The following is a 115,343-nucleotide window of genomic DNA, read 5'->3' on the forward strand; positions in this document are numbered from 1 at the left end:
GCGAGGTCCAACCCCAGGTTATACTGACTTGTTGTTGTCGGTTTTAGATCAGGATTTGGAATTTGTTCATAATTGATTCCGATGCCTATCTTATCATTATAGCTTCCTGCAATATCGTATTTTCCGTAAACGCGCTCCAAGGTACTATTCGGCATAACATTCACCCCCCAACTGGTTCGAATGGATAGCAAATTAATCCAGTCCACATCTCTCAAGAAATTCTCATGATAGGCATTCCATCGAAGACCAACAGCAGGATTTTTGGTATACAGGTTTCCAAATCCATTCTGCGATGACCCATCCATTCTATAAGAAAGATCGACTACATATTTCTTCATGTAATCATACGTTCCGGCGATGGCAAAAGATAATCCTCTTTCTTTTCCGAATCCACGACGTAACAATCCCCCACCTTTAGAAAAATAGCCATCAAATCCAAGCGGGCCTTCAAACTGATCATTTGGCGTACGGGCCTGTAAAGTGGCATTAGCCTGTTTATCCAAGGTGCGGACCTCATTGAATAAATTGAAAAATACAGTATGCTTTTCATTAAACGTGCGACTATAATTGATGGAGTTCCTATTATACAAGGAATTATAACGGCCATAATAAGCATACACTTGTGCAAATTGACCATTTGCTGCCGCCGGTGTAAACGTGTTTTCATTATCGGAAGTAGACTCATAACTCATTGTTGTTGTTGCCCGCAAACCTGGAACAATTTCATAAGAAGCTTCAATGAAAGGCTTGATCGATTTAGACGAATTATCATTGCGGGTCTTCAATGCTGAGTTATAGCCAGAAGATGCCAGATAAAAAGATGGCCCCGGCAACAACGTTGAGGTCATCCCGTTTGTTGCCACTCCTGATTGTAGAATGCCTAAGCCATTACCTTTACTTTTTGAGCCAAGTGAGGCACTTACCTGCGCCGTAAACTTAAACTTCTCGTTAGGATAATATTCAAATCGCATATTGGTCATGTAGCGATCAAACCCCGTATTTTTGATAATACCATTTTCATTATAATAATTTAGGTTCGCTTTGTAGTTTAATTTCTGATTTCCACCATCAATCGCCACATTGTGGGTCTGGTTGTAGGTCGTCGCATAAAACAGGTCCTGCCAATTGGTAGAATTATTGTAATAAGGGTTCAAACTATCCGATAGCATGGGGGTTTGTGAAATTCGGTCGAGGTCATCCTGCGACAATGCATTTCCATAGATCTGCAATAGCTTTAGACGACGCTCTAGATTACCCCCCAAAGTTGGACGCAACTGAGGCGGTGTTTTCAGGAAGAAATTGCCCGTATACCTCACCCTGGGAACCTCGGAGTTCCCCCGTTTCGTATTGATAATAATTACGCCGTATGCAGCCAACGATCCGTACAACGATGTTGCCTGCGCATCTTTAAGCACCTCGATACTTTCGATATCCTCAGGTGGGATTAATGATAGTGGACTGATGCCTGGCCCTTGCTGGCTTAATCCGAGTTCATTGGCTCTATCTGCATCCATTGGGACGCCATCGATCACATACAACGGTGAGGTGGGGGTCAGAAATGACTGATCACCGCTACCTGTCACACTGATTGTCGAAAGTCCACGGATCTGTGTGGATCCTCTAAATCCCGGTGCTCCGGTATTTACCTGTATATTTAACCCTGCGACCTTGCCTTGAAGCAAATTTTCTACATTCGCCGATGGAATATCTTGAATTTCTTTTCCACTGATCTTAGTCGAGGACCCTGTAGTTGTCTCTCTTGGACGCTTCACATACCCCCTAACAACAACTTCATCCATTTGATTATCGATCTCCTTCAATTGAACGACTACATTTCTGTCGGCCTTCACAGTCATCGTAGTTCCATCATAACCAATTAATCTAAAGGCAACGGGAGTTCCGGTTGCCGTTGTTAAGCTAAATGCCCCCGAGGAATTTGTCGAAGTTGCTTCCTTTCCAGATTTGCCAAAACGTACTGTTACACCAGCCAACGGCCTCCCTTTATTATCTGTTACCTTACCCGACATAATGACCGTCTGCGCAAAAACCTTTGTAGAAAGAAACACACACAATATCAACAGCATGCAGCTGTTATAAAATATCTTAAATTGCATAACTTTTTCAATTATTCATTATCAAATCGTGGATTCTCCCGTTGAAAATGGAAAACAATTTCCCAATCTCCTTTGGTAAAAATTTTAAAGTTCAACCCAAAATTGGCCGTAATTAACCCTCCGCCAAACCCCTTTCTGGAGTAGGAAAAATCGACCTTTGCGCTGTTTCCATTAGTATACTTTGTTGGAAAACTTGTTAGAGGAATTGGATAAGCTACATCATATTGCACATAAGTAGCCGTTTTTTTCATGTTAAAGCCATGCACCAGTTCATTCCACTTTGTTTCATTAAAACTATCCGGATTTATGGGCTCCCCATTTTTATTTAAAAAGACAAAGCGTAAATTATGTCCATTCCCTCCGTTAAATCTGCGGATATAGACGACTAGGTCTTTAAACTGATCATCCGTGCGTAATGCCTGATTTGACAATTCCCCATAAACTCCATTCATATAAGAAGGCCAGATATAACTTTTCTTTTTTGGATTTTTAGGATCATTTGGATCTGGAGCAGTCTCACCATTATAGGGGTTTTTATCCGAATAAGGTTCATAATCCTGAACACGCCAAGGGAGAATCATAAAATCTTTAATTACGGTGGAACCACCAGAATTAGAGACCTTTAAATCAAAATACCGAATATTCTGCACCAGATCTATACTGTCTTTGGAACGCGGCTCTATCAGCTCATTTGTCGATGAATTCCACAAAATAAAACTACCCGTAGAGTCAACCTCAAAAAGAGGTCGAAAGACGAGCTGACGCTTGGCCTCAATTTCTTCCAGGTTCTTTTCAGTACCATCATAGCGGTAAATCCAACGGTAGACAGGTTTGACTTCGAAAAGATCGGTATAAGGTCGCCCATCGCCATAACGGGGGTTAACAATTTCAAAACGCAGCGGTGTGGTCGAATGATCGGTATTAATATTCCCCATCAGCGTAGTTCTTCCCAAGATGGGATAAAAAGATTTTCCGTCGTAAGTCAGGTTGACACTTAAGAATTCTTTTTCATCCGGCAAATTGTAAAGCTTTTTACATCCATTTAAGCAGACGCACATCAAGATGAGCAGGCCCAAGTTGCATGTCTTATTTAGTGTATTGAATTTTCTAGCAATTTTCATGTCCATACATTCTTAAATTGGTTATTGATTACGGTTCATTGTCCAATCTGCCAACTGGAAATCGTTACCACCATGCATACGTGCAATATTCAGACGATAAGCTTTGTACGTCTTTGTATTTGTAAAAAAGAATACGCGCAGTTGAAACCTTTCGTCAAATTCCTCCCCTTGTCTAGAGTCCAATAATATCCATTTTCCACTTTCTCCATCAAGTCCCTGTAACGTCCAGTCCGTTGGATCCCGATCTTGAATATCATTAGCTGAACGGAGTGTATAACTGTTAGCAAGTACTTCGACAGGAAAATCCCATTGCAAATAGAACTGTCCCGGACTTGATAAAAAGAACTTTGTCTCTGGATTACCATCAAATACATATTTAGATGCTTCAACAGCATTTGGTCCACCCGAAGTTTCCTTCGACGCAGAACCTAGCCCTTTGAATTTTATGAAAAGATTTTCTGGAGGTGGGATATAGATAATCTGACTGACAAATTTGTTGAAACCGAACACATGATCAGGGTTCAATACATGAACAACAGCATTGTCTGTTTGGATATTCAATGAGCTGGTTTCAGTCGTTACCCAGTTACGGTTGAAAACAGATCTTCTCGTATCGGAAAAGTCAACAATCGTAGGACCTCCATTTATATAACCAGATGAAGATTGTTTATTTAATCCAATATGCATTGGATAGCCATATCGAATACCCCGTACGTCCTTGCCATCCTGACTATTGAGGGAATCACTTGCAATTCTGCCTTGGATAATATATTGGCATAGCAGTGAATCCAATATTTCATACTTAACTGAATTCAAATATTGTGCAGGCTTGTCAGAGATACTCAACGTATTGTTGAGGTTTTGAATAGCTAGTTGAAAATTGGCATTGGTCAACGCAAACAGTGTCACTGTGCTATCTTCCAATTTTTTTTGCAGACCGATTCTATCGATGACTTTCACCAAAGAATCATATATTCCAGGCTTACTTTTTAGATAACTATATAAATTACCCTTATAGATCGCTTCTTGGGATATGGGCGAATAATAGCCTTTGTCTTTAGCACAAGCATACAGCAGGACGGTAATAAAAAGTATATATACACCGCGTACAAATAGGTTATTTCTCATAATTAGTTCTTCCTTTACTTCCAATAAGCATTTTGTTCGATTAACTTATTTTGAGCGAGAATTTCTCGAGCAATTGGCCAATAGATCCCATCGTTAGCGATTAATTGTGCTAACTGGGGATTGTCATGTTTTATCTTTTCCCGTCGAATCATATCATACCAGCGCTGTCCTTCACCCATCAATTCCCGTTTTCGTTCTAAAAATATAGCGTCAACCAAATCTCCATTTGTCGTCTCACTATAAACTTTAAGCCCTCTGCGTTCCCTAATTTCATTAAGTAGTTCAATGGCGGTCGATTTTTCACCCAAGACAGCTAAAGCTTCGGCACGTAAAAGCGTAATATCTTCCAAACGAGTCAGTACGGTCGCACTGGTAAATATGCGGAAGGTGGGATCCGAAGAACCTCCCATAATACATTTGATTTTGCTAAATATGGGATACTTGCCGTTGAAGTTTCGGAAATATACTTCTGTCGTAGGATTTCCCAGTGTATCGATACTAAACCGTTGGTCCTTCTTTTCGTTAAATGTTTTTAAAATCATTTCCTTTGGCATATAAATATCCGGTACGGTCTTATTGACAACAGGAGCAGCCAGCGTCAACTCTTCAATATGTCCCGTGAACGACGCCTCCACATGTGACCATATATAAGGAAATGAGAATAGCTGCTCGGAACGCTTCTCAAAGAAAAATCCATTGCCATCCGTTAAAAACGAAGTAGACAAGTAATAGGCTCCCCCTTTACTATAATTGTCCATCACAAATTGTGAATAAGAAGCAGCATCCGCATAATTGGCTTGCCATGCAGCCAAATGTGCGAGGATAGCATATACCGAAAGTTTCCTGACCAACGCACCATTCCATCTGGAAGATGCTTCATTGTAGTAGTTCCCAATTTGCTGTTCATCACCCGTACTATAGGAATAAGGTAATAATTGAGCGGCATCATACATTTCTTTTTCGATCCAAGCGTACAGTTTTAATCGGTCCTCTTTGGGTTTATTCTCAAAATTTCCATCATGAGAATTCAGTATCAGGGGGACATCACCCCAAATACGGACCATATTGAAATAAGCGTAAGCACGTAGAAATCGAGCCTGAGCCATATCCACCACCAAATTATTCTCCGTGTAACGCATATCTTTTTCTCTTACTCCCGGAGCGCGCTCCATAAAAATATTAGCAGCATTAACTACAGCAAACCAACGTCTCCAATTCGACAGTGCGTTCAGCGATTCATAATTCGCTTTGAGATCATTCTTAATAATTGCCTTAAGATCTTGACGGGTGGGGCTATCAAAGTCCCCCGACCTCACCTCTCCATACAGCCAATAAGCATTATTATCGTCCAAAGCTGCTTTGGTTAAACCGTAAATCCCCATCAAACCTGCCCGCGTGTCTTCCAAAGCATTCCACATATTCTCTTCATTGACCGTTCGAGAAGAGTCTATATCCAGCATTTTCTTACAACCCCCCAGAAGTAATGAGAAAAATAGTGAAACACTCCATATGAGATGATATCTTTTCATTTCTTTTCGTTTAAAAGTCAACTTTTATTCCTACCGTATAAATTCGTGGTATCCTCATTTTTGATCCAATATCGTAACCCGTATAATCCACGATCTCAGGATCTACACCACTGTAAGATGTAATTGTAGCAACATTATTAGCAGACACATAAGCATAAGCATTTTTGATAGCTTGATTCCGGCCTGATAAAAGAGATGTTAAGTTATAGCCCAGCGTGATCGCCCGTATTTTAAGAAAGGAGGCATTTTCTAGGAAAAGGTCTTGATCGGCCTGATAAGCAATAACCGTACTCCAAGGATTATACAAGGGATATTTGCCATAATCCCCTCTTTTTTCCCAATAGGTGATCTCCTTGATTGCGTCTAGGCTTTTCGCACCTTCATTATTGATAAAATCAAAACGATTGGCCATTTCCTGATTGATGAGTTCCCGACCAAGATTATAATACATGTTCACCCCCAGGTCCCATTTGCCAAAGACAAAATTGTTGTACCAATTGCCAAAAACAGCAGGCAAGCGATGGCCCTGCAGTTTCCGATCTTCATCGTTGATCATATTGTCACCATTTAGATCCTTCCATATCGGATCACCTGCATGCAATTGAATCGCATTATAAGTCATTCCCTGAGGCACATCAGCATCAGTTTTGTAAATACCATCGTTGGAAAGCAGCCAATATTGGTCTAATGGTTTGCCAACCTCCAAAAGATTATTACCGATAACCAGCCTATCGAGACCGTTCGGTAATGCCTTCAATTTATTCTGATTATGGGATACATTGAGCGCTGTGGACCACTTAAAATTATCGGATTGAATTGGATTTAGTCCAACAGTCAATTCAGCACCGATATTCTGCACATTCATCCCAGCTGCATAGCTCGATTTATAGCCATACTCGCTATATGAAGGAATATTAATTAGCTGGTTCTTTGTCTGTTTCAAATAAACATCCAGTGAAACATAAAAATTTTTTTGTGTATTCGCATAGTCCAAACCCAAATTACCCTGGTCTATATAAGCCCATGGAATATGATAACCAACCCACCCCGATTCATACGGCCGTACCAACCCTGCAATCGCATTATAGCCAGCAATAAGCTGATTTCCCGTAAATCCCATTTGAGCGACATAATTAGGCCCTTGCGCAAAATCATCAAACACATTGTTTAGGCCGATACGTCCGACACTAAAACGGGCGGTAAGATCCTTCAGGTCAGTATTGGTCGTAAAGTAGCTATTTTTAATATTCCAATTTACCGACAAGGACGGCGTAAAAATCCAGCGGGCATCCGGTTGCGCATTAGAGGATCCGTCAGAGCGAAGCAATAGCGATGTTTCGACCTTATCCTCATAATTGTAAGTTGCTTTTCCATAAAATGAGACCAGATTATGACGGATGCGATCTAAAAACTTAAAGATAAGCGCTTTCGGATACGCCGTCGCTTCGAGATAATTTGATTTCAGCGCATCGTCTTCCAACAGATTCACCTTAATAAAATCATTTACACCTTTATAAGCATAAGCATAGTTGTAGCGATAAGTATCCCATTGCAAACTATTGCCAACCAATAGGTTTAACGTATGGCTTTCATTAATATTCCAGTCATAAAGAGCTTTATTGTCAAATACCGCCCGCTGATTATAACCATAGTAATTTGAGGCAAAATTATTGGATTCCATCAACTTACTGTGGTAGAATTGATCCCGATACCCCTCATTATAATCGAGCATTCCTGTTGAAAGAAAATGAAAATTTCCAAAATCAAATTGCAGCTTTCCATACCCCTGCACAACGTTCGTCTTGTTATTATCAAAGCCTTTTTTATAATAGCTCAGATACTCGTTGTAGACCTCCTTATTAGGTGACAAAGGCGCAGACAAATCTGGGAAATAGGCCAACTGGGCAAATCTATCCCGCAGATTCAGGTTGCGATTTCGATCAAGCCGAGTGATATTTGCCTGCATAGAGAACGTTAACCAAGTCATCGGCCGCATATTCAGGCCAAACAAAGCATAATACTTATTCAATTTTACCTGGTCGGACACACCCTTATCCTGTGTTGAGCCCGCTGCAAATTGAAAATTTGCACGTGGCCCACCACCGGATAAATTTGCATTCAAATTGTATACTAAACCACTATTGTAGTAAGAATCGGTCCAATCGGATCTCCCAAAATAATTCATATTAAGCGAGTCACTCAAATACACTGGATAAGAATCTCCATCATCATACTGGCCATTGGAGGTATATAAATCATAAAATTGCTTTCTGAATTTGTTTTCGTATTCACCATTGATCGTTGTGACATGTGGACGCTCAGCCAATCCCGTATACATGTTGATCGCTATGCGGTTGCTTTTATCGGCTTTATACTCTTTCGTACAAACGACGATAGCTCCATTTGCAGCATTAGGACCATACATCGCCACCGCAGCGACATCTTTTAATACTTCAATAGACTTTACCATATCGATATTAATATTTGCAAATAGATTGGTCGCAGGCCCAATACGCTCGAGATTATACGTTTGTACGGCGTAAGCAAAAGGGTGTTCTCCGACCAAAGGAATTCCATCTACAACAACCAATGGCTGATTTTGAAATACGTCAATATCGGAAAACAACGGCCTCGAGATGCCTCGAAAGTACATGGGCTGCTTGGTGCCCGATTCCCCGGAAGGTTCAGTTACATAAAGCCCCGTATTATTTCCTTTGAGATATTGCTGCAGGGAAGAATAAGGTAATAACGCCTGTTTTTTTATTTCTATTGGATTTACTTGGCTAGTCTTAATCTGAAATATTGAATCCAATTTTGAAGTTCCAATCTGAAGCTTAAGACTATCGGATGGTGATAACACCTTATCTTGACCAAAAGCAAAAGAATAACAGGCACAGGACCACCCTAAAAGAATAAGCCTATCCAAATACCTCTTTTTAATCATGTACATATAAATGATATATAATTAGGTTATTTTTACTTTTCTACTATTACTGGTTAAAATCGCCTAAAAAACAAGGCGAAATTTACTGATTTTTCGAGATAGGAAAATTGGTCAATTCCTCTCAAAAATTTATATTATGCGGTATCAAATAGAATTAGTATCATAATTTAAGGTTTTAAGTATAAAATATAAAAACGTTTTAGCATAACACAACATAATGGAATGTTAAAACGGATCGGTTTGCTTAATTGGTCTACACTTATCTCACTTGGTTATAATGAAGATATATAGAAAAATGAGAAAAAAAAACTTTATGCGTTATTTTTTCTGTTTGCTAAACTGGTTTAGTAATTAACATTAAGCAATTTATAGCTCAAAAACTGGTTTTTTACATTAATAAAATATGATTTTGCTAAAATGACAGATACAATTAATTTTTTTTCAAATTGTAACGTCATTCCGCAAATGAATCAAAAAACGAATGGACAGTTTCGTACTTAAATGGCTAGTAAGTGGATAGCACTATCCTTTCAGACCGCAGGGAAAATAAAAAACCCCTCGTAAAGGAGGGGTGTGCATTATAGAATTTTATCTTTTACTCTTATCTATTCGGTTTACTACTCATCTCGTAGACTAATTCACCGCCATCTATAATGCTACTATAAGGTAGTCGCAGATCAGCTAATCTTCGCCCATTTAAAGAAACGGATTTAACGTAAATATTCCTTTCAGACTGATTATGGGCAACTATAGAAAGACTACGTCCATTTTCAAAATTAACCTTCGCCGATTTTACAAGAGGACTGCCAATCCAATAACTATCTTCCCCAGGCGCCACCGGATAAAAACCTAGTGCAGTAAATAGATACCAGGCCGACATCTGTCCACAGTCGTCATTACCACCTAATCCCGCATGACCATTATGGTACTGATTTCGGATGATTTGTCTGACACGTGCTTGAGTTTTCCAAGGATTCTTGGTGATGTTGTATAAATAAGCCACATGGTGGGGAAGGCTCATTTCCGTGCACGTAATTTCCGATAATACCATCTCGCGTAATATCCTCTGTATGCTCAAAATACTTATCCGGTAATTCCATTGTAAAAAGAGAATCCAAATAAGTCTCTAAGCGCTGTTTACCTCCCATGACTGTCATCATTTCGGTAGGCTGATGCGGTACATACAGGCTGTAATTCCATGAATTACCTTCAATAAATCCCTGTCCATGTGTATCCAGCACATCAAATTTCTCCTGAAATTTACCCGCTGAATCCTTGGGCCGCATAAATCCAATAGCGGGATCATAAAGTGATTTCCAGCTTTCAGCTCTTTTGGAAAAAGTCGTGTATATATCTTCCTTTCCTAATTTTTTTGCCAATTGCGCGATACACCAATCGTCATACGCATATTCCAATGTATTAGAAACAGATGTACCCGACACATCAGCAGGAACATATCCCTTGTCAATATAAGCACCGATCCCCTCATATTGACGCGTATTTGCTGTTTGAACGCACGCCGCTAACGCCGCTTCCGCATCACCTTTATAGACGCCCTTAAGTATGGCATCAACAATAACAGACACCGAATGATAGCCGCTCATGCACCAGTTGTCATTCGCATAATGCGACCAGATGGGCAACATCTTCAATACACTCTGGTCATAATGAGCCAGCATGGATGCTACAATATCTGCATTGCGAGACGGGTTTATTAGATTCAACAGGGGATGAAAGGCCCTAAATGTATCCCATAAAGAAAATGAGGTATAATTCGTAAATCCTTTGGCGCGATGCACCTCCTGATCCAACCCTTTATATTCACCATTAGTATCCATATAGACTGTCGGCATTAAGCTTGCATGATACATGGCTGTATAAAAATTGACTAGGTCTTCCTTGTTCAACATTTCAGCTTCTATCTTATGCAACTGCTTTTCCCAAGCTTCTTGACCTTTCTTCACGTAACCATCAAAATTCCAGTCGGGAGCCTCCTCCTCCATATTAGCCAATGCATTCTTCATACTTACTGGACTTAAAGCTACTTTCAGCAAGATGGACTCTTGTGCTTTTGTATCAAAATCCAAGTGTAGCTTAATATTGTGCGCTGCAAGGTCAGGGAAATTGTTTTGTTGGTCAAACTTACGCCAGAAACCATTATAGACAGGTTTGCCATCTTCATACTTGGCACCATAATTCTTAAAAGCTTTTGATGTCTTTATGGCAAAGTACACTGTACGGGTTCTGGACCAACCGTTTGTCTGACGGTATCCAACTAACGTAGAATCGTTCAGTACTTTAACAACAGTCCAAACATTTTTACCTTCGTAATTATAGATCCCCGCAGTTAAATCAACAATTAGATGTGACGCATCGGACTGGTTGAAAGTATACCGATGTATGCCCACTCGCGTGGTCGTCGTCAACTCTGCTTTAATCTGATGTTTATCCAGTAAAACACGGTAATAATTGGCTTCGGCCAATTCGTTCGCATGGCTATATGGTGATCGATAACCATCTTGCGGACGATCAGCTGTACCTGGATTTAACTGAACTTTACCTTGGGTAGGCATAACCTGTATATCGCCAAGATCGGAGTGACCGGTACCACTAAAATGCGTATGACTGAATCCCACAATCGTAGGATCATCATACTGATAGCCGGCACAATATTTATAAACATCACCATTATAGCGACCATTCACAGCATAAGATAGCGTATCCGTATCCGGGCTTAACTGTACAGCACCAAAAGGAACTGTAGCGCCCGGAAACGTATGGCCCATCCGCGCCGTACCAATAAGCGGTTTAACGTACTGGACTAACTTAGTTTCCTGGGCCTTTAATACAAATGGAATACTAAGTAATCCCCAAAAAGCCAAACGTTTTATATTCATCACTTATGAATTATATTTTAGGATTTTTACTGTAATCCGTCCAAAGCTCATCGATCGTCTTTCCAGTTTGTGCTTTCCAGAATGAATCGTTATAGCTTTTGCTACGCATTGCCGCATCCAATTTTTTAACAAAGTCTTTTTTTACATGCGTATTGATCCAATAGAGAAATCTAGCAGTAACACGATAAGAATCGGTGTATTTCTGCTTTTCGTTATAATCTGGCAGCTTCCAGTTTGCCCCTGCATTATCTAGGCCATCATCAAATCGAACAAAATCGGCTATCCCCTCCGTAATCCACCACGGGCCCGCCCCATCGGGGTATGCTTGGACAATATGCATGACCTCATGGGTAACCACGTCAATATCCCCTGGATTTTTAGCAAACCAGGCTGGACTATAACGAACAATCCCACCCGCGGTCGCTGCTACACCTTTATAGTCCGGATCAATAACAAAAGAGACCTTTTTTATAGTCTTTTTATTATACTTCTTCGCTAGTTTGGGGTAGTTTTCAAAATAAGCCGAAATGAGTCGATCTTTTAACGATGGACTAAAACCTTTGTCCTTATTAATCCAAATCAATGTAAAGCCACCTTTGCTGATACTATCCACATCCACCGCAACCTTACGGTCATTTTCAGTATGCTTCCAGTTGTCCTGCGCGAAAATCCCACTTGAATACAACAATCCAAATAGGATAGCAGCGACTTTTAAGTTTTTTAAGTTCATAATAGCACAGTGATTATTTCTTTTTGTTGGTTTTCACCTTATTATTTAATTGCAAATCTGTGGTCATTGAATATGGCGCAGCATTTTTGGACGCTCCCCTCGTATAGTTAGGTTTTGCCGCCATATCAAAATGTAGTGTCCCACCTTCATGCAAAGCTTTGTGACTTAACCAGTTTTTCCCATACTCCTTACCGTTCATCTGTAGTGCATTTACATATACATTTTCACTCGAGTTTTTAGGAGCATTAATGGTCAATGTCTTACCATTTTCAAACGCTAAAGTCGCCTTTTTAAATAATGGCGCTCCGAGCACATATTCATCGGTCGCTGGACAAACCGGATAAAATCCTAAAGCTGAAAAAACATACCATGCTGAGGTTTGACCATTATCTTCATCACCACAATAGCCATCAGGCGTTGGTTTGTACATTCTGTCCATCACCTGACGCACCCAATATTGCGTTTTCCAAGGTTGACCAGCATAATTGTAAAGATACGGCATATGTTGAATTGGCTGATTACCATGCGCGTACTGCCCCATATTGGCCACTTGCATTTCGCGAATTTCATGGATAATACCCCCATAATAGCTATCATCAAAATCTGGAGACTGAACAAATACCGAATCCAACATGCTCACAAATGTTTTTTCTCCACCCATTAAGTCAATCAGTCCCTGAACATCATGGAACACACTCCACGAATAATGCCAGCTGTTTCCTTCTGTAAACGCATCCCCCCATTTCAATGGATTAAAAGGAGTCTGGAATTTTCCATCTTTATTTTTTCCACGCATAAGATTGGTCGATGGATCGAACAGGTTCCTGTAGTTCTGTGCACGCTTCGCATAGAGATCAATTTCAGCTTTCGGACGGTTCAACGCTTTTGCTAATTGATAAATTGTAAAATCGTCGTAGGCATATTCCAAGGTACGTGCCGCATTTTCATTGATTTTAACGTCATAGGGCACATAACCCAAGCTATTATAGTAATCAACACCCTTTCTACCAACGGCACTCATTGGTCCCTCGTTATTGGCTCCATGCTGCAACGCTTCGTATAACGTATTGATGTCATAACCACGTAATCCCTTCATGTAAGCATCTGACACTACCGAAGCAGAGTTATTTCCTACCATGATATCAGCATATCCTGGACTGCTCCACTCAGGAAGGAAACCTCCCTCCAAGTAAGCATTTAGCAGGCCTTCCTGCATTTCCTTATTGATAGAAGGATACATCAAGTTTAAGAACGGATACAATGCTCTAAAGGTATCCCAAAATCCAGTTCCTCCAAACAAATAGCCCGGAAGTGTTTTTCCATTATACGGACTGTAGTGTACAGCTTTACCCTGCGCATTAATTTCATACAGTTTGTTCGGAAAAAAATAATGTCCGATACATCGTCGAATAAAATGTACGCAATTGATCAATATCATCGCCTTCAACTTTAATTTTCCCTAACGTGGAATTCCAGATCTGACGTCCATCTTCTTTAACTTGATCAAACGACTTGTCCCCCAACTCATTTAAGTTTAATAAAGCTTGTTCGGCACTGATAAAGGACGAGGCAACTTTCACCTGAACGGGTTTCGTTTTATCCTTTACCTTAAATCCAACAATAGCGCCAGTGTGGTCACCTTTGATCTGGAGCTGGCCATCCTTTTTCTCTTTCCCTTCCCAAGTAGCAACATTTGCAAACGGTTGATCGAAAACCAAAACAAAATAATTCTTGAAATTCGCGGGCAGTGGACCACGGGCGTATTTTGATGAATAGCCAACGATCATATTTTTTTCGGGGATAATCTGAACTTCAGACCCCTTTTCATACGCGTCCAACACGATGTAAGCGTCGTCTGTCTTATTAAACGAAATCCTAAACATAGCTGCTCGTTCTGTTGGCGTCATTTCCGCAGTGACATCGTGATCTGCCAGATAGACCGAATAATAATAAGGTTTTACGATCTCAGCTTTATGTGAAAACCAGCTCGCGCGCTCATCTTGATCAAAGACAGGCTTTCCCGTCACTGGCATAATAGAAAAGACGCCATAATCATTCATCCAGGGCGATGGTTGGTGGGTTTGTTTCAAACCGCGGATCTTATCAGCGGTATATTGATACTGCCATCCATCACCATTTTTCCCCGTTTGCGGAGTCCACATATTCATTCCCCAAGGCCGCGCGATTGAGGGATAGGTATTTCCATTGGACAACTCAAATTTGGATTCGGTACCCATTAATGGATTAACAAGATCGACAGCATCCATTTGCTGTCCTCTAAATTTCTGAGCCAAAACCGGTTTTGCGCAAAACAAACCAAAAGACAATAATGAACCCAGAAAAAGGCTTAAAGATTTATTCATTATTTAGGATATATAAATTATTTCTACTAAAACGTATTAGTAAAGATATAAAAAAGAATACTAAATCAAAATAAACCTCCGGAATTGAGCCGGAAGGTCTTATGATTTTTACAATACGACAGTTATAAATCGAGCTATTGCCCTATGCTACCTCCGGATCAATTTGGTTGAAATAATATATTCTTTAGGAGCTGATATCCCCTGTTCTATCTCCTTCAACAAAACTTTCACACATGTTTTAGCCAGAGGTTCTAATGGCTGTTGTATACAGGAAATTTTGGGGTTTAAAATATCAAACAACTCATGATCATCAAAAGAAAGCATCGGGAAGGAATAGTGATTTTCATCCGCTGGCCGCAGTGCTTTCAACCCGAGGATACACAGATAATTTGTCGTAAAAAAGAGACCATCTAATCCAGCCTGCTTCGCGGCCCAATTTTTCAACATATGCGTTCCCTTTTTCTTCAGTTCTTGATAGGGTAATTGCAGGATACGAGGCTCTATACCGTAGGTATCACAAAAATCCAAATAGGCACCTTTACGCGCCAACATTTGCGGCTGATCGGAATCGATGGTTACTAATCCAAAATCTTGGCAACCGATAGATTTCAAATGATCGCAGGCTTTTTTTGCACTAACGTCATTATCAATGTGCACATAGTGGGTCTCCACCGCTGGAGAATTTCTATCAAAAACTACTAGTGGAACCCTATGTTCCAATATTTTGCGCTGATATGCTTCCAGATCTACTGTCGGAGCCAAAATAATACCCTCCACTTTCTTTTCCAACATCGAATCGATGATATCCCGCGCATTTTGTGAATCTCCAAGGGTACTACTGTAGAGGACGTGATACCCTTTTTTTCGGAATAATTCCTCTACATACAAAGCAAATGGCCCAAAAAAAGAATCCCCAATATTTTCCACGATAAGACCAATGGTATTTGATCGCCCTGTTGCTAAACTCTTTGCAAGCGCATTAGGCTTATAACCAACTTTTTCAACATATGCAAGTACGCGGCTTTCCAATTCCTTGCTAATGCGAGCTCGCTCGGCTTTGTGATTAATGACTAATGAAACAGTGGATTTAGAAACATTGAGTTCCTGTGCAATTTCTTTAATTGATTTGGCCATAAAAGCATTTTCATAAAATTAAAGTGAAATTAGAAAATAAATATGAACATATCGGAAATTACAACTGATAGCAGACAATAAATTAACATTCCGCTCTTTACTATACAAAAGAATTAGACTGATGACGAATAAAAAACAAAGTCTTCTTTATCCCAAAAGATATTTTTAACTACCTGTAAATTGGCAAAAGATTATCCCAATTGTGGATCAGTTTTCGAATGATTGCCCGTTTCCACACGACCCGCAAACTGACGCACAAATTTGGTATTCTCAGCATGTACCGTAATATCATACCACCCATGAATTTTATGAGATTCTACAATCCACTTCGTAGATTTACCGGCAACAAGTACTATCGATTTCTTCCATGTACTATAAGCATTATCTTCTACATGTACACGGAATGATTTTTTCCCGTGATTACGAACCTCCAATACAAGATTGCCCGTTAAGTGTCCTTTCCTCCCGATTTCATAAGTTGCTTGAACAGACAATGGCTCCTCCTGTCCTTTAAATCCCCGCATAAACCCATTTGGGCCATATACGGTCAGATCGTAATGCCCATCTTTAAAATCGGCAAGATTCCAGTCAAAGCTTAGTTCCTGACCCGCGACAACTGCAAATGGCCAAAATTTCACACCTTCCTTATAGCTCGGTCCACTATAGACATTAAATGGACTGTTTAGCGATTTACTACCAAATACCTTATTGCCAACTTCTAGTGTCAGATGAATCTGATTGTGTTCCTTAGCAAAAGAGTCTTTGACATAAAGCTCGTAAGCGAGTGCGCTGGAGTTTTTCTGACCTTTCTCCTGTCTTGCCAGTAAAGTGGAATGACCTTTAGACCGCAATCCTGCGGCATCCTCTTTCGACCAAACGTGAAAATTATTGGGTAGTGGTTTCGATTTCGCCTGATCAATCGCATAGATCTGCTGATTCCGATCGAGGAAAGGCAAATCAACTGTATTCGATCCTTCAGCTTTCCGAAATACCGATGTCAAGTCACCTGTAATGGCCCGGCGCCAAGAGCTTATATTTTCCTCTTTAACCTGCTTACCCAACTTTTTCTCGAAAAAATGCTCCATAAATTGAATCGTCGACGTGATATCACAGATTTCCGAATTGACCCATCCGCCTTTAGACCAAGGGGAAGCCACAATCAAAGGGACGCGGTAACCAAGCCCCACTGGGCCCTCCGTTGCATTATCTTTTTCTTCACCATCGGCAAGCTCCTGTGCTAAACTCACATATTCTCCACTATAATCTAATTCCGGAGAAGTTTTTCCAGAACGACTATCTGCTGGATTAGGTGCTACAAAAGGAGGAATATGATCAAAGTAACCATCGTTCTCATCATAGTTCAAAATAAAAATGGTCTTCTTCCAGATTTCCGGATTTTCTGTCAAAATATTCAATAGCTCCGACACATACCAAGCTCCATACATGGGCGCGCTCGGATGATCTGAAAAGCTTTGTGGTGCTACAAGCCACGACACGGCAGGTAACTTCCCTGACTTCACATCATGTCTAAATTGGTGGAGTACATCGCCCTTAGGAACGGTAATCTTTTCACCCTCATGTGTCACCACGCTTGTCTCCCGATAGAAGGGGTCCCCCTCATTCGTTTGAAATGCACGTTCATGCAAAGCACGCTGCTCTTCAGGAAGCTGCTGAAAAGCATGCTCCGTAAGACGTGCCAAATGTTTTTGGTAGCTATTCAGCTGTTCCTGCTTCTGCTTGAGTTTATTCCGCGTTTTTTGTACGCTCTCGGTAGTATTATTCGCTAATGCTTTCTCAAGTTCTTGAATCTCCGCTGGTAATTCCGCGACACGTTTCCGCATAAAATCAAGATGGCTTTGCTTGAATTCAATATGATATTGCGCAAACCATTCCAAATTATTGTCTGTAAAATTTCCCAACAGATCCTCACCGTCTAAGCCACTTTCTATGCTCACTTCATTCTGGTAGACTTTCCAGGAGATCCCCGCTTCCTCCAAACGCTCAGGAAAAGTCTTCCAGTGCGCCCAACGGTTAAAATAGATATCTGAATTCCGCACCAATGGCTTCGCCCCTTTATGTGGCACACAGGTCCCAGTCCAGAAGAAATGCCTATTGGTTGTTGTACCTGTGATAGAGGAACAGAAGTGCTGGTCACAGATGGTAAAGGCATCAGCTAATGCATAATAAAAAGGAATATCCTCACGCGTATAATAACCCATCGTCAAAGGAATCTCTTTCAGGACCTTTCCTCCTGGACGCTTCGCTTCGATCCAGTTATCATGTTTTCCCTGATTACGGGCTGCCATCTGATTTTCCCAGGAATGTGGTAGATTCCCGGTCCAGGCAGCATTTGAATTTTTGATATCCAGTCGAAACGGCGAATAGGTCTTACCCGCAGCCGACGACTGCAGCCATACGGGATTGCCATCAGGCAGTTTAATCGCCCGTGGATCATTAAATCCACGAACCCCACGAAGTGTTCCAAAACTATGGTCAAAAGAACGATTCTCTTGCATTAATAAGACAATATGTTCGGCATCTAAAAAGGTACTTCCTGCTACAGGTTCAATTGCCAGGGCACGCTGTATCGCATCTGGCATGACACTTTGCAAACCAAAAGCTCCGGCTAAAAAGGATGCCTTCTTTATAAAATCTCTTCTGCTATCCATAAATAAATTTGTAGTCTCTTTACTGAATTCAATGGTCTGCAGCGAATATATTCATTCGCCACCTTTTTTTATGTAACGTTTTTAACAAACAATCCCCGCAAACGGTTGATCTCATCTACGGGGATTGTTTTTACAAATGGTCTATTTCAAAAGCCACATCAATTGGTTTATTTCATCCTTACCCCCGAATTGGCGGGCTAGTGCTTCATCCAGATTTTGTCCGTTATAGTTATACTCACTGGCTGGATAACGCCAACGAACAGGTATTTTGGTTGGATCATCGGCATTTAAACTGGATGCGGGGTTGATTTTCCATTTTGGATAACCTGTACGACGATAATCATAGTAAGGATTTATTCGTCCTTGCAAGAAGCTAGCTAAATACTTTTGCGTCATAATTGCCTCAATCTGTCCTTCTTTAGCTGTAGGGAATTGATTCCCATAAGAATCAATAGCACTGGCAATATAGGCCCCATCCAAAGGCATATTGTGTGTGTATTGGCTCGTATTTGGGGTGTTGTCCGCAATGAATTTCATCGCTGCTTCAATGCCTTTTTTATACCAATTGACTGAAGACTCTGTAACCCATCCTCTTGCAGCTGCTTCAGCAACTACAAAACATAGATGCGCATAGCTATATTGTTGTGTTGGTTCGCCACTTACGAGCTCGGTATAGCGGTCATTTAATTTAGAATAATCGTTTTTCTTCTTCAAGTCCGCAATATCGCCAAACGCCAAGGATGGATCAATACCAACATACGCATTGAAATCACTCGCTTGTTTGCCATTGGCAATTTGTAAAGCTGACGGATTTGCATAGAAAAATAGCCGTCTATCTTGATATTGCTTCAAACGATCGATAATCTCCGTAGACACAACGGGATAAATAACAAAACTATTACTGATTTTGTAAAAAGGATAGGTTTGACCACTTTTATCTGAGCGTACTAACTGAAAATTATCCGCATTCGCAGTGAATATAGGCTTGTTCGATAGAATCGATTGAAATCGTCCCTTTAAATTTAAGTCTGCATCAGCTTCCTTCTTGCTCAGTTGAATCAGTACATTTAACGCAAAACTGTTGACGAGCTTTCTCCATTTTGTTATGTCTCCGCCGTACAAGGGATCGCCCGCAAATTTTGCTCCGCTTGCAAAGAGCTGGTCCGCTTTCTCTAGCTCGTTAAGTATGCCCAAAAAGACCTCTTTTTGAGTATCATATTTTGGAAAATATGTTTTGTCTGATTCCCCTTTTAAAGCTTCTTTGTAAGGCACATCACCTACACTCATTGTCGCCTCATAAAATTTCACAGCTCTGGCAAAATACATTAACCCATTGTAGGAATTTGCCAACACATCTGTTGCAGCATACTGTCCCATGAAGTGAGCATCATTGATTGCGTTCATTGATATACCTCCTTCACCGAATCCATTATATTGATACCCCTCAACCAATTCCGTCCATGCAATCTCCTTCGTTAACAAATAGGGCTGCATAAATGATTTTTGTGTCGGCTGATTTGCCAAATTCAGAATAATACGCGTCGCTAGCATGGAAGAATTCACTTGTACAGGAGTTTCAGGATTCGTGTTTATCTCATCAAATTTTGAACAACTCGCTAATGAGATTAAACTCCCCATGGCGATATATATACACAATTTTTTCATTTTCATCTTAATTTTACTGGTTTTTAGAAAGTTACATTTAAATTAAAACCTATGTAACGCATCGATGGTGAGTTCAAATCTTCTGAACCTACATCGGGATCGGAAAAACGATATTCCTTTGTCCAAAGAAGCAAATTCTGTCCAGTAACACCGACACTGGCACGTTTCGCTTTGAATTTAGAGGCTAATTTCTCAGGGACGCGGTAATTGAGCGATAGCTCCCGCAGTTTGATAAATGTCTCATCCCAATAATTTCGTCTACCTGAATACGCCGATTTCCAATAGGTTTCATAAGAGACCACTTTGTCATTTGGCGCAAACACACGCGTGTCTTCAGCAATCTGACCATATTTGTCATAGGTAACTCCCCCAGAAACGATCTTAACACCAGGAGCAACAAACGTTTTGTTTCCATTAACAACCTCTTCATAGCGATAAGGATTATCCGAATCCGGGTGAGCCCCTGTCTGCCATAAACGGGCGTTCATGCCTGAATAAGACATTCCTTTTATTCGCCCGTCAACACTCAAAGAAAGCGAGAAGTCTTTATAACGAAATTGATTTGTCAAACCACCGAACCATTTCGGTGCAGTATAACCGTACAACTGAGCAGCATATTTTGCAGATATCGGCATACCGGAGGCATTGTTAACGATTTGCCCATCAGGAGAGAGCTCCCAATCCTTTACGGTAATATAGTCTGTTCTAGCTCCTTTTTTAACATATAATGCGTCGGCAGAATATACAGGATCAAGCTTGTGATAGAATTCCAGATTTTGAGACATATTTAAAATAATATCCCATTGAAAGTTTTCTTTTTTGATTGCAGCAGTACCCAAAGTGATTTCATGACCTTTCGTCATTTTCTCTTCTTGTGTATTGATTAACCGCGACGTAAAGCCTGATGAGCCCGAAATGGTCGCATAAGTCGTTACATTATGTAACAGACGATAATAACGGGTATAATTACCATAGAATCGATTTTTCCATAAACCAAAATCAAAACCAAACTCCGTCAAATCACGCTGCGTAGGTGATATGGAATAGTCCTTGATTGAATTCGGATAAGAAGCCGTTGGCAATCCATCCCAAACATTGTTGCTAATTGAAAAGGCCTGATTTATTTCATATGGAACTGGAACCGTCTTAGTGACCGCCCAAGACCCACGGACCTTGAACATATCCAACCAAGTAGGTTTATTCGCTAATAAATCACTTACGACAACACTACTTGAAACAGAAGGATAAAAATAAGAACGTTGTTCTTTGGATAAAGCCGAAGACCAATCGTTACGACCGGTCGCTTCTACAAAAACAGCATTACGCCAGGAGATAGAAAGTCGTCCATAGGTACTGTTGACCATTTCCTTTGTTTTACTTTCGATAGTCGACACTGGGTCAATTGAGTTTCGAAGCGAGTAAAATCCTGGTATCGACAAGCCATTGACTGTCGCTGCTGTAACAGCATTGTCACGTCGATAAAAAATTGCGCCACCCAATAATCCGTCGAAGCCAAAATCACCGACTTTCTTTTTCGCTGTAAAGATTACGTCATTTGTAGTACTAAAGCCATCCTGATTTTGCATCCAATACTTTCCTTTACTGTCAAAGCCTGAATATCCACCCCTCGTACCATAAATGCCCATTGGATTGCGTTGCTCTCGTCTTTGTCCATAATAATCGTATCCTGTACGCACCATAAGTTTCCCCCAATCAGAAACCTTATAATTTAAGGTCAAGGCAGCGTTCATTTTATTGACCAGCTCAGGGGTAACTTTCTCATAGGCCGTTAAATAGGGATTATCATACCAAGCTTTATACATCCAATTTTGAGATTGATCTTTAATCAACCAATAATCTTTGTAATCCTGTAAATTATACTCAGGCCCAGTCCACACGAGAATATTATAAATGTATCCCTGATCATTATATCCTGCGCCAAAATTACTTGTTGCTGAACGACGGTTATAGGCAAGGCGCGTTTCTATATCAACTTTTTCGCTAATCTTAGTCTGCCCAGCAACAGACATATTTGTCATATTCAGCTTTTGGTTTGGATATTGCCCTTTGTTATAAATATGATTTATCGATGTTCTAATACTTCCGTGTTCACGCTGATTGGTAAAACTGACGGAATTGTTGGATATAAATCCCGGTTCAAGGAAATTCTTAAAGTTGTCCTTGCCACGGGAAAGCAACTCCATCTCTTCCAGTTGTTTTGTCTGTGGATTCCATTGCTTGGCTGAACGCCCAATATCCAGTTTATCTCCCCACACATAATCATCATTATTAAACTTTCCCCCTTCACCTGAAGAGTACCCATGTTGTACTTCCGGCAAGGCTAGATAACCCGAAAAAAACATGTTATTGCTATTGACGGATATCTCCGTTCCTTTTTCCGCAAGTCCCTTTTTTGTCGTGATCATAATGGCGCCACCAGCCCCCATACTACCATACAAGGCCGTTGCGGTTGCTCCTTTCAGCACGTTCATATCTTCGATATTATCTACTGGAACATCACGTAGGGTAAGATTTTCATAGGCAACCCCATCGATCACCAAAATAGGTGTTAATCCCCTCACTTGGATTTGAGGTGTACTGTTAAACTCCGTAATATTCAAAACACGGACACCTGAAATACGTCCGGTCAATGTGGTTCCTACATCAACCCCTTTTACCCGCGTCAGATCATCACCTTTGATGCTTTGTGTTGCATAACCTAGAGCCTTTTGTTCTCTCTTTATCCCCAGTGCCGTTACAACAACTTCACCAAGCTCTTCGGACGATTTGCCTAATTTAATAACTTCAGCATTTGAAACGGAGACTTCGCTTGTCTGATAACCAATATAGGAAACCAATAAAATTGCATCGTCTGCCACATTAACAAATCGAAAAGTGCCTTGCTGATCGGTCGTTGTTACTTGTATACCGCCTTTGACCCGTACGGTCACACCAGCGATAGGCTGTCCCGTTTCTTGATCGACAACCTTTCCTCGGATCTCTTTGGCGGCGTTAGAAACTGGCTTATCGTTTTTCACCTTAGTATCGCTGCCAGTTTTCCTAGAGATCACATAAAGCTTCTCATCAATCTTTTTGACCTCAAGATTTCCGTCCGAAATGGTCTGTATAAATTGAACGATTTGCTCCTTTTTCAATTTATCAAGGTCAGCGACTTCATTGATCTTTTGGTTCGAGATCGAAGCATCATAACCAAATTTGACGTTGAATTTCTGTTCCATTCGTGTTAGGATTTTCCCGATTCCTTCACTGGTAGAAAATTGTGAGGCCATGGTATGAAGTGCGAGCGACTGAAAAAGCAGTGCACTTCCCATAAGTTTTAGATAGTAATTGGTCCTTTTCATAAATTACTTTTTATGGATAATTGTTTGATTAAATGCGGTATTGAGCATCTTGAGCGATTTTTCTAAATCACTGGCAGGTAGATAACCCGTATAACTTTCAGTCCGGAAAGAATCGATTAATTCAAGATGACTATCTGGATAAAGATTATTTAGATCGGCTACGATCTGCATGAGTGGAACTTGATCAAATGACAAGAGATCACTCTTCCAATTTGATGCGGTGCTGGTGTCCGCTTTGGCAACATCAAATTGCCTTTGTCGCATATCATAGGCAACTTTTTGGCCAGGGGTAACAAATGAATACTGCCCATCGCGCGAAACGCGGACTTTACCATGATTCAACACGAGACTGCTACTTCCTTCAGAACAATTTAAATTAAATGCGGTGCCTAATACGCGTACATCAAAGTCGCCGGAACTGGCGATTACAAAAGGTTGTTTAGCATTCTTTGCTACCTCAAAAAAAGCTTCCCCCGAAAGCTTGATCCGACGTAAACTGTCTGTATCAAAATCTGACAACAATTCAATATGTGCACCTTGCCGAAGAGAAACATGTGTACCATCGGGCAATACAAGCTGCTTAACAAATTTTGTCGGATTGGAAAAATGAACAATTGCAGAAACTTGATTAATCTCTTTTTGGCCCTTAAATTTAAATTCGAAGAGGCCAGCAAGACCGATTAACAGTAAACACGCAGCGGCAGAAATGACAGACCAACGTCTTTTCGAAATAGGTATTAAGCGCGGAGTCAATGCCGTACCTGTAATCGTAAAGAAGATATCCTCTGAAGTCGTTTTATTTAGTTCACAATCGCGATTGTCCAGCGCAACGACTTCCTCGACATCCGGAAGTTCATCCTTGTCACAAGAAGTCAGTAAATCAAGAAATATGGCATTTTCCTTGGGACTAAGTTCTCCCTTAAGGAATTTTTTATATAAAGCAGCTATTTTGGAATTCATCATCTATGCCCATCTTTAAATACATATACGTACCTAGATGACCGAAAGACGATGCGGTTCTAAAAGATTCTTAAAAAAATCAATAGGGCTATTGAAATCTCAAAATGATCAAGAATATATTGCCGAACAAACTTGTTGCCCTTAACCAATTGATCACGGACGGTATTGACGGAAATCCCAAGCCTATCTGCAATTTCCTGATTATCCAAAAACTCTTCTTTACTTAACAAAAAGATTTCGAGTCGCGATTTTGGGAGTTTTGAAATGGCTTCACGATAAATTCGCTCCAAATCTTTAAACCGAATTGCTTCCTCATTCGAATTGTCTACCAATTTGGTCTGATCGATATCTGTAGCCTGAAATTGGAATCTGATCTTTTGTTTCCGCAGTTCGTCAAACACAAGGTTCCGGGCAATCGTATAGAGATAAGACTGCGGATTTTTATTTCCATCTAATTCCGCCCATTTTTTCCAAATTCGGGAGAATGTTTCCTGGACTAAATCTGCGGCAGCGGCTTCTTCTTTCAGGTGTAAATAAGCATATTTATACACTTTATCCTTGTACAGCAAAAAGAATGTTTTAAAATCCAGGACATTATTATTTTCAATAGGCATTCTTCATCACTTATAATTGATCCTACAAGTTTAGTGAGAATTTTTTAAAATATACCATGAGACGCACATCATATACGACCTATAAATCACAGTTTCACAAGTAATAACACATTAATTATAATGAATTCACATTAAAATAACACAATGGGTAATTGGAGCTCCATTAACAATACTGTGATCACCGAATCTCGCCACGTTCTACATCCTGGAATAAGCTGGAAATAAAAAAGTCTCCTTGCAATAAGCAAAGAGACTTTTGTTATGGTCCTGTAATTTTATAGTAGACTACGCAAGCTATTTTAGCAACGGAAATGGTCCTAAGAAGTAAGTCCCGCGTTTATAGAAACGAAGGAAGAAATCAAGTACCTTATCGTTCACAGGAAAGAAAAATTGCTTATCCACCTCTGCCTTAAATAGATTAACATAATACTTAGGTAGCTCGCTTGGAAAGAAATCTTCAACCAAAAGATTCAAGAAATACCGAGCGTAAGGCACTTCATTTTGGTTGTCTTTCTCCACAAAATTGTTATTATCCAATGGGAAAAATTCTTCTATGCCGCCGAATACTTCCAAACCAGTTTTAGGATTAAAGAAAACGGTGACTTTAGCATCCTCCGTAAGATCCAGATTTGATTCAGGAAGCGGGGACTCTTCTTTGCTTGGATATTTGTGCTGATATTTCTTAAAAAAATCAGTCGCAAATTCCTTTCCTTCCTTTCCTTCCATAAACACAACTGCTGCCTTATGCTCTGCTTGGAATAATTTACCCATATCTTTCAGCTGCTTTTCAGTTTTCTTCAAGCTCTTATCCTTTCCATTCAATGCCTCAATACGATACGTCATCTCATACTGTTCAGGTAAATCAAAATTTACTTCTTCTGGGCTAACCACGGTCATGATTCCAGACAAGTTCCAGGCATCTTTCCATGGTACAATTTCCATATAGAAAGATAACGTTTCTGTAGGCTCAACAAATTGCTGTATGGAGTCCTTAAAGATTTTAAACGGAGTTTTTGTACCGATATGCTTTACATGCACATACAGCTCGTCCGTCTTTACATATTCAAAAAAGCTATTGATGCGGTTACCCAGCGTTTGGACAATACGGTATAGTGCATGTTCCTTTCCCACCACCTCAGCGACAAATTCAGATGCTTTCAACGCAAACAAATGTAGTCTATAATTATTGAAGTGGTTGTCTCGAACACGATAGATCATCTGTTGTAATTGATTCTGGTCGTGTTGATATCGTCCAATCTCAGCAACTTGCATCAAATGATTTAGATTGGTATTATATTCGCCCGCTGTCAGATAATTTGTAGCAACGAGTTTCTCTATAAAATTACGGACGTCAAAATAACTCGCTCCTTCGTCCAAAACATATTCTAGCTTTAACTTCTCATTTTCAGGCGCAACCTCATAATGCTCTTCCAAAATTGAATAGGCCAAATCGGTAATCAACTGAATCAAACGTCCACGTGGATCGATAAACAGATGTGGATTACGTTCGCTGAAAAACAACCAAGTCAATACAGCAATATCTTCGCTATTAATATCTTCGGTGTAATAATCTGTCAAGGCATCATCCGTATAGAAAGGTAAAAGTTGATTATACAGTTCCGTATGGATTGTTCTAAATGCAGAAAAAATTCCTGTTTTTGCGATAACATCTTCTAAGTAACAGGTCAAATAGATACTCAATGTTTTTAAAGCATCTGTATGGATAAGATCATTTGTTTCTTGCTCCTCAAACCATAGTGTCGATAAACTATCATTGATTTCATTTGCAACGCGTAAGTAATAACTATCTATTTCGTTGGTTTTTTGATAAGTATGGTGTGCTATCCAGTCTTGAATAAAAATTCTGTTTCCTCTCATATGAAAAATGCTAAAACCAAAAGTAGCCAAATTTTCGAAATATCCATACGGGCAGATATAAACATCAATTAAAATTGTTGACTGCTTCAAAATCTAGTGCAAACAACAAAATACACTTTATCATCCGAGGGGTAATTGACGACCATAGTATGCTCAGATACTTACAAATAACGTAATTGAAGAACCTATACAAGTTAGAAGAACAGAATTGCCACAAATAAAAAAAGAGATACCCAAATAGATATCTCTCTTTTTTATTAAAAGGAATCTGTAAGTTACCCTGTGGCAATCACATTCTTACTACTACCAAAATGATCTTGCAACGTGGGATTCAAAATAGTGCATGTTTTCAATAAATCGCGTACAGGATATTTGGCCACCACATCCTCCAAGGCAGCCAAATGACGTTCGTGATGTACATCTGTTCCTACAAAATCGTACATCCCAGATTTAATCATCGTCAAGGCTGTCGATTTCACTTCAACACCATAATAACGACTAATCGAGAGCAAATTAAGCTGTAACATGCACCCTGCATCCTTGATCTGCTTATACATGTTGAAGTTGTAATGATAGTAGTTATAACGTTCTGGATGTGCCAATATAGGTTGATAACCTAGATTTTGTATATCCAATATCGTTTGAAATAGCGCTTTGGATTCTTGTAAATAAGACATCTCAATCAATACATAACCACCTGGCATCACACATAACTCATTGGATTGGATGAGGTTTACAATACCATCATCAATCATATGCTCTGCAGCTGAATGGATTTCCGGCATATTGGGAAGCCCCTTCATGCCAGCTAACAGCTTGTCCTTAGCCGCTTCAATCGTACGAATTGAATTTGGATGTACACCATCCATAATATGTGGTGTGCAAACATATTTCTCAAAGCCCATCCTTCCAAGTCCTTTCAACAGTGTCAAGGATTGCTCAATAGATTGACTTCCATCGTCTATTCCAGGTAGAATATGGTTGTGCATATCCACTTCCAAGAAGGCCAATTTTCCCACAACTTTTACCTTTGAATCCTGAGTTTTGTTCCCAAACAGTTTTGAAAATATCCCCATACTGTGCTGTATAAATCGTTTAGTTTGTCTATTAAAGTAGTTTGTTAAATATCAAATGTACCATAAACAAGCCAAAAAGACTTAATAATATTTTAACATTATGAAAATATAACCATAATATTACAAAAGCAATCAAAACAATAGTGCAATAAATTTGTTTTGACCGCCTTTTAGTTACTTTTTATTTAATTCTATGATAATTTGATCCATTAAATAACTGATGGCGCCATCGCTTGTCTGTGGTAGTCTTGTAGACATTTCAACTTCAGCGCGGTTGCCTACAATTCCTTTAGAAGTAATTGCAGTACTGCCATATTGATTGAGTTGCGTCAACATTTCTTCCCATTGTTTCCCTGGTGAAACACCCATTTCCTTTAACATATCAGGCAGCTTTTTTAAATCCATCGCAGCCGACATCTTATTTTGCTTCATCAGCTTGACGAAATCTTTGTTTGTTGGACCACTCATCTTATTTTGACGGATGTCATTTAAAGACAGTGAATCATTGCTGACCATAACCAAATCCTCCTTTAGAAGAACATACATTGGAACATCCATATTTTTCTTGGTCGAAAATGCATAAATACCATCGTGGACTTGGCCAACATGTTTTGAAACAGCCATTTCTAAACCCTTTTTGATCAAGCGTTGATCCTTTGATGTAAACATCCAAATAAATACAGGAAGTGTTTCTTCTTTGGTCTTTTTCACTTCTGTTGCATTGTAATCATCGTCATAGGTATAATCGATATAGTCTTTCTTGAATTTACGAAGGCCATTAACCACTACAAGATGGTCGCCCGGCATTACTTGAGCAATCGCCTTTTCATCTAGTGCTATTTCGAGTGCCATCAGACCCCATTCTAAAACATCCTGTTGCGGACCCAGCAAACCACCATAATACTTTGCCATATAGGCCGGCATTTCTGTCAGATAAGCTTCCGAATTAATATTCACATTAAAAAAACCTAAGGTTTTATCCGTTAAATATTTACTGAACTTCGAATTAGGTTTTCGGGCATACATTCTTTTGGTCATCTCAGCAAGCCCTTTATCCAATCCAACAGAACCTTTTAATTTCAGCACACTTCCTTCTTGCGCAAAATCCAATATACCATCTTGATATCCGGTTTTGAACTTATCCAGCTTAATTCCCATATAATAATAAGGAAGTGAGGTATACGGAGTAAGGCCACGATAAAGATCCTCTACATGGGGAACATACAAGCGAATAAGTCCCATGTTTTTCTGAACTTTCTCCTGATCAGCACTTGATAGGGACTTATAATTACCAGCAAGCAACCGGGTAGCTTCGTTCAACAACCACTTTTCAAGTAAGCCATTGCGGATAGAATCATTTTTTCGATTTTGATCTTCATATGCTGTATAAAGTGAATCATAGTAACTCGGGTCATGCATTTCAACTTCTTCACTCCCAACAACATCCACTACCGGCGGCTGAATTTCTGCAGCAGCTAATTCAACGGTATCCGGTTCTACATCGATAGCAACAGGAGGCGATACCTGCTCAGGAAGCTTTACAGCCTCATCCCACACGACCGCTGCGGAATCCATTGCCACCACTGTAGTATCTGCCCAGGCGTCCTCGTCATCGGCCGGCCGTGCGATATAGTCTACCTTCTTAATACCATACCGACCAGCGATTGAATCATTGTCGAAAAAAGTTGGATTTGCCGTCGCCGAAATAAATCGAGCAATATGATCGTTATAGACCAACATGCTGCCCGCTTTGAGACTGACGCTGCTGTAGCCATTTGAAAATGCTTTTGGTTCACCGGCTGCATGGAGCAATTGTTCAAATTGCCCCTTATTGTTCAAAGAAAATAAGAATTCCGTAAAACTAATACTATCAGTTTTCCTGGTATAAAAATAAGCAGGCTTAGAAAGGTCGACGCCTAAATTTTTGATATCATTGTTCGCAGAAATACCAGCTTTTTCAAAAAAACCCGCTTTTTGAAGTAACTCGTTCAGTTTGTTCGCATTTGCTTTCTGTACAATATCTTTCAGGTTGAAAGCAGCAACCAATTCTACATCTTCGGGGACCTGTTTGATTAGGTCCTGCGCCTGAACACTTGCCCCGAAGGACAAACAGGCGAATGCAACTAATATAAATTTTGATTTCATCTTATAAATAATTTTTCAGCTGAACCGGACTTGTTGTTCATTTGCAGTTTATGCGCTAAGCACGTCTCGGTTTTCACCCTATTATGAGGTTATTTTGTTAGTATGATTTTATTCGCCAAGCTCGATTTACCATACACCAGATCCATAAAAGGCAACTTCAGCAGTACCCCTTTTTTATTTCCTGCAACCTTTGCCAAACTGTTTCCCTGAGAGATTACAGGCTTTTCAAAACGTACGATCTGTGTATAGAATGCGTCTGCAAACTGGGTTGTATTGTCGCTTCCCAACTGATTGAATTTTGCTTTCCACTCATTGGAAGCCACAAATTTGCGTTCAAATACATGAGATTGCGCATGATAATAATATCGGTTCGAATTTGATATCTTAGTTTTAAAACGGTTTGCCAAGATATCCGAAAAAGCATTCAACGATTCAATCTGGCTAAAATCACAGGAAATATTAACAATGTAATTGGTAAAATCCGTCTTGTACGCTACATTAGAAATACCTTTAGTCTGCTTCAATAACTGAACAGCAGATCGAATTTCCTTCTCCATTTCGGCTTGAGTAGGTATTCGGATTCCCTTTATACTTTTCATCTTCATTAAAGAAGACACCTTCGTCTTACTTTTACTCAAATTTAATGTCGCCGCAATATGCCCAGAACCGTCCGATTTTAAATCAATCTGTTCAACAAAATCAAAACAACTTGACAATGTCAAAGTCATTAAAAAAGCACAAATCACGCCATAGAATCTTCTCAATTTTCTTTTTGCTTTAAATCCATTCATTAGAACTCGGTACGATTAATAATTTGTCAAATCAATATATGTTTTACATCAGCAGCAAACATTGTGCTATTTTTTCTTATTGACAAAATTATTAAAGTCGCGAAAGCATTTCACTACCTGAATTCAGGGAAAAATGAGAATACATATATTAAACCTACTCCTTCACGAAAGAATTAAAGCCGCTATCTTTAGACCATTGCAGTGTATTATAATAGGGATGTATCCACTTATTTAAATCATTAGGGACATAACAGGACAGTCCGGAATACTGCAAAATGGGTTTACCCAGAAACCTGGCGGTATTCGCCTTATAGATAACCAATTTCGAAACTGTAGCCTCGATAGCTGTTGTCTCTGAGGGCAACATGTTCTGATGTACAAAGTCAAGAAAATCAAAACCAGCAGATAAAGACTTGTCGTCAAAATCCAGTCGCTGTAAATTGTCGCGATACACCGTTGTCAGGGGCGATTTATTCAATGCAATATGGACGTTGTTTGCAAGATCCGACCAATAGGCATTATTCACTACAGCTATTGTAGCAGACTGATAGAGCCCTGTTAACTGATTATAAAAATTAAAATATGTTGCCGCAGCAGACATCAGCCCCCGCTCGAGATTAGGATCAAAAAAATGTTTCAAGACCAAATGATAAGGCATACTCGTGGATAACACTTCCGCTGGTGAAGCAATCGTATATTTAGCTTTTTCCCGAAGCTGATACAAGACTTCCACACTCGCCATGGAACAGGCATCGAACATTAAAAAATCAAGCCCAGAAGGAATAACCGTTTGCAGATCCCTGAGTTCAGTTTTGCTTCCCCTGTCTTCGTTAAAAGACATCAATTTGACACCAACATTTGGCAGCCAGTTTGTTGCATGTGACCATAACACAAGCCCTACTGGACGACTGCCTGCATATGCATTCATGGTCAATAGGATTTGTTTCATTACTTCGGGGTTTGCCGAATCTTGATCCCCATATGATTTGATGACCGTACTTCTAATTTCTGGACTTTGATCGGCTACAATTTTGTAGATTTTGGGCGTGGTGCCCGCCAAAGAGGCATATACATAAACATCGGCGTCCAATCCAACCAACCCCTCTTCCATTGCATTGATGCTGTTATAAGCATCTGAAACCAGGTTATTATTAGCACCAATATAAACCAACAACACACGGCTATCGCTCTCCATTAACTTGTCTTTTTTGTCATTGCAACTATTTAACAAGGTCATAGATAAAATAGACGATACCATCAATACGCGGAACATAATCAAATTCATAGTAAAAACACTTAAAAACAGCAACAAATATATCTAAAAATCAAACTGATACATCAATAAAGTAATTATTTACACAAAAGAATACGAAGACTTCATATTAATTTAACTTAACTTAAGTATTTTTGCCATCACTTTATTAACAAACACTAACTATCAATATGATTAAGAAGATCATAACTATTCCACAACAGCATATGTTGCGAATAGCTTGCTTTATGATTGCATCGCTTACATTTAATTCCTGTCAGAAGCCTGAATCTCGAATCGAGCAACCGGCAGTAAAATTTACCCCCACCATCGTCGGCCAAATCAACACAAAAGCTACCGGAACTACCTGGGAACAGAATGATCAAATCGGTGTATACATGTACAGATCAGGTCAACCGTTGGAGTCAGCGACTGTTATCGACCAGGTCAACAATCACTTGTTCACTTTTACTGGTTCGCTTTTTCAAAGCAACAATTCAATTTTCTTAAACGCTGAAAAAGTGGATTTCATCGCATACTATCCGTATAAATCGCTAACAGATTTTCAATATCCAATTGATTTAAGTGATCAGTCCAATCCCGCAGCTTTAGATCTGATGTACGCAAATAACGCTAAAAACATCGATAAAAGTAACCACACCATCCCGCTTAACTTTGTAAGGCAATTGAGTAAAATCAGTATTCATCTCTCCATTACCAATACCGCTGAACTGGAGGCAAATCAAGTTACGGTTAAATTACCAGCAATAAGCACGCAAGGGGGATTCGACTTAACAGCTGGAAAATTGACTGTGAATTCAACCGATAAAAAAGATGTTCAGGGAAAAGTAACAGTAAATGCGAATAAAACAGCTTTAATTGAATTTATACTTCTTCCGGGTGAAGATATCACCGGAAAGGCAATTAAGTTTGTTGCTGCTAATGGCGATAGCTATACCTGGACGGTACCACAAAATCAAAACCTAAAGCAACTGACCGCAGGTAACAGATACAGCTTTGACATCAAAATCGACAACGGTAAACCGAGCGGTGGAGTCGGAGATTCACAAGCCTATCTAGAAATTCCCAAGATGAACAGTCTCAGCAATGACGAAGTTTTTATACAGCATTTTATGCCAGACGCCAGCGACAGTAGAAACTATGCGATGTTATATGACAAAAAATTAAAAATGGCGTATTGGGTAGCTTATCCGTTATACAGCAGCATTTTGGGATCGGGCAATCGCACGGATGCATGGGGATATGATCCGCAAGTCTCTACGGCTTTTCAACCTAATTTATTTAATGGTTTCAAGCCAAGCGGCTACGACAGAGGACACCAATTACCAAGTGCGGACCGCAACTTAAATACAACCCAAAATAAAACAACGTTTTACTTCACCAACATGACCGCACAAGCTTCACGCCTGAACCAAGGTATTTGGGCAAACCTGGAAACGAAAGTCAGAACCTGGACGGCACAGTGTGATACGATGTATGTCGTAACAGGAGCAATGCCTACAACAAGTACCAATACAGTATTGGATTTCGCGCAGGACAATGATGGCAAAGATATCGCCAAACCCAAATATTACTTCAAAGCACTAGCAATGAAAAAAGGATCCGAATATTATACCATCGCCTATAAAATGAACAATGAAACACCTCCATCTGGCGTAACCTTTGAAAATTATCGGTTAACCGTTACTGACCTGGAGAAAGCTACCGGATTCACGTTCTTCCCGGATCTCAATGACGCTCAAAAAGGAAATATTAACACCTCTATTTGGAAATAATTAATAAACGACTTAGTCATATCAATTCATTTTAATTATGAAAGTAAACCAACTTTTATTGCTAGCGACTGCGGCAGCAGCCGTTACAAGTTCCTGCCAAAAGGCACCTGTTTCAGAACAAGAAATTACCAAAGCGGTAACTTTTTCGTCAACAATCTCCAATCAAGTTACTACTAAAGCAGCTGGTGCAAACTGGGAAAGCAACGATGCTATCGGTGTTTTCATGAAAACCGGCAACGGTTTAAACAATGTATTGGCCAGCAACAAACAATATGTTACGACAAGTGGAGACGGAAACTTCAAAGCGAATAGCACTACAGAAGAAATCTCTTATCCTGCTGATGGTTCCAACGTAGATTTCATTGCCTACTATCCTTATCAAACAACCATCAGCAACAATGTCTACCCAGTCAATGTAAGCGATCAAACGCAACAAAACAAAATTGACTTCATGTATGCTAATAATGTAACTGGTGCCAATAAAAATACAGCAAATGCCCAATTACAATTTAGCCACAAACTCAGTAAAATTGAATTGACAATTGCTGCTGGAACTGGTGTTAGTTCCCTATCAGGTCTTACCGTAACTTACAATGGATTCAATACCACAGCGAACTTCGACCTTGCAACAGGTACATTAGCTGCTGGCACTAACCCAGCGGCTATCAAAGCAAAAACAACCGCTGGAACAACCACTACATCAGCAGAAGCCATCTTATTGCCTGTCGCCAACATTTCTGGAGCAAAAGTTGAATTCAAAATTGGCAATGAAATCTATACATGGACTTTACCATCATCAACAAGCTACGAATCAGGTAAAAAATATAGCTATAACATTACTTTACAGGAGCAAGCAGGCAACAATACAGCTATTGTAGCTTCAGGAAGTATTGTTGACTGGACCGATGTACCTTCGGGGTCTTATACTATCGGGAAAGACGAAGAAAATGGCGGTGGCACAACTGATCCCGTTGAGCAGACATTGTTTGAAGAAGATTTCGGAACAACCCCTTTAAGTAAGGATGAAAAATTTAAAATAGCTGATTTCAAAGGCTGGTCGAATACTACAGTTAAATACTCCGATCAATATGCAAAAGCGGACATTAGAACAACTGGAACTATTGTAAACAATCACGCATGGTTACCTACTACAGGTAATTCGGAGCTGGCTATAGAAGGAATTGATACAGATAAAGCAAGTAAATTAAAAGTTTCGTTTGACGTGGCAACTGGAACATCGAAGGATTTCGACCTGCAAAATCTAGCGATCATATTTAACGGTCAAACATTCAATCCTGAATCCAAAATGATCCTTGCTTCAGATGCAAATAAATTCATTAATGTAACAGTAGATCTTTCTACTGCAACTACACTTTCCGCTAACTCGAAATTATCCTTCTTCTCAGATATAGCAACCAACAAAGCTGGTGTCCGCATCGATAATATCGTCTTAAAAGGCCAAAAATAAAATACAATAAAAACATCTTCAAATGCAACACATCCATCATGTGTTGCATTTGTTAGCTAAATACATTTCACTTTTTAACCTCAAGCTATGTATAAAAAATACATACTTTTTGCGCTCTTATCGGCGGCCAGTACCCCTATCCTTGCCCAAAAGGCCAACGTACAGGGTATCGTACGCAATCAGGTGAGCAAAGAACCTTTTTCCAATGTACGTCTCGTCTTTGAAAAAAATCAAAAAACAGTCGTTACGGATTCCAAAGGAAACTTCAATCTACCGAAGTTAAATTCAGGCGAGGAAACCATCCTGATCACGGGCGGTAACATCCAAGAAACTAAAATTACTGTTCAAATCCCGACCTCCGGTCTGCTCAAAATGGAAGATATTTATGTTCTTCCAAGTACCGACAATGATAATATGGTACAACTGAGCATGGCTGCAGATGATTTATTGGATGATGATAACGAATCTTTCGATCAAAACATTGCGGCCAAAATTATCCTTTCCAATGACGTATACGTTAACAAAATTGGTTATCAGCTCTCACAGTTCCGTTTCCGCCTTCGCGGATACAACAACCGATACGAACAAAAATATATCAACGGTGTACATTTCAATGACCAGTTGCGTGGTGTCTTCAACTACGCCTCCATTGGAGCCATCAATGATTTGACCCGAAATGGTGACGAAGACAACGCCATGGATGCATCGACTTTTACATTCGGCTCCATTGGCGGCTCTGAAAACATCAATATGCGTGCAAGCACCTTTGCGAAAGGCGCAAAGGCAACAGCTACCTATACCAACCGGAATTACTATAGCCGCGGCATGCTGAGCTATTCCACCGGTCTCATGGACAATGGCTGGGCATTTACAGGTTTGATCGGTGGTCGTTATGCCGATAAAGGTTATGTAGAAGGAACATTCTACAAGAATGTCTCTTATGCCCTGTCGATTGAAAAACAATTCCAACAAGGAAAACACAGCTTATCCCTAGTTACCTTTGGTTCACCCGTAGAGCGTGGTCAACAATCAGGCTCTTTTCAGGAAGCCTACGATCTCCTCGACAATAACCTATACAACCCCAATTGGGGTTACCAAGATGGAAAAATCAGGAATTCGCGTGTAGTAACGGCTTACGACCCGACCGCAATCCTTTCACATATCTGGAAAATCGATCCGAACACAAAACTGACTACAGGTATATCACTGCATTATGGCAAATATGCTAGCACAGCGCTCAATTGGTACAACGGTCCCGACCCAAGGCCCGATTATTACCGTAATTTACCAAGCTACTTTACGGATTCCATTACCAATCAGTTCTATACGAACCTATGGCAATCGGCCAAAGTATCGCAGGTCGACTGGGACAACTTATACCTCGTTAATAAGCTTGAGAATAAAATCAATGATGGCGCCGCAATTTACATGCTTGAAAAACGCCATAGCGACCTCCTGGAGAGCAGCTTTAATGCAACGCTCAACAAAACCATTAACGAGCATGCTAAACTGACCCTCGGTATCGGGGCCAAAGGATCACAATCCCAGCAATATAAAACTGTAGCGGATCTACTGGGCGCTGAATATGTGCTGGATATTGACAAATTCTCTGAACGTGACTTTGGACAAAATACAGGTCAAAGCCAAAACGACTTGTTAAATCCCAACTTTAAGGCACGCAAAGATGATATTTTTGGATATCGTTACAACATTAATATCAAGTCTGCGAATGCATGGTTACAAAACGAATACACGTATTCGAACATCGACTTTTTCTACGCTACACAGCTTTCTTACACGAGCTTTCAACGCGTAGGCTACATGAAAAATGGACGCTTCCCGACCAATTCTTATGGTAAAGGGCAAGAACACCATTTTTTTGACTATGCTTTCAAGGGTGGAATGACCTACAAATTCAATGGCCGTCATTTATTAAACGCCAAGATCAGCTATCAGACCAAAGCGCCATTGGCTAATGATGCTTATATCTCACCGAGGGTAAGTGACTTTACTTTTGAAGACCTCAAGAGTGCCAAGATATTCTCTACAGATATCAGTTATGTCTTCTCCTTGCCAAAACTAAATGGTCGTTTATCGGTCTTTCAGACCAACTTTACAGATCTCATCAGCCGACAAAGTTACTATAACGATGCCGCCCGTACCTTTATCAACCATGGTCTAAAAGATATGAACCAGGTCAATAGAGGGATAGAGCTCGGATTGACCTATAAAGTTGACAACAATTGGAGTATTGATCTCGCAGCAACAAAAGCTGAATACTATTACAGCAACAACCCAATGGGAGCACAGAACTCCGAAAATGGATTGATCAATAATGAGCGTGAAATGGTCTACCTCAACAACTATTATGTTGGTGGAATGCCACAGACCGCAGGAACTTTAGGTATCCGTTATTTCGTTGACTACTGGTTTTTCGGAGCAAACGTAAATTATGCTGGCGATATGTATCTATCCAAAGCGCCACTTCGTCAGTTAGCATCAAACTACAGCACAATCAATCCGTACGATCCGGAACTCGATGGCGCCTACCATATCCTGACCGACCAGGAAAAGTTCAAAAATAGCGCAACCGTCGACCTATCAATCGGTAAAATTCTTTATCTGAAGAATCGCAAATCAATGAACTTCAATTTGGCGGTCAACAACGTATTAAACAACAAAAACATCCGAACAGGTGGCTTCGAAAATGCACGTCTGGATATTACTGCAGCAAATAAGTTTGCATCCAAATATTATTACATGCAGGGAATCAACTGTTTTATGAATGTATCCTATAGATTTTAATTTCAACAACGATGAATAAAAAAAATATACAAACGGTCTGTGCATCGATGCTATCGCTCATCTGTATTGGACTCATCTTATTTACAGGAGCCTGTAAGCGCGATCCTGAAGCCCCCTTATTGACTCAGCCGATCTACGACGGTCCAAATGCCAACACCACAATAGCCGCATTAAAAGAAAAATACGCAAGCATTAACGATCCAAAAGTAATCGACGAAGATCTGGTTATTAAAGCACTAGTGACCGGAAACGATATTTCGGGGAATATCTACAAACAACTGTACATTCAGGATGAAACTGCAGCCATCAATTTGGGTGTCGATCAAAACAGCATGTACACAACTTTTCGCGCAGGCCAGGAAGTGTATATCAGCTTAAAAGGCCTATCCATGGTGAAATATGGTGGCGAACTGCAGATTGGATTCAGTGGAACCAATGCCAATCGTATTGCATGGGAAATCTTCAAACAACATACAAAAGTTAGCGGATGGCCTAATGCGGCTAATTTAACGCCATTGGAAGTTGATCTTTCTAAATTAGACGCTTCGATGGTCAACAAGTTGGTTATCATTAAAAATGTGCGTTTTAACAATGGTGGTGTCAATGCTTTCGCAGGTGGAACGGCAACTGTTAGCGAGGTAGTCAAAGATGCGAATGGCAAAACATTGGATGTTCGCAACAGCAACTTCTCTACCTTTGCTAAAGAGATCCTTCCTAAAGGAAACGGAACACTAGTCGGAATTTTAGGTCGTTACAATGGTGGTTGGCAGCTCTTCTTACGTGACAAAACAGATGTTATTGATTTTGACGGTACAGATGCTGGAACAACACCAACTGACCCCGGAGCCGGAGAAGTGATCTTTAATGAGACATTTGGTGATGGTACTTATGGAAGTGGTAACCGTCCCAAAATTGGCTGCTTTTACCGATTTTGACATGAAAGCTCCAGTAACTTATACCGACGCAAGCGGATCTATTGATATCAGAACCGTTACAGGTGTCAACGCTTCATTATGGTTTCCGGCAAATAAAGATATTTCATTAGACATTGCAGGTATTCAATCCGCAAATAAAACTGACCTATCATTAAGCTTTCAATTGATGAGTAATGTAAACAAAGATCCGGATAACGCCAATCTGAATATGGTAAAGGTTATTGTGAATGGCCATACCTATTCACTTCCTAGTACTCCGGTAAGTGCTCCGAACGATCTCAATAAATATTACACCTTTACGATTCCGAATCTTCCAGCCGCAGCGACCAGCATAGTAGAGTTTAAAGTTTCTGCTAGCGACAATGCTTTTGGATTCCGTTTAGATAATATTAAAATCGTAAGTGCGACTGGCGGAAACGGTTCAGACAATACGATTATCGTTACTAAATAGATAAAAGATGAACTATAAACACATCAGCTGTATTTTACTTCTCCTTTTATTTGCTGCACACCCGAGTTTCGCACAAACCAACCGTCGGGTTTACCCCATCGCATTCTACAATTTGGAGAATTTGTACGATGCCGTAAAAGATTCTTCCATCAATGACGATGAGTTTACGCCAAAGGGTGCCAACACATGGACAGAAGCCAAATACCAGCAAAAGATTAAAAATATGGCGCGAGCAATTCGCGCTATTGGTTCGCCGAGTTCAAACCTCGGGCCCATTGCTTTAGGCGTAGCCGAAATTGAAAACCGCCGGGTTCTGGAAGATCTTACACGAGATCCCCAACTCCGTGAGCTGGGATTAAAGATCGTTCATCATGACTCCCCTGACCGCCGTGGTGTGGATGTTGGATTCCTTTATAATCCAGAATTCTTCACTCCTTTTAATGACAGGGTTCATCCATTCAACCTGCCTGAAAACCCGGGCTTCAAAACGAGAGATCAACTACTGGTATCCGGCACAATTGCTGGCGATACAGTGCATATCATTGTCAACCACTGGCCTTCGCGTTATGGCAATAAATCTTCTGAACTTCGCGAATTCGCCGCAAGTATTACTAAAGGCATATGTGATTCCCTATATCGCGAAAATCCGGAGGCCAAGATCATCATCATGGGCGATTTGAATGATGACCCCAAAGATAAAAGCGTGAAGGATGTCTTGCAGGCCAAGAAAAACCCACAAGATGTACCAACTCAAGGATTGTTTAATACCATGTGGAAGTTTTACGATAAGGGAATTGGATCTCTTGGTTATCAAGGACAGTGGAACCTTTTTGATCAAATCATTATCTCCAGGCCACTATTGGATAATAAAAACAAAGGCTTACGTTTTGTCAAAGCAGAAATCTTCAATCGGGACTTTTTGGTTCAACAGGAAGGCCGTAACAAAGGTTATCCGCACCGGACATTTTCAGGTGGCGTATTTATCAATGGCTACTCAGATCACTTTCCAACGTTGATCTATTTAGTAAAATAAACTAAAAAACAGTTTATTTTACCGACTGCCTCGTATTATAGGATGCTCCTATAACTCATATTAGGAAGCTATCGTTTATAACAAACTTCCTTGAATATAAGAGCGGAAATTTTAATAGATTTCCGCTCTTATAAATAAAAAACAATTCAATTTAATAGCCAAAAGCCTTAAATTCACCCAGATGCGTAAAATCATCGCCAGCATCCTTTGGTTTTGTCATGGTCACCCGAACATAACGCCCTCTGGTAACTTTAGGTAACGTATAATATTGCCAATTGCTATTTGCTGGGTCAAATGACAGATTTGAAGCTACCTTTGTGAAGGTGATGCCATCCAATGATGTTTCTAAATCGTATTGAATAAAACCATTATTTGCACCAGATCTTCTGATCATTCCAATCTTAGAAATGAATCGTGCCTTACCAAAATCAATTTTGAACCAATGCGGAAAAGGAATGGATGGATCATACTGAGAATGCCAAAAGGACATTATATCGTTATCTATTAACGCTGCTGCTCCCCCTCCATCATCAATCTGAGCATCTGAAACTGTCGCAATCCAATTGGATCGATCGGTAAACTCGGCTTCATCGCCAACCATAGCTTGTGCTCCAGGAGCTTGCTCAATCACTTTACTTGCTTCAACTTTCAGTTCAGCGTCAACAATAGTAAGTTTAAATGAAATTGGTTTTGTTTCGTCAAACAGTTTATCAATCGCTATAGATTCTACAGCTGGCCCATCTACAGTCTTTATTCTTTGTTCCCCTTCTACCGTATATTTGATCGTATATTTCAACGAACGGTCGAGGGTCTTAGGAAAAGTAAATTTCACCCCGCCTTCAATTGGTTCGGTTTGTATATTGTCAAGTTTATACTTCACTTCATACGACAATGGCGTTAACACCGTGGTCGTAACTTTTGACGATGTCCCCTCGTTTGTAAAATACTGTATAGAAAAATCATAGGACTTATATTCACTCAAATGAATAATGATCGGATCTTCAAACTTAGTAAGTTCTATCTTTTTCTCTGTGCCATCCATATAAGTGATAGTTGCTTTTGTCACACGATCACTCAGCTTTGGAAAGTAAATTTCAATATTTTGATTAAATGCCGACACATAGGTCAAACTGGAGGGACGAGCTGTAGGGCGTTTTTCGCTGACCACTACTTCCTGTTCGGGCTGTGGTGGAAATACAAGTTCCTCTTCTTTGCATGCCTGAACAGCCATTAAAACGCTTCCAATCAAAAGGCATTTGCCAATTACTTCGCTAAATCTTTTCTTCATTGTACAATATCCTTTAAGGCTTTAAGAATTCGATTTCATACTTATTAAGGAAAACCTGGCCGTCTAAGTTCCAGTCTTTTTGTGCCTGTAATTCCAACCAATAGAAGATTTGGGTAAACATGTCTGCAGGTTGGATTAAAACCGTATTATTCTGATCGACAAAAGGTAAGGTATTTCCTGAAAGGACAAGCCGTGAGGCCCCTTGTGCGGCAATACTTGGGTTTCCCGCTACCTTATTCATAAAAGAGTTGCTTACCAGCCCATCCATTGGCCAATAGCCCACAAGATTAGGATTCGTCAATTCAGCATCCGGAATTCCGACACGATTGGCATTTTTCTTCAATGTTGCTTCGTCCATAGCTTTGTTATAAATATGCACATCACATAACTGCATATCTACGGCTAAGCCTGAAAAAATATAAGGGAAATAACCAAAAGTCAAGCCAGTAGTACTTGTAACATTATTCAGATTCATCGTCGTACTAGTCGCTTCCCCCGTTTTTAGACCATTGACATAAACTTTGACTGTAGGCACATTATTTACCTTAGCAACTGTTGCCGCAATATGCGTCCATTCGCCAGCAGACGAAACAGGCCCCATTCCCGGCTGTACATTCGTGCTGCCATCCGCAACAAAAAATGTTAATGCACTACCTGACTTAAAAAATGCCCATCCTGCTGTTGATCCTGTCCGAGCAGCGTTCTTCCCCAAAAATGGAGCATTACTTGCATAATCAAATTTACCGTCTACAGGATTCATTTTAATCTTTGCTTCAACGGTCAATTCACCTGTCTTAGCAACTTCATAAATAGATTCATTTGCTAAAACAGGATTATTCCGACCACGAAAAGCATTAGGTCCATATCCACCGAAAGAAGTTTGACCTGCATCATAAAAACCATAAAAACGCATGGACTTCATAATATCTGCCTTCAGTTCTAGCTGTTTGAAATTATTATTCTGGAAAATAGCAAATATGTTGCGTTCGGCATACGAATCTCCGCCATACACTCGATCTGTCCCGCCGTGATTACTTGTTACAATAACCAGCCAGTTTTCATAAGGATAGTTCTTCCGTGCCTTTAAAGCCTTCATAATCTCCCCGATATAACCATCCACTTTCTTTACCGCATCAACATAGCCAGAATTTCCAGAAGAAAATCCTCCAGCTATACCTGCCTGTAAAACATCTTTAAATTGTACAACTGCCAGGCCCGGATTCTTTTTTCCCAAAAGCTCGATTACTTTATTTTTAACTTCCTCATCTGAATTGACAGATGTTGCTTCGTCCGCACTGACCAAAAGTTTAGTTGTAATTGCCTGATCACGTGCAACCACATAGGTTTTTATCGTCGGAGAAATTGTTGAAATTCGATATAAGATGGAAGGATAGCCCGAAGCATTATGATGCGGATCATTTTCGTCCGGTTTTGGAATATACGAATCATCTTCAATCTGATGCTTATCCTGGTTTACCCCAGACATCATTGACATCCACGTGGCCGCATCTTTTGTATTCTCATTTGCAATTGCTTCAAATGAATACTTACTTGTTTTCAGCAACTCCGCAATATTAGTTGGCATGATCTTTTTCATCTCCAATCCAACCGCCCCATCAATGGAAATAAATAAGACCCTTCTCTTCACGGTCTGATCGACCCCTTGATCGTAATCTTCATATACCGCCGCTGGATTTGCATACTTTGTACAGCTTGCTAAGGTGAATACCGCTCCTAAAGCGATCAAAGCAAGTTTTTTCAGTCTATATTTTCTTTTCATATTACTCCGCTTAAATATCATAAAACACACCAATTTCGGCCAAAGCTACGTGAACAGCTCCCCCCAGGTTTTGATTAGGAAACACAAACTTGACATACTGAGCCTCCACAATACTGGAGAATACAAATTCGCGCATAACGTTGCGCTGTGCTGTATTTTCAGCACTTTGAGCCAATGCATAAGTCCCCATTTCCTTCCAATTCTTACTGTCACTGCTAATCAACACTTTCACTTTCGTTTGATAGGTAGCACCCTGACGATTTTGAATATAAAATCCCTTAAAAGCATTCATTTCATTCATGTTTAGTGTTAATTCAACAGGAACGGTTGTTGGTATACTACAACCTGACCAGCAGGTATGCCAGTAGGTATTTGCTTTACCATCTGTTAATGCTGCAAAGGTCCCCAAACTTTCATTCGTCGCTGTCGCAACATTCGCAGTGAACGTAAAACGATTGCTTGGCAAGTTATATTTGGTCGGTAGCGGTGTATCGCCACCAGTAAATGTCAATGGATTATACTCCCATAGTGTGGTTTTCAGCGGTGGATACAGATTACGTATTTCCCGCTTTGCCGAAGCGCTGACCGGAATACCCCAAGCTATAAAGAAACGATTGAAGTCTGTCCCAGCAAAATGACAGAGCTGACGATAAAAATAATCTCGCTTCGCTTGTTCCAACGATGTCGAAAAATTCTCATTCCGAGCTTTTGAATAAATATAAGGGAAGAAATCCCAACCTAATTCCCCATTTTTCCCCTTTACTTTATCAAAAATCTGCAGAAAAGGTGTCAAGCGTGCAAATACCACGTTATTTGGGGAACTGAGTCCATAACTAAGTGGTATATTTGAGAAATTCTTTGGTACATTATCTTTTGCGAAAGCTATTCCTGCCGGTATTTCTGTTTTTAAAGCCGGGTGAAATGAAATCCGATCCGTATTGCCACGTTTCCGCGCAGCGTTGAAAATAAACAGGTTATTTGTCGTTTCGCCCAGATCACTCCAGCTCCATGAAAACACGGCCTGATAATTGTGTCCGACCTCATGATATGTTCCCCAAGAAGTTCCCTTTTTAATTGTATTCGGGTTAATCAGCTCATCAAGCCAGTATTCATCTTCCTGCATGACCCATGGACTACCACTATGTGCATAGCCGACAGAGGGATGAATATCCATGACACCCCGCTCCCAAAACTCTGGGTACCGGTTAATAATATCTGGAGCATTACGGCTCAATCCCATCCAATCGTAGTAATCTTCCTCATACGTTTTATCCCAAAGTTCCAGCGCCTCATCAATATGATCTGCCCGGCCCGATTGAATAAATCGGGAAATAAGCGAACGCGGCACGGAAAAAGCGACATGTTTACCGATTAGATCCATCCAAGGGACATCACTGGCCATAACATCCTTTTGCCACTGGGCAATTGTACTTTTCCCAAGAACAAAATCCGTCGCTTTAACCGCTCCAGCAATTTTTAATGTGACAGGTGAGGTCATTGGCTTCTCATTGATAATCCAAATTGTTCCACCATATAAATTGCGGACATAGTTGACACCTGGAAAAAGCTCTTTACGGGTATAGATAAGAGCATCTCGGCGGGGAGCATCTTTTCCCCCTATATTATCCTCATGTACCCCCAACTGAACTGTAAGTCCCACTACTCCTTGCGGAACAGTAATCCGCACGACTTCTCCTGCTGGTGCATACAATCCTGTACTATAATAAGGTGCCGGCGTCGCCTGCACTTTAAACTCATTTCTGTTCACATATTGCTTATTCATCAATAATGTCACCGTTGTATCCATCACACGTTTAACCCCATCACCCACAAGCCCTGGATAGATCCGAGCACGTGTATACAGGCTTTTATCGGGTCTACCCATTGTGGTGTCTGTTAAAATCTCGGAAGCAGTGGAGTCCCCAAGCTGATAACCATCTTTAAAGTCATAGCCATATTTGCTGCAGGATGAGGCCAAAGCAATCACTCCTGCAAATACTCCCATTATATATATCTTATTCATATTGGTTAGTTCTAATGATTACTTTCTGATTTGCACATACGCCGGACTCCAGCTTTTTCCATCCAAGTTCCAATCGCTTTCTACGGTTATCCCCAGCCACTGGTAGACCATAAAAGGAACGTCAACCGCATTTGGAACTTGTCTAAAAAATGATCCTTCGATTGGAGGTTGAAAGAAAGGAACCAGTTCATTGAAGCTTGTCCATGAAACCGGCCCCTTAAGCGATAGATCTCCAGCACCTTTTTTTGCTTTCTCTGTAAGCTTACTTGTATTCACATCGCCATAGCCTGGCCAGTATCCCTGAAGATTACTCCAAAATGGAAAGGATTCATCAATATGTGTTACACCACCATAGCGTTTTACCTCATCATGAGTAAAGGCACGGTTATAAATTTGTAAATTACAAAGCGAAAGATCACAGCCCGTATTTCCATCACCTGGGCTGTATCCGATACGTAGTGGACTTGTGTTGTCAAAATTACTGTTAGCAACCACATTTTGCGAAACCTTACCTGATATCGAATTTTTTGTACCGTCGGTATACGTATACACCGAATCTTGCGTGCCGCTACGTTTAATCACAACAGTAAGTGCATGCCATTCACCATCATTGATATAGTCCCCAAAAGTCTGATTGGCAAAAGAACTATTGAAGCCCCAGCCCCCACTTTCTGAAAAGATATTCCAGCCGTTTCCGCTGAATCCCTGCAAACGCTTGGCAAGAAAAACTGCATAGTTATAAGTCGTATTGGGACTGTTGTGTTTTGCAAAAAAGGTAATCGTCCAATCTTCACTTGCACTTACGTTAAACTTGTTCGGATCAGTCAGCTGACCATATACCTGATTATTGGCTGCATAGGTGTAGCGAGTAGCATTGCCTACAAAAGGAATATCTTTTGCACTCGGCCGAGGGATAATTTTCCGCGTAAATTTAGGTGAGTATAACAATGTATAGGTACTCCGCTCACTATCTCCATATGCTGTAAAATCGCTCTCTGAGTTTTTAGTTTTGCCTCCTTTGCCTGACGTAACGATCACTAACCAGTTTTCATTGGAAATAGACTTTCGGCCTTTGATTGCATCCACCAATTGTTTAATTTGCTTATCTGCGTTTTGAACAGCAGTGACATAGTCAGCCGACTCACTGGTGTAACCGCTCGCCAATCCAGCTTGTTCTACTTTTGTAAGATGAACCACATTTAAATCGGCAGAATCTGTTTGTAATCCCTTTAATGCATCGGTCACTACGCCCTGATCATCAGCACCGATTTGTACTGTCGCATTTTTACCTAGGTAAGTACCATATGCTGAAGATGAAGTATAAAAATTGGAGCGATGTGCTTCATTTTTCAACCGCTCAAAAATGGTTGGATATTGCGGATTTAACGTACTGATATCTCCAGACATAACACCTGTTTTATCACTATTCACGCCAGTCAATAGTGACGCAGCAACAGACGTATTCGTTACTTTAAAGTCAGTAGTCGGATCAGCTAAACTGCCATAGGTTACCAATCCATTACGCGTCAACAGTGTCATATTTTCAGGTTCGATATCTTGTACAACAGATCCCGACAACCCATCCAAGATAACCAGCAAAACCTTATCTTTACTTGCGGGGCTATCTTTCGCCTCATTAAAATTTTGAAGCAGATTTGGAAAATCCTTATTACAGGCAACCAACAAAAGCATTCCTCCAATTCCACAAAGGGTATTTTTTATTATTTTTATATACTTATTCATATCTGGTTCGATAAAAGGTTAATCTTTGATTTCCATCTTAAAGATATTTCCAACACGATCGGCTCCATATTGTATAATACTTCCGCCAATTAATAATGCCGGAAAACCCAACGATGACGTCGACTCTATGATTTTAATTGCACTGCCCTCAAAAGGTGACTGGTTATTATATTTTTGTAATAAAGTACCGTCCTTTTCCAATACCAGAAAGCTCGATCTCTTAATTGAATTATAGCTATCGAAGGTCCCCTGAGCTATGATCCGCCCATTATTCAGCATCTGTGCAAAGGTCACCAGCCCTGTGCTTATATCACCCAAAACAAATTGATCATCAATACTACCATCCAGATTCATTACAGCAATCCCCTTTACTTTCCCATTTGCTCCCAAACCACTGAACACCCCTGCTATCAGAATTTTCTTTAGTTTTGCATTATAACTTACGTCAAATACACGATCAACTGTTCCACCTAAATTAAAGGAAGGATCTATGCTGCCATCTGCTTTAATACAGACGATCCCTCGTGCAGGTTGACCATTGAAACTTGTAAATGGCCCTGTAACGATTACACGCTCGTTGTCAATCAATTCTGCATCAAAAATCGCCGCATTTGCTCCTATATTATTTATCATATAGCTTGAATCCAACGATCCATCCGATTTCATGCGCATAATATGCTTTACTTTCGTACCAATTTGACGTTTATTTGCACGGGAGGAATAGGTATAATCGATCTTGTAGTGCGTGTCAAAATTCCCAACAGCTATGACACGATTATCTGATATGCCAAAGACTTTCGATACACTACCGGTAATTCCTGCGTTGAAAGTACATACCGTATCACGTGCATCGAGAGGATTTCCAGTGGTATTAATGACATCCACAACTTCAGAATCAACGGACCCATTGGGGTTAAGCCGAACAAGACCAAAGACATTTGTTTTATCGAACTTATTAAAGAATCCGCTTAACAAAAACTTCCCATCGCTCATTTTAGTTACCGAGTTTACATATCCATTTGCGCCCTCACCAAAAGCCATTGCTGCTGAAGACTTTCCGTTACCATCAATAAAATGAATACCATTCCGAAAAATCTCTTTATCAACGGCTTCATTTTCAAAATTGGAAAATGCACCCGTCACAATATAACCGCCCGCATTTGGTAAAATATCCGTCACCATCGAGGAAAAGCCATTCACCATACCGTAGTTGACGTCTCTCGAAACATTCCCATCGATCCCTAGCCGCGGCCCATAAAAAACCTGCCCATCGGCTTCGATCTTCGCATCGCCCGAAGAAATTTGATCCGGTACCTTAATAGTCACCAAAGAATCCTTTGCACTCACCACTTCCATTTTCGTATTATTGACATAGAAGTTAAGTTTGCCAAGATATGGCGCAATGCCTTTCACATAAAAGTCAACCAATTCCCCTGGTTTTGCAGTCCCTGGCTCCGAATAGCTTTTATAAAATCCAATGCCAAGCGATCCTTTTCCACCCGCATAAGGATCTGTGCCCAAGGCAATATCCTTACTGCAGGAACTTATTGCAAGACAGGACAACAAACCAAGCTGGTATCCTATTTTTGTTTTTAATCGTTTCATCATTATTCAGTAAAATCAGTTAATTTGGTAAAACGCCAACTGTATATGCCCTGCCTCACTGGCAAAAAGAGATCCCACAAAACCCAAGGTGTGCTTTGAAAACTGCAAAACATGCAAAACACCATTGGTCGGTTGAATATCCGATGTTGCTACAGGTGCTGTAATAAACGGAGTCAAATACTCCTGTATATCACCTGGCAATGTTATTGAATAAGGGAAATTGAAATACAATTGGCGATAGCCTGCATATTTAATCACCTGATCATTTGAACGCACATCGTTAAACAAGACACCAATATTCATGTCAAAACCGTCATAATTTTTGTAAACCCCACCTGGATATGCTGCCAGATTGATGGTATCAATCTGTGTAAAATCCTTCGACAAGTATTTTCCTTTGAGAATGTATTGTCCAAGATATTTACGCCAGACCTGCGGTTTGATCTGTTCCAATTTCGTTATCGTATCCTGGCCTGAGACATATAATGTTCGGTTGAGCCGCCAAACAGCTTTTAGGATTGTTGGATCCGGAGGGGCAAAAAAAGTCACTTCTTCCTTTTTTAACACCTCATCCAATTTTGAAATTTTTAACGCGACCATCAACGTATCGAACAGATCGGGACGCGTCTCCAGGTACTGCCAAACCGTACCATCGAATTTTACATTATGAACTCCAGTATCGATAAAATCATCTTTTTTACAAGCGACTACGCCTAGTATCATCACTGTCAAAAACAGAGTTAGTTTTAATAAGCTTTTCATCTTTCTTCCTTTCTTAATTCCAATAATTGTTTAAACGCATATAAGGATTGTTGTTCATTGCAGACTTATCAATAGGCCATGTCCATCCACCAGCATTAAATGCGCCTACCGACATCGGTGCCATAGTATACTCCGTATTCATGACCTTCTTGGTCCGAACCAAATCATAATAAAAGTTGCCCTCACCTAACAGTTCACGAACTCGCTCCCACCAGATTGCATCTTTGAGATCATCCCCTGAAACCGAAATTTCAGAAGCATCGGCGCGTTTACGAATAACGTTGACTACTGTACGCGCTTCCTCGTCGCGATTTAATTCTGCTAAGGCTTCTGCCCGCAAAAGGATTGGATCAGAATAGCGAAATATCATCTGATTATCATCCGGATTGTTGTCCTCTCCTTCTTCCATAAATACATTGGAGAATTTCAAACATTGGAAATCACCGTTCGTCGAATAAATATCCTTATCAAACCAATAGGTTTTACGTAGGTCAGCTTCTGCGACAGGATACATTTTTTCCATAAATTTCGGATCATAGTAAATATAGGATTTCGATGTTACCTTATTTGGAGCATGTAACACATAATCCGAATAAGAAGCTGATAAATGGAAGCTCTCACCATAGTTAAAATTTTGTACAATTTCAAATAAACCTTCTCTGGTACGGCCTTTGAAAATTTCCTTGGTTCGTTTTAGATCGAGTAATTCGTAAGCCCCTCCGTTCTCCTCCATCAGTTCTTTTCCCAACGCAGCTACTTTCTCATAGTTGATGGATTTATCTTCTGTTGTAAAACCAGCAATCCACATATTAATATGCATATTCAATGCAAGGGCACTACCACGCATAGCTTTAACAGCAATTACAGAAGGATCATCGTAAGTCCAGGGAAGATCTTTATAAGTTGCATCAAGGTCGGCCGAAATATTTTTCAACACAGTCACCATGTTCGTTCGCGGCAATGGGTTGGTGTTCACATCCGTATAGTAAGGCACATCACCATAGAGACGTACCATAAAAAAGTAGGCCAAAGAGCGAAGAAAGATCGCCTCTGCCTTATAGGCGCTCTTTTGACGCTCAGACAAAAACGGCATATCTTTATTATCCAGCTGATAGCAAACAATATTTGCATTTTGGACCATTTTATAAAAAGTGTCCCATTTCGTTATTCTTGGAAAACCGAAATAGGAAAAATCATTTTCACGGGCAAAAATCATAGACAGATTGTTATTCCGCAAATAGGCAATATAATCCCGGCCTGATCCACTTGTCGCACTAGTACGATTAGTCGGTGCGCAACGCAAGTCGCCAGACGCTGGAAAGAAAATATTCGTCATGGTTGCTTCCCGGAATGTAGAATAGATTCCACCCATATATTGCTCGACATCCCCCTTATTGGTCCAGTAATTATTACCTGTTAATTTATCAATCTGTGTAATATTCAAGAAATCCTTACCACAGGAGCCTAGTATCAAACTAGCTCCAAGTAATGCTGTATATATAAACTTTCTTTTCATGAGATTTTCATATTAAAATTGTACACTGACCCCCAATGAATAGGTTCTTTTGCTTGGATAGCCGTTGGATCCATCCCTTCCTACGCCAGTCACCAACTCCGGATCAGGTCCCGAATAATTGCTGAAGGTGAAGATATTACTCGCAGTAAAGTTGAGTCGTGCAGAAGTCAAACCATAACGCTTCAACCACATCCTGTTAAAATTGTAGCCTACTGTCGCGGAGCTTAATTTCAACCATGAACCATCTTCCAGAAACATGGTCGAATTGTAACGGTATGGATTATAAAGAGACAAACGTGTAAAATCAGATACATTCGGGTAATCTGCATTATCACCCAACTGACGCCATACATTGTAAGCATCCAATGGAACATAAGCGCCTGGAACATATTTCAAATCGCCCTCTTTAATCCCTGTTGGTCTATCGTAATTACGAAAACGGTCTGCCAGGGCAGTGTTCAAAATATCCCGATCCAAGGTATAATTGATCTGCGTACGCAAAGACCAATTTTTATAACGCGTATATAAACTAAACCCGCCAGTTACTTTTGGCTGCGCATCACCAACGAATATTAAGTCATTCTCATCTAAAATGTAATCGCCATTCAGATCCGTAAAAATGGGATCCCCTGCACGGAAGTATTTCCCATCTGAAAGTGGGCCACCTGCGCGGTACCGCTGTCCCGTCAATGGATTCACTGGGACCTCATCATCCGATTTGTATACCCCCTTATAATCGTATAAAACGAAAGTAAGCGGATTTCTTCCCAATCTAAAAAGTTGTGGCAGATCGAATCCTGAGTCGTCTGCTTGTATTAATTGTCTAGCCCCATCAGGCAATGCCGTTGTAAAACCTCTATTCAAAGCAAATGTCGCTGTACCTGTAAAGTCCCAATCTTGATTCTGAAAACGCGGCCGCACATTAATTGTCAATTCATGCCCCATATTAACCATTGCGGCTTCATTTGTCAGTACATTTTCAAAAGCATTATGGTTAGCGATCGCTTTCGAGCGCAAGATTTTATCGGACTGCTTGTAATAGGTCTCATAAGTAACGTATAAGGCACTGTTGAAAAAACCGAGTTCAGCAGCCATAGACCATTGTGTTGTGGTCTGCGGAACGAGTCCTGTATTTGGTGCATTCTTTAGATCAAGGGAGGTTGTTGGCCGATTGTTATAACGGCCGTCATCGACCTTATACCATCCATATAGATCGGCCACGGTTCCTGTTGGGGAAATCGTACGACCTACCGATCCACGCAAGAAACCAGTATCCCACCAGTCCAGATTTTTCATAAAATTTTCTTTCTTAAAATTCCAACGAAAACCGACCGAAGGATTGGATGACCACGGGGACGTTCCTCCAGTAACGGAAGTACCATCAACGCGGTAAGTCAGGTCAAGAATATATTTTGAATCGTAGTTGTAAGAGAAATTACCAGCATACGCAATAGAACGGAAATTAGAAAGATTATTAAGTAAACCCCCTAAAGTTTTACGTGTGTCGTAACTAATACCTGTTTGGAATTGATCGTTGGCAGTTCCCCTAAACTTATTCAGATTTTCAGAAGATGACGAAATTTCCATTTCTGAGAATCCATAGACATTGATCATATGTTTTTCACCAAACGTTTTAACCCAGGATAATAGGTTCCGGTTATACACCTTACTCTTGTTCTGATAATAACCATATACCTCTGAGCTATTTCCTAGTAATAATTCAGGTGTAAATCGATCTTTTGTTGCAGTTGTATAATTGTAATTAAAGGTAGTAGTTGCTCTTAATCCTTTAATAGGTTCATATTGCAATTCGATTTGAGCAACGTAATTTCCAGTTTTATTGTCATCGTTTACATTTAGTGCAGACAGTGCATCCATGCTACCCGAATAGAGTGACGGAGCAGGGTACAAGGAAGTTGTATTGGCAGACTTTCCAACCCCAGTCTGCATTGTTGCGTTACCACTTCCCATTCGATTTTGTCCTAAATTGGCATTCACATTGGCCATCATCCGAAAGCGGTCATTGGGTTCATATTGCATATTGGACTGTACCGTATATCGCTTGAATCCTGTATTTGCGATGATACCATTTTCATCGTAATAATTCATATTCACTTTATAATTAAACACGCGCTCTCCACCCGAGATGTTCACATTATGTGTCTGATTATAGGTATTGCGATAGAAATAGGATTGCCAGTCCGTCGAATTGTTGTAATACGGATTTAAACTATCTGCCAGCATCGGAGAATCATTAATCCGCTGAATCGCCGCTGCTAGCGTAGAATCATTCATTAAAATTTGTTCTATCCGAACCATGCGTTCACCCCGACCTCCAATTACTTTACGTAAGGGAGGCACCGCACTCATAAATCCTTGAAATTGATATTGTACTAGTGGAATTTTTGAGTTTCCTCTTTTAGTCCGTACCTGAATAACGCCATATGCGCCACGTGAGCCATAAAGCGCTGTGGCCTGTGCATCCTTCATTACCGTGATATCTTCTATATCTTCTGGTGGAATCATCGAGATGGGCGAAACGCCGGGCCCTGCTGTTTCAAAGCCATACTCGTATCCAGAGTTGTCATCAATAGGAACTCCATCGATGACAAATAAAGGTGAAGTTGGGGTTAAAAAGGTATTATCACCACTACCAGATACATTAAAATTCGAAATACCGCGTACAGCAATTGATCCGCGCATTCCCGGGCTACCCGTATTATTCTGGATATTCATCCCCGCGACCTTACCCTGTAAAAGATCCACAAAATTTCCTGAGGGAATATCTTGAATTTCCTTTCCTGAAATGGTCACAACGGACCCCGTTAATGTTTCCCGTTTCCGTTGCTGATAACCTACAACCACTGTTTCTTCAAGTTCATGTGTAGTCATCTGCATCACGATATTGTATTCTTTTTTTGAATCGCTTACGGCTTGTCTAACCGTAGCATATCCCTGATAAGAAAATAACATAACACCTTGTGCGGGCACCGAAATAACAAAGCGTCCATCGTCTCCCGTTTTGCCCAGATCCCTTTTTGGAGATTCCAGTTTAATGGATACTCCCGCCAGAGGCCTATTATCATTCCCTTTTACCGTCCCCTTAATCATCGTGGACTGTGCCATTACATTATTGGTTAGCACATGGGTAAAAAAGAGTATTAGTATACATAATTGTTTCATAATTCTTAAGCTAAGTTAACCGGTCACTATCAATCAAATTTTGGCGCTTCATGTGGAAATCGGAACTGAATCTCCCAATCTCCCTCTTCATATATTGCAAACGGAATGGCAAACGCACATAATTCCAAATAGCCAAGATTCCCTTTTCTTCTATACCCAAATACCAAGTAGGCTGCGGTTCCGTTGGCAAGTGTATACGCTGTCTCTACGCGGGCCAAAGGAATCGGGTAAGCAACATCATAAACTACCTTCTTATCGACCACCCTTGGATTAAATCCATGAACCAGCTTCGGCCAATCGGTCTCACTAAACTTGGCGGGATCTATTGGATTGTTTAATGAATCCAAAAAACTGATCGTCAACGTTTTTGTTCCCTTTCCTGTATTTTCGGTTTTATTCATATAAACTCGAATATCAGCGGGGCCTAATGGTCTTCCTGTACGCTCGCCAATCATATTCGACACAATAGCATTGGTATAGGGGTAAGAAGACGAACCTGTAATTGGATCCTCAATACTCGGTTCATAAGGTTGCTCACGAAAAGGCTTTAATTTAAAATTACGCAAGTAACGGCGTCCGCCAGAATTGCTGACTTCAATATCGAATACATAGCCCGAATCTGGCTGTGCTTTAACAAAAGCCGAGCGGGCAGATTGCCCCCAAAAGTTGATATTGCCCGAATGTTCGAGAATTTCTAATAAGGGGCGGTACTCAATTTTTCTTTTCGCTTCGATCTCCGCGATACTTTTTTCCAAACCTGTATAGGCCTCTTTCCAGACTTTGACTGGAAATTTATCATTAAACACTGTCGCAGGTTCCCCATCTAAATCGCGTACATTGACAATCTTAAAGCTTAAGGGCTGTGAGGTATTCTGTCCAATGCTGACAATATTGTTGTAAAAAGTATTTCTACCTAGCAGCGGGGTGAACTCTTTTGTATTATATACGATATCCTCGCCTAAAGAATCTTGATCGGTAGGTATGTTTTTTTTACACGCTCCCAGGACCAATAATCCCAGACAAAACATCCCTATATTTCTTATGGAAGTATAAAATTTCATCTTCATGATGCTAGTTGTTTAAGAGTTTGGCCAATTTGCTGAATCCAAAATTATGGCTAGGTGCCAAAATATGCAGCATACCATTGGTTGTTCGGATATTGACAACAGATGTATTACTTTCTTGCCAATACCTTTTAAATATGGAGTTGTTCATATCACTGAGTACAAGCTGCTGCTGTCCCCCGCCAACGATTCCAGAGGCGGAAGTAACTTTATATTGTATGCTCATCCGATATTTATCAATAGAAAGTACTTCTTTTCCTTCAACAAAATCTCGTAAAGCATCGGTATCATAGATTCCATCAAAAGCATAGTGATAGGTCAAGGTGTCCAAAATAGTTTTTGGAATATCTTCCAGATACATTTTTGAGCGATTTGAGGCTTGACGCACGGCATTTAACGCATCAATTGCATTAGTAAAACTATTATTTGTCGAAGCAAAGAATGTCGTTTTTTCCGACACATTACCAAGCTTTGCCCGCAAATCCGGCACACGTTCCAAGACCAATAACAGGGAGTCATAGGTTGATCCCTGCTCCTCCAGAAATTGCAGGGTCGTACCTTTGTACTCCGTATATTTCAGGCTATAGTTTTCATAATAGGTGTTCCCTTTTTTACAAGCGGTAAATCCAAGTAGGATGCATAGCAACAAACATCCTATATAGTATATTCTTCTCATCATGGTTAGTGCTTTGGTTATTTCCAATAGGAATTTTGTTTCAACTTCGAATTTCGAGATAATACATCTGCTGATATAGGCCAAAAAATTCCACCATTTTCAATCAAAGTGTTCAGAGTAGGATTGTTTTTCTTGATTTTAGCAAAACGAATTTGATCATACCAGCGCCATCCCTCGCCCATCAGTTCGCGACGGCGTTCCAAGAAGATTTCCCCTAACAAGTCTTTTGGCGAGGAGGAGATATAAGGTTTCAATCCGCGTTGTGCTTTGACTTGATTTAAATATTTTATCGCTTCATCCCGTTGGTTAAGCACCGTCTTGGCTTCTGCATATAATAGGAAAATCTCCTCTAAACGTGTAAACACTAAGTTTGAACCAAAAATTGAGAAATCAGAGTCTCCTTCACCATTTCGGATCACTTTAACCTTACTAAAAATCGGTATATCGCCGTTATAATTCGTAAAGTAGTTGGTCCGAATCAGCCCAGAAACAGAGTCAATACCAAAACGCGTGTCATTCGGGTCATCAAAGATTGTATTGATTGTATCGCGGTTAACAAAAATATCCGGTTTGGCCTTCGTTACGATCGGATAACCCAAGGTCAACGATTCCAGATGACCTGTATTTGTTGCCTCTCCAAGTTCATAAGAGGAACGGACCGCTAAAATCTGTGCGCGTGTGCTTGGACCAAATAAACCGTCTGTTGGACTCACAAGTGATGGCACATTTAACAAAGCTAGATTAGCCTTTGTATAATTATCAATCACAAATTTTGAATAGACATCCGCATTGATATACTTTCCCTGCCAAGCGGCAATATGTGCCAGAATAGAATAAGCGGTGATTTTATTCACCAAAACTCCGCTCCAGACAGATTCTGACTCGCCATAATAAGTTTGCTGACCAACAGCATATCGATAAGGTAGGTCTTCAGCCGCTTTAAGCAATTCTTCTTCAGCAAACGCAAGTACAGTAGATTCAGAAGATTGTGCCACTTCAGCAAAGCTGCCATTATCATAGGAATCCTTTAATAAAGGAACCTCGCCCCAGATGCGTACCATGTAGAAGTACATCAGCGCTCGAATGCTACGAGCTTGGCCAATATCATATTTCAGATCCCGTTCGGTATAACGGCTATCTTTTTTCAAGACTTCCGGTGCACGCTCAATAAATAATGAGGCTGCATTAATCACCGCATAAAAACGTCGCCAGTCCGTCAAGTCCTTTATAAGCGGATAAGAAGCTTTCAACTTATTTTCCTGAACAACACGTAAATCAGCCCGCGAATAGGAGTTAAAATCACCATAACGCATTTCGCCGTATACCCAGTGCCCATAATTATCGACCATAGCCGCTCGCATCAGACCATAAATACCCATCAAATGTGCGCGGGTATCAGATACCGATGTCCATTCCCGCCCTTCAGCACCAACATTACCGGCTACTATATCTAATTTTTTATTGCAAGAAGAAAATAACACCGACATACTCAGCATGAGTACGAGGTACTTCCCCCATTGATTATATCTTTTCATATTAAACATTCAATTATTAAGGTTTACAATTCCAGTTTTATCCCTACACTGACCATCGGAGAAAGTGGTAATCCATATCCTGTATAGTAACCGTTAAAATCAATTAGTTCAGGGTCTTTTCCCGAAAATTTAGAGATCGTCAATACATTTATTCCCGAAACGTATACATAGGCTCGGCGCATGGTTTGGAATTTCTTTTTAATACCGTTTAACTGAATCAGATCATAACCAAAGGTCAACGCTCTAAGCTTAAGAAATGAAGCATTTTCGAGAAATAGATCTTGGTCTACACGGTATGCAACAAGTGGACTCCATGGATTATAAATCGGATATTTTGTAATATCCACATCTTGTTGCCAATGGAATACTTCACGAATACCATCCAGCGAATTGGTATTTTCTGTATTGATAAAATCATACTTGGATGCTGCGCGCTGATTTAGGGCTTTTTGACCTAAAGCAAAATACCATTGCATATTCAATTCAAACCCTTTAAATTTAAACTGATTAGTAAAACCACCCACCAGTTTAGGCATAGCATTTCCCTTTAATACACGATCCTTCTCATCTATAACAAAGTCTCCATTCTGATCTTTCCAACGTGGATCCCCAGCGGCAAAATCGACCCCATCAAATTGTAATTTACGGCCATTTTGAACAGGAATTTCTGCATCCGTATTATAAATTCCTTCATTTTCGTAGAGCCAAAATTGATCAACGGCCTGTCCAACACGCAATAAACGATCTCCGACTTTCAGTTCGGTTTTTCCATTTGGCAATGCCGTTAGCTTATTTTGATTAAAATTTAGATTTAATGATGAAGTCCATTGGAATCCAGCAGGATCACTCAATATTTTCCCATCCACATTCAGATCCACACCTCTATTTTGAACCGTAAGACCATTGATAATCTGTCCGGAATATCCATATTCTGCCGGGATAGGCATATTGACCAATTGGTTCACATCTTTCTTTTGGTATAATGATGCTCTTACATCCAATCGCTTTTCCAATAAAGTCCCGTCAATTGTCAGCTCAGCATGATCAGTATACGGCCATTGAATACCATAGCCTACCCATCCTTCTGAATAAGGGCGGGAAGAGACCGCAAATCCGTTATAAGAAACCAAAGACTTCTCCGACCCCCAATTTAAGTCAGCCGTATAATTGGGGCCAACAGCATATTTACTGGTAAAGACGGGTTTGCCAATTCGCGCCCAAGAAGCCTTTATACTTAGCTTATCAACAACTTCTGCTTCACCTTCTTGTACAAACTGATAATTGGCGGAGAATGCCGGGGTCATCAGCCAACGCGAGTCGGGCTGTACAGTTGACGAACCATCATACCGTAATAATGCATTAATATCCAAACGATCATTCCATGTGTAATGACCTGACAAATACAACGAGTGCAATCTAAAATCCTCCCGATTGGACCAGCGATTGACATAAAGTCCGCCGATGGGTGTGAGGTAATTACCTTTTTGAGAGTCTCCCTCAACCACATTGACCTTAATAAAATCATTGGGACCATCATATGCACGTCCATAATGGTAGCGATAAAGGTCTTGTGTATAAGCAGCCCCCAGCTTAAAATCAAACTTATGCTTGTCTTCGAGCTTGAAATTGTAATCCAGACTATTATTAAATACCAAACGCTGATTAAAACCAAAATAACTGGACATATAGTTATTTGTTTCCATCAGTGATCCCGGAAAGAACGCTTCACGTTTACCTTCGGAATAATCTACGCCAAAGTTTGTATTGAATTTAAGATTAGGTAATAGGTAGAGATCCAAATTAACAGCCAAGTTGAGCATATTAACCGTATTGTTATCCAATGCGCGTTTATAGACATCAAGATATTCGCCATACTTATCCCTGTTCGGAGAAATTGGAACAGATAAATCCGGCACATAAGCCGCTTCGCCAAAACGGTCCCGTAAACTACGGTTTCGATCACGCAAACTGCGGCTAGCATTGATGGTTGTCCCAAAATTAAACCACTTATAGGGCGCCATATTGACATTAAAAAGGGCATTATAACGTTCGATATTTGTTTTATCAGCTACATTTGCATTTTTCATATAGCCGCCCATAAAAGCAAAATTTGCACGGTCTCCACCACCTCTTATGCCCAGATTACCGCCGTAAATCGGTGTGTTTTTATAGTATGCATCATCCCAATTAGCCGGCCCATAGTAATTTATATTCGTCTCATCACTCAGATAACCCGGATAACTTAATTTATCGGATGCCGACGCATATTTATCATAAAAGGCCGAGCGAAATAAATTCTCATATTGCGCATTTACCGGAGTTACGACTGGTTTAGTTGCTAATCCAACATAACCATCAAAACTGATTTCCCGTCTACCCTCCTTTCCGGGTTTGGTCAAAATCCAGATTGCACCATTAGCTGCTAAAGGACCTAATTTTGCCAATAAGACAGGATCTTTGATGACTTCAACTGATTCAATCGTAGACAGTTCTATTCCAGCAAAATTATCTGTACCTGGTCCTAAACGGTTAAATTGATACTGTTGAATCGAATAAGTAAAATTATTATCCCGTGCTATCGGTATGCCATTGACATACACCGCTGGTTGAACGCCGACAGCATCCTTAGCTGCGAGCAAAGGACTTCCTATCCCTCTAATAACCATATTTTTGGGCATTCCGGGCTCTCCAGTAGATTCCTGAACATAAAGTCCGGAGACTTGTCCTTTCAATAACTGAGGAATTCCCACAAGAGGCAGTGTCTCGACGTTTCCTTTGTTAAGGCTATCCTTCACCTGTTGCTTCTGCAACAAGGCTTTGAGCCTTCCTCGCAAAAGTTGTTGATCCGCTTCACTGATTTGTGAAGTGTCTTGTTGCAACTTCCACTTATCCCAAGCGCTCGCATGGTTATTGTGAAACATAGGCACAAGAAATAAAAAACAAAATAGTCTTCTCATTCGATTTTGACTTTAGGCTATAAATTTAAATTGGTAAAAGCGTATCTACATGGCATATCATAGTATATGCTACGGCAATAAAATCTAATTCTGGTACGGCAATAATTGCTTGTTAGTTTACCAAATGTATATAAGTGAATTTGAATATCACGACTCCAAAAACAAATCAAACGTTTGCGCATATTGAGCAATCGTTTGCATAACTTCAATAAAAAAAAATAATTCCTAGTTTTTCGCTAGATTTAACCGATGAAGCTTATTATATTTGATCTAGACGGAACACTACTAGATACATTACAAGACCTTGGAGACAGTTGTAACGTAGCTCTGCAACAGTATGGATATCCAATTCATCCACTCGTTGCCTATAAGAAATTTGTGGGCAATGGGGTACAGAAACTTATCGAAAGGGCATTACCCGAAGAAGCACGAACGCCAAAGACGATAACGCTCTTACTTGCCGTTTTTAAGAGCTATTACGAGCAAAAACCCATAACACACACAAAACCATATACCGGAATTATACCGATGCTCCAAGAATTGAAATCCTTAGGTTATCTCATCTCCGTAGCGTCCAATAAGTACCACGAGGCAGTCCTCCCGCTGATGCAGCAATATTTCTCCGATATTCAATTTGATCTTATTTTGGGGCATCGCGCTGGTCATCCAGCTAAACCGGATCCAGCGATTGTCTTAGACAGTCTCCAAACACTGGGCGTCAGCAAACAAGATTGCTTTTATGTAGGCGATTCATCCGTGGATATGGATACCGCCAATAATGCAGGGGTAACAGCTATCGGCGTTACTTGGGGCTTTCGGGAAGAGAGCGAGTTAAGACAACACGGTGCACAGCATATTATCCACCATCCACAGGAACTGATGGAAATTCTATAAAAGAAAAGCGGGACCTAAATCAACACTGATTTAAGTCCCGCTTTTTTCTCGTTCACTCCCAATGCTCTGGAGTAGCGCTCACATACATTTGAAATGCTGCTGAGATCGCGAAAACCTTCGCGCGAATGCCAAAATTTACATTTTTGCATTCATGAGTTGATCACTCTGTCCTTTTGGCTTACCAAGCTTCATTTTTACAACAAAAGCTTTATCTGCACTAAACGTTGCCGGAAGAACAACATCATAGTATGTATTCTTATCAAGATCCAAACCAATGTCGGAACGTTTAAGAGCTAATGATTGACCATTTTGCAATAAGACAGCCTCTACCGGAACCTCAGCTGAATTTTTCGGCACTGCAATACGAACAATATTATTGACGGGTGTATTAAAGACGGTGAGGTAAAGGTTATCTTCTTTCTGTGTGAAATACCCCAGTTTAGATGGAGCAAGCCCTGCATGTCTCACACCATAAACAGCTTCACCATTGATTTTGATCCAGTCACCAATCTCTTTCGCCAATTTATCCTCTCCTGGATGCATCCGACCATTTCCATCCGGGCCAAAATTCAACACGAAATTCCCGTTCATCGACACACAATTCATCAACATATCGATCAAATCGTCGGATGTCTTTGTATAAATACCCGACCAATCTTTCATGTAACCCCAACCGTTAGGAGGGATAGTCATCACACAATCCCAGTCACGTCCCTCTAGCCATTCAAATTCTTTCGGCATCTTACGCTCCCAGCCTTGCTCATAATCTCCCAACGTATCACCATTCGAGTCGAAATGCCGCTTTCCAAATTCATCGTTTCGAAAACGACTACCGATGATTAAGCCCGGATGTTTCTCACGGAGTTCCTTTTCCAGTTTATAGGTAAAGTCATAGGACTGAATCCAGGACTGATCCCAGGTACCATCGAACCAAAACCCTTTTATCTGCGGATAGTTTTGAAGCAGCTCCAACAATTGGTTACGGGTATACTCCAAAAACTTATTGAATTTTGCCTTTTCTTCCGGTGTACACAGCGTCTTACCCATATAGTTTGAATTATTCCATTCTAAGATCGAAAAATACAAAAACACATCTATCCCTTCAGCGGTGTAAGCGTCTACAACCTGCTTGACGATGTCTTTTTTATAAGGGCTTTTCTTAATGGTATAATCTGTATACTTCGAAGGCCATAAGGCAAATCCATCGTGATGTTTGGCTGTAAAAATCAGGTATTTTGCCCCCATTTCTTTAGCCTGCTTAGCCCATAGCTTTGCGTCAAATCCTTTGGGATTAAATTGCTTGTATAAATTATCATAGGTGTTTTTCCAGTCCTTTGGGGCAGTAGGCCCACTCCAGGTACGAATCCATTCGGAAGCGGCCGCACCTTTACGAGCGCTTACTCCTTCCCATTCATTTCCTGGGATAGCATAAAGGCCCCAATGGATAAACTGTCCTAAACCATATGTCCGAAAACGCTCCATCGCTTCATCGGTTCGATGTGCCGGTATTAAAGGCCCGTATTTTACGTCAATTCTTTGCTCCACCTTTTTGCGTGGCTCTGTCCATTGGGCAGAAACAGTTTTCCCGGCCAATAGCGCACCAGCCAAGAGGGAGGGCGTCATTAATCTATTATAGTTTATCATATCTTTCTTGTGGTTTGATCCAACGATTCCAAATTATTTCTATACTATCATGAGCAATTAATAAGGCAACAACCTGATAAAGTCATCAACATACGCTAAAATAGTCCGGATTATCACTATACTTTATCTGCGTTTTCTTCATTGCAACTGGTTTAGAATTATTATATTGACTATGAACTCTTTATACCTTTTTTTTCTGCATTTATCTCACAGTACAATGGTAAAAAAATTATTAAGTTATTACCCTCGCCCAAATTCAGTCAATCGTTTGCGCAAATCCCGAAAACGTTGTAGTGCCTTCATACAACAAAGCTTATAGAGAAATAAATTACCTTTTATATAATATTTTTGTCACTAATAATTAAAAAAACACCAGAAGTTGTTCTACCGGAGATCATACAGATCTTAATTGTTTTTTTGTTAGCTATATTTGAAGACATAAATACAATATCCTAAGTTAAAACCCTATGATAAAAAAGATATTTTATCCCCTGATCTTGATTGGAATACTACTATTGAACGTACAGGCGCGAACCGTAGTTCCATTTAACACCAGCTGGACTTTCAAAAAAGGACCTTTTTCGACATCGTCATTAGATTACAACCAACTTTTTGAAGGGAAATGGCAGCTTGTCAATCTGCCTCATACCTGGAATGCAACCGATATGCAGACCAAAGAGATCAAGTCCGGTAGCTTAGGGAAAAATGAGCGTTTTTATACCGGCGATGCTTATTACCGTAAATCATTTGTGCCCGAAACAGCCTGGAAAGGCAAGCGTATTTTTATTCGATTTGAAGGTGTCAATACCAATACCGAACTCTATGTAAACAATCAGCCCTTATCAGCCAAAGAAGGAAAAAATGACCTTACCTACGATAATACGCAGCGCAACGGCAGTTACAATTTCGTTGGCCGGCATCAGGGGGGCTATTCGGCCTTTGTCTTTGAACTGACCAGTATGCTCCAATTTGGAAAAGAAAATGAGATTTTAGTCAAGGTAAACAATGAAGCCACTCCGCAAGTCATTCCTGTTAACCACACCCTTTTTCCCATATATGGAGGCATCTATAGAGCAGTTGAGCTTATCGTAACAGATGATATCAATATTGCGGTGAATGATTTTGCATCCAAAGGAATCTATATCACACAAAAAAATGTATCTAAAAAAACAGCCGACGTCGCTGTTAAAATAAAAATAGACAACAAATCCGGAAAGAAACAACCGATCGAATTGGTGACAACGGTTTTCGAAAAAGACGGATCGATCAAAACCAAGCAAAGCACACCGTACACGTTGCTGCCTCAGGGCCGCCAGATCGTTACACAAGAGATTCCGGTCAAAAATCCGCATCTATGGCAGGGTTTAGATGATCCTTATCTCTATAAGGTCGTTACGCAGATCAAAATGAACAACCAGATAATTGATGAGGTAACAGTGCCCCTTGGTCTACGAAAATTTGAGCTGCGCACAGGAGAAGGGTTCTTTCTGAACGACATTAAATACCCCTTACATGGTGTCTGCCGTCATCAGGACCGCCTAGGAAAAGGCTCCGCCCTGAGCAATGCAGATCACGACGAAGACATCGCCATTATCAAAGAAATGGGCGCAACATCGATCCGGTTGGCACACTATCAGCAATCGGAATACTTCTATTCAAAATGCGACAGTATCGGATTATTGATCTGGGTCGAAATTCCATTTGTGAACCGCGTAACGACATTAGAAGAGAATAATGCGCAACAACAACTGAAAGAACTGATTCGACAAAATTTCAATCATCCTTCGATTTATATCTGGGGCATGCACAACGAAGTGTATACACCTACGGCCTACACCGTTGATCTCACCACTAAATTAAATGATCTGGCAAAGTCCGAAGATCCAGACCGATATACCGTTTCTGTCAGCGGTTACAATGTCATCAACCACCCGGTCAACAACAATGCAGACGTGCAAGGCATCAACCATTATTTTGGATGGTACAACGGCGAACTGGAAGATAAATCAGCCAAAGAGGAGGATGTCGCCTCCTGGGCAAAACGTGTCAGTGAAGAATTTAAAGATTACCGAATTATCTTTTCGGAATATGGTGCCGAAGCGATTCCCGAAGATCAGGCCGAAGAAGTCGGTAACTTTGGCAATCAATGGAGCAACCCTGCCTTTTTCCCTGAACAATATGCCACCAAATTTCATGAAGTCCATTGGGGAGTAATCGCTAAAAGTCCGATTTTCTTAGGCTCATATGTTTGGAATACCTTTGATTTTGCGACGCCGATCACCGCACTTAATGTCAATCCCCGAAATTATAAAGGATTGGTTTCCTTTGACCGCAAATTGAAGAAGGATGGCTTTTATTGGTACAAAGCCAATTGGAGCAAAGACCCTGTATTATATATTACACAACGCCGTATGATGAATAGAGGGAATAAAATCACAGCTGTTACAGTTTATTCCAACAGAGGTGAGCCTACATTGATAGTTAATGGACAGTTTATCAAAGGCGCCAAAATTGGTCAGACCAATGTCCATTACATCTTCGAAAACGTGAAGCTAAAAATGGGTAAAAATACAGTGGAAGCGAAAATACGTCCTAAAGATGGCAACATATTAACTGACCATATTGAATGGAACTATGATCCAGCGTATAAACAGGGATCATCGGGACCTACTAAATCAAAAACAGAACACGTCGGTCTGTAGTTGACCGACAAAAGCCAGGTGTTTACCGAGATTGTTTCGAGATTGGCCTAATGAGCGTGGTCAGCGCGCTATTTACGTCCTATCTTTGAGTCATCAAACAAGAAATAAAAAATTTAAAAAATAAACATCATGGCAACTAAAACAACCTTCAGCATCAACAGTAAAACAATTACTAAAGTTTTTCAGGATCTTTTCGATTCGTTCAAAAGCTCCCGTTTAAAAGTTTCATCCAAGAATGGACAAGAATACTTAAATATCTCCTTGTTATTAGCTGTAATCATCGGAATTATTTTTCCGGTAGCCTTCATTGCATTGATTATACTAAGTGTGGTTGCACCTATTGAAATTGCAATTCTTCAAGAAGTAAAAGAAGAGCATGCTAATCAAAAGATGATTGAACTCAAATAAAATACTATACTATCACCTACAAAGATGGGCTATCCAAAATTTGGATAGCCCATCTTTTATAAAATTCTTGGCATAAATCTATACAGTACAATTTCATCTAGTCATTCGCAAATGATCAAAATTATCTCTCTATACTAGCTTTCAGTCAAAAGATCACATAAGATTTCCAAAAAGTAGCTCCCTGTCTACAAGCCTGCAATTGGATTTGATTTTTTAGTGCTAAATTTGAATTCCAAACTAAACAAAATAGGCTATAGTTAATTTATTGGGGTGAAAGAACAATAACGTGAAAAACAGTAGAAAATTATTCATTATCAGGACAGTTTTAATTGCCTTCCTCATTCTTTCCTTGACTTATATCGGTTCGATATTTACCTACCAGTATATTGAATACCAAAAGACCGAATCCCGTCTAAATAAAGCATACAGCTCTAAGAATGAATTGACAAACCTTTTTTATGAACTCTTCTCATCATATAACGACTCCGGAAATGCGTTTCGTTCCTACACCGTGGATTTTAGCGCCAAAAATTTAAAGAACTACAGCAATAGTTTGGATACGCTCAGGTTTTATATTGATTCACTATCGGAATTATCTTCACAAAAAGGACTTACTTTCTCCACAAATACTTCCCTGGAGCAAAATATTTCCCTCTCTGACGAGTTCGCACGCATTAAAAAATCTGTTGACAACATGATTTTTCTTGCCAAAGATTCTCTTTCGCTCTTAACCAAAACAAATAAAAACATCCGTCCAGGAAATAATAGAATATTTGCAGATTCAGTTGTCAACAAAATATTACGAGATACAGCTCTTAAAGTCAAGATGCAAGATACGATAGTTCGAAAGAAAGAGAAGCTATTCACCCGTATTTTCAAAGCCAAAAATGATACCTTAGTCGCAGATAAGCTGGAGCAAAATTTCAATGTTAACCAAATCAAAGCTATACATAGCCAAATCCAAAATTTGATAGAGCAAAATGAGATTTTCCATCTTCAAGATTTCAGTAAGATTCGCCGATCATTTATGGAGCTTCAGCAGAAAGAAAGGCAGCTTTTACAATCTAACTACAACTTATTCAACACAATTAGTACTGCATTGCTGCGAATTAAAACTCATGAAGATGGAATATTACGAGCCGCTGAAATTCAAGATTTCAAGCTTTATCGTGAAAACTCCTCCATTTTTGGAAAGCAGGTTATCGCTTCTATTATTCTCATGATAATTATGGTAACGCTCCTCTTATCATACCACTACAATACACTGGTGTATGAACGGAAACTGACGGCTGCCAGAGACTACGCTTTGAAAACAGCAAAGGAGAAGACGAGTATATTAGCCAATGTAAGTCATGATGTACGCACACCAGTCAATTCTTTAGTAAGCATTGTTGACTTACTAAAAAATAACGCCGAAAGCAACCGGATCAATCCTATGTTATTAGATGCCATCACACAAGATATTCATGTGATAAATGATACCGTTGAGGATATTTTGAATCTCGGTAAGCTAGAGTCTGGTACATTAGAAATAAAGGCTGAATATTTTTCACCGTCTCAACTACTCCTCAATGTGATTAAAATGCTCCAATCTCAGGCAGATAAAAAAGCACTAAAACTTATTAGTTCCATTGATATCGATCGCGACATCTTAATCAAAAGCGGAACATATCGCGTACGACAGATTGTTTGCAACCTCCTTAGCAACGCCATTAAATATACGGATAAGGGGACGATAGAAGTGAAAGCCTATATCACTAGAAATCAGGGATCAAAATTACATATTGTAGTTAAAGATACAGGAAAGGGCATTTCTGCAAAAGACCAAGAGCATATTTTTGAGCAGTATTATATGACTGATCAGAAATCCAAAAGTAGTTTTGGATTAGGGTTGCATATTTCTAAACTCATGGCTGCACAGCTAAACGGAACATTAAGTGTTAACAGTCAACAAGGTAAAGGATCAACATTTACATTAGTCGTCCCATTTAGCGAAGAAAAGAAAGACAGGAAACCAATCACAAATTTGACCAAATTATCAAAAGATTTAAGTTTTGTCGTTATCGATGATAATGCAATTAATAATCTATTTGTAAAACAAGCATTGCAACATTTCGAAAATGTAAAGATCTATCAAGATTCAATTGCTGCAATAACTTACCTGAAAGAAAATAAAACGGATATTATTATAACCGATCTTAAAATGCAAGGTCCTACCGGCTGGGACATTCTAAATACTGTCAAAGACACCAATCATATGCGAGGATGGAATAGTAAAGTTATTGCATTAACGTCAGACGAATCACAGGTAAGCATGCAGGCTCCAAAAGGCCAACAACATGAATTTGATGGCATTATGACGAAACCGCTGGATAAAGCTATTCTTGCCGAGATCATTGCCCGCATATCCTAAATTAAATAATCTTCCCCCGTTAGTACTTATACCTTCAACAGCATAGAACCAGCCCGCGCTGCCATCAGCCGAAAAAGCTCTTCATCCCAATATTTTCCTATCCTTTCCCGGCCAGGTTACAATCATTCATAACGATTCGTACTACAATGGTCAATAGCCTGATCCCAAAGTAAACAATAGTGGGAAAGCGATGATGAAGTAACTTCTCATATGGCCAGTAAGTAATATTTACACAACATACAAAAACACGAATACAAGAATTATAGAAAAGCAATATGGCGATGGTGTATCTATTGTTCAAGAGAGTTCCTTACCAAATTACGATCATAGTCATGTTATCTGTTGAAGCTAGATTGTCTAGATGGATATTATGCTGATATACCACATAGAAGAGAGACCCCTTGTCGATGAAAAATGTTGCTATACCGCTATGGGGACGTGAAACCATATTCCGGAACCAATAAACTATTTACATCTTTTTACCCAGATACAGTTATAAAAGATTCGTGTAGCCACTACTGGAAATAGCAATGACAATAGAATATAGAAAGTGGATCTTCACTGGTCCCGAATCAGGTAAGGATGGGAAAGGAACACGGCAGATGGCTGCCCTACGCTGGACCGGCCTCACCGACGGTCGGGGGCAGCATACAAACGAAAGAAGCCCTTGACTGTTTCCAGCAAGGGCTTCCGTGTAAAAAAAGGCACCGACCTACTCTCCCACCTGTTACGGCAATACCATCGGCTCTGGCGGGCTTGACTGCTCTGTTCGGAATGGGAAGAGGTAGACACCGCCGATATAGGCACCTAAAAATCTTTATTGGCTGATATATGATATCCATATCATGTGATCCATGCCAAATGACATATATACTGAAAGAGTTACGTTTCTGTCTGTTTCAAAAATTAAAGAGGAAGACAACAGTGTCTGTCTGCTTGAGAAAGCTTCGGGCTATTAGTACCACTTGGCTTTGGTCTCTCAACCTTTACACCTATGGCCTATCAACGTAGTCATCTTCTACGACCCTATAAGGAAGTCTCATCTCGTGGCTAGTTTCGCACTTAGATGCTTTCAGCGCTTATCTATTCCAGACGTAGCTACCCTGCCGTACACCTGGCGGCATAACAGGTTCACCAGAGGTCTGTCCAACCCGGTCCTCTCGTACTAAGGTCAGATCCACTCAAACTTCCAACGCCCACAACAGATAGGGACCGAACTGTCTCGCGACGTTCTGAACCCAGCTCGCGTGCCACTTTAATGGGCGAACAGCCCAACCCTTGGGACCTTCTCCAGCCCCAGGATGTGACGAGCCGACATCGAGGTGCCAAACCTCCCCGTCGATATGAGCTCTTGGGGGAGATCAGCCTGTTATCCCCAGCGTACCTTTTATCCTTTGAGCGATGGCCCTTCCATACAGAACCACCGGATCACTATGTCCGTCTTTCGACCCTGTTCGACTTGTCGGTCTCACAGTCAAGCAAGCTTATGCCATTGCACTCCACGTACGGTTACCAAGCGTACTGAGCTTACCTTTGAAAGCCTCCGTTACCTTTTTGGAGGCGACCACCCCAGTCAAACTACCCACCAAACAATGTCCTCCACATGATGGAGTTAGAAACCGGATACAGAAAGGGCGGTATTTCAAGGTTGATTCCATGACTCCTGGCGAAGCCACTTCAACATCTCCCGCCTATCCTACACATCCTGTACCCAATCTCAATGTTAAGCTATAGTGAAGGTGCATGGGGTCTTTCCGTCCCGTTGCGGGTAATCGGCGTCTTCACCGATACCACAATTTCACCGAGCTCATGGCTGAGACAGCGCCCAGATCGTTACACCATTCGTGCAGGTCGGAACTTACCCGACAAGGAATTTCGCTACCTTAGGACCGTTATAGTTACGGCCGCCGTTTACTGGGGCTTCGATTCAATGCTTCTCTTGCGATGACATCCCCTCTTAACCTTCCAGCACCGGGCAGGTGTCAGGCCTTATACTTCATCTTGCGATTTTGCAAAGCCATATGTTTTTGTTAAACAGTCGCCTGGGCCTTTTCACTGCGGCTGCTCTTTCGAGACAGCGCCCCTTCTCCCGAAGTTACAGGGCCATTTTGCCGAGTTCCTTAGCCATGACTCACTCGAGCACCTTAGGATTCTCTCCTCGACCACCTGTGTCGGTTTGCGGTACGGGTCTTCATAACCTGAAGCTTAGCGGGTTTTCTTGGAAGTCTGTTTACCTGCTCTATCAGCGCCACCGGAGCTTTGCTGTACTATTGGGTTTCAGCTAGAGTTGCGGATTTGCCTACAACTCCAATACCTACGCCTTTCAACGAACTATTCCGTCAGTTCGCGGCAGTGTCACTACTCCGTCACCACATCGCAGTTATGAAGAGTACTGGAATATTAACCAGTTGTCCATCGGCTTGCCCCCTTCGGGTGCGCCTTAGGTCCCGACTGACCCTGATCCGATTAACGTTGATCAGGAAACCTTGGTCTTTCGGTGGGCGGGTTTCTCACCCGCCTTATCGTTACTTATGCCTACATTTGCTTTTCCATAACCTCCACAGTTCATTGCCAAACTGCTTCTCCGGCGATGGAATGCTCCCCTACCAGATGCACATCTTTCAGTGCAAATCCATAGCTTCGGTACCGTTCTTGATGCCCGTTTATTATCCACGCCCGGCCGCTCGACTAGTGAGCTGTTACGCACTCTTTAAATGAATGGCTGCTTCCAAGCCAACATCCTAGCTGTCTGGGCAACCGGACCTCGTTAGTTCAACTTAGAACGAATTTGGGGACCTTAGCTGATGGTCTGGGTTCTTTCCCTCTCGGCCTTGGACCTTAGCACCCAAAGCCTCACTGCCGGCTATATTTGATAGCATTCGGAGTTCGTCTGGATTTGGTAGGATTTGACTCCCCCGCACCCAATCGGTAGCTCTACCTCTATCAAACTCCACGCCGACGCTGTTCCTAAAAACATTTCGGGGAGTACGAGCTATTTCCCAGTTTGATTGGCCTTTCACCCCTACCCTCAGGTCATCCGGAAACTTTTCAACGTTTATCGGTTCGGTCCTCCATTACATGTTACTGCAACTTCAACCTGCCCAAGGGTAGATCACAAGGTTTCGCGTCTACCTCATCTGACTATCCGCCCTATTAAGACTCGCTTTCGCTTCGGCTGCGTCCCTGAAGGACTTAACCTTGCCAGACAAGAGTAACTCGTAGGCTCATTATGCAAAAGGCACGCTGTCACAGGACCTGCCTGCTCCAACCGCTTGTAAGCACACGGTTTCAGGTTCTTTTCACTCCCCTGTTCGGGGTTCTTTTCACCTTTCCCTCACGGTACTGGTTCACTATCGGTCTCTCAGGAGTATTTAGCCTTACCAGATGGTGCTGGTGGATTCCCACAGGATTTCTCCGGTCCCGCGGTACTCAGGATACCACTATGCCAATATTCTTTACCTGTACGGGGCTCTCACCCTTGTCGCGCAGTTTCCCACCTGCTTCCAGTTCATAGCATTGTACAATGTCGTGGTCCTACAACCCCGTCTATGCCGTAACATAAACGGTTTGGGCTCTTTCCCGTTCGCTCGCCACTACTTGGGAAATCATTGTTATTTTCTTCTCCTACGCCTACTTAGATGTTTCAGTTCAGCGCGTTCGCGTTTTATACGGCTATTCTTCAAATAGCCAGGTTGCCCCATTCGGAAATCTCTGGATCAAGTCGCATTTGCCAATCCCCAAAGCTTATCGCAGCTTATCACGTCCTTCTTCGCCTCTGAGAGCCTAGGCATCCCCCGTGTGCCCTTATTTACTTTCTTCACCGGCATAGCCTTTTGCTACTATGCGGCTGCTTTTGATATATATACCCGTATGCTAGGTTCGGGATCGTTCGGCCTTGACCGAGGGTCTCTCCCTTACTTCAAACACATACACGTATTGTCTCTATACTGTTGTCTTCTCTTGTAATTTTTTTTCTCTTTCAATATGTCAAAGAACTCTTTTTCCGGTTTGTTTCTTCGGAGCATCTGTCGATGTTCCTACCGGAGATGTGGAGAATAACGGATTCGAACCGTTGACCCCCTGCGTGCAAGGCAGGTGCTCTAGCCAGCTGAGCTAATTCCCCTTAACTTTTCGTAGTCCCGAGCAGATTTGAACTGCTGACCCCTACATTATCAGTGTAGTGCTCTAACCAACTGAGCTACGGGACTAGCTATTTCCTGTTCATCTATCTCTCTCGGTCCTGCTCCCTTAGGGGCGGGCACTTTCTTCTGATGTTTTTTTCTTCTTTTGCAATCATATGTAACGTGACGAGTACCGATCCGCGATACTCTAGAAAGGAGGTATTCCAGCCGCACCTTCCGGTACGGCTACCTTGTTACGACTTAGCCCCAATTATCGGTTTTACCCTAACACGCTCCTTGCGGTAACATGCTTTAGGTACCCCCAACTTTCATGGCTTGACGGGCGGTGTGTACAAGGCCCGGGAACGTATTCACCGCGTCATTGCTGATACGCGATTACTAGCGAATCCAACTTCATGGGGTCGAGTTGCAGACCCCAATCCGAACTGTGAATGGCTTTTAGAGATTAGCATCATATTGCTATGTAGCTGCCCGCTGTACCATCCATTGTAGCACGTGTGTAGCCCCGGACGTAAGGGCCATGATGACTTGACGTCGTCCCCACCTTCCTCTCTGTTTGCACAGGCAGTCTGTTTAGAGTCCCCACCATGACATGCTGGCAACTAAACATAGGGGTTGCGCTCGTTGCGGGACTTAACCCAACACCTCACGGCACGAGCTGACGACAGCCATGCAGCACCTAGTTTCGTGTCCCGAAGGACGGATGCGTCTCTGCATCCTTCACTAACTTTCAAGCCCGGGTAAGGTTCCTCGCGTATCATCGAATTAAACCACATGCTCCTCCGCTTGTGCGGGCCCCCGTCAATTCCTTTGAGTTTCACCCTTGCGGGCGTACTCCCCAGGTGGATAACTTAACGCTTTCGCTGGGACGCTGGCTGTCTATCGCCAACATCGAGTTATCATCGTTTAGGGCGTGGACTACCAGGGTATCTAATCCTGTTCGATCCCCACGCTTTCGTGCATCAGCGTCAATACCAGCTTAGTGAGCTGCCTTCGCAATCGGAGTTCTAAGACATATCTATGCATTTCACCGCTACTTGTCTTATTCCGCCCACTTCAAATGGATTCAAGCCCGTCAGTATCAAAGGCACTGCGATGGTTGAGCCACCGTATTTCACCCCTGACTTAACAGGCCGCCTACGCACCCTTTAAACCCAATAAATCCGGATAACGCTCGGATCCTCCGTATTACCGCGGCTGCTGGCACGGAGTTAGCCGATCCTTATTCTTCCAGTACATTCAGCCAGATACTCGTATCTGGGGTTATTCCTGGACAAAAGCAGTTTACAACCCATAGGGCAGTCATCCTGCACGCGGCATGGCTGGTTCAGGCTTCCGCCCATTGACCAATATTCCTTACTGCTGCCTCCCGTAGGAGTCTGGTCCGTGTCTCAGTACCAGTGTGGGGGATTCTCCTCTCAGAGCCCCTAGACATCGTCGCCTTGGTAAGCCGTTACCCTACCAACTAGCTAATGTCACGCGAGCCCATCTCTATCCTATAAATATTTAATAATTCCTCGATGCCGGGAAATTATATTATGCGGTGTTAATCTCTCTTTCGAGAGGCTATCCCCCTGATAGAGGTAGGTTGCTCACGCGTTACGCACCCGTGCGCCACTCTCACCATCTTCGAGCAAGCTCTCCGATGGATCCCGTCCGACTTGCATGTATTAGGCCTGCCGCTAGCGTTCATCCTGAGCCAGGATCAAACTCTCCATTGTAAAATGAAGTTTTTGATTCCAACTATTTATAAATAATCAGAATTCTTTTTTTATATCTCTGATCTTGGATCGAATGGAACAATTACTTGAATTTGTTCATGACTTTCGTTTGTCTACTCGTCACGCTTACATGATTGTGTTTTCTTAAAGAACTTTGTCGCTTCAACTTCCGTATCCGCTATATTCCGATGGCATTGCGCCGTCTTTATCTTTTTTGTTTTTCCCTTCGTTTCCGTTGGGACTGCAAAGGTAGAAATCTTTTCTGAACTTCCAAAAACTTTTTCAAGTTTTTTTTCTTTTCTCTTTTTTCGATTTCCGCGTTTAAAATAAACTGGGCGGGATTTTAAATCCTGCCGCGCTCACCTAAACTCTTCTTTTTTCAGGATTCCTTCTTTCGAAGCAACCGTCCCTCCCTTGCGGAGTGGTGCAAAGATAGGGAGTTTAGGAACAAACTTCCAAGCCTTTTGTTCTTATTATTTTCATTTTGCCCCTAACTACCTGTAACGGTGCGAGATTCTTTTTCATTTTAGCGGCGGAAGCTGCAGAGAGAGGCGAAAAAAGGCTGATCCTGCACCCGAAATGGGACAGGTAGCGGCACCTGGCAACGAAAACATCCTGAAATGCACCTGCCGGGTTTACTGCCCCACCGCCACAGCATAGCAAAGGGAGATCGGAAAACGCAAACGTAGCCGAACAGAAAACCGCATAGTTTAATACGATTGATATATATAATAGTGATAAGATATAATCGGCTGCATAATCCGGTCGGGATCTTCTCCCAAAAGCCTGCGCGGCATCCCGGGTAAGATCCGTACCGGAAAGACGGAAAATTGTGCCACCGGAAAGAATGGCACCGCAAGGATACTGCAGCCCAGCACATAAAAGGGTGACAGCAGACAGCACTCCTGATTGCCCATTTTATAGCTATAATTTCTTACCTCTTTACTTAGGGTTTAGTTAGGGTTTAGTTAGGGTTTGTTTAGGTATAGCTTAGGTTATACCTAAATAAACCCTAACCAAAAGCTAAGTAAATACCAATTAAAATCTAGCTTAAAGAAGAACTAAATAAAAGCGAATAAATAGAACACTACGTAAATAAGCCTACAAGTGCCCCAGCATACAACCAAAATAGTCATGATATAGGCATTTTTGGAGGGTTTATGGGATCAAAGAAAATGAGCAGGAGAAAGCGTTCAGCTTGTAACACGTTTAGAATAACGACTAGGCTCAAAAGACATAACAATCAAACAAAAGGCTCCGAATCAATTTAGATGATTCGGAGCCTCAGACGTTATTATAGTTTACATGCTCTAATCTCTTAATGCTGTAAGATCAGCCTTAGGCTTGGGCAAGTTCATGTTTTTAATTGCCAGGCGACAGGCATCAACCATTTCCTGCGTCATGGCATAGGTATACTTTCCATAATCGTCGTATTCCAACGTACCAACAAAAAAGAATCCGTATTTATCAAAGAAATCCGTCAAATCCAATTTAGCCACCTCGCAGGCTGTTTTAACAAAATTCAGCTGATGAACGGCAGGATTGCGCTCTCCCATCATTCGATCGGCGCTCCAATCTGAACGCTGTCTTCTTGGTTTATTCATATTCTGTTGACGGAAGGCTTCAAATAGATCCGCATAAAAATCGGGACGTTTTCCTTCTCCCTCAAAATAGAGCTGTAACTGCCAAAAAGGAATCAAACGATCGAATACATCCGGATCGGACAAATAAGAAATTCGTTTTTCAATAATATTGGTCTTCGCTTTCTCAAAATTGTTCTGTTCTGAAACCCGAGTTTTATTACCAAACGAACGTGTTACGTATAAGGAGAACAGGTTGTTGCTCACTTCACCCAAGCCACCCCAATTAAACATGGGACGTGTCTGGTGTACGTGGCCCACCTCATGACTGAAACCCCAGCAAGGATCTCCTTTAATCACCGATTCCGGCGTTACCACCATCTTCATCGCGTAACCAACTTTATCGCCCATATAGGCAACCCCATCACCATCACGAAACATGTAATAATTATAGTTCACCCGCGCGAGAATACGATTTTTAGGTACTTTATTATACTTCTCCAGTCCCATTAAGCGATGTTGCCTATACACTAGCGAATCGTAATTACGAATTAGCTCGACACCTTTTCCATAAGCATACTGTTTCAATGCCTCTATTGGATAAGCGGTCTGAATATGCTCGCCTTTTGCATCCATAATGGGGAATACAGCATGATCGATCAGACTATTCCACTCCTTATTTCCCTGTTTTTTAAGATCAAAGTAACCGTTTACCTGTCCTGTCGGAAAATGAACTGTAATGGGGTTTTCCTTTTCAGGCTCTTCAGAGAAATAATCGATATAGGCTAAACTTCCGTAATCCTCGAGCTGGATAATATTCACGCCATTCTGCAATCTGAATTCCTGTTTTTCCAGTCCCCAACCTTTTGGGTCTTTTGTAGGTTCCTGCGGATTGGGAGCTTTTCGCAACCAGTTGGGCACAACAAGGTTTACCTCTTTACCAGCTGCAATACCATCCACGATAACAATATGCTTCCCTTTGGCAAGATACACACCGGTTATATTTTCATATTTACTATAACCGTCACCAATACTTAATTGATGCCCTAAAGTTGTCGGATTCAACAAGGCATAATAGGTTGCATATTTATACTCTTTATTATAGTTGCCATCAAGTATAGACTGCGCGACCCGGCGTAGTGTTGTATCAGCAATCTGACTGAGCTGTTTTTTCTTAATCCCCTTTTTTAGTGTTAACGCCAAAGGATCTTCGAATACAGCAAGATCGGCATAGGTTTGCTTGAAATCCTGAGCGGTTTGAGCCTTCAGATTGGCGCTTAGTATGAGGCCGAGTGCAACAGCAAGAAATTTTCTTTTCATCATAATTATGGAATATGGTTTACAATTCATTATTAATTTTTGCACATTTCCGTCAATGCAAGTTTATACCATCTATATTTTTTGAGCTTATAAATTCATAATTTATAGGAAGAGGAGGCACACAAAAGCATACCTCCTCTTCTTAATAATAGTATAAATTCATCTACTTTACTCTTGTCACTTGTGGAACAATAACGTCCACTTGATAAGTACCTGGCACAAATGCCTGAAATGAAAATCTTGCATTACAAGAATAGGTATTATAGGGTAATCCCAAACTATCATCAAAATTGACATAAGGAGCAGGGATACGGTAATAATAATTAAATCCATTCCCTAGAGAAACTAATGGAAAAGGCAAAACCCCATAAACAAACTCCATCCGATCGTCAAATAACGTTGTGGAAATAGAGTAATCCTGCATAGTCTGCAGATAACCACCTGCAGTACCTGAGTTAGGGCGTCTCGCTATTTCACCTTTTTTAGGGTTAAATGGAACACCATTCTTATCCACTATTTTTACAACAACTTTATTGTCTCCAAGGCCCAAATAGGTTACTTTAATATGATTAGCATTGCTTGGAATAGATTTTGTCGTCGTTTCAGCACCAACTTTCATCGCGACCGTTGATCTTACAGCAGGAACATCAAAGTATGGTGCTTCAACCAATTTAAACTCACCGATAGCTGGATAAATTTTCGTACCCACAGCGTTCTTTATTTCTAAATCATAAATATAATGACCCTTCGGAAGTTTTAATGTATTTGGCGTCGACTCAATCGCTCCAGAAAATTTGTTGATACTTAATGCCGTCATTACGGTATCTTTTTGTTTAGCAGCAATCAGGTCCAACGTTGTATCAACTTTAGAATCATACAGTTTTTTCCAGATCTTAATCGGAAATGTTTGCATAAAAATATCGGTAACATCTTTTCCAGTTTCCTTTTGATACACTTTAAGCAATTTAACCTCAATTGGTTTACTGGATCCAGCTGGGTTTATTGCGGTTGAAACTTCGGATCTTCCCATTCTAATTTCAACAGGCAATTGTTCATAACGAATAATATCGCTCAAGTTGCCTTCAGGTATTTTTTTACAGCCCACAAGCGAAATTGCTGCGAGTCCAATACTATATAATAATTTACTTTTCATAGCCCTTAACGATAATAGAATAAAACATGGGAATTATTTAATACATGTACTACACCTGTGGTCGTTTGCGCATTAGAAGTTTGAACCAATGTTCTGCTGCCGACAGGTGGGATAATGGTCTTAACATCAAAAACATCTCCAATTGACTGATAAAGGTAAGTGAACATGACGACCTTCGGCAAAACAGTAGAATTTTCATTATAGCCTAAAGCAGGATCTCGTGTTTCCTCATAAGAAATGATAAAATTACCCCCCTTGTTATTTTTATATTTTTTGCCCGATGCAGTAAGTTTATCATTCGTCAATTGTTCTTTTGTAATATACAAATCAATTGAATCTGCAAATCGACCCAGTTCATACTTCATGATTGAATCTACTGTCCACATTTTTTTAGGATCAACTTTTTGGACTTGTCTTGTCCGAGCCTGCACATAATTATAAACATCATAGTCTGTCGGAGCAAAAAAAGTAACACCTTGTGCATTGATCTTATCCTTCACCCCTGCTTTGTCAATCAACATCAAAACAGTATCAAACACACCATACTTATTACTTTTCATCCAATCATACGTTGTCATATTGATTTTTGGATTATGCAACTCTCCCCCGACAAAATAGTCATTCTTTTTGCATGAGCTAATAGCTACTATAATTCCAAACAAACAAGCTATATTTAAAATAATCTTTTTCATAATTTCCTTATTAATGATTTCTCCACCAAGGGTTTTGGGTCAGCAATTCGTTCTGCGGCAATAAATTACGCATATCCAGCGGCCAATAATAGCCTTTGTTGGCTATTCTATCTTGCGAATATGCACCCGAGTATTCATCAAATTGTTCAAACATATTCATCCGAATCAAATCAAATTGAATGATTCCTTCTCCAATCAGCTCTCTTCTCCGTTCTTTGAATATCTCTTTAAACAATTCCTCTCCAGAAACTTGTATTTCTTCGAGACCAGCTCTTTTTCTAATTGTATTCAGGTCATTCAATGCAAGCGCTGGCTTACCGTTCTTGTAATAAGCCTCCGCCCGCAGCAAAATAATATCTGCTAAACGAATCAGTACCAAATTATTACTGATGGCATATTTACCTTCCCTGTATTCAATTTGATTGTTATACTTACGAATGCTTCTTAATTCCGACCCATCCGGAAAAGGCAGAGACATTGAATCTAACCTTGCTTCAGATTTATCAAATTCACTTTCAAGAAATTCAGGTTCAATATACCAAGCAGAGTTGCTACCTTTACCGGGAATAGTGGCACTTGTTAGAAATTTACTAAAGAAGTCCTCTGAAAATTCATTTCCGCTCTCGCTATAGAGCATATTCAATTCAAAGATGGATTCTTTAGAGTTACCCAACCATATCTTCCGGTAGTCTTTGACATCTTCTAGGGCATATCCGAGTTTTAATGTCTCATTCGTATACTTCTCCGCATTAACATAGTCATGTTCCCAAGCACAGACCTCCGCCATCAGTGCATTAGCAGCTCCCTTTGATGCAAAACTCTTTGTTGAGTTTTGTTGAAGATTAGCGATCGCATATAATAAATCCTCTTTACAGAATGTTAAAGTTTCCTTTTCTGCTGTCCTTGCCATATCAGGAATATTTTGAGGATCTTTAAAAGTCTCTTTGACCAATAATACATCTCCCCAAACGCGTTGCATATAGAAATAGGTGAATGCTCTCAGAAAACGAGCACCAGCAATCGCATTTTTCTTTTCATCCTCACCTCCATCGAACAATTTGCTATCCATGGCCTCAGCTTGCTCCACAATCAAATTGCACTGATTAATGACACCATAGAAGCGTGTCCAATTCCACAAACTTCCTTCCAGGTAAGGCGCATAACTAAATTTATACCCTCCTGACCTTGCCAAGTCATTCATATTCCAATCTTCCCCCGCCTGATGCACTACCCCAGACGCAATGTCACCAAATATAAAATAAGATCGATCTGCCCGAAGCGAGTTGCGAAGTAGCGCATATGCTCCAAGAGATGCCCTATTTACATTTTCGCCATCTTTCCAAAACACCTCATCGTAAGTGCTATTTTCTGGCTTTAAATCCAGATATTTCGAACAAGAGGAATTGAATAATAAAGTTCCTGTTATTCCGATTAATGATAATATATATTTAAATTTCATTTTGATCGTTTTTAAAAGTTGACTTCTAGACCGATTGTATATTTCCGAGGCAATGGATAAGCCCCGCCGCTATATTCCCCTTGCGGTGTCACCAATTCAGCATCAGGGACTGAAGCTTTCTGAAAAGTATGGAGATTATCCACCATTCCATAGAATCTAATATTTCTAGCCCCTATCTTTAATCGTTCCACAACATTTTTAGGTAAAATATACCCGACAGAAATCGTCTTAATTTTGAAATAAGTACCATTTTCATTAAACATCGTGCTAAACGGAAGATACTGATAGAAATAACTTCCATAGGGAGATATCGAAGGAAAATTCGCTTGATAATTTGGATCCTTTGCCTTTTCAGGTGTCCAGTAATCCAAGCCTTCTAGATCAGGTAGCCTATTGTTTGTAAACTTATTTACACTACCACCAATAGCATTAAATTGGTTGCTCTTTAAATTGTTAATAATATCACGCCCGATGGTAAAGGTATTTAGCATACTAATTGAAAAACCTCTGTAGATAAACTCATTAAACAAGCCCCCCGTAATGCGCGGATTCGGGTTGCCTGTTAACATCAAGTCACCATCCGCTGCTCCTTTATCTTCGTCACTCCAGGTATCCCAATCTTGATTTACATCAGCCCAATTTGGGAATCCAGGCTTAACAGGATAATTCCCTTTAAAAACAGTGATAGGCTTTCCAGTTACAGGATTGACAGGTATTTGATCTTGATGCGAATAGACGCCCTGATAGATCATTTGAGCCCATCTATATATAGGACTCCCTACCGTATACAACAATTGTTGATTATAACCTCTGGAATCGGCATAGAAACTACGATCTCCAAATGGCAATGAACCTATTCTATTTTTGTTAAAAGTCATATTTAGATTCGTATTCCATTGCAATGCACTCGTTTTAGACAGATTTCTTGTCATAATAGTCAGGTCAATACCCTCATTATAAACGGTCATTGGCACGTTAAACGACAACTTTGTGTAACCTGTGTAATATGGGAATGAGAATCCCATAATTGGATCTTTCAGAATTTTTCGATAAGCATCGAACGTCACTGTTAAACGATCATTGAAGAGCCCCAAGTCAAATCCAATATTTGTTTGCTCAGATTTATTCCAGGTCAGATTTTTTAATGTCAGCGGTTTTTTAAAGGATGGCACGGCGAATGTAGTTCCATTATATGTGTCCGATGACAAGGCCCAAACATTATAAGGTGCATAAAAATCCTCCGGAAGGACACCTGATTTACCCCAACTTCCTCTCAATTTAAGCATATTTACCCAATCAAATTTTTTCATAAAATTCTCATCGGAAATAACCCAAGCAGCTGACAATGCAGGAAAGGATCCCCATTTGGTATTAACACCAAATCTGGAAGATGCATCTGAACGCCAAGAGGCATTAAAGATGTACTTTGATTTAAAATCATAGGAGAACTGCCCCATATAAGATAGAAGCCCAGACTCCATCTTGTTTGTACTTGCTATCAAATCTTTTGTTGCAACGCCTTGGATTACATGAATATCGTCTGTAGGCAGATTATATCCCTCTGTTTTATGGGACAACTGCTTATCATATTGAAAAGATTGTAACGCCGTTAAATTAATCGTGTGTTTTTCATTAAATGTTTTTACATAATTCAATACGTTCGCAATATTATAGGTATAGGCGTTTCTCCCCGTTGATGCAGCATAGTTGATCCCTTGATTAAGTTCACGAGGTTGAAATTGATTTCGGCTATCCATATTTGCTTGTACTGAGCCCTCCAATGAATATTGCAATCCCTTTATGATATCGACATATGTTTTTGAAAAAATATTGATATTATCGGTCTGATTATCATCCGTTAATTTATCATATTGCCCTAGGTAGAAATCATAATCTGCCTGACCAAGCCCCACGAAAGAAGAAGGCATCTCCCCTTGATTCACCGGAACGACCTGATCAATCCCTCTACCAAGTCCACGTTTGCGGTTTATTCTTGCCGCAGACACCATAAAATCCGATTTGATAATTGGTGAAAGCGTAAATCCAAAATTACCTCTTATCGAGTACCGCTTAAATCCAGTGTTACGCACAACACCATCCTCATTATAGTAACCCGCAGATAATCTGTAATTAACAGACTCGCTTCCACCTGCAATACTCGCATCTGCGTTATCAATATTTCCTGTTGTATAAAACAAATCTTGCCAATCCGTTGCATTATTGTAGCTACTATTCAAACTGTCTGTTAAGGGCTGCGTAAATCCACCCATCTGAGCCCATGAAGCATATTGACTTAGAATATCCATCTTTGTCCTTCTTTCTGTAGCTCCCCCTAAGGTTCTTTGCAATTGCGGCCTTTCCGTAATTCCCCTGTAATAGGATGCTCTAATTGATGGCTTTCCTACCCGGCCCTGTTTTGTTTTGATCACAATAACCCCATTCGCACCACGAGAACCCCATACCGCTGTCGCTGCAGCATCTTTCTGCACAACAATACTTTCAATATCGTTGATATTGATACCCGCAATATAATTGGTTCCTGTAGCTGATGACCCACCTAAGTCAGAGACTGATAGTGGCATCCCATCAATAATATATAGTGGAGAGCTCATTGTATTTGCCAAGTCGACCTCACTATTCAGATCGGGGGAAATTGTGGTATTACCACGCACAGTAAACGTATTCCTCGCTCCAGGCTCTCCTGTAAAGTTTTGGATATTGACACCTGCGACCCTTCCTTGCAACAAGCTCTCGAAACTCGGTGCAGGCAAATCTTCAATCGTCCGGCCTGAAATAACCTGAACAGCACTAGTCGTCTTTTTAACAGACTGTTTTTGATATCCAACAACCACAACTTCTCCTAAGAAGGAGTCATCTTTTTGAAGGACTACGGCAGGAGCCTGTTTTGTTGTCACCTGGACCTCCAGCTTTTTAAAGCCGACACCAGAAAAAACCAATGTTACGGGAAGGCTTTTTACGGCCAACGTGAATGAACCTTGCTGATTTGTAGACGCTTGATTCGTTGTTCCTCGCTCTGTGACGGTCATACCCGCCAACGGCTGCCCATTTGCATCTCGAACAGTCCCTTCCACAGGGATTGTTTGGCCGAAAACATGAAAATAGGACATCACCACGAGAATAATAATAGGTAGAATTCTCTTCATATTAATTTAGTGTTAGTGAAGTGAAGGTAGATCAAAAATCCTGATGTCACAAAAAAGAAGGGGCAAATAAATAACTATTAGAATATTAAATTTCAGAATAACACAATCAAACGATTGCGCTACTTTTACGCAATCGTTTGAGTAAATTTTACAAAAAGCTGAATTTGTATCAAAGAGATCAGATTAGCGCTATTTAAACGTTATCTTAAGATGAACGCTGTAAAAACGCTTCACAAATATTAACAAACAGCACACAATTGTAAGCTGCATTGAAATATCCTATTAGTTAATCAAGATTACTAACTTTATATACTCGATCATTTTAAAATTTAATCAATACAATCCAAAACTCTACGAACTTTTCGATGACTTAATTAATCCAACTAATATAAAACAGCATGTCTATTGGCTAAGAGGTCAAATTAGGTTATTATTTTACGTTGAGTCCATTTCGTTATCAACGAAGCATCCACAAAAGAAGACAAAGGCTTATTAAACTAAAAATAGCGCCATCCTATCGTAAGCGCTATTTTTAGAACAACAAGTTGATTAACAAAACGCTGCTTTGTCAATGAATCCCTTTAAAAATTCTATTCCACCGTACTTTGGAAAGTCCATTACCATCTGCATTCCAGCTCATCCAGGTAAATAATGCTTTTCCGACAATATGATCTTCCGGAACAAATCCCCAATCCCGCGCATCGAGCGAATTGTGCCTATTGTCGCCCATCATCCAATAATAATCCATTTTAAAGGTGTAGGAATCTGTTCGGTTTCCATTGATATAAAACCCATCCGATTTCTTTTCCAATTGGTTCTTTTCATACACACGGATAGCTCGTTCGTATAGTGGAAAGGTCTGTGCGTTTAATGGAATAGTCATTCCTTTCTTAGGAATAACTAAGGGGCCAAAATTGTCGTAGTTCCATTTGTATTGTGGATCATTTGGAAAGGTATTTGCTTGTGCAACTCCCGGTTTTTCCAAGTTCATTTGCATGGATTTGACATTGGACCAGGATTTCACCATTGCCGCCTGTTCTTGGGTTAAAAAGATGAGATAAGCGCCGGGCTGAATGGGAGAGACTTCTATTCCCATATCTTTCAAGCGCTGTTCGTCCAGACCAGTCTCATCGGTCATCACAATATAATCCATTTGACTTTCCGGAGCAACAAAACCTGGCTTGTCGTTCACAAACAATACCCCTTCTTTCATACCGATTTTATCTCCCGGCATTCCCACACATCGCTTAATCAAATGTTCACGTTTGTCTACTGGGCGGGTCTGAATCGTAAATTGTTGGTGTACTGCTTCACGTCCCATACTACGCACCAAATCATAATAGGGCGAGTCCTGATTTTCCACAGCAACCGTATCACCGGCAGGTGCATTAAAAACGATTACATCATTCCGCTTGATCTCTTGAAATCCGGGCAATCGTTTGTAAGGAATTTTAATGAGTTCAGAAAAGGCTTTCCCTCCTATTAATGGCATCGTATGATGTGCAAAAGGAAAGGCTATTGGTGTATTGGGAATGCGAGGACCATAATTTAGTTTACTCACAAAAAGATAATCGCCAATGAGTAGAGACTGCTGCATAGAACCCGATGGAATCATAAATGCTTCCAATAGAAATCCACGAATTAGCGTTGCTGCGACAGTTGCAAACACAATCGCGTCGGCCCATTCACGCACCATTGATTTTTTATAGGGATATTTCTTCTTATAATCCATATAAGATTGATGTGCGATCTCCAACTCAGCTTCCTTTGTCGCCCCGCGACCTTCGGCATGCGCTGCTTTCAGATTTTTGGTGTATAGCCCATTTAGAAATTGCACATTTTTATCTTTGCCCCAAAGAGGTAAAACGATAAAAGGGACCAGTACTGCGGCGCAGTTTTCCCAAAATCTTCTTTTACCAAAACAATGAATAAAATCGAGGTAGAGATTATAAAATACAAAAATATTAACGATCGGTACCAGCAAAAGGATCAGCTGCCAGGTCTTCTTGCCTAGGATACGTGATTGGATCCACTGACTATAGACGGGCACAACTCCCTCCCAGCCTTTGCGTCCTGCTTTTTCAAATAGCAACCAAAAGCCGTAGGCTGCGATTATTGTCAATACAATAAAGATTGTAAGTATCATAAATTCGTTTAATTGCAGAATCAGTAATTAAAAAAATATCAATAAATAATAAGTTTCTTTCTCTCCTCGGAAGAGGTTTTTGAAAGTTGAAGCTCATTGTAGCGCATAACGTACTTTATAAAAAGATCATAATCGTACTTCTTTTCATTTTCAAACTCAGCAAATAGCTCCGGTTCGTCATTGATCAAACGCCCCAAAGCAATTGTCCGCTTCTTTTTGCTGTTGCTAAAAAGTCCATTCGTATTGCTATTTATTTCAATCACCTCACCGGTTGACTTTTTTAATGCATAGGCATATTTAGACTTACTGACTCCAATGGATAACATCGTACCTCCACCGCCTGTACCAAACATCATTCCGCCGCCACCACCGAGATTCAAATTAGACACATAATAAACCATTATTTCTCCATCAACCAACACTTCTGCAAAAGTTGGCTCCTCTGTATAATATCGACCTATTTGAAATACTTGTGGAGAAGTTCCCTGAACAGGTTCCAAGCCATTTTCGACATAAGAGGGTGCATAGACTTTTCTTTTTGACTCCCAGTAAGCACGAAATACCTGATCTGGGGTAAAAGTTAGTTTCTCTTTCTGTTGATTTTCAAATTTGAGTTTGTGATCCTTGATGGAGGAGATTTTTCCATAAAGGGTATCTGCGTTCATAAGCACTACGTAATCCAATTTTTTTGCGGCTTCCTGGGCACTGGCTGTCATTAGTATACTGGCGCAGGAAGACAAAATCACAGCAGTTAAACTTGATATGGCTTTCATTGAAATCTGTTTTTGTCAATAGCTTTTGATCGCATAAACTCTCTTGACTGTATTCACTTATACTTGGCACTCTCCGCCAAGCTTCACGTAAAACTACATAAAAATATGAAATTCAAGTTCAGCCTAAGGAGTTTTAACGTTTGTTAGCATTTTGTTTTGCGAGGTGCTGTCCTCCAATACTGCGAAGATTTTAGGATTCCGTGTTTCTCAAGCAACAACAGTTGCACGGTAAAAAACAAAGCCACATCATTTTTGCTGATGTGGCTTACCGAACTGCGCATGCAATGATTTTAACTTTTATATTTACTTTCAAATGCTGTAGATGCTTTATTGACACCATTGCTCATATTTTCAAACGCTTTATTAATATTGTCAAGCAATGCAGACTCTTTGGTCGCATCTGGTGTTTTATTTTTTCGGAGCTCAATCAATTTGGGATAATCCTCCGTAACGATTTTCTTATACCCATTTAAGCCATCAAGAACTGCTTTTTGGAATGTCGCATCGCCTTTGAAATCTCCCAGATCTTCTACTTTCTTAATATCATCATTCAAAGATTTTTCCCAATCTGCGCGGACCTGTTCGGCTTTCGTATAATCGGAGCCATTCATGGCTGCATTCATGTCCGTCACATGTTTTTCACTTCCGTTGATTACGGTAATAATCGAATTATTGTATGCTGCAGGATCTTTTTCTACCGACCCACAACTCGACATAGTCAGAACCACCACGGTCAATACGCCGGTAATCATCTTTTTAATCATATTGATCTATTTTTATTTTAAATTTTAGGATTTGTAACACATGTAAACAAGGATAGCTTCGAACATAGCGCAATCCCATCACGGAAATCAGGGATTTACGAAGCTATTGAAACCTATAAGGCTGCTAGTTGATTGCGAAAGTTGTTATTGCCATTACGCTGATCAAACCGATCCGCAAGTTGATGCGCCAATTTCCTATAATGCCCAGCCAGTTCGCTAGCTGTGTAGCTAGTTTTACCTTGGAAAAGATTATGCTGCTGACCTAGCTCAAGCATAAAATGTTCGTCAGCTCTAAAATTTTTCATGGCTTCACAAACGTAGCACGCCAACTGAAACATGGATCTATTTTCGGGTCCATCGGCCCAGGGTAAAAATCGTTCGATCCATTCCTTGGATTTACCGAGGTCGGTATACGAGAAATATGTTGCTAGTTTAATAGCTGATATTAATATTGCGGAATCTTTCTCTTTCTTAAACACCTCCGTTTCTGCGAGTTTTGCCATTCTGTCTGCTTGTTCAGCATCTCCATGCTTGTAACCTTCATATGCAAGGTTTACGGCAGTACGCAGAGGAACATGTGAACAGGTGAACTGTCCTTTAATGAGTGGCAAAGCTTTTTCTACTGCTGGGGCATAGCCATACTGCAATAATGTTGCTGATACTTCTGCATCCATTTCACATGCTTCACAGTCACTCATATCATCTCGTTGCAAAGCATTCACATTCGTCAATGCCACTTCAACAGCAGCCAGATCCTTTTGCGCCAGGGCATCACTGAGTTCCTCGTTGTATATGGCACGCTTACCATAACCATTACGGATCAACCGTTGTTCAAAGTCGCCTAGAGCAGCTTCTATCTGTTCACGGCTGACAGCGGGATTGTCATATAGTTCGGCCATCATCCATTTATACTGCCATAAGAAATCCTCTTCGTTAAAGCGTTCCGGATTTTCATCATACGCCTGCAGTATCCAAGCAAAAGCAGGTAAAGATTCGGTCGAGAAAGCAAGATCGATCTCTTCGCTAATTAAATCTAAACGGAGCTCATATCCCCATTCAATATCTTGATTTTCATCAGCAATCCGAATAGCCTGCGTCAATAGGTTGACTTTCTCCAATGTATTATCTACTCGCGCAACTTGATTGCGAAGTTTCTGAATTTTAAGTGTATACATTTCTATTTTATTGTGTTCTTTTAATGAATTATAGTTCCGTTATAAACAACTTTTCTAATGACCGGATGAGAAACTTAAAAAAGGCTTTAAAGATTCACGAAATTATCCAGTCCCATGACAATGAGGTTCTTCAGGGCCTCGTTCAAGACTTTCATTTCACGTTCCTGTACCGGATACTTGCCTAAAATCAATGCTTGCACATACAGGACTTCCATCACTGAACGGAGCATATACGCATCCTTTATATCCATTAGCGTGGTGATCAATGCATTATCGGCATTTAAGCATAATGTATTCTGGATCTTGTTTGGCCTGGACGTCTTGAGTACCTGCGCAAAGGGATTTGCATTTTCCTTCAATTGGCTAATCGTATTTTCCACGTTATTTTGGTCCATTTTTGTAAAAATGGCCGGCGTATCAACTGGTTTAAACCGTCTAATTTCCAAAACGCAGTTGTAGTCGTCCAAAATACGTTGTGCATCTTTCTGAAAAGAAAAATATTGATGATGCTCGTCTTCATGAATCGTCTGAAAGGTCTCTAGCAGCTGATTTGGCGACATCTCTGTAATATTATATTCGGGATACTTTTGTTTGATCTTACGGAGTAGCTCGGTATCAAACGTATAAGAAGCATTAATAAGCATTATCCCCTGCGTATCAGCCATTCGGTCAATTTGTTTAAAATCTTCAAAGTCGGCGCAATAATAGAGTTGTTGCTGATAATCAATTATATTTTGAAAGCTTCGTTGTCCACGGTTGGTTTCAAACGGGATATCCGCCAAAAAGATTGCTAGGAAATCGGGATCTTCTAGGGCGAATGCTTTCAAATGAAGATAATGCGTTTGGATAATACGTATATAAATATCGTAATCAATCTTCTTCACTTGCTGCAGGTACGTCTTCAAAACGGCAGCAATTTCCTTTCTCGCCTGCCGCAGCAAATCATTTTTCATCAGAGACTCCCGCGATGCGGTTGCACTAAGTTCCTCCGTATTGACAAGCATACGGACAAAGAATGCCCAGTTTGGCAAAATCGATTGATCTTCTTCGGCAAGGAACATGCGCTTCAAATAGATACGGTGACGCTGCTTGCTGCTAAATTGCGTACGAAAAGGTAAAACATACAACACGCCCTTTGCTTTTCCCGCAGTCGTTTCAAATGGAATTGCGTCCAAAAAGTTGACATGAAATAGCTCTTTCCCTATCGCTAACAAATCTGTTTTCGAAACCGATGAAGCAAGCCATTTAGGTTCATCCTTATGGATGATCTTTTCAACACCTCCTACCACGATTGAAATGGATTCTCGCAGTGCATCTCCATAAAACTTAATTTTCTTCTCGAAATAGTCCGCTTCAAAAATATAATTGTATTGTTTTTTGGGGTTTAAAATTACCTTCGTTCCCACAGGAATATCATCACTCAGGCGCTCAATCTTATAGTCGCCTTCAGCTCTAGCCGTCCAGCGTAAGGGTTGCTGTTCAAGTGCCGATTTTGTTTCCACAATAATCTCATCACTGACGACAAAACAAGAGAGCAGTCCAATGCCAAACTTTCCAATAAAATCCTGTGCATCCTTGATGTCCTTACCTTTCGAACTCTCGCCAATAACCGACAAAAATTGGTGGATATCGGACTCCTTGAGACCTATTCCATTATCTTGGAACATAAATTTAGGTTGCTCAACGTTTGGTAATTCTATCTTGATTTTTCCTTGGTGATGTTCATCCAAGTGTTTCAATGCTGTAATTGCATCCACCCCATTTTGAAGCAGTTCCCGAATAAATGTGTTGGGATCGCTATATAGGTGCTCTGAGAGCAGCGCGATCATTCCTTTCAAGTTTACCTGAAAGGAATATGATTTCTCTTCCTGCATGTTTTTGTTACTTTCTCGTTTTCTTTGTCAATCGAATAGCTTCTTCATGTCCATTATCTGCCGCCCGTTCAAACCACTCCAAGGCAAGCGCTTCATTTTCTTCCACGCCATCTCCCATAAGGTAGCAGTTGGCCAATTTAAATTGTGCATCAGCATGGTCAGCATCGGCAGCTTTCATCAGCCATTCAATACCGTCATGAAGGTCTGTCGGTACACCTTCTCCGTCCAGCAGTTGTAAGCCAACAAAATAACAGGCATAAACATTTCCTTGTTGCGCCACTTCAATAAATTGGCTATAAGCAGCTGTTTTATCGATCTCGACACCTATTCCGAAATACAAACAGCGACCCAGTCGATAGATCGCTTCCTGATTTCCTCGTTCTGCGGCCTGTTTATAATACTCAAATGCTTTTGCTGGCTGTGCTTCTATTCCGATCCCAAACTCATAACACATACCCAGTCCATCTGTCAAATATCCAAGCTTCTCAGCACGCGTATAGTAATCAAAGCCTTTATCATATTCTTCACGCTGATCATAGTCGAAGAAAAAATAGTCGCCTAGCAGCAACAATGCTTCACCTACATTTTTTTGTGCAGCCTCTTCCAGCAATTGAAGACCAAGGAGCACATCCTGTTTCACAAGGCCGGTCAAATAGTATCTTCCCAAGACGTAGATTGCATACGGAAAACCTAAATCAGCCGCCTTTTTAATATATTCTTGTGCTTTAAAAGCATCTTTGCTTAGTCCATAACCATATTCATAACAAAGGGCAAGATCAGTCAATGCCTGCACATGGTTTCGCTCGGCAGCCTTTTGGTATAAATCGATCATCCGATCTAGATTTATTTCCGTACCTATGCCACCGCGGTAACATCGAGCTAGTTCATATATACTATTTAAATCTTGCATGCTAGCACCTGCTTCAAAGGTGGCAAAAGCAGCGGTTGGCTGAGGAGCGCCTGTCTGGTGATAGTCATTTTCTAAATAAATTCCCTTCAGATAATAAGCATATGGGTAACCCAGATCAGCTGCACGTGAAAAATAATCAAAAGCCAATTTGTAGTCTGGTTCGGCCTTCAATTCGGACGCTAATCCCATTTCCGTTAGTGCAGTAACATTATTAGAAGTGGCCGCTTCTTCGAAGTAAGGAATTGCAGCAGCCAAATCAGGTTCTTCGCCATGAATGCCATATTTCAGGTACCTGCCGACCTGATATAAAGCCTGCGGGAGTTTATCTTTTGCGGCATCTTGATAATAGGCAAAAGCTACCTTGTAATCGGGATCTATTCCATCATAGCCAGATTCTATCACATTGCCCAGACGCAACTTTGCATAGGCAATATTTTTTTTTGCCAGTGCACTAAATTTCTGGAAGGCAGATTTTTCATCTCTCGGCAGGAATCTTCCTTCTAACAGTATTTCCGCAAGTTCAACCTGCGCTTCGACATAATCATCTCGCTGGTCGAGTAGCTGCAATAAAGACAGGCCCCTTTCGATATCCTGAAGTGTGTCATTATAGAGGTAAAGACAGGCAAGACGATAACCTGCATAAATATTATTGTAGTCGTATGCTTTCTGCAAATACCATAGTGGCTGCTTGAAATCCTCCTTTACCTGATTATCGTTACTCAATCCCTGAAGTTTGATGAGCGCTATCTGCACTGCAGCGTCCATCATTCCATATTCAAATAATTCGTGATATTCTGGTATAAGACGTTCCAGTTCAACGGAAGAATTTGCATCTGCGCGTTTTATATCATTCAGAACAAACCTGCAGTATCGGGAATCGGTCAAGGCGATACCCTCTTCCAGGATCTCCAGGCGTTTGGCTTTATTGTCTTTACGAGCGTAGTAAAATTGTAACGCTTCATAATAATGGCGTAATAGTTTTTTCTCCTGAGCGTGTCTCAGCACCTGAATTCGATCAAAAACTTCTTCAAATTTTTCGGTCCACACATCGATATGGGAAATATATGCGATTGCATATAGATCGCCTCTCAAAGCAAGCGATTCGAGCTCAGCTTTGGCGGTGTCCCGGTCGATATCAGCCAATACACTTAAATAATTATAATATAGATAAAGAGGTCTCGCCCATTTAACCTCAGCGTCTATACCTCTATTTAAATAAAATGACGCTTTTTCCTTTTCTACAGCATGCCGGCGACATAAAACATGTTGTAGCCCCAACTCGACCCACGCTTGCGGATTTATAGCAGCATAGCGTTCCAATACTGCCCTGATTTTATCGATAAAAAAAGTATAGTCCTCATCGTTCAAATAGACATTTGCAGCAAAATCAGTTCCTTTTTCAAATAATGCATCATAAAGTGCAGCCGCACTGGACTGCTCCAAGTTGTGCTCGAAATAAATCAGGACATCAAGCCATATATCGGGCGCAATTCGTTTCGAAAGGTCAACTGTAAATTGATGTTCAGCCGATTGCAATGCGGCAACTTTAATAGAATATTCTTCACTTAACTTCATATATCATCGTATGTACTACTTGTAAAACATGCTTTTTATACTCTTTAGGCGCCAAAAAGCAACAAAAACTTTGCCACTGTATCATACAGTCAATTCCGTTTATTATAATGCAACTACATTGCTTTTAAAATCTTTTTACTTATATTTGTTGCAACTTAATTGCAATATATTAATTGGAATACCATATGTATTGCACGAATTACGCTTTACGAATCGAATCCACATAGATGAATAGGTATATCATTTTTTCACTTATCGCAGCACAACAGCTATTTTTCCCATGTTATGGACAGGAGAAGAGTATCGAGCTTGAAGAAGTAAAAGTTGGAGGGCGACGTTATCACCGGGCAGCAGAAGGAGCATTATCGATCCAGCTATTGACTGCCGACTCTATACAAAAATACCAGGCGGGAAGTTTAATGCAGACATTAAGCAGACTTCCCGGCATCAGTGCCATAGGCATAGGGGCCAATCAGTCTAAACCGCAGATTAGAGGGCTCGGATTTAATCGTGTGGCCACGGTAGAAAATGGCATTAAACATGAAGGCCAACAATGGGGACTGGATCATGGATTGGAAATCGATCAATTCAGTGTAGGGAGTGCCGAGGTACTAAAGGGGGCCAGCTCATTTTTGTATGGCTCAGATGCCATTGGTGGTGTCATTCGGCTATCACCGCCAGCGGAACTACAGGAGACAGGTTTTAAGGGGCAGTTTAACCTATTGACAAAGTCAAACAACGCGACTTTTGGCGGATCGCTACAAACACAGGGCCGAAAAGGGAATTGGGTATTTGGAGGCGGATTCACGCATCTGGAATATGGCGATTACCGTGTCCCCACAGATACAGTCTATGTTTACAATTATGCGGTACGTCTGAAAGATCGGCATGTTCGTAACACTGCGGGACGAGAGACACATTTTCAACTACGCGGCGGATATCTATCAGATCGTTTTTCTTCGATTTTCTACCTGAGTAATTATCATACAAAGTTTGGCTTCTTTGCCAATGCGCACGGCTTGGAACCAAGGGGCGTAGATACAGTACTTTATGACAAATCCAGTCGTGACATTGGTTTCCCAAGCCAGACGGTCGATCACCTGAAACTTATTAACCGCAACTTTATCGATCTGGATAAGCATAAGCTTTGGATAGACCTGGGCTATCAGAAAAATTACCGGCAAGAATATAACAATTACACCGCGCATGGTTATATGCCACCTGTTTATCCAAAAGATATGACTATTCCCATCAATTTGGAAAGGTTATATGAGAAACAGGTCTATAGTATCACTGTAAAAGACCAATTTGATTTGGCCACACATCGACTTACCATTGGCGCAAATGGAGAGTATCAGGATAACCGTATTGATGGTTGGAGCTTCCTTATCCCCAGTTTTCGCCAAAAGGCAATGGGCCTATTCGTCTATGATCAATACAAACTCGCGGACGAAACCATGCTATATGGGGCATTGCGTTACGATTACAGCTATATTCAGACATCACCTTATCAGGATTGGTTCGAATCAGAGCTGGAAGATAATCAGTCGGGCAGAATAGTTCGGGCTTCGGCGCTCAGTCGTCGTTTCAATAGCCTGGTTTGGTCTATAGGAGCGGCACATCAATTCGGAGATCTAGAAACAAAAATTAATGTAGGAAAAAGTTTCAGGGCCCCCATTGCACAGGAGCTTGGCGCCAATGGTGTCAACTATCACTACTTCAGTTATGAAAGAGGCAATCAATCATTGTCTCCCGAACAGTCCTATCAACTGGATTTATCCTTGACCTGGAGTCCCAGAAAAGTCTTTGTCGCCTTTACGCCATTCTTTAATTACTTTTCCAATTATATCTATCTTAATCCCACGTCAAGCTACGATCAATATTATGGTGCCGGCAATCAAATCTTTGAATATATGGAAAGCCGTGTTCGCCGTTATGGAGCAGAATTGAAACTCAGCTACCAGCCTCTGAAACAATGGAAAGTAGAATTATTGGGTGAATATGTTCGATCGGAACAACTATCGGGTGCAAAGAAAGGATATACACTTCCTTTCTCTCCGGCACCTTCAGCGTTGATGGACATCAGCTGGACAGCAAAAAATAGCAAACATTTTAAAGAGACCTACCTTTCCGTCGATTGCAAATGGACAGCAGCGCAGTATCACGTTGTTCCACCAGAAGAGTCCACAGCAGCTTATCAGGTCTTCAACTTCCGGGCAGGAACACAACTTCGGTTTTCGGGATCTGTCCTTCAATTACGCTTACAGGTTCAAAATCTCTTTGACAAGAAATATATGGATCATACCAGCTTTTATCGGCTGATCTCTTTGCCTGAACAGGGAAGGAATTTTATCCTATCCATTGGAGTTCCCTTTGGAAAACAGTCCCGATCATAACATGAGCCACCGTGAATAAAGAATAAAAATAACATTAACGAAAGATAGCATCTTTAAATAAGCCTTTGATCGCAATGAATTACGTAAATCGAAGTGTACAGTGAACTCTTACACAATTTTTAACGAAGACAAATGAATAACCTAGCGTCACACAGACATGCATACCAATAAAAGATATACGAATGAATAAAAATTTAAAATTGAAACTATCTCCTATGAAAACAGTCCAAAAATATACACTTATCGCGGTGTTACTTACGATGGCCGTTGCCTGTAAAAAAGATAAGGAAAGCATTGATACCGAAAAACCGACCATCGCCATCGATTCGGAAACGGCTTTCCCAAAACAATGCAGCACAATTAAACGCGGTACAAGCTTTACTTTCCGCAGTAAGCTATCTGATAACGTCGCGCTCGGGAGCTATAGCATTGACGTACACCATAATTTTGACCATCATTCGCATAGCACTGAAATCGGCGAATGTACGGTTGAGGCGATCAAAACGCCCATCAAGCCCTTCACTTTGGTCAAGACAGTTAATATTCTGGGGCAGCCACAGCAATATGATGCCGAATTAAAAATCGATGTGCCAGCAGATATCGATCCGGGTAATTATCATTTTATGATTCAGGTGACTGACTTGGCGGGATGGAGCAGTCAGAAGGGAATCAGCATCCGTATACTCGAGTAATACCATACATATTTATCAACTCAATTTAATTAAATCCATTTTACATGAAAACTAGAAACATTCGCTTCTTCTTCCTGTTAAGTACAATTCTTTTAGGCTTCCTATCGTCCTGTAAGAATGACAACGATGAAATCCCAGCACTTGCAAAACCCCAGATAGGCACACTTGAAATCGGCAGTGGCAATAACAAAACTGTCCAAGCGGGATCAGATCTTCATCTTGAAGGTGATATTCTTGCCGAAGCACTGATTGCTAAAATCGAAATTGAGGTTCATCAAGAAGGTGGCGGTCAGTATAAGTTTACAAAAGCCTATACGGATGGAAAATACATTGGTGTAAAAAATGCGACATTTCATGAACACATCGATGTTCCGGGGGATGCACCCGCAGGAGCCTATCATTTTCATTTTATAGTAACCGACAAAGCCGGAAATGCGACTACAGCAGAATCAGCATTAACGATTACGGCCGCCGATGTAAAACCGAGTTTTAAACTTATCTTCACAGAAGTAGCAGGAACACCCCATGGAAACCATTTTCACGATCTAGCTGACAAGAGCAATGCAGAACCCATGACCATCAACTTCAACGAAAAAGGTCAAGCTCTATCTGGTGGTCACGCGCACCTACATCCCGCCAAAATCTATAAAATTGAATTTAAACAATACAATACATCAGCACAGGAGATTCAAAATCAGTATATCCTCAATAAGTCTACTGCAGATTACTATAAAGCATTTCTTGTAGGCGGATCATTTATTTTAAATCCTAACACCACTGGTGAAAATGGCGCCATATTTCAAACACGCGAAACTAAATATGCCGATGGAACAACGATTAGTGATGCTACAGAAACGACCGGAATTATCACCTACTTTACCGCAGGCAATGTCAATGCAGGGGAAAAGCAGGTGCTCTTTGTATTAAGGAAATTAAAAGATTCCTCCACTAAAGCAACCATTACCCGTACCGACTGGAACTTGTCAAATTATGAAACCAAGTTTGCAGGTCAAGACCTCGTTAAGCTGTCTTTCGAACTGCATGCAGAGGAAGATTAGTGTCAAGAAAAATACACCTTGTCAGCTTAAGAAAATGGCAAGGTGTACTTTTTTACTGTTACTTTAGACTCACATCCAAGTAAACCGAATGACGCCCATAGGTATCGTAAAACGGTTTATAAAGCACATCGTCTATATAAAATTCCAATGTTTCTGGGTTTCCTTTTATAGATTTACCAATATCCTTTGCGTCGAAAGTTACTTTACGCCAATCTTTTCTTGCAGTACGTTCCTGAGCGGCCAAAAGAACGGGGCCATAAAATAGGCTTGCGATGTTCGGCTGATCCATAACCGGATCGAGATGGAAATCGAAGGGCATTTTTAAGGTGACCACATCACCATCTTTCCAGTTGCGCTGTATGCTAAGATAAGTTCCAGGATCGGCGACAATTTTTTGGTCAACCCCATTTATAGTAACGAAAAATCCCTTTGTCGCCCAACTTGGTACTCGAACATGAAGATCGAATTTGCCATTACCCCGTATGGTCAACGATGTATGATCTGCTTTTGGAAAATTTGTCTGTTGTTCTATCTTGATCCCCCGCTCCTTCCATTGCAAGGTAGAAGGGATATACAAATTAACATACAATGATTGATCATCTTTACTTTTCAAATAAATCGTATTCTGCAATTTGGTACTGCTCTCTATAGCCGTCCCATTACAACAGGTGAACCCCTGCATATCTGCATTTCCAAATTGTTTGATTGAGCCAGGACGCAAAGGAACATGATAGGTATTTGCGGGACTATTCTCCGCAACCGAAGCTAATATGTGATTATATAATCCACGTTCATAGTAATCCATCAGCTCTGCACGCTGATCGAACATAAACAAATCACTCGTTAATTTCAGCATATTATAGGTTGCACAGGTTTCATTTTGTCCCCCCGCAGAAAATCCATTCTCATATAATGTTGCCGGCTGACTGATAAAACACTCGGCATTGGCCGGATTCCTAGCCCCCGCCACACCACCAATGCTATACATATAATCGCTGGCGACTTTATACCAAAAATTGTCGGCTACCTTATAGTATTGCGGATCATTTGTTACACGGTATAGCTCCATACTCCCTACAATTTGTGGGATATGCTGATTGGCGTGCAATCCTCTAAAAGTATCCACATTTTTTGCCAGTCCATGTGTATGTGCTGCATTACCGTAAAACAGATCAATGTTATCAAATAGACGGGCGGTTTTTAAATAATTCTGTTCACCCGTAATACGATACAACCTTGCCATCACTTCGTTCATCCCGCCAAACTCACCTGCAATATAGGTATTCCACATGTTGATTAATGTTTCGGTTGGTATATTGTTTAAACGGGTATACACCCAATTGCCCATGCCTTGTGCAATTTCTAATGCTTTTTTATTTCCGCTTACTTCATAAACATCCATCAGACCGGCGAGGATCTTATGCAGGGTGTAATAAGGTGCCCAAACCTGGTTCTTCTGACCGCCATATTTTGCCCCATGTTCAAGCATTATAAACTGGTCGGGAGGATAGGCACTGATAAATCCAAGCCCCCAGTTCCAGTAATCTGTACGAATTCCTTCATCACTAAAATCAGAGTCATAAGCTGTTTTACCAGGACCAACAGGCACTGCCGCCGGATCAGCGACATATGCTTGCCCCGATTGCTTCGGCACTCCCGACAATTTTGACAAAGCGTAAAGCTCATTGATCATCGTATCCATTTTACCTAAAAATTTTGCTTGAAGGGCTTTGTCATACCCTGTACTGGCATAAGCTTGCGCAATTGCTGTTAGGTAATGTCCCGTTGCATGACCCCGTAATTTGATATCCTGGCTATCCCATACATCCAGAGGCTTTGCACCCTTTGGTTGCTTTTGTCCAAAAGCATGACGAAACATATAAAGGAAAGAATTGGGGTTTGATCTAGCCAATGTATCCATAAACTTATCACGGTTTTCAATAAACTTTGTGTGATGATGCTCTTCGTCTACATTGAGAGTCACCTGATCCAAATGAAAGGGTTCCAATTTTAAGTGAGGGATGTTAGACTTTATCTTTCCCTTGACACTAACAATTGCTTTTGGTTTAAGATCCGTTCCCGGAATGCGTCCAATTATCGTGTAGGCTGTCTGCTGCAAAACTGTGCTATTATCGGTTGGAGAAGGCCATAGCACCCGTACTTTCGGCCCTACCATACCATCTTTATAAGTACCAACGACATAATTAGGCAATCGCGGCAATTCCCCAACCTCCGTTTCCACGCTGACATCTGCGACTCCAGTTAAATAGGCATTATACAGCTCTGCTTTATTCATCGGAAATCTAGGTAAATCATCCTCGGGCTTGCCTTTGGTGCTAGTGTCTTCGTGTACGCCTTTCAATGCATTGCCATATATCGTGGCAATCTGAGTTCGACTAAGGGGCACCCGATAGACCCTGAAATCGTGCAGCAGAGCATTTAGACTCGAATTGCCGCCAAATAAGGGTTTTCCAATCTGTAATTTTCTTTTGCTTACCTGCTGTCCAAAGACTGCGCTCAGTTCCTGTGGAATATTTTTGACTTCTCCAACGAGCCTTCCGTCCAAATACGTTTGTAAAGCCCCTGTAGTAATATCGACCACAATGGCCAAATGCACCCATTTTTTCAAAGGAACCGCAGGAGAGGCTGCACTTTTTACTTCAGCCTTCTTTTGAGAGATAACACCTAAATATCCAGCTTTTAGCGCTGTTCCTGTTGGTGTTACCGCAAAATGCCTCGCAAGATCTTGTCCGAAGTCAAAAAGATATTGTTCAGGCTGCGCTGCCCTCAAGTACAACCAGCCTGTTATACTAATAGACTCCAAATCCGAGAGTACGTTCGACGGTAATACAACAAAATCATCCTTTCCTCCGGCTAGAGACAATACCTTGTTAAATTGCTTATCAGCGACAAATAGTGCCTTCTCGCCTTGAAATTTACCATGCAGACCATTCCTTGACCAATCTTTTAGATCCCCATCAAAGACATAACGGGCCACCATTCCTGTCTCACCAATTCCATCCAATATCTGATCTCCACCTTGCGCTACCGCGACATCTATCGTTTTGATAAAAATCGTAAGAAGTATTGCCACATGTAATTTATATCTTTTCATAATATTATCTATTTCGTGTATTCATAATCATCGGTTTAAGTATTGCCCGCCTCGATTGAGTGTGCTTAGCTACACGACGCACACTCTTGATTGATGTCCCCCTGACATTTATAAAATTAATCACAAAAGCTCATTATATATAGGTTTATTTTAGCCGATATTCTCCCGATTTTAACTAACACTCCTGCTAATAACGATATCCCCAATTGGAAGAAAGCCCTATAATACCACGTATGCCCAAATACTCGAAGGTATTTTGTATTTTAGATTTGATAAGATTCTATGGAAAAGCGAAATTTAAAAATTTGGGTGCCAGTTATCGGTCTGGATGGTTTCCGAAAAGAACAGACAGCGGGACGAGAAGAGCTCCTATTTAACGAACTCCATGGCGAACGGCTTATCGAAACACCGCATAAGCATGATTTTTTCATCATTAATCTTTTTCATAAAGCTTCTGGCGTACATACCATCGATTCTATCGACTATAGGATAAAAGATCATCAGGTACATATTCTCTTTCCAGGCCAAATGCACAAATGGCATATCTATGCCGATACTGTAGCTTACCAACTCATGATTGAGCGCCCTCTCTTTGAACATTTTGCACCTTTTTTTCGCTTTTCTTTTACCAATTATCAAAACCATCCTGTCATTGATCTCACTGCAGATTCCTTTGCACAATTACTTTATGAATTTGAATCCGTCAAACAAGAATTGAAAAGAGAAAACTCACTTATTCCTTTAATTAGTGCCCGAGCGGGCGTCATTGCGGCGATTGTAAGTCGAGAGGCAGAGTCTGCGTTCACCGAATTCAAGGTTTATCAATCTGTTCCGCGACTTGCTAAGTTTAACATGCTGATTGACGAATTCTTCAGGGAACAGAAAATGGTCGCATTTTATGCCGAAAAACTTAATATTTCAGCTAATTATCTGAATATCCTATGTAAAAAGCATTTGAAAATATCAGCTACACAACTTATCCACCAACGAATAAACATTGAAGCGAAAAGGCTTTTACAAAGCTCCGAACGGTCCATCAAAGAAATTGCCTTTGAGTTGGGATTCGCAGATCAGGCTTATTTTTCGAATTTCTTTAAACTGCAGATAGGTACCAGTCCCAGTGACTTTAGAGACAATCTTCAAGCGGGGGAGACATCAAGTTTGTTAAGAGGAAAATGAAAAATAGATAAATTACACAAGAAAAGGCAGGTATCTCCCAGCAAAAATAGCACAGAGTCCTATAAATTTGTAACCTACAGATACCAAATACTTTTTTTTAGACAACGATGCGCTTATGAAATCAATGGCCTTTACCCGCAAGGAATTTATTAGAAACTCTACGTTCGCACTTGCAGGTTCGACACTTATACCAGCAATTTTAATTGCACAAAACCGCCATAAAATGGTGAACCAAAATCTATTGAGCAACTCCACGATTGAAAAAAACTATACATTAAAAAATGTGTTGCTAGAAACGGGCTTTGAGTACGATACTGATGGCCATGTGATTTCAACAACGACAAGCCTATTTTCTATTCAGATTGCAGACGGTAAGATCAAGGCTATAAGTTCCAATAGTAATGCTTCCGATGCTATCGATGCAAAAGGCCTTTTGATGCTACCCTCTTTCCGCGATATGCACATCCATTTGGACAAAACTTATTATGGTGACAAGTGGCAGGCAGTAAGACAAAGGGCCGGAGGTGTAAAAGGTATGATTGCCCTCGAACAGAAAATTCTACCTGAACTATTAAAAAAAGCAACCTATAAAGCAGAAAAACTGATCGAACTATTACAACGTAACGGTACTACTTTCGCACGCAGTCATGTTAATATTGAACCGACATCCAAACTAGACGCTTTAAGTAAGCTACAATTGGCACTGGAAAACAAGAAAGATGGATTCGGGGCTGAACTGGTTGCTTTTCCGCAGCACGGTGTATACTATACTGACTCGGTGCCATACCTTAAGGAAGCCGCCAAAACCAATATTGATTTTATCGGTGGAATAGACCCATTTTCCATTGATGGAGCTATTGAAAAAACAATGGATTTTACGGTTCAGCTGGCATTAGATCATAACAAGGGCATTGATATTCATTTGCACGAATCGGGTGAATCAGGCTTAAAAACTGTAGAATACTTAATTAACAAAGTGAACGAGAACCCAGTTCTCAAAGGTAAGACCTACCTCAGCCATTGTTTTGTATTGGGTCGGTTAGAAAAATCCAAACAACAAGAAATCGCAGCAAAACTCGGCGACGCACAAATTGGCATCATTTCTACAATTCCATTCGGCGGATTAATTATGCCAATCCCAACGTTACTGGAAAACAACGTTGAGGTGATGACGGGAAATGACAGTATTGTAGACCATTGGAATACATTTGGTACGGGCAGTGTGTTACAAAAGGCCAATCTTGCAGCCCAGGTGTATGGCCAAACAACTGAATTTGGCTTATCTCGCATGCTCAAGCTGGCCACTGCTGGCCCCACTCCTTTGGACGATAAAGGCAATATGCAATGGCCCAAAGTCGGAGATAGTGCAGATATTGCCTTGCTCGAAGCCAGCTGTTCCGCAGAAGCAGTTTCAAGGATATCGCCAGTGAAATTGCTGATCTATAAAGGAAATATTGTCTTCTAGTCAGCGGACAATATTTCCTTTATAGCTTCTACGCTCGGTTGCTTATTTAATTCTTAAAACGTTTAACGATCCACGGTTCAATACGATCACTTAAGAAATAAGCAAGTGCTAACATCAGCATTACAACAGCTGAAAGGAGCACGTATTTATTGATATACGGATAGAGCTGATTAAAAATGATAAACCCTATATGCTGATGGATTAAATACAGGGGATAGGTCAACATGCCTATTTTAACAAACCTAGACGAATTAATAAACTGAAGCTTTTTAAAGGAAACAAGTAACATAAGTAAGTAAAACACAGCAATGGCAGTCCCAATGATATAAGGAGAAAAATCACTATGAAAAGTACGCTCCAGCCAGTGAATCCGACCAATAGCGCCGTCGATCGAAATGTAAAAGCACCAAAGTAAGGTGATCACATGCTTGACTTTTACGCCATGCAAAAAAATTTGGCAACATATAATTCCTGCAATAAAATAGGCACTCCAATCGAGTAAAAAAAACTCGTGAAGCCCATCATACATTTCGGACGGCCCGAAAAAAAATCGTAAACTTGACAATAATAGCCAAAAATAAACCAGGTAATCTAATCCTACTCTTTTAAATTGATTTAGAATCAGGAATAAGACTATGACTAGGTAAAATTTCAACTCGACATAGAGTGACCAATAGGCACCATCTACATCGCCTTGTCCCCATAATTTCTGCGTCATCGTCACATTGGCCAGTAGCTGACTAAATGTTACATAATAACGCGGTGCGCCAAAAAAATAGGTAATCACAAAGGTCAGCAGCAAGCAAATCCAATACATTGGGTACAAGCGTTTAAATCGAGAATAGCAGAATTTACGCAACGATAGATGCTTGATCGAGAAAGCGATCACAAAACCGCTGATGATAAAAAATAGATCGACGCCTAGATAACCATATTTGACATAGTCACCAATACCATCAAAACGTAAAAGAGACATATTTCCAGCAGCAGCCCCGCGATACATATAATGATAAAACATTACTGCTGATGCTGCAATAAATCGAAACAGATCGATTTGATAAATTCTTTTGGACTCCAACATTTGGCTGCAAATATACACGGTTTCTCCCATCTACTCAACTTTATAACATCATCATGTGACTTCTGCTCATTGCATTTAGCGCAGTCGCTGATTAACTTTACTAGAGTTTAATCCAATAAAATAGAGGAAATTATGAAAAAGAACCTATTTATACCGCTCATTGCATTTGTAGCCATATGTTTTGGGAATCAGGCCAAAGCCCAAGTGACAGCAACCTCCCAACCTGTTACCGTAAATATCAACTTGACAGATGCCATTTCAATCACTTTAGGTGCAACTCCAACAGTTAACTTTACGTATACAACTGCGGCTGATTATACTGCTTCAAAAACTGTTGAGAAAGCGGGTCATTTTACGGTCGTGAGCAATAAACCGTATAACCTCACTGTTGCGGCAACAGCCGCATTTACGCCTGCAGGGGGCCCCGCTTTGGATATTGTAACAGTGAATGTACCTTCCGCTTCGGCCAATGGGGGTACTCCAGAAGCTAATGTACCATTAAGTACAACCCCGGCCGCTTTAGTCAACGGCTCGACGGCCACCACGGGAGCAAGTTATACTGTGGATTATACTATAACAGATCCCTCATCGCTTTTAAATCTTGGTGCATCGGCCTATAGTACAACAGTCACTTATACCGCGACACAACTTTAACTGGGAAAATAGTTTTATCCGTGAAATATTATTTTACACTATTCGTCATTTGTATCTGTAATACCCTGATCTATGGACAGGGTATTTCAATTTCTCCATCCCGCATTTTTTTTACTGGCGATCCAGGGCAGACAGTTTCTCAGACCATTACATTTAGCAACACCTCGAACACGGAACTCTATTTTGTCGCTAATCTTAAAGATTGGGATCGCGATTCGGTTGGGGTAAAAAAATATTATTCTGAAGGGCAAAAACCGCAATCAAATGCGGCTTGGCTTACGCTATCGGAAAACACGGTACGTTTGGTTGCAGGAGAGACCAAATCGGTAAATCTTTCCATGACTATCCCCAAAAACCCCGCCTCCCGGCAGCTAACCAACACGATGCTTTTCTTTACACAGGTGAAGGAACAGAAAGCTGCGCTCCAAAATGGTCTTCATATGAATGTACTAATCGAAGTAGGCATCCAAATTTACCATACCCCTTCAGGATTAAACCCCGGGGATCTGGAATTTGTTGCTTTCGAGGACAGGCATGTAACTCCCAATAAGACAGGTCTGCCGGTTCGCCGGATGGACATACACGTTAAAAACACAGGACAGATTAATAAAGATGCCTATGTGCGGTTTGAGCTAACCAATACAGAGACAGGCGAAGAAATACCCGTTAAAACTGTCGCTATTGCGATGCTCCCCCACTCAGATCAATGGGTGCAAATTGATCTTCCAGAGAAACTTGTTGCGGGAAATTATCTTGCCGTTGCAATATTAGATGCCGGTAACCAATATGATTTGAAAATTGCAGAAAAAGAAATTACATATTAAGTGGAATTTTGTGGTATATTTCCTAGGCTTATTTAGCCTATATGGACATATTACTTACGGACAGACGACATCTATCACGCTGCCTCAAGCCAATATACAAGCTAGAACTGACTATAATACAGCTATCAACGCAGGTACATATACCAGTGTAATTACCTTACTTCCTTCTTTTTCAGTAAAATCCAATACCGCTATTTTTAACAGCACCACGAGTGGAAGTTTTCCAGTGGGTGCAGTGCATATGAAACTTTCGAGTATTGGTAGCCTTGTATTACTTGGCTTAACCGGAAACAATGAAGTTGCCTTATCACCCGGCGGCGGTTTACTCTATACGGCCGTGGCAAGTGTTGCTTCCGGTGCAATCGCCGCCAATGCACGCATTGCTACGGCAGGGCAGACTTGGACTGCAGGGGTATTCAATGATGCTGTCAGCTTTTACACGCAAGGCCTATTGGCGGGGTCAATCTCTCCTTCCAGCTTCACGCTCTCCATCAACATACCCGGGTTTATCAGTCCTCCGGATAACATAGGAACAACAACTATCGTGGTAAACAATCTTAATTTTTATCGTTCTTCTAATGGAATCACTGCCAGTCAAATTATACTGGTATCAAGTACCGTACCTTATATTCCTAGTGTCAGGACTGGTAGCGCCCAATTTAGCTTTAACACAACCTTTCCCTACAACGCCTCGCCTGTTCCACCCGTCTCAACAGTGAGCGCCGCACTCAGCGGAGTCGGAACAGCAACAGCAACCAATTTGTCAACCAGCGATCAGGCGCTTACAAGCGCTGCCGGAATAGCTGTCCCTACCAATAACAGCAGCTCAATCACACACACGTACACCATTAGCAACACATCCCTAAAAAATAACTTTAAACAAGCCGGAACCTATACAGTTCCTCTCACCTACACTTGGAACAAATTATCCTCAGCCTATCCTACAGCTCCATTGCAGGCTCAGGCTTCTGGCACCTTGAATATTGTGGTCAGCGACCTCGGAGAAATAATCGCAAATCAGCAATCCGTTAATCTTCCTTTTAATACGACCAGTAATTATATTAACGGTGTCAGTACGAATATGGCTACCCACTTAAAACTTAGCAAGACCACACCCTACAACTTGTATGTACGCGCCACTTCTTCTAGTTTCACCTCGGGGGTCAATAGCATCCCGTTAAGTGTATTGCGTATCGGTCCAATGACTGGGCAAACTGGAGTAAATACAGTTACGCTATCTACAACGGCCCAACAGCTTATCCAAAATGCCGATCCTATCATCGATCGAACACTCAATATGCAGTACAGCATCCCCGCATCGCAGACCAGCAATCTCCTGGGCAAACCGGCAGGCACATATACCGCGAACATCGTCTACAGCTTTGTCGCTCCCTAAAATCTTTTAACACCGACTTTGCGTCTCTGATCCCGGTAGCGCAAGGATGGTAGCTCAATCAATCCTTCAGCTTTTATTTCTACTTCGCAATTCGAATTTTCAATGACAAAAGGCATTCCTTCTGTTTCGACCGTCAGCCTGTAAAAACCGATAGGCAGATAAAAAACATATTCTCCTGCTTCGTTGGTCAAGGTATTATATTTCTTGCCCTGTCTATCATTCGCCGTAATTCTGATACCGCTCAAATCAGGCTTAGACTCTAAGTATTTACTGGCAACTAATAGTATGTTGCCCTTTACAGATTTTGTTCTGACCAGCGGGATGTCCATCGACTGGTTTTTAGTCAGTATAATGGTCGATGGTCCCTGAAAAATCCAGCCTTGATGGTTTTCTGTACGAATGGAAAAAGAGCCTGCATCCATGTCAACAAACTTGACTCGCCCCTTTTCATCTGTTATGGCAACTTCCTTTCCGACGCGAATCAGCATAGATTCTACGGCTGGTTCGTCATCCTCCCGAATACCATTGTTATTTCTATCATCAAAACAGGTCAGCTGCAAACGATACCCGCTAACATGCCCCCTATGACCAAAACTTTTTTCTATTCCTATTCTAATTTGTCTATTATTAAATGAATACCGATCTAGTGGCTGCTGCACAGGAGAAGTTACTGGATCGGTCATAAAAAGCTGTTTACCTTTTATAAAGGTATAAAAGATATCTGCAGTGAGGTTCCAGTTATTCTTCATCCGCCAACGGACGTTCCCATTTAAGGAAAAATTATTACTTCTCGAAAAGCCGTAGTAACTATACATCGCTGCAAGCTGAATTTTTAAATTATGTGCAAATGCGTCAAAGTGTGTGTTCGGTCCTAGTGAATACATACTATAGTTAGCATTCGCATAAGTAGCGAAAAGATCACTCAAATAATAGGGGTTGATTTGCATAAACGTGTTAATCCCGAAAAGCGCATGATCATAATTACCCGATATACGCAATGAATGAAAAGGAGCAATAGGCTGTTCAGCTGTATTTTTATAAGTATAACCATAATCTGCATGCAGCGAGAATCGATGGTTGGTGGTAAAAAAATTAAGATCTGCAACAGTTCTCAACGAACTGGACTTCCAGTTGGACGCATAAGTTCCCAATTCCAACCAACTGTGGTAATCTGCAAATTGATTCATCCAATAAGGTCTTAAATCAACCTTTATTCGCCCAAGTGCTGTACGATATCCAAGCTCATAAATTTCAATTCGACTGCTGCTGCTAAACAAGTAATTTCTATCTCCAGCTTGGTAACTGGGCTTATTATCCATAAAACTCATCCTGACAGAGATACTCTTCGTTTCCTCAAGCGGAATGAGGACACGTGAGTCCGACTGCAAGAGCCCCCTTCTGAGGCCTACATAATAGGGAGAACTGTAGTAGTTATTACTGGAAACCTGTAAGCGGTCGAATATTCCAGTATAATTTATGCCGGCGGCCAAACCTATCTTCTGTCCTTCAGCAGCCAGCTGTTCGATACTAATACCACCTTCCCAGATGAGGTTTTGTTTTTCGTTCCAGTCTTTATAGCCTTTTCCACTAAACAGGTGGCTCCGGACAGTTCGGTAATTATCTTTGCTGTGTAAATAGGCTAAGCTACTTTCTTGATTTTTTTCTGATTTAAAAGCATACTTAATTCCTAAAACTCCACCCTGGGGGGAAAAAGTATTCATCTCATTCCAAAGGAAATAATTGCTTTGAACTGCATATGCACTAATCGAACGCGACTTATCAAATTTATAGCTTGCTTTCACTCCACGACCGTTAACATATTGATCTAGATTTTCGTAAATATTACCAGCTTTCACCCCCCACTTTTCCGTCTGATAATTCAAATAACTATCATATATATTGAATGCGCGTTGGTTTTTAAAATAGTCCATGTTTATACGATAGCTCAAGGATTTCTCACTACCTAGCCCTAGATTTCCATATCCCTGAAGCTGATAAAGGGCTATATTCTGATCCATATTAAGATAGCGTATGGCGAACATGTTATTGTAAGGCTGATTCTGGAGGCTCATCGCTGAGCCGAACCGCGTTACGTTTCCTACGGTCAAGATGTGTATACTGCAGGTCGCAAGCTGCTTGCCCCCTGCTTCGAGCGCTGTTATTGTTAAGTTAACATCTGTGGCGATCTTTTTTGTCCGCATACGCGCTGTAAATGTCAATGACGACTGTTCTCCAGCAGGTAATGTCATAGGCAAAATTTCACCCACGACCTCAATTTCGGAAGGCAAGTTAACAAACTGCAGCTGAAAAGTAAGCGGTATTAAACCCGTATTGACGATGCGCACCATAAACTGTGTCAGTCCAGTTGACTGATCAATAAAATACTCTGGTTGTTCAGGCTGAATCAATAGTGGTGCCTGAAGATCCAGTTTTGTAAAAAAAACTCGGCCTGGTTGTATATTTAATGATGTGTCCTCCGAATTCAGCATGATACTAAATTCTTGCCTTGCTTCGGAGATCGTCTGCCTATCACTTATGTATTTTAAGGGAAAGGTTTTAGTTTCATGGGGTTTCAGCAGTATAAATGGCGGCAATTTTATCAATCCCTGCAAAGCTTTCGTATCATTAGCCTCCGGATAGAGTTCAATGGCTCTATCCATGAAGTTGACAATCGTTAACTTATTGGAAAAGGTTTTGGATCCCGAGATAGAGAGGGAGTCATATTCGAAATGGTAGGCAACATCGTATCGTTGCTGACTTTTAGCTACGGATAAGAAAAAAGCCGAGCAGCAGAAAAGAAACGCAAAAATCAAATGGCTTCTAATTGGCATCGCATATCATTCAAGTAACCATAAAAATGAGGCTAAAATTATTGAGATCGAAATTTAGGCAGTCACATGTTCATGTAATGAATTATCAAGCATTCAATTGCGCAATCAATTCACCTTTGCTATTAATCTGGAACTTTCTATAGATTCGTTTGATATAAATACGGACAGTGTCCAATGATATGGCATATTTTTGGGCAATCATTTTATAACTGAGGCCTTCAAGAATACCATTTGCGATTTGTAATTCCCGCGCAGTAAGTAAATTTTCCGATTGTTTGGCACTAAAAGCCTGCTCAATTAAAGCCCGGTTGACAAAAGGGCTAATAAAAGAACCGTTTCCCAGAGTCATTGCTATTGCATTTTTTAAGGATTGAAGACATGTCTTCTTTAACATATAACCCACGGCTCCCTGTCTAAAGCAACTACGCACCTTCTTAATATCACAATTATTGGTCAACACCAGTATTTCTGCACTTGGAAATACACTTTTCGCACGTTCAACAATTAAACTATCCGGATGATCAATATCGACAATCATCACATCCGGCACTTGATCGCATACTGTAGATGCAAGTGTCTCCTGATCGAAAAGCACCTCTATTGGTATAGCTGATTCAGACTTACTTTTTTCCGAGATGATCTTTTTTGTTTCTGCCCGTTCTTTCTTATCTATGTCAATTATCCCAACTGTAATCATAATATTTTACAATTTATTAAACTGAAAATTATAGGATCTCTTTTAAAATATCATAATCTAACTCCAAAAACAATTGACAAACATATAAACAATTGCAACCTTTAATTATTTCTAAAGAAAAACTGCATCTATAATAAAATTTGAAGAAGAATTTAATTTTGATATTTAGATATAAATATAATAATAATTTATGTTTTAAGCAAAAATAAAAAGACAAAACAAGCAATAACAATATAATATTTATTTTCTAAGAACTCATATTTCACTGTAAGAAAAACACCAATATTTAGTCTTCCAAGGGTTTTAAAAACCGTGAATCAGAGGCTGTATTTTTAAGAATCTTATTTATATTTGACAAAAAAAATCCAATGAACCACATTTATATCTTTCTGTTTATTAATTTTTTAACCATAATACCGAATTGTATCTATGCACAAAGCATTGGATTGGAAAAAGTAAACAAACAGCTTGAAACAGTGAGTGGTGATTCTGCACGCATATTAGTCTATTACAAAGTTGCATCAGAAATTTATAAGAGTGCTCCTCAAGACGCGCAGGAAATTGTATCCAAGGGACTAGATCTGGCGGAGGCAAAGAAATTTGAGGCTTTGGCAATTGACCTGCTCAACCTTCAAGGGGTTATTTACCTGAAATTAAACAATTTTGACGAAAGTATTAAAACCCACTTTAGGGTGCTTAAAAGACGAGAAGAGCGAAATGACAAAAAGGGCATGATGCTTTCTTTCTTGAACATTGGCAATGTTTTCAATAAGAGTTATGATCCAGAACAAGCCTTAAAATATTACCAACGCGCTCTGGATCTGGCCAAAGAAATTCATGATACTCGAAACCGCGCAAACATATCGACCAATATAGGCAACATTTATGCGCAGAAAGCACTCAATGGTGAGCAAAAGAAAGATGTATCCAATGCAATTGATTATTTAGTTAAAACAGTTGAATTCTGTAAATCGAATGCGCCTGAGGTTGACCTGTTCAATACCTACATTTTATTGAGCTACCTTTATCTAAAAGCAGACAAACTCGAATGGAGCACATACTATACTGATCTTGCCATCGACATTACTTCAAAGAAAAAAGATCCCGTAGGTGAAAGTTATGCCAGGATCAATCGTGCGAACATTTACGTTAAGGAAAAACGCTTTGATTTGGCTACAAAAGAAGTTACCCTCATTAAAAACATCATTGCTAAAAGTGGGCTTAGCAATTTAACTGAAGAACTTCAAGGTGATTTTGATAAAATAGCGAAGGCTGTTAAAGAACAAGATGAACATCTAGTTCTCAGCGATCAAGATAGTTCGGATCGAAAGTTCCATGAAGATGCTGAAATCTTACGCGTAAGAATTAGGGAAGAACTTCGGGAGAAATATGAAAGCGAAAAGAAAGAGCTCGAAAATAAAAATCTAATATTGGAAAACGCTTCCATCGAACGTGAAGCATATTGGGTAAAATTAATGTGGCTAGTCACCTTTTTTGTTCTATTAATCTTTTTGGTGTTGGTTCTGCTATTGGTCAAAAAGAACCGGTTATTACGGAAAGAAAAACAAAAGGTCGATGATCAAGCTGCTGAGATCAGGCATCAACATGAAGAACTGGTGCAGGCAGACCGATTTCGATCCACAATATTTTCCGTCGTATCGCATGATCTTCGAAGTCCTTTATCAACTTTTCAAGCACTACTTTCTGTATCAAAAATTGTCGATCTTCCAGCTCACGAAATCAAAAACATGTTAATTACTATTGGTAATCAAGTCAATACAGCATCCAAAATGCTCGACAGTTTACTCGTTTGGTCTTCACAGCAGATGGCGAACGAAAAGCTTGACATGCAGGAAATCGTACCGTTTCAAATTGTAAAAGAATGTGAGGAGTTATTCATCGATCGAATTAATCTAAAAAATTTATTTATAGATGTCCGTATTTCTCCGCAGTTGACCATTCTTAGTGATCTTAAACGATTTGAATTTATCATTCGAAATATTTTCAACAACGCAATCAAATTTAGCTTTAGTGGCAAATCCATTATTTTTAATCAGCGTGAAACTGATAGTGAAATTCTTATATCAATTACAGATCAGGGCGTAGGAATGGACGAGCGAAAAATTACCGCACTTAAAAGTATGCAGAAACAACAAACTAGTTTAGAAGGGACATTTGAAGAAAAGGGTGCTGGTATCGGTTTAATGCTGTGCCATGAGTTTGCAAACCGAATGGGCTATTCGATTACAGTGGAAAGCAGCGAAGGTTTTGGAAGTACATTTACCCTTCATATCCCTAAACATCATTCTGCTGCATAGCAGAATGCTGTTTAGGGATAATTAAGAGCCTTTAATGATTCTTTTCAAATACTCTCCATAACCCGACTTACAGAGTGGCGCAGAAATTTTCAACAGCTGCTGCTTATCAATGTAGCCCATTCTGTAAGCAACTTCTTCTATTGCTCCTATTTTCATCCCTTGCCGCTCCTCTATTACTTGCACAAACTGCCCTGCCTGCATGAGAGACTGGATCGTTCCGGTATCCAACCAAGCTGTACCACGATCAAAAATTCCGACCTTCAATTTACCGCGGCGGAGATACTCTTTATTGATATCTGTTATCTCCAGTTCTCCGCGGGGGGAAGGTGCTATATTTTTTGCGATGCTAACCACTTCGTTATCATAAAAATAAATTCCCGGAACAGCATAATTTGATTTCGGTAATTGCGGCTTCTCTTCAATAGAAATCACATTATTTGTTTCATCAAATTCGACGACTCCATACCGTTCCGGATCCTGCACCGGATAGGCGAAGACCACCCCGCCATCAGGATCTGAAGAAGACTGCAATAGCTTTGAAAGTCCAGAACTGTAAAATATATTATCTCCTAAAATCAGGGCTACTTTATCACCACCAATAAATTCTTCTCCCAGCAAAAATGCCTGCGCAAGCCCGTCTGGACTAGGTTGCTCTTTATATTCAAAACGGCACCCCAATTGTGAACCATCACCTAATAACTTTTCAAAATTAGGCAGATCCTGTGGAGTGGATATAATCAAAATTTCACGTATTCCGGCCAGCATCAAGGTAGACAACGGATAATATATCATAGGTTTATCATATACGGGCATCAATTGTTTACTTACAGCAAGTGTCAGTGGATGCAATCGCGTGCCTGAACCGCCAGCCAATATAATTCCTTTCATTTTAATGTTATTTAGGGAAAAAGACTTTACGATACCAACGTCGACAAAGCCTCTTGTTATTGTCAATCTATTTATCTTTAAATTCTTCAGTAAGCATGTTGCCCAAACTTATTCTCCAATCTGGAACTTGTATTCCAAACGTACTTCTTATTTTTGATTTATCAAGCAAGGAATACATCGGCCTACGAGCAGGGGTCGGATACGCACTAGTTGGAATTGATCTGACTTCACAGTCGAACGAACAAAAATCACGTATTGTGCTACAGCAAAGTCATACCACGAAATTTCGCCGTCATTACTATAATGATAAATCCCGCCCCTCCATTTGGAGGAATCCAATATTTTAACTATTGCCAAAGCTAGATCCTTCGCGTAGGTAGGGCTTCCAATTTGATCGTTAATTACCCCCACTTCATTACGCTCATCCAATAAACGACACATGGTTTTTACAAAGTTTTTACCGTACGAGGAATACACCCATGAAGTCCGTATAATGATTGCTTCAGGATGCCATTTCTGAATGGCTCTTTCCCCAGCAAGCTTAGTTTGTCCATATACGTTGATGGGATTAGTGGTCGCATGCTCAGTCAAAGGAGAAGCAGAAGATCCATCGAAAACGTAATCTGTTGAAATAGCTATAAGTTTGGCGTTATGGACATGGCAGTATTGAGCAATCTCTTCACAAGCCAAATGATTGACCAAATTTGCCGTAACCTGATCCGTCTCAGCTTTATCCACCGCTGTATACGCTCCTGCATGAATAATCAAATCGGGTTGATACATGCTCAGAATTTGCTGTATAATCTCAATTTGATCCAATGGTAATTGCTTTCGATCTAAGAAATAACACTCATGTGCTGTATTACACAGCAAAAGATCTTTTAGTTCTGAACCAAGTTGACCTGAAGCTCCTGTTATAACAATTCGCATATCATCTAAATTAATTTCAGGCGCAATTTCTCAAAAGATTGTGCTTCTTGGTCCTTCTGTGAGAGAATCATTTCTTCATGAGGTATTTTCCAGTCGACAGCCAATTCAAAATCTAAAGGATTTACTCCATCTTCCGATTCTTTGTGATAGTTATTATCACATTTATAGAAAAAAACTGCATGTTCTGATAATACGGAGAAGCCATGTAAGAAACCTCTCGGAACAAATAGCTGTTTTCTATTTTCAGCTGAAAGCTCTACAGCAATATGTTGTCCGAAGGTGCTTGATCCCGGACGAACATCGACAGCTACATCCAGT

The 115,343-nt window shown here is 40.6% G+C and carries 70 protein-coding genes, 2 tRNA genes, 3 rRNA genes and 2 pseudogenes (2 of these 77 running past the window's edge); 20 read left to right on the plus strand and 57 right to left on the minus strand.

Annotated elements, in window-relative coordinates; translation table 11 throughout:
• The 19 genes and pseudogenes from QE382_RS23090 to QE382_RS23180 all read right to left on the minus strand — a co-directional run.
• On the minus strand, positions 1-2,114 hold the 5' portion of the coding sequence (locus tag QE382_RS23090) for a SusC/RagA family TonB-linked outer membrane protein (RefSeq protein WP_307187930.1). It extends 1,045 nt beyond the left edge of the window; the window shows 2,114 of its 3,159 coding nt (coding positions 1-2,114); it begins with the start codon at positions 2,112-2,114; its stop codon lies off the left edge, out of view.
• A gap of 11 nt (positions 2,115-2,125) precedes the next feature.
• Positions 2,126-3,235 (minus strand): DUF5007 domain-containing protein, encoded by a 1,110-nt coding sequence (locus QE382_RS23095; RefSeq protein WP_307187931.1) that lies wholly within the window; start codon positions 3,233-3,235, stop codon positions 2,126-2,128.
• A gap of 21 nt (positions 3,236-3,256) precedes the next feature.
• Complete coding sequence (locus QE382_RS23100) at positions 3,257-4,363, minus strand: fasciclin domain-containing protein (RefSeq protein WP_293938383.1); 1,107 nt, start codon at positions 4,361-4,363, stop codon at positions 3,257-3,259.
• A 14-nt stretch (positions 4,364-4,377) separates the two neighbouring features.
• Entirely contained in the window at positions 4,378-5,892 is a 1,515-nt protein-coding gene (locus tag QE382_RS23105) for a RagB/SusD family nutrient uptake outer membrane protein (RefSeq protein ID WP_307187932.1), read from the minus strand.
• Between the two features lie 10 nt (positions 5,893-5,902).
• Positions 5,903-8,842 carry a SusC/RagA family TonB-linked outer membrane protein gene (locus QE382_RS23110; protein WP_307187933.1) on the minus strand — a complete coding sequence of 980 codons (2,940 nt, stop codon included), beginning with the start codon at positions 8,840-8,842 and terminating at the stop codon, positions 5,903-5,905.
• A 595-nt stretch (positions 8,843-9,437) separates the two neighbouring features.
• A pseudogene (locus tag QE382_RS23115) lies at positions 9,438-11,733 on the minus strand (GH92 family glycosyl hydrolase).
• A gap of 10 nt (positions 11,734-11,743) precedes the next feature.
• Positions 11,744-12,463, minus strand: a complete 720-nt coding sequence (locus tag QE382_RS23120; RefSeq protein WP_307187934.1) for a basic secretory protein-like protein — start codon at positions 12,461-12,463, stop codon at positions 11,744-11,746.
• A gap of 13 nt (positions 12,464-12,476) precedes the next feature.
• Positions 12,477-14,826 (minus strand): annotated as a pseudogene (locus QE382_RS23125) (GH92 family glycosyl hydrolase).
• A 147-nt stretch (positions 14,827-14,973) separates the two neighbouring features.
• Positions 14,974-15,960, minus strand: coding sequence for a LacI family DNA-binding transcriptional regulator (locus QE382_RS23130; protein WP_307187935.1), 987 nt, complete (start codon positions 15,958-15,960; stop codon positions 14,974-14,976).
• Between the two features lie 191 nt (positions 15,961-16,151).
• On the minus strand, positions 16,152-18,629 hold the full coding sequence (locus QE382_RS23135; RefSeq protein ID WP_307187936.1) for a phosphocholine-specific phospholipase C: 2,478 nt from the start codon (positions 18,627-18,629) through the stop codon (positions 16,152-16,154).
• 141 nt (positions 18,630-18,770) lie between these two features.
• On the minus strand, positions 18,771-20,294 hold the full coding sequence (locus tag QE382_RS23140) for a SusD/RagB family nutrient-binding outer membrane lipoprotein (protein WP_307187937.1): 1,524 nt from the start codon (positions 20,292-20,294) through the stop codon (positions 18,771-18,773).
• A 23-nt stretch (positions 20,295-20,317) separates the two neighbouring features.
• Positions 20,318-23,656, minus strand: a complete 3,339-nt coding sequence (locus tag QE382_RS23145) for a SusC/RagA family TonB-linked outer membrane protein (RefSeq protein WP_307187938.1) — start codon at positions 23,654-23,656, stop codon at positions 20,318-20,320.
• Positions 23,657-23,659: 3 nt separating this feature from the next.
• Complete coding sequence (locus tag QE382_RS23150) at positions 23,660-24,619, minus strand: FecR family protein (protein WP_307187939.1); 960 nt, start codon at positions 24,617-24,619, stop codon at positions 23,660-23,662.
• A gap of 56 nt (positions 24,620-24,675) precedes the next feature.
• A complete protein-coding gene (locus QE382_RS23155; RefSeq protein ID WP_293887532.1) occupies positions 24,676-25,230 on the minus strand; it encodes an RNA polymerase sigma factor in 555 nt (184 codons plus the stop codon).
• Between the two features lie 294 nt (positions 25,231-25,524).
• The gene (locus QE382_RS23160; RefSeq protein ID WP_307187940.1) at positions 25,525-27,108 is read right to left on the minus strand and encodes a DUF3843 family protein; all 1,584 of its coding nucleotides are present in this window, start codon (positions 27,106-27,108) and stop codon (positions 25,525-25,527) included.
• Positions 27,109-27,383: 275 nt separating this feature from the next.
• On the minus strand, positions 27,384-28,184 hold the full coding sequence (locus QE382_RS23165) for a tyrosine-protein phosphatase (RefSeq protein WP_307187941.1): 801 nt from the start codon (positions 28,182-28,184) through the stop codon (positions 27,384-27,386).
• 174 nt (positions 28,185-28,358) lie between these two features.
• Positions 28,359-30,329 (minus strand): hypothetical protein, encoded by a 1,971-nt coding sequence (locus QE382_RS23170; RefSeq protein ID WP_307187942.1) that lies wholly within the window; start codon positions 30,327-30,329, stop codon positions 28,359-28,361.
• An 89-nt stretch (positions 30,330-30,418) separates the two neighbouring features.
• On the minus strand, positions 30,419-31,120 hold the full coding sequence (locus QE382_RS23175; RefSeq protein ID WP_307187943.1) for a hypothetical protein: 702 nt from the start codon (positions 31,118-31,120) through the stop codon (positions 30,419-30,421).
• A gap of 154 nt (positions 31,121-31,274) precedes the next feature.
• Positions 31,275-32,405, minus strand: coding sequence for a clostripain-related cysteine peptidase (locus QE382_RS23180; protein ID WP_307187944.1), 1,131 nt, complete (start codon positions 32,403-32,405; stop codon positions 31,275-31,277).
• 158 nt (positions 32,406-32,563) lie between these two features.
• On the opposite strand from QE382_RS23180, the gene QE382_RS23185 reads away from it, so the two are divergent.
• The 6 genes from QE382_RS23185 (at position 32,564) to QE382_RS23210 (ending at position 40,860) form a co-directional block, all read left to right on the plus strand.
• On the plus strand, positions 32,564-34,168 hold the full coding sequence (locus tag QE382_RS23185) for a fimbrillin family protein (RefSeq protein WP_307187945.1): 1,605 nt from the start codon (positions 32,564-32,566) through the stop codon (positions 34,166-34,168).
• Positions 34,169-34,205: 37 nt separating this feature from the next.
• The gene (locus tag QE382_RS23190; RefSeq protein ID WP_307187946.1) at positions 34,206-35,636 is read left to right on the plus strand and encodes a fimbrillin family protein; all 1,431 of its coding nucleotides are present in this window, start codon (positions 34,206-34,208) and stop codon (positions 35,634-35,636) included.
• Positions 35,637-35,723: 87 nt separating this feature from the next.
• A complete protein-coding gene (locus QE382_RS23195) occupies positions 35,724-38,441 on the plus strand; it encodes a TonB-dependent receptor (RefSeq protein WP_307187947.1) in 2,718 nt (905 codons plus the stop codon).
• A gap of 11 nt (positions 38,442-38,452) precedes the next feature.
• Entirely contained in the window at positions 38,453-39,376 is a 924-nt protein-coding gene (locus QE382_RS23200; protein ID WP_307187948.1) for a DUF5689 domain-containing protein, read from the plus strand.
• Between the two features lies 1 nt (position 39,377).
• A complete protein-coding gene (locus QE382_RS23205; protein ID WP_307187949.1) occupies positions 39,378-39,827 on the plus strand; it encodes a hypothetical protein in 450 nt (149 codons plus the stop codon).
• A gap of 7 nt (positions 39,828-39,834) precedes the next feature.
• Entirely contained in the window at positions 39,835-40,860 is a 1,026-nt protein-coding gene (locus tag QE382_RS23210; RefSeq protein ID WP_307187950.1) for an endonuclease/exonuclease/phosphatase family protein, read from the plus strand.
• A gap of 151 nt (positions 40,861-41,011) precedes the next feature.
• Here QE382_RS23210 and QE382_RS23215 read toward each other — a convergent pair whose 3' ends face one another.
• From QE382_RS23215 to QE382_RS23270, 12 genes are all read right to left on the minus strand, one after another.
• Positions 41,012-42,148 carry a discoidin domain-containing protein gene (locus QE382_RS23215; protein ID WP_307187951.1) on the minus strand — a complete coding sequence of 379 codons (1,137 nt, stop codon included), beginning with the start codon at positions 42,146-42,148 and terminating at the stop codon, positions 41,012-41,014.
• 13 nt (positions 42,149-42,161) lie between these two features.
• The gene (locus QE382_RS23220) at positions 42,162-43,928 is read right to left on the minus strand and encodes a LamG-like jellyroll fold domain-containing protein (protein WP_307187952.1); all 1,767 of its coding nucleotides are present in this window, start codon (positions 43,926-43,928) and stop codon (positions 42,162-42,164) included.
• 10 nt (positions 43,929-43,938) lie between these two features.
• The gene (locus QE382_RS23225; protein ID WP_307187953.1) at positions 43,939-45,951 is read right to left on the minus strand and encodes a M60 family metallopeptidase; all 2,013 of its coding nucleotides are present in this window, start codon (positions 45,949-45,951) and stop codon (positions 43,939-43,941) included.
• 18 nt (positions 45,952-45,969) lie between these two features.
• Entirely contained in the window at positions 45,970-47,694 is a 1,725-nt protein-coding gene (locus tag QE382_RS23230; RefSeq protein ID WP_307187954.1) for a DUF4983 domain-containing protein, read from the minus strand.
• Between the two features lie 18 nt (positions 47,695-47,712).
• Complete coding sequence (locus tag QE382_RS23235) at positions 47,713-49,302, minus strand: DUF5008 domain-containing protein (protein WP_307187955.1); 1,590 nt, start codon at positions 49,300-49,302, stop codon at positions 47,713-47,715.
• A 12-nt stretch (positions 49,303-49,314) separates the two neighbouring features.
• Positions 49,315-50,061 carry a fasciclin domain-containing protein gene (locus QE382_RS23240; protein WP_307187956.1) on the minus strand — a complete coding sequence of 249 codons (747 nt, stop codon included), beginning with the start codon at positions 50,059-50,061 and terminating at the stop codon, positions 49,315-49,317.
• 13 nt (positions 50,062-50,074) lie between these two features.
• A complete protein-coding gene (locus QE382_RS23245; protein WP_307187957.1) occupies positions 50,075-51,577 on the minus strand; it encodes a RagB/SusD family nutrient uptake outer membrane protein in 1,503 nt (500 codons plus the stop codon).
• A gap of 12 nt (positions 51,578-51,589) precedes the next feature.
• Positions 51,590-54,703 (minus strand): SusC/RagA family TonB-linked outer membrane protein, encoded by a 3,114-nt coding sequence (locus QE382_RS23250; protein ID WP_307187958.1) that lies wholly within the window; start codon positions 54,701-54,703, stop codon positions 51,590-51,592.
• A gap of 86 nt (positions 54,704-54,789) precedes the next feature.
• The gene (locus QE382_RS23255; protein WP_307187959.1) at positions 54,790-55,827 is read right to left on the minus strand and encodes a DUF5007 domain-containing protein; all 1,038 of its coding nucleotides are present in this window, start codon (positions 55,825-55,827) and stop codon (positions 54,790-54,792) included.
• Between the two features lie 4 nt (positions 55,828-55,831).
• Complete coding sequence (locus QE382_RS23260) at positions 55,832-56,503, minus strand: hypothetical protein (RefSeq protein WP_307187960.1); 672 nt, start codon at positions 56,501-56,503, stop codon at positions 55,832-55,834.
• A gap of 14 nt (positions 56,504-56,517) precedes the next feature.
• The gene (locus QE382_RS23265) at positions 56,518-58,035 is read right to left on the minus strand and encodes a RagB/SusD family nutrient uptake outer membrane protein (protein WP_307187961.1); all 1,518 of its coding nucleotides are present in this window, start codon (positions 58,033-58,035) and stop codon (positions 56,518-56,520) included.
• Positions 58,036-58,058: 23 nt separating this feature from the next.
• Positions 58,059-60,992: a SusC/RagA family TonB-linked outer membrane protein gene (locus QE382_RS23270; RefSeq protein WP_307187962.1), complete on the minus strand. Its 2,934-nt coding sequence runs from the start codon at positions 60,990-60,992 to the stop codon at positions 58,059-58,061.
• Positions 60,993-61,241: 249 nt separating this feature from the next.
• Here QE382_RS23270 and QE382_RS23275 point away from each other — a divergent pair, with 249 nt between their 5' ends.
• The gene (locus QE382_RS23275; protein WP_307187963.1) at positions 61,242-61,886 is read left to right on the plus strand and encodes an HAD family hydrolase; all 645 of its coding nucleotides are present in this window, start codon (positions 61,242-61,244) and stop codon (positions 61,884-61,886) included.
• Positions 61,887-62,021: 135 nt separating this feature from the next.
• Here the strand turns inward: QE382_RS23275 and QE382_RS23280 are convergent, their stop codons facing one another.
• The gene (locus QE382_RS23280) at positions 62,022-63,530 is read right to left on the minus strand and encodes an alpha-L-fucosidase (RefSeq protein WP_307187964.1); all 1,509 of its coding nucleotides are present in this window, start codon (positions 63,528-63,530) and stop codon (positions 62,022-62,024) included.
• A 467-nt stretch (positions 63,531-63,997) separates the two neighbouring features.
• Here QE382_RS23280 and QE382_RS23285 point away from each other — a divergent pair, with 467 nt between their 5' ends.
• From QE382_RS23285 to QE382_RS23300, 4 genes are all read left to right on the plus strand, one after another.
• Positions 63,998-66,232, plus strand: a complete 2,235-nt coding sequence (locus QE382_RS23285; RefSeq protein ID WP_307187965.1) for a glycoside hydrolase family 2 protein — start codon at positions 63,998-64,000, stop codon at positions 66,230-66,232.
• Positions 66,233-66,361: 129 nt separating this feature from the next.
• Positions 66,362-66,640 carry a hypothetical protein gene (locus QE382_RS23290; protein WP_307187966.1) on the plus strand — a complete coding sequence of 93 codons (279 nt, stop codon included), beginning with the start codon at positions 66,362-66,364 and terminating at the stop codon, positions 66,638-66,640.
• 286 nt (positions 66,641-66,926) lie between these two features.
• The gene (locus QE382_RS23295; RefSeq protein WP_307187967.1) at positions 66,927-69,053 is read left to right on the plus strand and encodes an ATP-binding response regulator; all 2,127 of its coding nucleotides are present in this window, start codon (positions 66,927-66,929) and stop codon (positions 69,051-69,053) included.
• Between the two features lie 530 nt (positions 69,054-69,583).
• Entirely contained in the window at positions 69,584-69,724 is a 141-nt protein-coding gene (locus QE382_RS23300) for a hypothetical protein (RefSeq protein WP_307187968.1), read from the plus strand.
• 28 nt (positions 69,725-69,752) lie between these two features.
• Here QE382_RS23300 and rrf read toward each other — a convergent pair.
• The 17 genes from rrf to QE382_RS23385 all read right to left on the minus strand — a co-directional run bounded on the left by rrf (position 69,753) and on the right by QE382_RS23385 (position 93,501).
• Positions 69,753-69,864: ribosomal RNA gene (gene rrf / locus QE382_RS23305) — 5S ribosomal RNA — on the minus strand.
• A gap of 125 nt (positions 69,865-69,989) precedes the next feature.
• Positions 69,990-72,871: ribosomal RNA gene (locus QE382_RS23310) — 23S ribosomal RNA — on the minus strand.
• Positions 72,872-73,102: 231 nt separating this feature from the next.
• Positions 73,103-73,176, minus strand: a tRNA-Ala gene (locus QE382_RS23315).
• Positions 73,177-73,187: 11 nt separating this feature from the next.
• Positions 73,188-73,261: transfer RNA gene (locus QE382_RS23320), tRNA-Ile, on the minus strand.
• A 125-nt stretch (positions 73,262-73,386) separates the two neighbouring features.
• Positions 73,387-74,916, minus strand: a 16S ribosomal RNA gene (locus QE382_RS23325).
• The 16S, 23S and 5S rRNA genes sit together here with 2 tRNA genes alongside, the layout of an rRNA operon.
• 710 nt (positions 74,917-75,626) lie before the next feature.
• Entirely contained in the window at positions 75,627-75,833 is a 207-nt protein-coding gene (locus tag QE382_RS23330) for a hypothetical protein (protein WP_307187969.1), read from the minus strand.
• A 393-nt stretch (positions 75,834-76,226) separates the two neighbouring features.
• Positions 76,227-77,819 (minus strand): M60 family metallopeptidase, encoded by a 1,593-nt coding sequence (locus QE382_RS23335; protein WP_307187970.1) that lies wholly within the window; start codon positions 77,817-77,819, stop codon positions 76,227-76,229.
• Between the two features lie 160 nt (positions 77,820-77,979).
• On the minus strand, positions 77,980-78,969 hold the full coding sequence (locus QE382_RS23340) for a DUF5007 domain-containing protein (RefSeq protein ID WP_307187971.1): 990 nt from the start codon (positions 78,967-78,969) through the stop codon (positions 77,980-77,982).
• A 5-nt stretch (positions 78,970-78,974) separates the two neighbouring features.
• The gene (locus QE382_RS23345; protein ID WP_307187972.1) at positions 78,975-79,661 is read right to left on the minus strand and encodes a hypothetical protein; all 687 of its coding nucleotides are present in this window, start codon (positions 79,659-79,661) and stop codon (positions 78,975-78,977) included.
• Positions 79,662-79,671: 10 nt separating this feature from the next.
• Positions 79,672-81,120 carry a RagB/SusD family nutrient uptake outer membrane protein gene (locus QE382_RS23350; RefSeq protein ID WP_307187973.1) on the minus strand — a complete coding sequence of 483 codons (1,449 nt, stop codon included), beginning with the start codon at positions 81,118-81,120 and terminating at the stop codon, positions 79,672-79,674.
• Between the two features lie 11 nt (positions 81,121-81,131).
• Positions 81,132-84,284: a SusC/RagA family TonB-linked outer membrane protein gene (locus tag QE382_RS23355; RefSeq protein ID WP_307187974.1), complete on the minus strand. Its 3,153-nt coding sequence runs from the start codon at positions 84,282-84,284 to the stop codon at positions 81,132-81,134.
• Between the two features lie 568 nt (positions 84,285-84,852).
• On the minus strand, positions 84,853-86,430 hold the full coding sequence (gene lepB / locus QE382_RS23360; RefSeq protein WP_307187975.1) for a signal peptidase I: 1,578 nt from the start codon (positions 86,428-86,430) through the stop codon (positions 84,853-84,855).
• 38 nt (positions 86,431-86,468) lie between these two features.
• Complete coding sequence (locus tag QE382_RS23365) at positions 86,469-87,203, minus strand: hypothetical protein (protein ID WP_286770420.1); 735 nt, start codon at positions 87,201-87,203, stop codon at positions 86,469-86,471.
• Positions 87,204-87,493: 290 nt separating this feature from the next.
• Complete coding sequence (locus QE382_RS23370; protein WP_307187976.1) at positions 87,494-87,967, minus strand: LIC11966 family surface protein; 474 nt, start codon at positions 87,965-87,967, stop codon at positions 87,494-87,496.
• A gap of 113 nt (positions 87,968-88,080) precedes the next feature.
• Complete coding sequence (locus QE382_RS23375; protein WP_307187977.1) at positions 88,081-89,142, minus strand: hypothetical protein; 1,062 nt, start codon at positions 89,140-89,142, stop codon at positions 88,081-88,083.
• A gap of 86 nt (positions 89,143-89,228) precedes the next feature.
• On the minus strand, positions 89,229-91,016 hold the full coding sequence (locus tag QE382_RS23380; RefSeq protein ID WP_307187978.1) for an HSP90 family protein: 1,788 nt from the start codon (positions 91,014-91,016) through the stop codon (positions 89,229-89,231).
• A gap of 7 nt (positions 91,017-91,023) precedes the next feature.
• Positions 91,024-93,501: an SEL1-like repeat protein gene (locus tag QE382_RS23385; protein WP_307187979.1), complete on the minus strand. Its 2,478-nt coding sequence runs from the start codon at positions 93,499-93,501 to the stop codon at positions 91,024-91,026.
• Between the two features lie 227 nt (positions 93,502-93,728).
• On the opposite strand from QE382_RS23385, the gene QE382_RS23390 reads away from it, so the two are divergent.
• The 3 genes from QE382_RS23390 to QE382_RS23400 all read left to right on the plus strand — a co-directional run bounded on the left by QE382_RS23390 (position 93,729) and on the right by QE382_RS23400 (position 97,647).
• Positions 93,729-95,897 (plus strand): TonB-dependent receptor, encoded by a 2,169-nt coding sequence (locus QE382_RS23390; RefSeq protein ID WP_307187980.1) that lies wholly within the window; start codon positions 93,729-93,731, stop codon positions 95,895-95,897.
• A gap of 215 nt (positions 95,898-96,112) precedes the next feature.
• Positions 96,113-96,589, plus strand: coding sequence for a DUF4625 domain-containing protein (locus QE382_RS23395; protein WP_293956000.1), 477 nt, complete (start codon positions 96,113-96,115; stop codon positions 96,587-96,589).
• A 44-nt stretch (positions 96,590-96,633) separates the two neighbouring features.
• Positions 96,634-97,647 (plus strand): DUF4625 domain-containing protein, encoded by a 1,014-nt coding sequence (locus QE382_RS23400; protein WP_307187981.1) that lies wholly within the window; start codon positions 96,634-96,636, stop codon positions 97,645-97,647.
• A 58-nt stretch (positions 97,648-97,705) separates the two neighbouring features.
• On the opposite strand, the gene QE382_RS23405 is transcribed toward QE382_RS23400, so the two are convergent.
• Positions 97,706-100,762 carry a beta-L-arabinofuranosidase domain-containing protein gene (locus tag QE382_RS23405; protein WP_307187982.1) on the minus strand — a complete coding sequence of 1,019 codons (3,057 nt, stop codon included), beginning with the start codon at positions 100,760-100,762 and terminating at the stop codon, positions 97,706-97,708.
• 282 nt (positions 100,763-101,044) lie between these two features.
• On the opposite strand from QE382_RS23405, the gene QE382_RS23410 reads away from it, so the two are divergent.
• Together QE382_RS23410 and QE382_RS23415 are read left to right on the plus strand one after the other, a co-directional pair.
• Positions 101,045-101,941 carry a helix-turn-helix domain-containing protein gene (locus QE382_RS23410; protein ID WP_293956005.1) on the plus strand — a complete coding sequence of 299 codons (897 nt, stop codon included), beginning with the start codon at positions 101,045-101,047 and terminating at the stop codon, positions 101,939-101,941.
• Between the two features lie 115 nt (positions 101,942-102,056).
• The gene (locus QE382_RS23415; protein WP_307187983.1) at positions 102,057-103,406 is read left to right on the plus strand and encodes an amidohydrolase; all 1,350 of its coding nucleotides are present in this window, start codon (positions 102,057-102,059) and stop codon (positions 103,404-103,406) included.
• Positions 103,407-103,452: 46 nt separating this feature from the next.
• On the opposite strand, the gene QE382_RS23420 is transcribed toward QE382_RS23415, so the two are convergent.
• Positions 103,453-104,487 carry an acyltransferase family protein gene (locus QE382_RS23420; RefSeq protein ID WP_307187984.1) on the minus strand — a complete coding sequence of 345 codons (1,035 nt, stop codon included), beginning with the start codon at positions 104,485-104,487 and terminating at the stop codon, positions 103,453-103,455.
• A 132-nt stretch (positions 104,488-104,619) separates the two neighbouring features.
• Between QE382_RS23420 and QE382_RS23425 the strand changes: the two genes are divergently transcribed.
• Genes QE382_RS23425 through QE382_RS23435 form a run of 3 tightly spaced genes read left to right on the plus strand, consistent with a single transcriptional unit; the run spans position 104,620 to position 107,361 of the window.
• The gene (locus tag QE382_RS23425) at positions 104,620-105,141 is read left to right on the plus strand and encodes a hypothetical protein (protein ID WP_307187985.1); all 522 of its coding nucleotides are present in this window, start codon (positions 104,620-104,622) and stop codon (positions 105,139-105,141) included.
• Between the two features lie 20 nt (positions 105,142-105,161).
• Positions 105,162-105,965 carry a fimbrial biogenesis chaperone gene (locus QE382_RS23430; protein WP_307187986.1) on the plus strand — a complete coding sequence of 268 codons (804 nt, stop codon included), beginning with the start codon at positions 105,162-105,164 and terminating at the stop codon, positions 105,963-105,965.
• Positions 105,966-105,975: 10 nt separating this feature from the next.
• Positions 105,976-107,361, plus strand: coding sequence for a hypothetical protein (locus QE382_RS23435; RefSeq protein ID WP_307187987.1), 1,386 nt, complete (start codon positions 105,976-105,978; stop codon positions 107,359-107,361).
• Here QE382_RS23435 and QE382_RS23440 read toward each other — a convergent pair.
• Both QE382_RS23440 and QE382_RS23445 read right to left on the minus strand, forming a co-directional pair.
• Complete coding sequence (locus tag QE382_RS23440; RefSeq protein WP_307187988.1) at positions 107,358-110,192, minus strand: hypothetical protein; 2,835 nt, start codon at positions 110,190-110,192, stop codon at positions 107,358-107,360. The genes QE382_RS23435 and QE382_RS23440 overlap by 4 nt on opposite strands.
• An 85-nt stretch (positions 110,193-110,277) precedes the next feature.
• Positions 110,278-110,889: a LuxR C-terminal-related transcriptional regulator gene (locus tag QE382_RS23445; RefSeq protein ID WP_307187989.1), complete on the minus strand. Its 612-nt coding sequence runs from the start codon at positions 110,887-110,889 to the stop codon at positions 110,278-110,280.
• A 368-nt stretch (positions 110,890-111,257) separates the two neighbouring features.
• Here QE382_RS23445 and QE382_RS23450 point away from each other — a divergent pair, with 368 nt between their 5' ends.
• Positions 111,258-113,207 carry a tetratricopeptide repeat-containing sensor histidine kinase gene (locus QE382_RS23450; RefSeq protein ID WP_307187990.1) on the plus strand — a complete coding sequence of 650 codons (1,950 nt, stop codon included), beginning with the start codon at positions 111,258-111,260 and terminating at the stop codon, positions 113,205-113,207.
• 21 nt (positions 113,208-113,228) lie between these two features.
• Here the strand turns inward: QE382_RS23450 and rfbA are convergent, their stop codons facing one another.
• The 4 genes from rfbA to rfbC form a co-directional block, all read right to left on the minus strand.
• The gene (gene rfbA / locus QE382_RS23455; protein WP_307187991.1) at positions 113,229-114,095 is read right to left on the minus strand and encodes a glucose-1-phosphate thymidylyltransferase RfbA; all 867 of its coding nucleotides are present in this window, start codon (positions 114,093-114,095) and stop codon (positions 113,229-113,231) included.
• Positions 114,096-114,162: 67 nt separating this feature from the next.
• Positions 114,163-114,312, minus strand: coding sequence for a sugar nucleotide-binding protein (locus QE382_RS23460; protein ID WP_307188055.1), 150 nt, complete (start codon positions 114,310-114,312; stop codon positions 114,163-114,165).
• Positions 114,243-115,025: a dTDP-4-dehydrorhamnose reductase gene (gene rfbD / locus QE382_RS23465; RefSeq protein ID WP_307187992.1), complete on the minus strand. Its 783-nt coding sequence runs from the start codon at positions 115,023-115,025 to the stop codon at positions 114,243-114,245. Before rfbD ends, QE382_RS23460 begins: the two co-directional genes overlap by 70 nt.
• Positions 115,026-115,030: 5 nt before the next feature.
• Positions 115,031-115,343, minus strand: partial view of a dTDP-4-dehydrorhamnose 3,5-epimerase gene (gene rfbC, locus QE382_RS23470; RefSeq protein WP_307187993.1) — the 3' portion only. It continues 242 nt past the right edge of the window; the window shows 313 of its 555 coding nt (coding positions 243-555); its start codon lies beyond the right edge, outside the window; its stop codon occupies positions 115,031-115,033.

It is taken from the genome of Sphingobacterium zeae, from assembly GCF_030818895.1.
Classification (GTDB): domain Bacteria; phylum Bacteroidota; class Bacteroidia; order Sphingobacteriales; family Sphingobacteriaceae; genus Sphingobacterium; species Sphingobacterium zeae.

Bases quoted from the DNA above. Each gene is read 5' to 3' on its own strand.
- QE382_RS23095 (WP_307187931.1), bottom strand. From the start codon at position 3,235: ATGAAAATTGCTAGAAAATTCAATACACTAAATAAGACATGCAACTTG.
- QE382_RS23100 (WP_293938383.1), bottom strand. From the start codon at position 4,363: ATGAGAAATAACCTATTTGTACGCGGTGTATATATACTTTTTATTACC.
- QE382_RS23105 (WP_307187932.1), bottom strand. From the start codon at position 5,892: ATGAAAAGATATCATCTCATATGGAGTGTTTCACTATTTTTCTCATTA.
- QE382_RS23110 (WP_307187933.1), bottom strand. From the start codon at position 8,842: ATGTACATGATTAAAAAGAGGTATTTGGATAGGCTTATTCTTTTAGGG.
- QE382_RS23120 (WP_307187934.1), bottom strand. From the start codon at position 12,463: ATGAACTTAAAAAACTTAAAAGTCGCTGCTATCCTATTTGGATTGTTG.
- QE382_RS23130 (WP_307187935.1), bottom strand. From the start codon at position 15,960: ATGGCCAAATCAATTAAAGAAATTGCACAGGAACTCAATGTTTCTAAA.
- QE382_RS23135 (WP_307187936.1), bottom strand. From the start codon at position 18,629: ATGGATAGCAGAAGAGATTTTATAAAGAAGGCATCCTTTTTAGCCGGA.
- QE382_RS23140 (WP_307187937.1), bottom strand. From the start codon at position 20,294: ATGAAAAAATTGTGTATATATATCGCCATGGGGAGTTTAATCTCATTA.
- QE382_RS23145 (WP_307187938.1), bottom strand. From the start codon at position 23,656: ATGAAAAGGACCAATTACTATCTAAAACTTATGGGAAGTGCACTGCTT.
- QE382_RS23150 (WP_307187939.1), bottom strand. From the start codon at position 24,619: ATGATGAATTCCAAAATAGCTGCTTTATATAAAAAATTCCTTAAGGGA.
- QE382_RS23155 (WP_293887532.1), bottom strand. From the start codon at position 25,230: ATGCCTATTGAAAATAATAATGTCCTGGATTTTAAAACATTCTTTTTG.
- QE382_RS23160 (WP_307187940.1), bottom strand. From the start codon at position 27,108: ATGAGAGGAAACAGAATTTTTATTCAAGACTGGATAGCACACCATACT.
- QE382_RS23165 (WP_307187941.1), bottom strand. From the start codon at position 28,184: ATGGGGATATTTTCAAAACTGTTTGGGAACAAAACTCAGGATTCAAAG.
- QE382_RS23170 (WP_307187942.1), bottom strand. From the start codon at position 30,329: ATGAAATCAAAATTTATATTAGTTGCATTCGCCTGTTTGTCCTTCGGG.
- QE382_RS23175 (WP_307187943.1), bottom strand. From the start codon at position 31,120: ATGAATGGATTTAAAGCAAAAAGAAAATTGAGAAGATTCTATGGCGTG.
- QE382_RS23180 (WP_307187944.1), bottom strand. From the start codon at position 32,405: ATGAATTTGATTATGTTCCGCGTATTGATGGTATCGTCTATTTTATCT.
- QE382_RS23185 (WP_307187945.1), top strand. From the start codon at position 32,564: ATGATTAAGAAGATCATAACTATTCCACAACAGCATATGTTGCGAATA.
- QE382_RS23190 (WP_307187946.1), top strand. From the start codon at position 34,206: ATGAAAGTAAACCAACTTTTATTGCTAGCGACTGCGGCAGCAGCCGTT.
- QE382_RS23195 (WP_307187947.1), top strand. From the start codon at position 35,724: ATGTATAAAAAATACATACTTTTTGCGCTCTTATCGGCGGCCAGTACC.
- QE382_RS23200 (WP_307187948.1), top strand. From the start codon at position 38,453: ATGAATAAAAAAAATATACAAACGGTCTGTGCATCGATGCTATCGCTC.
- QE382_RS23205 (WP_307187949.1), top strand. From the start codon at position 39,378: ATGAAAGCTCCAGTAACTTATACCGACGCAAGCGGATCTATTGATATC.
- QE382_RS23210 (WP_307187950.1), top strand. From the start codon at position 39,835: ATGAACTATAAACACATCAGCTGTATTTTACTTCTCCTTTTATTTGCT.
- QE382_RS23215 (WP_307187951.1), bottom strand. From the start codon at position 42,148: ATGAAGAAAAGATTTAGCGAAGTAATTGGCAAATGCCTTTTGATTGGA.
- QE382_RS23220 (WP_307187952.1), bottom strand. From the start codon at position 43,928: ATGAAAAGAAAATATAGACTGAAAAAACTTGCTTTGATCGCTTTAGGA.
- QE382_RS23225 (WP_307187953.1), bottom strand. From the start codon at position 45,951: ATGAATAAGATATATATAATGGGAGTATTTGCAGGAGTGATTGCTTTG.
- QE382_RS23230 (WP_307187954.1), bottom strand. From the start codon at position 47,694: ATGAATAAGTATATAAAAATAATAAAAAATACCCTTTGTGGAATTGGA.
- QE382_RS23235 (WP_307187955.1), bottom strand. From the start codon at position 49,302: ATGATGAAACGATTAAAAACAAAAATAGGATACCAGCTTGGTTTGTTG.
- QE382_RS23240 (WP_307187956.1), bottom strand. From the start codon at position 50,061: ATGAAAAGCTTATTAAAACTAACTCTGTTTTTGACAGTGATGATACTA.
- QE382_RS23245 (WP_307187957.1), bottom strand. From the start codon at position 51,577: ATGAAAAGAAAGTTTATATATACAGCATTACTTGGAGCTAGTTTGATA.
- QE382_RS23250 (WP_307187958.1), bottom strand. From the start codon at position 54,703: ATGGCACAGTCCACGATGATTAAGGGGACGGTAAAAGGGAATGATAAT.
- QE382_RS23255 (WP_307187959.1), bottom strand. From the start codon at position 55,827: ATGAAGATGAAATTTTATACTTCCATAAGAAATATAGGGATGTTTTGT.
- QE382_RS23260 (WP_307187960.1), bottom strand. From the start codon at position 56,503: ATGATGAGAAGAATATACTATATAGGATGTTTGTTGCTATGCATCCTA.
- QE382_RS23265 (WP_307187961.1), bottom strand. From the start codon at position 58,035: ATGAAAAGATATAATCAATGGGGGAAGTACCTCGTACTCATGCTGAGT.
- QE382_RS23270 (WP_307187962.1), bottom strand. From the start codon at position 60,992: ATGAGAAGACTATTTTGTTTTTTATTTCTTGTGCCTATGTTTCACAAT.
- QE382_RS23275 (WP_307187963.1), top strand. From the start codon at position 61,242: ATGAAGCTTATTATATTTGATCTAGACGGAACACTACTAGATACATTA.
- QE382_RS23280 (WP_307187964.1), bottom strand. From the start codon at position 63,530: ATGATAAACTATAATAGATTAATGACGCCCTCCCTCTTGGCTGGTGCG.
- QE382_RS23285 (WP_307187965.1), top strand. From the start codon at position 63,998: ATGATAAAAAAGATATTTTATCCCCTGATCTTGATTGGAATACTACTA.
- QE382_RS23290 (WP_307187966.1), top strand. From the start codon at position 66,362: ATGGCAACTAAAACAACCTTCAGCATCAACAGTAAAACAATTACTAAA.
- QE382_RS23300 (WP_307187968.1), top strand. From the start codon at position 69,584: ATGACAATAGAATATAGAAAGTGGATCTTCACTGGTCCCGAATCAGGT.
- QE382_RS23330 (WP_307187969.1), bottom strand. From the start codon at position 75,833: ATGGGCAATCAGGAGTGCTGTCTGCTGTCACCCTTTTATGTGCTGGGC.
- QE382_RS23335 (WP_307187970.1), bottom strand. From the start codon at position 77,819: ATGATGAAAAGAAAATTTCTTGCTGTTGCACTCGGCCTCATACTAAGC.
- QE382_RS23340 (WP_307187971.1), bottom strand. From the start codon at position 78,969: ATGAAAAGTAAATTATTATATAGTATTGGACTCGCAGCAATTTCGCTT.
- QE382_RS23345 (WP_307187972.1), bottom strand. From the start codon at position 79,661: ATGAAAAAGATTATTTTAAATATAGCTTGTTTGTTTGGAATTATAGTA.
- QE382_RS23350 (WP_307187973.1), bottom strand. From the start codon at position 81,120: ATGAAATTTAAATATATATTATCATTAATCGGAATAACAGGAACTTTA.
- QE382_RS23355 (WP_307187974.1), bottom strand. From the start codon at position 84,284: ATGAAGAGAATTCTACCTATTATTATTCTCGTGGTGATGTCCTATTTT.
- lepB (WP_307187975.1), bottom strand. From the start codon at position 86,430: ATGATACTTACAATCTTTATTGTATTGACAATAATCGCAGCCTACGGC.
- QE382_RS23365 (WP_286770420.1), bottom strand. From the start codon at position 87,203: ATGAAAGCCATATCAAGTTTAACTGCTGTGATTTTGTCTTCCTGCGCC.
- QE382_RS23370 (WP_307187976.1), bottom strand. From the start codon at position 87,967: ATGATTAAAAAGATGATTACCGGCGTATTGACCGTGGTGGTTCTGACT.
- QE382_RS23375 (WP_307187977.1), bottom strand. From the start codon at position 89,142: ATGTATACACTTAAAATTCAGAAACTTCGCAATCAAGTTGCGCGAGTA.
- QE382_RS23380 (WP_307187978.1), bottom strand. From the start codon at position 91,016: ATGCAGGAAGAGAAATCATATTCCTTTCAGGTAAACTTGAAAGGAATG.
- QE382_RS23385 (WP_307187979.1), bottom strand. From the start codon at position 93,501: ATGAAGTTAAGTGAAGAATATTCTATTAAAGTTGCCGCATTGCAATCG.
- QE382_RS23390 (WP_307187980.1), top strand. From the start codon at position 93,729: ATGAATAGGTATATCATTTTTTCACTTATCGCAGCACAACAGCTATTT.
- QE382_RS23395 (WP_293956000.1), top strand. From the start codon at position 96,113: ATGAAAACAGTCCAAAAATATACACTTATCGCGGTGTTACTTACGATG.
- QE382_RS23400 (WP_307187981.1), top strand. From the start codon at position 96,634: ATGAAAACTAGAAACATTCGCTTCTTCTTCCTGTTAAGTACAATTCTT.
- QE382_RS23405 (WP_307187982.1), bottom strand. From the start codon at position 100,762: ATGAAAAGATATAAATTACATGTGGCAATACTTCTTACGATTTTTATC.
- QE382_RS23410 (WP_293956005.1), top strand. From the start codon at position 101,045: ATGGAAAAGCGAAATTTAAAAATTTGGGTGCCAGTTATCGGTCTGGAT.
- QE382_RS23415 (WP_307187983.1), top strand. From the start codon at position 102,057: ATGAAATCAATGGCCTTTACCCGCAAGGAATTTATTAGAAACTCTACG.
- QE382_RS23420 (WP_307187984.1), bottom strand. From the start codon at position 104,487: ATGTTGGAGTCCAAAAGAATTTATCAAATCGATCTGTTTCGATTTATT.
- QE382_RS23425 (WP_307187985.1), top strand. From the start codon at position 104,620: ATGAAAAAGAACCTATTTATACCGCTCATTGCATTTGTAGCCATATGT.
- QE382_RS23440 (WP_307187988.1), bottom strand. From the start codon at position 110,192: ATGCCAATTAGAAGCCATTTGATTTTTGCGTTTCTTTTCTGCTGCTCG.
- QE382_RS23445 (WP_307187989.1), bottom strand. From the start codon at position 110,889: ATGATTACAGTTGGGATAATTGACATAGATAAGAAAGAACGGGCAGAA.
- QE382_RS23450 (WP_307187990.1), top strand. From the start codon at position 111,258: ATGAACCACATTTATATCTTTCTGTTTATTAATTTTTTAACCATAATA.
- rfbA (WP_307187991.1), bottom strand. From the start codon at position 114,095: ATGAAAGGAATTATATTGGCTGGCGGTTCAGGCACGCGATTGCATCCA.
- rfbD (WP_307187992.1), bottom strand. From the start codon at position 115,025: ATGCGAATTGTTATAACAGGAGCTTCAGGTCAACTTGGTTCAGAACTA.